Genomic DNA, 115343 nt, shown 5'->3' with positions numbered 1-115343 from the left:
GCCTGGAGCCCGAACTGATTTCGATCGCCGGCATCTACCGGACCGCCGAACAGAGCCTGCCGCCCGACGTGCTGGGCAAACCCGCGCAGGTCCGGCTTGCCGACGAAACCCTGATTCTCGAGCCGCTTCGCATGAAGTGAGTCCGGCCGAGTCCCGCAACATCGCAGCGCAAGCTTCAACCCTATTACTGGACCAAGAGCCATGGCAAAAATCATCGTTGTGACCTCCGGCAAGGGAGGCGTCGGCAAGACCACCACCAGCGCGAGCTTCGCCGCCGGGCTGGCCCTGCGCGGCCACAAGACCGCCGTGATCGACTTCGACGTCGGCCTGCGCAACCTCGACCTGATCATGGGTTGCGAGCGCCGGGTGGTCTACGACCTGATCAACGTGGTGCAGGGCGAAGCCAATCTGCACCAGGCGCTGATCAAGGACAAGAAGTGCGAGAACCTGTTCATCCTGCCGGCCTCGCAGACCCGCGACAAGGAAGCGCTGACGCACGAAGGGGTCGAGAAGGTGATCAAGAACCTGATCGACATGGACTTCGAATATATCGTCTGCGATTCGCCGGCCGGCATCGAGACCGGCGCGCTGATGGCGATGTACTTCGCCGACGAGGCGCTGATCGTCACCAATCCGGAAGTCTCGTCGGTGCGCGACTCCGACCGGATCCTGGGCATCCTGGCGTCCAAGACCAAGCGCGCCAGCGAAGGCGAGCCGATCAAGGAACACCTGCTGATCACGCGCTACAACCCGAAGCGCGTGCACGGCGGCGAGATGCTGTCGCTGACCGACATCCAGGAAATCCTGCGCATCAAGCTGATCGGCGTGATTCCGGAGTCCGAGGCCGTGCTGCACGCCTCGAACCAGGGCACGCCGGCCATCCATCTGGAGGGCACGGACGTCGCCGACGCCTACGGCGACGTGGTGGACCGCTTCCTCGGCAAGGAAAAGCCGATGCGCTTCGTCGATTATCAGAAGCCGGGCCTGCTGTCGCGCCTGTTCGGCAACAAGTAAGGAGGGCTCATCCCCATGTCGATCCTGTCCTTCCTGCTCGGGGAGAAAAAGAAGTCCGCGTCGGTCGCCAAGGAGCGGCTGCAGATCATCCTCGCCCATGAACGCACCGGCCATTCCGCGCCGGCCGATTATCTGCCGGCACTGCAGCGCGAGCTCGTTGCCGTGATTTCGAAGTACGTGAAGATCGGCGACCAGGACCTGCGCGTCAGTCTCGAGCGCCAGGACAACCTCGAGGTGCTCGAGGTCAAGATCGAGATCCCGCAGAGCTGACCGCCGGCGGCGGACCGCCCGGTCCGGCCGCCTCCCCCCTTTGGCGGGGTGTCCCGATGCGGACGCCCCCGCCCTCCCCGCCTCCCTTCCTTTCGGTTTCCCCACGCCCTCGCCGGCGCGAGTTTGCACGCCGCAATGCACCATTGCGGGCAACTGTCGCGGCCTGACAACGGAATTGCACCAGCCGCGTCCATTCGGCGCCGCCCGAGCACGGATTGGTGTCGGAACCGTTTACGTTTTGATAAATTTTCGCGGCGTCTACCGACAACGTAGAGCCAATAAATGCCGCCGCGATCCGGCGACAGAACCACAAGACAGAAAAGGAGCACCATGAAGAAATCGGCCTTGACTCTCGCACTCGGCACCCTGCTCGCCGGCAGCGCCTACGCACAAACCTCGGTCACGCTGTACGGGATCGTCGACCAGAGCATCCGCTACACCACCAACGCCAACGCCAACGATGACGGCCTGGTCGAACTGACCAACGGCGCCATCACCAACAGCCGCTGGGGCATCAAGGGCAGCGAAGCCCTGGGCAACAACCTGAAGGCGATCTTCCAGCTGGAAAACGGCTTCGATCCGGACACCGGCCGCGGCAACCAGGCCACCGGCACGCTGTTCGGCCGCCAGGCTTACGTCGGCCTGTCCGGCGACTTCGGCACCATCAAGCTGGGCCGTCAATACACCGAGGGCTTCAACCTGTTCGGTGATTACGATCCGCTGACGATCGGCAACTACAACAACAACGCCTGGCCGTTCTTCCTGACCCAGCTGCGCCGTGACAACGTCATCAGCTACGACGGCAAGTTCGGCGGCCTGAACGTCGGCGCCAGCTATGGCTTCGGCGAACAAGCCGGCAGCGTCCGCACCAACCAGTACTGGGGTGCCCGCGCCTCGTACGCCTTTGGCCCGTTCGGCATCGGCGGCGTGTACCAGGAAATCCGCGACATCAACGAGAACAAGCAGCAGATGTGGGGCGTGGCCGGTAAGTACACCATCGGCGCAGCCAAGCTGTTCGTCGGCTATATCGGCGGCAAGGACCACACCGGCGTGATCGACAACGGCTTCCTGAACCCGGACCAGGCCACCACCGGCAACCCGATTCCGGTGGGCGGCAACCACGCTGCCAACCCGCGCAAGGACAAGATCGGTTACGTTGGCGCCAGCTACCAGCTGACCCCGGCCCTGGCCCTGACCGGCGCGTTCTACTACGACGACATCGACAACAAGGACGGCGTTGCCGGCAACGACGGCAAGCGCTACACCGGCGTGCTGCTGGCCGAGTACGCGCTGTCCAAGCGTACCCAGGTCTACGGTACGGTCGATTACAACAAGGTCAAGGACGGTGCTCGCACCGAACTGCCGAGCAAGAGCAACCAGACCGGCGTGGCCGTGGGTATCCGCCACATCTTCTGATCGGCATCGTTTTTTTACCGATCGACAGGCAGGAAAGCACCTTCGGGTGCTTTCTTGCTTTGGGGCAGCACCAGCCGCCAGATCGCAGCCCCGCCCTCCTTGCGCAGCGTCATCCTGCCCCGGTGGCATCGCATCACGCGACGCACGAACATTCCGGCCGGGGCACTGCGTGACAGCGCGGCGACGACGGCATCGGGCGATGCGGCCGCTGTCGCGATCTCGACCCAGCCGACGCCGCGCGTAACGCCGATCCGCAGATGCACGGCCGCGCCGGGCGAGGCATTGAGAATCGCGCGGGCCAGCAGCCGGGTAACCGCCATCTCCAGCATGCGGGCATCGCCATCGACCCATGTGAAGGTCGGCAGGTCCTCGCAATGCAGGACCACGCCCGTCTCATCGGCTGCGCTCCATGCCGCATCGAGGCATGCCGCGATCAGTGCCGCCAGATCGACCGCTTCGTGGCGATACCGGTGAACGGCCTCCTCGATCAGGCAGGCCAGTTCGTCGACCCGGGTCAGCGCCTCGCGCGCGTGCGCGACGACCTGCACGGCGAACGCAGGCCCGGCAAGTGCACCGGCGCGATACAGCCCCGCGAGTGCCAGCATGTCGGTGGGCGGAACACGCAGATCGTGGGCCAACCCGTGCGCCACCGTGCGCCATACCGGATCGCCGCGCCGCGCCGCGCTGCGGACCCAGCGGCGGCGCCATGCCGCAAGGCGTGCAAACCAGTCGCGCAGTCTCATGGCAAGGACACCGCCTCCAGCCGATAGCCGTGGGTATAGACCGGCATCAGCCGGAAACCGCGCTCGGCGCGCAAGCCCAGCTTGCTGCGCACGCGCGACATATGGGTATCGATGGTGCGCGACAACGGGGAAATCTCCCTGCCCCAGACCGCGGCAACGATATAGTTGCGGGCCACGATGCGGCCCTCGTTGCGAAACAGCAGCAGCGCGAGGTCGAATTCCTTCGGCGTCAATTCGACCGGGCAGCCGTTCAGCGTGACGGTACGCGCGGCGCTGTCGAACACATAACCGCCCAGGCTGACCCGCGCGTCGGTGCCGGCGCGGTGGCTGTCGGTACGGCGCAGCAGGGACTGGATGCGCGCGGTCAGCTCGCCCGGGCGGATCGGCTTGACCATGTAGTCGTCGGCCCCCGCGCACAAGCCGCTGACCACATCTTCTTCGGCGCCGCGGCAGGTCAGGAACATCACCGGCACGCGCCGGTCCAGATTGGCGCGGGTCCAGTGCAGAACTTCCTTGCCGCTCATGTCCGGCATCTGCCAGTCGAGCAGCAACAGATCGAAACTCTCGTCGCGCAAGCGCAGCAGCAACTGCCGGCTCAGCCCGAAGCTGACGCAGCAATGGCCGGCCTCGGTCACGATTTGCTGAATCCACGCGGCCTGCGCGGGTTCGTCTTCGAGCGATGCGATCTTCATGCGCAAACTCCGTTCACGGTGTAGAGCGATCGAACGCCGGCTTGCGTGCGGCCGGCCCCTTCCCATCGAGCATCGAACCACCCCGCATTTAAGACGGCGCGCGGCCGTTTACAAATAGGAATTGCCTCAATTTGAGGTTTCAACAAAATCTCACTTTCGGCATACCGAGGTCTGAACGTACGATGCCTGCGCGGATGGAAATCGCCGCGCCGAAGCCAGTGGCGATCGACCGCGAAGGCGAATGCATGCGCTCTCGCGATCCGCGGCCATGGCCGGTGATCGGCGATAGCCCTGCCGGCAAACTTCCTTGTCGCGCCCGGGTGCCGCCGCGACCCGCGCGCAATCGAATCGACACGCGAGGAGAGCAGACGCCATGAGAATCGCCGCGCTGCAGGACGATCCCACGCAAGCCGTCGTGCTGGAGCAAACGCTCAGCCTGCAAGGCCATCGATGCATCCGCTTCCGGGAGGGACGGACCCTGATGATGGCCTTGCGCCAGGAAGCGTTCGACATGCTGCTGCTGGATTGGGAGGTGCCGGGAATCGCCGCGCAGGACGTGCTGCTGTGGGTACGGCGTACATTGGGCAGCCGCTTGCCGGTGATGCTGCTCGGCGATGGCACCGAGGAGTGCCAGCTGTGTCGCGGTCTTGCCGAAGGCGCCGACGCGTTCATCACCAAGCCGGTGCGGCGGGCGGAACTGGCCGCGCGCGTTCAGGCACTGGCGCGGCGAATGCTCGAGACGGGCGAAGGGTGCTTCGATCTGTCGGTCGGCGCCTACCGTTTTTCGACCACCGACCGGCGCGCGTATCTGACCGGCGCCCCCGTTATGCTGTCACCCAAGGAATTCGATCTGGCGATTCTGCTGTTCCGGCATCTCGGCCAGCTGGTGCTGCGCCAGACCATGATCGACGAGGTCTGGCGCCGCCCGCTGCCCGACGGTTCCCGCACGCTCGACAGCCATCTGTCGCGCGTGCGGACCAAGCTGGCCCTGTGGCCGCACAACGGTGTGCGGCTGACCACGGTGTATTCGGCCGGCTGCCGGCTCGATGTGGTCGACCCCATCTAAGGAGCGAACCATGGCCTCTCTCGCCAGAAGGCTGCTCGCGGAAGCGGTCGGCACTTTCGGCTTGATCTTTGCCGGATGCGGCGTGGTGGTGCTGGCCGGCTGCAAGCCGGACACCGCCGCGGACCTGCTGTGCATCGCGCTCGCCTTCGGGCTGGCGGCCTATGCGATGGCACGGGCGGTCGGACCGATCTCCGGCGCGCACCTGAATCCGGCCATCAGCCTCGGACTGGCGGCGGCACGGCGCTTTCCGTGGCGCGAGGTGATTCCCTACGGCATCGCGCAGCTGGTGGGTGCCGTGGCGGCGGCGACCTTGCTGATGCTGGCGGCGCAGGGCCGGCCGGATTTCGCCTTGTCGTCCGAGCGCTTCGCCGCCAACGGCTACGGTCTGCATTCGCCCGCGGGCTACGACATGCCGAGCGCCCTGGCGATCGAATTCGCGGCGACGGCGATGTTGGCGCTGGTGACCGCCAGCGTCACGCGCCGGCGGCGGCTGATCGCGGCGGGCCCCGTGGTGCTGGGGCCGGCGCTGGCGATGGCGCATCTGCTCGCCTTGCCGGTCACCTATGCCGCGCTCAATCCAGCCCGCGCCACCGGCCAGGCGCTGTTCGTGCAGGGCTGGGCGATGGCGCAGCTGTGGCTGTTCTGGCTGGCGCCCGCAGCGGGCGGGCTGATGGGTGGGCTGATCGCGTTCTGCCTGCTCGACGAGGATGGCTTGCTGACCGAACCGGACGAGCTGACGGCATTGGCGCGCTGGGCCGCGGCCGAGGCGGCCGAGCCCGGCTGCGATCCGCAATCGCCGGCATGAGGGCGCTAGCGATCGTGCGATGGTGGGACGGCAGTCGCGGCGACCGGGCCCGCGCGGCGGCTCAGTCCGCCTTGATGCCGGCTTCCTTGACGATGCGGCCGTTGTCGTCGTACTCGGCGCGGATCGCGGCGGCAAACTGTGCCGCGCTGCCGCCGGTCGGCACCTCGCCGCCCTTGAGCAGGCGTTCACGGACCTCCGGCGCGGCCAGCGCCTTGTTCAGTTCGGCATTGAGACGGGCGACGATCGCGGCCGGCGTCTTGCCGGGCGCGAACACGCCGAAGGTGGAAGTCAGATTGGCCTTCGGATAGCCCAGTTCGGCGAAGGTCGGCACCTCGGCCAGCGCGTCGATGCGCTTCGGAGCGCCGACCGCCAGCGCACGCAGACGTCCGGCCTGCATCTGCTGGGTCAGCGCCGGGCTGGCATTGGTGCTCATCACCTCGAACTGGCCACCGAGCGCGTCGTTCATCTGCTGGCCGGCGCCCTTGTACGGAATCAGCGTCAGGTCCGCTTGCGACCTGGCCTTGACCTGCTCCAGCACGACATGGCCGACCGTGCCGAGGCCCGAGGTCGCCCACCGGACCGAGCCGGGCTTGGCCTTGGCCTGCGCGACCAGATCCTGGAAGCTCTTGCCGGTGAAGCCGGACGTGGCGACCACGATCACCGGGGAATACATCACGCTCATCACCGGTGCGATATCGCGCTGCGGGTCGTAATGCACCTTGCCGACGTGCGGGTTCAAGGTCAGCGGACTGGTCGACGAAAAACCGATCGTGTAGCCGTCCGGCGCCGCCTTGGCGACCGCGTCCATGCCGATGCTGCCGCCGGCGCCTGCCTTGTTCTCGACCACCACCGACGTCCCCATCTGGTCGGACAGCCGCTCGGCGAGCGCACGCGCCACCGTATCGCTGATGCCGCCGGTCGGATAGGCGACGATCAGGCGGATCGGGCGCGACGGATAGTTGTCGGCGGCGGACGCCGGCGCGCTGCCGATGGCGGCAAACGACGTGACGGCGGCAAGGGCGGCGAGTCCGGGCAGGCGGAAGGCGAAAGGCATGGTGGCAGCGACAGGGATTTGTAGGAAGTTGGCCGGGAAATGGGGGTCACAGGGCGGTCATACGGCGGTCATACGGCGGTCATAGCGGCTTAACGCAACGACAACGCAGCGATAACGCAGCCATGACGCCGGAATAACACAGGAATCGCGCAGCTGGACCGCAGGCAAGACCTGGGCATGGAGCCGCCAGGCCGGCGTCGGGCGCTATCTTAGCCCAAGGCACCGGGCTGCCACTGTGGCACCCAGGAGACGAACAACTCGTTGGCCCGATCGTACAGGCGCCAGGTGGTGCCGCACTCGCGGCACTGGAACGTCAGCATGCTGAACGGCACACCGGCCGCGCTCTGGCTGACCAATGGCGCGGTGTGCTTCAACGCCAGCCGTTCATGCGGCTCGCGCCGGCGCATGTCGGCGGCCAGCGCAAGGCAATGGGCGCAGGCATTGAATGCGCCGGGCGCGGGCAATGCATCGCTGGAGCGGGAAGGGACTTCGTTGGCGGGCACGGCGGCGGGCGGGGCGGCATCGCCCCGCGATGAAATCGGCAACGCCGCCATGATGCCGCAAATCCCCGCAGCGCTGGCGGGCGGTCTTGCGCGCGACTGCCGACGATGGTTCGCGAAACGCAGGTCCACGCCTGCGAAGACGTGCCGCTTCAAGCGGAATCTGCAGATTGGCGAAAGTTCTTTTTTGACGAGTTCGTCACACTTCGGCCATGCGTTCGCTGCGTGGCAACGGCACGACGGTCCTTCACGGCGGTGCTGCTGGCCATGCCCCGCTGCCAGACACCACCCTGCCATCCATCATGCGCGTTCCTCTCACCATCCATCGATTTGCCGGCATCCAGGACGTCCGCCAGGCCGTGCAGCGCCATCCCGGCGAGCTTCTGCAGGTTCTTCATCGCGACAGTTCCCACCACATCGTTCAGCTTGGCTCCAGCCGCTATCGCTTCGAGCTGGTCGAGTGCAGACCGGGACGGTGGGAGGGCGCCCTGGTCGAAGTGCCATTCAGGCACATGACATGGCGGCAGCAATGGCTCGCCATCGTACGAACCTTGCGCCGGATGCTTCCGTGCGGGTCCGTACGCGTCGCACGTGTCCGACATACCGTCGGGCATTTCACGCGGCCGGAAGAACGAGCCGGACTCGTCCCTGAACAGGGCTTTCTGCCTGGCGACGATCGGCTGGCCTGGCTGCACGAAGTCTGCCGGACATTGCGCGCTTCTCCAAACCCCAACACCGACCTGCCCGCCAGCCTCGACTTCCGCGATGCAGTCGTGTCCGACGAAGACTTGAAGCTGGTGGACAAGCAACTGCGCGGCTTGCCCGAGGCACTGCCTCGCGACCAGCTTGAACTGATCCTCGAGCCGCTGTGTTCCCTCGTCCTGGCCCCCGACACGCCGGCGCGAAGCCGGCGCGACAAGATGGTGGCCTCGCTCTGCGACAGGTTTGCCAGGACACATGGCTTCGACATGGACACAGCAAGACGCATCGTGCAACTGACCGCCGGATTGTCCGCCGGCTCGGCGTTCCAGCAGTGGTTGGAGAAGGGCGCCACGCAGCTGGCCGACGCCCTCGTTGCCGCGGTCAATCCCGGCGCGATGGAGCGGCCCACCACGCCGCTCCCGGATGTGGACCCGAATACCGTGAACGGTCTCAACCTGATCGGCCGGCACCTGAAGGATCTCGCCGCCGTCCTGCCCGGCTTGCCAACCTCGGCAGTCCGTCCGATGTTGCGGTGCATGGGCAACATTGCCGCCCTTCCCGATGGGGACCGTGTCAGCCAGATCGAGCTGCTAGCCCTTGTCGCGCGCGCCCATGCGCTGACCACGGAACGGCGTGCGGCCGGAGCGCAAGCGCCGGATGCGCCTCGCAAGCCGGCGCGCGTGTGGGGCAAGAAAGCCGACATGCCGGTAAATGCACATCACTAAGATTCTTCCCCGTCACCCTGTGACGCCTCACGATCCTTTGCTAATCTGGAATGGCGTACCGCCGACTCGACTGGCGGACCGCCCGCCGCCGCGGATGCCGGCGCGGGCCGCAGTCCTTCCCCGACCCGACCAGGAGTGGATGATGAAAACTGCACGACAGGTCCTTGCGTCCAAACCGACGCAAGCCATCTACAGCATCCAGCCGGGCGCGACCGTTTATGCCGCGCTCCAGTTGATGGCGGAAAAGAGCATCGGCGCGCTGCTGGTGATGGAGCACGGCAAGATCGTCGGCATCCTCAGCGAACGCGACTATGCGCGCAAGGTCATTCTGATGCAGCGAACGTCCCGCGAAACCCTGGTGCGCGACATCATGACCACCGCGGTGGTCTATGTTCGCGCCGATCAGACCACCGACGAATGCATGGCGCTGATGACGCAGCACCGGCTGCGCCACCTGCCGGTGATGGAAAACGACGAGCTGATCGGCATGCTGTCGATCGGCGATCTGGTCAAGGACATCATCTCCGAGCAGCGCTTCATCATCGAACAGCTGGAGCAGTACATCGCGGGCAGCCGCTAGCGCCCCGCAGCGCAGCGCGGGCGGGCGGCATATTCGGTAAACGAATATAATTCTGCGTTTACTGAATAACAGATGAAGCCGGTCCATCAGGGTCGGCTCCGGCCGCTCTCCCCGGCCGCCCGCCGCCGCTGCTCCGATGTCCCGCCCCGCCGTTTCCGACCGCCCTACCCCCGCCTCCGCTTCCACCCCTTCTTCGATTGCACCGTCCGGCACCGCGGTCCCCGCGTCAGGGCAAGCCGTTGCCGGTGCAGTGGACCACCGCGCGATCATGCGCGTGATCGGCGGCATCGTGCTGTGCATCCTGCTTGCGGCACTCGATCAGACTGTCGTGATTCCGGCGGTGCCGGCGATCGCGCAGGATCTCGACGGCTTCGGCCATCTGTCCTGGATCGTCACGGCCTATCTGATTACCTCGACCGTCACCACGCCGCTCTACGGCAAGCTGTCGGACTCGTTCGGGCGGCGCCGGCTGCTGCTGGTCGCGATCGCGCTGTTCGTACTCGCCTCCCTGGCCTGCGCGTTGGCGGGCTCGCTGCAGCAGCTGATTCTCTTTCGCGCGCTGCAGGGCATCGGCGGCGGTGGCCTGATGTCGCTGGCGCAGGCGGCCATCGCCGACGTGGTCTCACCGCGCCAGCGCGGGCGCTATCAGGGCTATCTGGCGGCGGTATGGGCGGTGGCGTCGGTAGCCGGTCCGCTGGTCGGCGGCTGGGTGTCGGACCATCTGTCGTGGCGCTGGCTGTTCTGGATCAATCTGCCGCTTGGCCTGCTGGCGATGTGGTTGTGCCATCGTGGCCTGCGCGCCCTGCCCGCGCCGGCCGGCAAGGCCCGCGTCGATTGGGGCGGCGCGCTGCTGCTGACCGTGGCGATCGTGTCGTTTCTGCTGGCGATGAGCTGGGGCGGCGAGCGGTACGACTGGCTGTCCGCGCCGATGGCCGGATTGGCCGCGCTGACCGGCCTCGCCGTGCTGGCGTTGATCTGGCAGGAACGGCGCGCCAGCGATCCGATGCTGCCGCCGCGCCTGTTCGCCAACCGCAGTTATGTATTGGGGGTTTGCGCCTCGGCGCTGGCCGCTTCCGCGCTGTTCCTCTGCGTCTTCGCGCTGCCGCTGCATTTCCAGCTGGTGCGCGGCGCCGATGCGGCGATGTCGGGCATGCTGGTGGTGCCCTTCCTGCTGTCGACCGTCGCCGGCAACTTCGTGGTGGCGATGCTCGCGCCCCGGCTTGGCCGGCTGCGCGGGCTCTTGAGCGTCGGCTTTGCCGCCGCGGCGCTGGGGCTGGCCGCGTTGTCGACCGCGACGCCGGCCAGCCCGCTGACGCTGCTACTGGCGGCGATGATCGTGACCGGCGTCGGCCTTGGCATCTGCATGGTCGGCACGCTGATGAACGTGCAGAACGCGCTCGAGCGCCGCGACACCGGCGCCGGCACCGGCGCACTGCTGGTGCTGCGCTCGCTGGGCAGCGCGCTCGGCGGCGCGATGGCCGGCACGCTGCTGACCCTGGCGTTCCGCGGCGCCTTGCACGCGGCCGGACACGACAGCGGGGCTGCGCCGCTGGATCTGGGCGCGCTGCGCCATGGCAGCGAGGCCTTCGCCCAGCTGGCGCCCGAGGTGCAGCGGCTGCTGACCGGCGGCGTCGAGGCGGGTTTCCACTGGATCTTCGCGACCGGCGCCGCGGCCGCGCTGCTGGCGCTCGGCCTGGTCCGGCGGACGCCCGACGTCGAGCTGCGCGGCGCCGTGTCGGACCACGTCAAGCCGCTGGCGATGGAATAAATGGCGCCGGCCAACCGCACGCCGGTTGGCCCCTCCGCCCTCCGCCCTCCGCCCTCCGCCCTTCGCCCTCCGCCCTTCGCCCTTCGCCCTTCGCCCCTTCGCCCCTTCGCCCTTCGCCCTTCGCCCTTCGCCCTTCGCCCTTCGCCCTTCGCCCTTCGCCCTTCGCCCTTCGCCCTTCGCCCTTCGCCCTTCGCCCTTCGCCCTTCGCCCCTTCGCCCCTTCGCCCCTTCGCCCCTTCGCCCCTTCGCCCCTTCTCCCCTTCGGCCCTTCCGCCCTTGGCCCATTCGCCTCGTAGCGCCCTCGCCGGCGTAGACTACGGGTCACCGTTCGCACCGTTCGCCGGAGATCGACGCCATGACCCGCTTCCCTGCCTTCTCGAGCCAGCCGCCACGCCGCGGCCGCGCTGCCTTGCCCTGGGCCGTCGCGCTCGCGCTGTCCGCGCCGCTCGCCCATGCCGCCGGTGAATCAGGCGCGAACCGCGCTGCCGGCGCCGCCCCGGCGACATCCCAGGCATCGTCGGCCAGCTGTCCGGCCACGCTGAATTTCCGTTTCCCGCGGCTGCAGGACGAGGCCGAACAGAACCTGTGCCAGTACGCCGGCAAGGTCGTGCTGGTCGTCAATACCGCCAGCTATTGCGGCTTCACGCCGCAGTACGAAGGCCTGGAGGCGCTCTACGCCAAATACCGCGAGCGCGGCCTGGTGGTGCTGGGCTTCCCGTCCAACGACTTTTCGCAGGAGCCGGGTTCGGAAAAGGAGATCGCCGACTTCTGCTTCAACACCTACGGCGTCAAGTTTCCGATGCTGGCCAAGACGCACGTGCGCGGCGACCAGGCCAATCCGATGTATGCGCGGCTCGCCAGGGAAAGCGGCACGGCGCCCAAATGGAATTTCCACAAGTACCTGATCGACCGCGACGGGCGCGTGGTTGCCAGCTATCAAAGCTCGGTGAAACCGTCGGACCGGCAACTGGTCTCGCGCATCGAGCAATTGCTGGCCGCACCGCGCCAGGCGAATGCGGCGGCGGCAAATTGATCGGCTGAAGAATGGCCGAACCGTCTGAAGATCTGCAGAACACCACCAAGCAAAACGAGGAGAACGATGAAGCTGGTACGAATTGGCAGCGCCGGCGCCGAGCGGCCGGGACTGATCGATGCGCAAGGCCGCGTGCGCGATCTGTCGGCAGTGGTCGGCGATATCGACGCGCGCACGCTGGCGCCGAACGCCCTGGCCGAACTGGCGGCGCTGGACCCCACCGCCCTGCCCTTGGCCGAAACCGAGCGTTTCGGCACGCCATGGACCGGGATCGGCAAGATCGTCGCCATCGGGCTGAACTACGCCGACCACGCGGCCGAGGCCAACATGCCGATCCCCTCTGAGCCGATCGTGTTCCTGAAGGCCACCAGTTCGCTGAACGGCCCGAACGATCCCGTGATGCTGCCGCGCGATTCGGTCAAGACCGACTGGGAGGTCGAACTCGGCGTGGTGATCGGCACGCGCGCGCAGGACGTGCCGGCGGCCTCCGCGCTCGATCACGTGGCGGGCTACTGCGTGGTCAACGACGTCTCCGAGCGCGAATTCCAGATCGAGCGCGGCGGTACCTGGGACAAGGGCAAGGGCTGCGACACCTTCTGCCCGGTGGGTCCGTGGCTGGTCACGCGCGACGAGGTCCCCGATCCGCAGGCGTTGTCGCTGTGGCTCGACGTCAATGGCGAACGGATGCAAAGCGGCACCACCGCGACGATGGTGTTCGATGTCGCCACGCTGGTCAGCTACGTCAGCCGCTTCATGACGCTGCATCCCGGCGACCTGATCTGCACGGGCACGCCGCCGGGCGTCGGCATGGGCCTCAAGCCGCCGCGTTTTCTGCGGGCCGGCGACACCATGCGGCTCGGCATCGAGGGATTGGGCGAGCAGACGCAGCGCGTGCTGCCCTACTCGCGCTCGGTGTGATGGCGCACTGAACGGGCGCTGCATAGGCGCTGAACAGGCGCCGAACGGGAGGGGACTCTGATCCCATCGAGGCGATCGAGTTCCCCCAACCCTGCGCGCGTCATGGTGGACCGTACCCCGTTAGCAACAGTTCTGAAAACAAATGCGGCGCAAAGAGCGAATCGCATAGGCACTCGCGATCCTAAGTGGAATACTGTGCTTCATGGACTAAGCCAGTACGAGCGCCGTCATGTCAGAAGTTGATCCCCCCATTCTTGTGTCCCGCCTCGGAGCCGATCTCACCCCGGCTTATTGCGAGTTGTCCGATACCCTGGACAGCCGCGCCGAACTCGAGGCGATTCGCCGCACCATCCACCAACACCCCGAACTCGGATTCGAAGAGCACCGCACCGCCGAACTGGTGGCGCAGCGCCTCGAGCGCTGGGGCTATGCGGTGACGCGCGGGGTCGGCGGCACGGGCGTGGTCGGGACGCTGCGCAACGGCGACAGCGGGCGCAGCGTCGGCATCCGCGCCGACATGGACGCGCTGCCGATTCTGGAATCGACCGGCCTGCCGTATGCCAGCGTCCATTGCGGCAAGATGCACGCGTGCGGCCACGACGGCCATACCGCGATCCTGCTGGGCGCCGCACGCCAGCTGGCGCGGACGCGCAATTTCGACGGCACCGTCCATCTGATCTTCCAGCCCGCCGAGGAAATCGGCGCGGGCGCCAGCGGCGCGCAGCGGATGCTGGCCGACGGCCTGTTCGAACGCTTCCCCTGCGATGCGATCTTCGGCCTGCACAACCATCCGGGCGTGCCGGCCGGCACCTTCATGTTCCGCGCCGGTCCGATGATGGCGGCCTGCGATACCGTAACGATTACGATTCGCGGCAAGGGCGGCCATGCCGCGCGGCCGCACCAGTCGATCGATCCGATCCTGGTCGCCGGCAGCCTGGTGATGGCGCTGCAGACCATCGTGTCGCGCAATATCGATCCAAACGAAACCGCGGTGGTCACGATCGGCTCGCTGCATGCCGGCCACGCGCCCAACGTGATTCCCGAAAGCGCCAAGCTCGAATTGAGCGTCCGTTCGTTCAGCCCCGAGGTGCGCACCACGCTCGAATCCCGCATCCGCCAGCTGGTGACCTCGCACGTCGAGGGCTATGGCGCCGCGGTCGATCTCGATTACCGCCCGGGCTATCCGGTGGTGGTCAACAGCGAAGCCGAGACCGAGTTCGCGCGCCAGGTCGCCGAGGAGCTGGTCGGGCCGGACAAGGTCGTGGGCCAGATTCCGCTGATCTCGGGCAGCGAGGACTTCGCCTATTTCCTGCAACAGCGCCCCGGCTGCTTCGTGCGCCTGGGCAATGGCGCCGGCCGTCCGCTGCTGCATAACCCCGCCTACGATTTCAACGACGACAACCTGACCGTGGGCGCGGCGTACTGGACGCGACTGGTCGAGCGCTATCTGGCCGCCTGACCGGCGGGCTCTCCAGGCAACTCAATCCCAAAAGGCAAACCCGCTCAGCGAAAGAACGCGCTTGGCGGTACGCCGAACTGCCGCCGGAACATCGCCGCGAACGCGCTGGGACTCTGGTAGCCCAGTTCCAGCGCTACCTCGACGACCTTGACGCCCGCCGCGAGCCGCTCCAGCGCGGCCAGCAACCGCGCCTGCTGGCGCCACTGGCCGAACGTCATGCCGGTCTCGCGCGCGAAGCGCCGCTGCACGGTCCTGCCATCGATGCCCACTCGCCGCGCCCAGTCCGCCAGCGTCATCGGCGTGTCGGGCGCTTCCAGAATCGCGGCACAGATGCGCCGCAGCGCCGGGTCCACGGGATGGGGAAGATGCAGCGGCAGCGCGGGCAGCAGCACGACCTCGTCGAGCAGCAGCTGCATCAGGCGGCCGTCGCGCGAATCGGGCGAGTAGGGCGGAACGATGTCGATCGCGGCCAGGATCAGTTCGCGCAGCAGCGGCGAGACGCCGAGCACGGTGCAGCGCGTCGGCAATCCCGCGGCCGCGTCCGGGCGGATATACGCGGTGCGCATGCGCACCTGGCCGACCATCCGGATCCAGTGATCGGTGCCGCCCGGCACCCAGATCGCCCGCGTCGGCGGCACGATCCATTGACCCTCGTCGGTTCCGACGACCATCACACCATGCACGGCATGCAGCAGTTGCGCGTGCGGATGCCGGTGGCGCGTGGTCAGATGGCCCGGCTGATAGTCGGCGGCCATCGCGGCCACCGGCATCGGGCCGCGGTCGTAGGCCATGTAGCGCGGCTGCGGCGAGGGCGGGGCGTCGGGTCGGGCGTCGGGTTGGTGGTCGGGTGGGGAAGCGGCATCGGCCATCTGGATCGATATCCCGAATGTGGCGAAAGCGTGGCGCATAGAGCGTGGAATAGGGCCATTATCTGTCCGTTTCGAGATGGTTGTAGTCTCAATCTCGCAGGACAGGCGCCAACACAAGGAATAGCATCACCGTGTTCGCGCGCGTGCGGCCTCGCTGCCGTGTTGCTCCCGCGTCTTGCCGACGACTTCCCGACCGCGCCCGAACGCTCCCAAGAAAAAGTCCAACCAGAGACCTTTGCCATGGCTTCGCGAATCGATTCCCTGTCTGCCGAATTGGGCAATGTGCCCGATGCCGCCGTGACACCGGCCGCGCCCGCTGCGCCGGCCACGCCGAGCGCGGCCGCTGCCGGCGCCGGCGAACGCACCGGCTTCCGCGTGCTGTCCGCCATCAGCTTCGCCCACATGCTCAACGACATGATCCAGTCGTTGATCCTGGCGATCTATCCGATGCTCAAGGGCGGCTTCAACTTGAGCTTCGTGCAGATCGGCCTGCTGACGCTGACGTACCAGATCACCGCCTCGCTGCTGCAGCCGCTGGTCGGCCTGTACACCGACAAGCATCCGAAGCCGCATTCGCTGGCGGTTGGCATGGGATTCACGCTGGCGGGATTGCTGCTGTTGTCGATTGCACCGAGCTATGGCGTGCTGCTGGTCGCCGCGGCGCTGGTCGGCACCGGCTCGTCGATCTTCCATCCGGAATCGTCGCGCGTGGCGCGCATGGCCTCGGGCGGGCGCCATGGGCTGGCGCAGTCGATCTTCCAGGTCGGCGGCAATGTCGGCAGCGCGGCCGGACCGCTGCTGGCGGCCGTGGTGGTGCACACGCAGGGCAGCATCGCCTGGCTGTCGCTGGCGGCCCTGCTGGCGATCGCGGTGCTGTGGCGCGTGGGCGGCTGGTATGGCCAGCGCCTCGCCGAGCATGCCCGCGCCGCGCGCAAGGCGATGGCCAGCGCGCCGCGGCTGCCGGGCCGTACCGTGGCGCGCGCCATGGCCGTGCTGATGGTGCTGCTGTTCTCGAAGTATTTCTATATGGCGTCGCTGGGCACCTATTACACCTTCTACCTGATGGAGCGCTTCGGCGTGCCGCAGCGCTCGGCCCAGCTCTATCTGTTCGCCTTCCTGTTCGCCGTCGCGGTCGGCACCATCCTGGGCGGCCCGATCGGCGACCGCATCGGCCGCAAGCGCGTGATCTGGTTCTCGATCCTCGGCGTCGCCCCGTTCACGCTGATGCTGCCCCATGCCGACCTGTTCTGGACCGCCGCGCTGTCTCTGGTGATCGGCTTCATCCTGGCCTCGGCGTTCTCCGCGATCCTGGTGTTCGCGCAGGAACTGATCCCGGGCAAGGTCGGCATGGTGTCGGGCCTGTTCTTCGGCCTGGCCTTCGGCATGGGCGGCATCGGTGCCGCGGTGCTCGGCGGGGTCGCCGACGCGCACGGCATCGAGACGGTCTACCGCTGGTGTGCCTACTTGCCGCTGCTCGGCGTGCTGGCCGTGTTCCTGCCGGAAACCCGCACGCGCGCCTCGTAGTCCGGATCGAGGCGCGACAGCAGGGCGGTCGCGGCGGCCGGCGCGCGCTCCTTGTCGCCGTTGATGAAGAAGACGAAGACGTCGCGGCGGCTTGCCGGGGCGTCGTTGTCCTCGACCCGCGGCAGCCCCTGCGGCGCCTCGCCCCGCGCCCACGCCTGGGCATGCTCGACCCACGCGTCGAGCAATTTCGGCGCGTAGCCGTACTTGAGCTTGGCGTTGCTGCGCATCAGCCGTGCGTAGACGAAGTCCCCGGTCACGTCCGCGAACGAAGGGAATTTCTCGGCATCGGTGAAGACCGTCGCCGCCTTGTAGCGGCGGGCCAGCGCCAGGAACTCGGGGCAGGCAAAGCTGGCGTGGCGCACTTCGACTACATGGCGCAGCCCGATGCCGTGGGCTTCCTGCGGCAGCAAGGCGAGAAAGGCCTCGAAATCCTCGGGATCGAACACCTTGCTCGGCGCGAACTGCCAGACGATCGGCCCGAGCTTGGCGCCCAGTTCGGTAATACCGCTGTCGATGAAGCGCTCGACCGACTCCCCGGCCTCGGCCAGCACCCGGCGGTTGGTCGCATAACGCGACGCCTTGACCGAGAAAACGAAATCGTCGGGGGTCTGCTCCTTCCACTTGATGAAGGACGCGCGTTTCTGCGTGCCGTGGTAGGTGCTGTTGATCTCGATCGCGGTCAGCCGCCGGCTGGCGAACTCGAGTTCGCGCGCCTGCGTCAGGTCCTCCGGGTAGAACGTGCCGCGCCAGGGGGCATAGGTCCAGCCGCCGATGCCGACGCGGATGGCGCCGGCCTGAGTCGATGCATTCGCTGCCATGACGATCCTCCTCCGATTTAGCGATTCACTCCGATGGCGTGATCGCGGGGTACTTGGCGGCATTGAGCGCGATCTTGTCGCGCACCGCGGCGTCGAGATCGACCTCCAGCACACTGGCCAGCTCGACCAGGTAGATCAGGATGTCGGCCAGCTCCTGCCGCACATGCTCGCGCTCGTCCGTCGCCATCACGGTGTGGGACTGCTGCTCCGTCTTCCACTGAAAGATCTCCACCAGCTCGGCCACCTCGACGCTCAGGGCCATCGACAGGTTTTTCGGCGAGTGGTACCGCGCCCAATCCCGGGCGCGGATGAAGTCGTTCAGCACCTGTTGCAAACGCTCTGTTTCAATCAGCTTCATCTGCGTCCTTGCCCACGGCAGGTTGTTCGGTGGGCTACTTTACCGTGCCTGCCTCCGGCGCTGCCCGCTGCGCCGCCGGCTCGTCCGCTGACTTGTCCGCTGACTCCTCCACCGGCCCGGCCGGCTCGTTGGCGAGCACGTCGGCCGCCCATTGCGCAAAGGCCTCGCCGCGCGACGAGCCCAGCCGCACGCCGACCAGCAGCACCGCGTCGAGCGCGTAGCAGGTCGGGCCGGGCGCCACGCCATCGTCGCGCTGGGCCTCCTTGCGGATCGAAGCAGAACCGAGCCGGCGCCCGCAGAAGGCGGCCTTCAATTGCCTGGCGACATCCTGCTCCGAGGTCCGGTACAGGGCCGCCATATTGTCGAGCGTCATCCACAGCTTGCCGTCGAGCACCCGGCAGGCGATGCGCGTCAACGAGTCCTCGGTCTGGTAGTAGCGCCGGTCGGCGCCGTCGGCGTTGGCATTCTCTGTCATGGTCGATGTCCCATGGTCTCCGGCGTTGAAGAACGATGTGGAGACGCAAGGTATCGCTTTCCGAAGGAGTGCACGTACAGCTGGCGCCGATCGGGCGACGCTTTTTAGTGAATTTCGCGTGAAAGCTAATGCTGCCTGCGCCCGGGAAAAACGCGAGCGAAATGGAATCGCAACGGCACCGGAAGGGAGCGGGCGAGGGGAGGGAACCGCCGGGAAAAGGCTGGGGAAAAAAAAGCCAACTACCAAAGGAAGGATGACGTGCGACCCAACGAGGAGCTGGGGTTGGTAGCTGGCTCCCGCAAGCGTTGACGGGCGAACCGACAAACGCGATCGTAGGTGCATCGGCCGGCCGGTTCTGTAGAAAAGCGCGCCGGGCTTTAACAGTCCGCGAGCCGCTCAGGCCACCTCCTGTCCGCTATCGATGTTTCGCCCCAGGAACAGCCCGCACATACACGGCAAAACGCAACTACGGTTGCGAAGCATCGCCCCGGCATTCGAGGACTCTCTGCCGCGGGCAAGTCGATCGCAGACCATCGATGTGCTCGTTGAGGTTTGGTGGAATGCGCTGCCACATGGGATCGAGGATGAAGTCGATTCCTTCGCGCCTGGCCTGCTTTGCCGCCGGCACGAAGTCGGCGTCGCCCGCTATCAGCACGATCTGGTCAACCTGCTTCTTGAACGCCAACGAGGACACATCGACGCCGATTCGCATGTCGACGCCTTTTTGGCGGATATCGACCATTACATCGTCGGGCGTCAGCTCGGCCATCTGCATCTTGCCGGCCAACAGGTCGGCGACCCTGGACGCCTTGATGGTCCATTGGCTGTAGGTGGAAAGATGCCGGAGCCGCAGTGCGACCTTGCGCATGCCTCGCAGATGCTCATGGAGCTGAAGCCGGAAAGCAGCCTCGGCCGACTTGGCGAAGTCGACAATTCGCTTGTTGATCGGGTTGTGCATCTTCTTTGTCAGCGGCGGACAGTCGTAGAAGAAGATGCGATACAACTCGCGACGATCCAGCCGCCGTCTCTGGCGATCCGGGAATGCATCGCCTCCAGTGCCGTTTCGACGTGGTGACAGATGGGCACATGCCCATCGATGGGCGCACTCCGCCGCCCGGCGCGCGTCATGGGCGTTCTGCGGCTCGATTGCCCGAAAGCGCTTGATGAAGAAGGCGCCGTCGATAAGGATGGCTGTCGGCATGCTGACTCCTGCGGCCTGCGTTGCTACGCCAGAATGAAAAAAGCCCAGGGGTTCGGCGCGCTGCTGGATGATTGCAACGGCTTACTGCCAAGGGCTGGATGCAGGCGAATCTAGCATTGGCCACGGTCCGGGGCAACAGCACCCGGGATGCCTGTCAGTGAAAAAAAGAAAGCGCCCGAAGGCGCTTTCCTTGTCCTGCCGGCTGCCGCGCCTTCAGCGCGCGGTGCCGTTCTGCGGCGTCGGCGCCGCGGCCACCGGGCCGGTTTCGGACAGGCCGCCGCCCAGCGCCCGATACAGGTCGATCGCGTTGTTCAGCCGCAGCTGCCGCGCCTGGATCAGCGCCTGCTCGGCGGTGAACAGCTGCCGCTGCGCGTCCAGTGCCTCGATCTGCCCGGTGATGCCGCTGCGGAAGCGCAGATTGGCCAGTTCGAAGCGCGCCGCCTCGGCGTTGCGCACCTGCTCCTGGCTGCTGACCTGCTCTTCCAGCGTGCCGCGCGCGACCAGCGCGTCGGCCACCTCGCGGAAGGCCACCTGGATGGTCTTCTCGTAGTTGGCCACCTGGATGTTCTTGCGCACGTTGGCCAGATCCAGGTTCGACATGTTGCGGCCGAAGTCGAAGATCGGCAGCACCAGTTGCGGCGCGAACGACCACGCCTTGGTGCCGGCCTCGAACAGACCCGAGAAGTCGCGGCTCATGCTGCCGAGCGTGCCGGTCAGCGTGATGCGCGGGAAGAACGCGGCGCGGGCGGCGCCGATATTCGCGTTGGCCGACAGCAGTTCCTGTTCGGCCTGGCGGATATCGGGACGCTGCTCGAGCAGGTCCGAAGGCAGTCCCGGCGGGATGTCGGTGACGAAGCGTTCCTCCGACAGCGTGCGCGGCGGCGGCAGGTTCGGGATCGAACCGAGCGGCGTGCCGACCAGCACCTCCAGCGCGTTGCGTGCCTGCGCGCGCTGGCGCGCCAGCTCGGCGGCCGAGACGCGAGCCTGGGCCACCAGCGATTCGTTGTCGCGCAGGTCCAGCGCCGAGGTGGCGCCGGCCTCGAAACGCTGCTGCGCCAGGCGGAAGGTTTCCTCGCGGGTCTTCAGCGTGTTCTGCGCGATCGCGTACTGCTCGTCGTAGGCGCGCTCGGCCAGATAGGCCTTGGCGACTTCCGACACCAGCGAGATCTGCGCGGCGCGGCGCGCTTCCTCGGTGGCGAAGTACTGCGCCAGCGCGGCATTGGACAGGCTGCGCACGCGGCCGAAGAAATCGAGCTCGTACGAGGTGATCGCGCCGCCGGCCTGCCAGTACTCGGCGATATAGCCCTGGCCCAGCGGCGAGGCGGCGCCCGAGACCTGCTGGCGCGTGTAGCCGCCGGTCGCGTTGACGGTCGGCAGCAGGTCGGAGCGCTGCACCTGGTACAGCGCACGCGCTTCCTCGATGCGCAGCGCGGCGGTGCGCAGGTCGCGGTTGTTGTCCAGCGCGGTCGCGATCATCGCCTGCAGGCGCGGATCGCGGAAGAACTCGCGCCAGCCGATGTCGGCCGCGCGGCGGCTCTCGCCGGTCTTCACCTCGGACTGGCCGTAGCCTTCCGGCGCGGCCGGGAAGTCGGTTGCCACCGGCGCGGCCGGACGCTCATACCGCGGCGCCAGGGTGCAGCCGGACAGCACGCCGGCCACCAGCAGCAGCGCGGTCAGTGTTTTCGTCATGTCAGATTTCCTCCTTCGGGTCCAGCCACTTCTGGTCCAGCATGCGCTGACGCTCGCTGCCCTTGAAGCGTTTGCGGATCACCACGAAGAACACGGGCACCAGGAAGATCGCCAGCAGCGTCGCCGTGATCATCCCGCCCATCACGCCGGTACCGATGGCGCGCTGGCTGCCCGAACCGGCGCCGGTCGAGATCGCCAGCGGCAGCACGCCCAGGATGAACGCGAACGACGTCATCAGGATCGGCCGGAAGCGCAGGTGCACCGCCTCGAGCGTCGCGTCGATCAGCCCGCGTCCCTGCGCCTGCAGGTCCTTGGCGAATTCCACGATCAGAATCGCGTTCTTCGCCGACAGGCCGATGGTGGCGATCAGGCCCACCTTGAAGTAGACGTCGTTCGGCATGCCGCGCAGCGTCACGCCCAGCAGCGCGCCGAGCACGCCCAGCGGCACCACCAGCAGCACCGCGGCCGGAATCGACCAGCTCTCGTACAGCGCGGCCAGGCACAGGAACACGATGATCAGCGACAGCGTGTACAGCATCGGTTCCTGCGCGCCGGCCAGGCGCTCTTCGTACGACTGGCCCGACCACTCGAAGCCGAAGCCCGGCGGCAGCTTGGCGAACATCTCTTCCATCGCCGCCATCGCCTCGCCGGTACTGCGGCCCGGCGCGGCCTGGCCGGCCAGCTTGACCGCGGGCAGCCCGTTGTAGCGCTCCAGGCGCGGCGAGCCCATGATCCACTTCGACGTCGCGAACGCCGCGAAGGCCACCATGTCGCCGTTGCTGTTGCGCACGCGCAGCTTGGTCAGGTCGTCCGGCAGACGGCGGTCCGCCCCTTCGGCCTGGGCGATCACGCGGCGCACGCGGCCTTCGTAGATGAAGTCGTTGACGTACGAGGAGCCGAACGCGATCGACAGCGTGGAGTTGATGTCGGCGATCGACACGCCCAGCGCACGCGCCTTCTCCCGATCGATGTCGATCTGCAGCTGCGGCGCGTCTTCCTGGCCTTCCGGACGCACGCCGGCCAGCACCGGATTCTGCGCGGCCATGCCGAGCATCATGTTGCGCGCTTCCATCAGCTTGGCGTGGCCCTGGCCCGAGCGGTCCTGCAGGCGGAAGTCGAAGCCGGACGAATTGCCCAGTTCCGGAATCGCCGGCGGGTTCAGCGGGAAGATGATCGCGTCCTTGATGAACGACAGCGCGCCGAACGCCCGGCCAACCAGAGCCTGCGCGGTTTCGTCCGAGCCGCTGCGCTCCTTCCAGTCCTTGAGCCGCACGAAGGCGATACCGCCGTTCTGGCCGCGGCCGAAGAACGAGAAGCCCGCCACCGTGATCATCTGGTCGACGATCTTGCTTTCCTTCTGCAGGTAGTAGTCCTCGATCTGCTTGAGCACGCCGAGGGTGCGCTCCTGCGTTGCGCCATTGGGCAGCTGCACCACGGTGATGGTGTAGCCCTGGTCCTCGTCAGGCAGGAACGACGACGGCAGGCGCTGGAACAGCAGCACGACCGCGACGATGATCACGCCGTACAGGATCAGGTAGCGGCCGGTGCGGCCCAGGATGCGCGCCACCATGCTCTGGTAGCCCGTCGCCGCGCGCGCGAAGCTGCGGTTGAACCAGCCGAAGAAGCCCTTCTTCTCGTGGTGATGGCCCGCCTCGACCGGCTTGAGCAGCGTCGCGCACAGTGCCGGCGTCAGCGTCAGCGCCATCAGGGCCGAGAACGCCATCGAGGCGATCAGCGACAGCGAGAACTGGCGGTAGATGTTGCCCACCGAACCGGCGAAGAACGCCATCGGGATGAACACCGCGGTCAGCACCAGCGTGATGCCGACGATGGCGCCGGTGATCTGGCCCATCGCCTTGCGGGTCGCCTCGCGTGGAGACAGCCCTTCCTCGCTCATGATCCGCTCGACGTTCTCGACCACCACGATCGCGTCGTCCACCAGAATACCGATGGCCAGCACCATGCCGAACATCGTCAGCACGTTGATCGAGAAGCCGAACGCCAGCAGCATGCCGAACGTACCCAGCAGCGCGACCGGCACCACCAGCGTCGGGATGATCGTGGCGCGGAAGTTCTGCAGGAACAGGTACATCACCAGGAACACCAGCACGATCGCTTCGAGCAAGGTCTTGACCACTTCCTCGATCGAGATCTTGACGAAGGCCGAGGTGTCGTACGGAACGGTGTACTCGTAGTCCGCCGGGAAGAACTTCGACAGCTCCTCCATCTTCGCGCGCACCGCGGTGGCGGTGGACAGCGCGTTGGCCGTCGGCGCCAGCTTGATGGCGATGGCGGCCGACTGCTTGCCGTTGGTACGGGCGACGGTCGAATAGTCGGCGCCGCCCAGTTCCACGCGGCCGACGTCGCGGATGCGCACCTGCGAGCCGTCCGGATTCACGCGCAACAGGATGTTGGCGAATTCCTCGGGCGTCGACAGCCGGCTCTGCGTGGTCACCGTGGCGTTCAGCTCGGTGCCGCGCGGCGACGGCGTGCCGCCCAGCTCGCCGACGGCGACCTGGATGTTCTGCTCGGAGATCGCCGCGGTGACGTCCAGCGGGGTCAGGTTGTAGCCGGTCAGCTTGGCCGGATCCAGCCACACCCGCATCGCGTACTCGGTACCGAACAGGTCGGCCTGGCCGACGCCGGGCACACGGCGGATCGAGTCCAGCACGCTGGCCGATACGTAGTTGCCCAGCTCGATCGCACTGGCATTGCCGGACTTGGACGTCACGGTCAGGAACATCATGTAGTTGTTCCCGGCCTTCTCGACGCGCACGCCCTGCTGGCGCACTTCCGCCGGCAGACGCGCTTCGACCCGCTTCAGGCGGTTCTGCACCTCGACCGAGTTCAGGTCGACGTTGGTACCCGGCTGGAAGGCGATGGTGATGGTCGCCAGGCCGGTCGACTCACTGGTCGACTGGTAGTACATCAGCCCGGGCGCGCCATTGAGCTCCTGCTCGATCACCGAGGTGACCGAGTCTTCGAGCGTCTTGGCGGAGGCGCCGGGGTAGGTCGCCGTGACCGAGATGGTCGGCGGCGCGATATTGGGATACTGCGCGATCGGCAACTGCATGATCGACAATATCCCGCCCAGCACGATGATCAGCGCGATCACCCACGCGAACACCGGCCGGTCGATGAAAAACTTGGCCATGAGGCTGGCTCCCTGTGTATTCCGCTATCTGCTTGCGCTTGACTTGCGCTTACCGCTGGTCCCGTTGCCGGAGCCGTGCTCAGCCCTGCTTGGCCTGGGCCGCCGAAGCGGCCGCCGGCGCCGAAGCGCCGCCCTGGCCGGCCGCAGCCGCCGCGCCGCTGGCGCCGCCTGCCGGGGCCTGCGCCTGGAACGGCACGGCCTTGGCCGGCGCACCCGGCTTGACCTTCTGCAGGCCCTCGACGATCACCTTCTCGCCGCCCTTCAGGCCTTCGGTGACGATCCAGCGGTCCCCGATCGCCGCGCCGGCCTTGACCGGCACCGCGGCGACGTTGCCGTCCGCGCCGACCACCATCACCGCGGCGCCCTGGGCGTTGCGGATCAGCGCGCGTTGCGGCACGGTCAGCGCGTTCTCGTCGACACCCTGCTCGACCCGCACCCGCACGTAGGTGCCCGACAGCAGCTCGCGCCGCGGGTTCGGGAACTGCGCGCGCAGCGTGATCGCGCCGGTGCTCGGGTCGACCGTCATGTCCGAGAACAGCAGCTTGCCGGTCTCGCTGTATTCGGTGCCGTCCTCCAGGAACAGCCGCACCTTGGCGCCGCCGTCGACGCCCTTGATGGCGCCCGACTCGATGCCGCGGCGCAGCCGCATCACTTCGGTGGCGGGCTGGGTGAAGGTCACCCAGATCGGATCGACCTGCTCGACCAGCGCCAGGCGGGTCGCCTCGCCGTTGCCGACCAGCGCGCCCTCGGTTACCAGCGCACGGCCGGCACGGCCGGAGATCGGCGCGGTGACCGTGGTATAGCCCAGGTTGATCTGGGCCGTGGTGACCGCGGCCTTGGCCGAGGCGATCTCGGCGCTGGCCTGGCCCGCGGCGGCGACGGCCTCGTCATATTCCTGCTTGCTGACCGCGTTGACCGCCACCAGCGGCTTGTAGCGCTCGGCCTTCTGCCGCGCGGCGACCGCGTTGGCCTCGGCGCGCGCCAGGCTCGCCTTGGCCGACGCCAGCTGGGCCTGGTACGGCGCCGGGTCGATCTTGAACATCACCTGGCCGGCCTTGACCTCGCCGCCCTCACGGTAGTTGCGCGACAGCACGATACCTTCGACCCGCGCCCGCACTTCGGCGGTACGCACGCCTTCGAGACGGCCCGGCAGCTCGTTGACGACCGGTACCGCCGTCGGCGTCACCGTCACCACGCCCACCTCGGGCGGCGGCATCGCGCCGCCCTGCGGGGCGTCGTTGCCGCAGGCGGACAGCGTCAGAACCGTCAGCGCAGCGGTAACGGCAAGCAAACTCGAACGTTGGGACTTCCTCATCGATAACCCCGTGATGGCAATTTGAGATCGGCCGGATACGCCAAACGCCGGCCCAGAGCTAAGGGGCCGGCGTGGACGTCCTGTGCGGCAGAACCCCACGACGGACCGTCGTGGGGAAAAAGAACAATACTAGCCACAAACCGCAATGGTGCCGTATGGATTGCGACAGATGGTCGCGTATGCGTCACAACATGCAGCCCGCAGGACCCGAATGGTCAGGGTCTCTTGGTAGAAAGATGCGCAGGGCTGGTCCAAATTGTGGCTAGGGCGTAGTATATATACATTCAAGCATGTATGTAAGAGAAATATTGCACCGCAAGGATGGCCTGTCTCTTGCCCGTCCCCTTTTGCAGTCCGGCATCGCCCGCATATGCGGGTGCGGCCCGGATCGGTTAGCATGCCGCCCGTCGCACCGCAGCAAAACAGAGGCAGGAAGTCCAGTGGTATCGCAGTTTCGTGACGGATTCGTTTCTTTCGTGGCTGGCCGGCGACCGCGCGCCGCCGCCCCGATGCCGGGCGAAGCCGTCCCATTTGTCCCCACCGCCCACTGAAGACACCGCTTATGGCCAGACGTACCAAGGAAGAAGCCCTCGAGACGCGACATCGCATCCTCGACGCGGCCGAGGCCGTGTTCCATGCGCGTGGGGTGGCCCGGCCCTCGCTGGCCGATATCGCCGAAGCCGCCGGCGTGACCCGGGGCGCCATTTACTGGCATTTCAAGAACAAGAGCGATCTGTTCGCCGCCATGTGCGACCGCGTGCATCTGCCGGTCGAGGCGCTGTGCGAACCGGAGCGGATCGCCAGCCAGGAAGACCCGCTCGGCGGCATCCGCGACATCGTCGCGCTGGTGTTCCGCGAGACGGTGGTCAATCCGCAATGGCGGCGCGTGTTCGAGATCGTATTCCACAAGTGCGAGATGGTGGACGACAACGGCGCCATCCTCGAGCGCCAGCGGCAGTCGCACGAGCAGGGGCTGCTGAAGATGCGCGAGCACCTGCGCCTCGCGGTCGAGCGCGGCCAGCTGTCGGCCGACCTCGATCTGGACCTGGCGGTCAATGCCTTCCATGCCGCCATCGGCGGCGTGCTGGCCCACTGGCTGTTCGCGCCGGGCGACTTCGACCTGAATGCCGACGCGGAACGGCTCGCCGACGTCTTCGTCGACACGCTGCGCTTCGCGCCCTCGCTGCGCAAGGGCTATGTGCCGCGGCCGATGGCCAAGCTGGACGAGGAAATGGCCGCCTTGCGGCTCAAGGTCCAGCAGTGTTCGGGCGGCTGACGCGCCGCCGAGCATCCCACCGCATCGCCCTGCGTTGGCCCGCATCTACTTTCGCCCGAATCTCATCCCTTCATCGCCTCGCGCCAGCGCGCGAGAAAGGCCTGCTTGCGCAGCGTGTCCTGCGCGGCCAGCAGGCCCGGGCCGACGCTGATCGGCTTGAACGCGTAGCCCAGCCGCTCGGCCAGCGCCGCCGCGGTGTGGCCGCTCTTCGTATCGGTGCGGATCGTATAGAGCCGCGAGGCCGAGCGTGCCAGCAGCGCCTGCCCCTCGCGCGACAGCAGGAAATCCAGCCATAGCCGCGCCGCCCACGGATGCGGCGCGCGGCGCGCGATGAAGGCCACGCGCGACATCACGAGCGTGTAGTCGCTCGGTGCCACCACGCCGATCGCCGCGCCGCGCTCCATCAGCGACAGCGCGTACGAGCCCAGCAGGTTGTAGGCCAGCACCAGTTCGCCGCTGGCCACCGATTCGACCATGTCGGCGGTCGACGCCGACAGCCGCACGCCGGCGCGTCCCAGCGCCTGCGCCAGATACCAGAATTCGCCGCCCATGCGCGCGTCCTGCTGCGCCAGCAGATAGCCCACGCCCGAGCGCTCGATGTCGTAGGTCACCACGCGGCCGCGCCAGCGCGTTGCGTTGTCCTGCAGCAGCCGCGCCAGCGCGCTGCGGCTGCGCGGCACCGGCATGCCGTCGAAATGGCGGCGGTTGTAGACGATCACCGCCGGCTCGAACGTCGTGCCCCAGGCTTCCTCGCGCCAGCTCGCCCAGCCCGGCAACCCGGCGCGCTCGGGCGAGGCGTAGTGCAGCGCGTGGCCGTCGTTGACCAGCTTGATCTGCAGGTCCATCGCGGTGCTCCACAGCACGTCGGCGTGGTCGGCGCGGGCCGGCTGCGCGGACTCGGCGAGAAAACGCCAGTTCAGCTCGATCGTGTTCAGGTCGTGATAGGCGACCTTGACGCCGGGAAAGCGTGCCTCGAAGGCGTTGAGCAGCGGCCGCGCGACATCCTCGTCGGTCGAGGCATAGACCGTGACCATGCCTTCGCGCTGGGCGCGCGCGATGATCTGGGGATAGTCGGCCGGATAGCCCGCTGGCGGGGCCGGCGAGTTCGGCGCGGGGCCGGGCGCAGTGCCGGACCCGGTGCCGGACCCCGTGCCGGGCGCCGCGAACGCGCCTTGCCACGCCAGCGCGCCGGCGCCGGCCAGCAGGCGGCGGCGCAGCGCGGAGGGCGGGTCGCCGCGCTCGGCTGGCGCGGTCGGATCGGCTGGCATGGAAGGCGGCAGGACAGGCAAGCGGGCAGGGCGCGGACGGTGTCGCGGCAGCGCGCGGAAGCGGCAAACCGGCGCGACGGTGGAGCGGTATTATAGGCGCCCGGATCGGGCACGAGTCCACGCCCGCATGGCGACAGCGTTCGCCCCATTGCACGGCGACGCCGGGTTCGCGCGGGCTGGCCTTCGTCGGCGATCCGAGGCGATTTCCGCCTCCGTTAGACATCCTATTTCCGCGTTCCAACTCCGGCAGGAGGCCGGCATGCGCATTCTGCTGGTCGAAGACGAAACCGAACTCGCGCACTGGGTGGCGCGCGCGCTGGAGCAGGGCGGCTTCGTGGTCGAGCACGTGGCCGACGGCCTGCTCGCCGACGCGCGCCTGCAGGCCGAGGAATACGACGCCGTGGTGCTGGACCTGCGCCTGCCCGGCAAGGACGGCCTGTCGGTGCTCAAGGCGATGCGCGGCCGCGACGACCGCACGCCGGTGCTGATCCTGACCGCGCAGGACACCCTCGACGAACGCGTGCGCGGCCTGAATCTCGGCGCTGACGACTACCTGCCCAAGCCGTTCGCGCTGGCCGAACTGGAGGCGCGCATCCTGGCGCTGATCCGCCGCAGCCGCGGCCGCGCCCACCCGCGCCTGCAATGCGGCACGCTGGTGTTCGACGGCGAGACGCGCAGCTTCACGCTGGCCGGCGCGCCGCTGGCGCTGACCCCGCGCGAATCGACGCTGCTCGGCGCGTTGCTCGCGCGCAGCGGCCAGCCGCTGACCAAGGCGCAGCTGCTCGACAAGGTGTTCTCGCTCGATGCCGACGTCAATCCCGATGCCATCGAGGTGCTGATCTACCGGCTGCGCAAGAAGCTGTCCGGCCACGGCGTGACCATCGTCACGCTGCGCGGCTTCGGCTATCTGCTCGAACCGGAGGCCGCCGCTTGAGCGCGCCGGGCGGGCCTCGGGGCGAACTTCGGGGCGAACTTCGGGGCGAACTTCGACGCGGTCCCCGAAGTGGTCCCCCGAGCGATCACGGCAGTGGTCACCGCAGTGATGACCGCCATGGCCATCAAAGTGGACCCCGAAGCGGTCCCCTGCGCCGCTGGCTGCGCGGCAGCCTGCGCCGCCAGTTGCTGGTGCTGCTGCTGCCCGCGCTGGCGGCGATGATGGCGCTCGACAGCTGGCTGACCTACGGCACGCTGCGTGACGCCGCCAATACCGCCTACGACCGCTCGCTGTTCGGCTCGGTGCGCGCGATCGACAACGCGATCGGCATGGCCGGCGAGACCGTGCAGCTGACGCTGCCCGACGCCGCCATGGAGATGTTCGAGACCGCGGCGCAGACGCGCGTGTTCTATCGCGTCGCGCTGGAGCGCGAGGGCGCCATCGAGACCGTGACCGGCTACGACGACCTGCCGCTGCCGCGCGGCACGCTGGCCAACAACGTGCCGCGCTATTACGACGCGGTCTATCGCGACGCGCCGGTGCGCATCGCCGCGATGGCCCGGCCGGTCTACCGGCCCGACGCCCACATGCGCGTGATCATCCAGGTCGCCGAATCGGCCGAGCCGCGCGCGGCGCTGGTGGGCGCCGTATGGCGCAACACGCTGGCGCGCGACGCACTGCTGATCGTGGCCAGCGCGCTGATCCTGGTGGGCGGCGTGACCTTCGTGCTGCGCCCGCTCAAGCGCGTGCGCGACGATGTCGAGGCGCGCCCGCCCGACGACCTGACGCCGCTCGCGGTCGGCCCCGTGCCGGCCGAGGTGCGGCCGCTGGTCGATGCGGTCAACCGGCACGTGTCGCGCTCGGCGGCGATGGCGCAGGCCCAGGCGCAGTTCATCGCCGATGCCGCGCACCAGCTGCGCACGCCGCTGGCGATCCTGAAGACGCAGGCGGAATTCGCGCGCCGCCAGCTCGACGGCAGCGGCGACCCAGCCCCCGCGCGCGAGGCGGTCGACGGCATCGTGTCGCAGCTGGAACAGGCCTCGCGCCTGGCCAACCAGTTGCTGGCGCTGGCGCGGGTACGCCAGCACGAGGCGCAGGCCGCCGAGGCCGACCAAGCGGGCGGCCAAGCGGCGGTGCCCGACACCGTGATCGATGCCGCCGCCGTGGCCGGCCAGGTCGCGCTCGACTATCTGCCGCTGGCGCGCGCCAAGCAGCAGGACTTCGGCTGGGAGGACGGCGGCGGCCAGCCGCTGCCGGTGCGCGCCGACGCGGCGCTGCTGCGCGAGGCGCTGGCCAACCTGGTCCACAACGCGATCCAGTACTCGCCGCGCGGCAGCCGTATCACGCTGTCGGCCACGCGCGAGCGCGACCGCGCCTGCCTCGCGGTCGAGGACGATGGCCCCGGCATTCCGGCCGAGGAGCGCGAGCAGGTGTTCGCGCGGTTCTATCGGCGCGTCGGCCACGACGAGCCCGGCTCGGGCCTGGGCCTGGCGATCTCGCGCGAGATGGCGGCGCGCTTCGGCGGCAGCGTGACGCTGCACGAGGCCCGCCAGGGGCGGGGACTGCGGGCCGAGTTGCGGCTGCCGCTGGCGGACGCGTAGGCGGATCCATCGGGCGAACGCATCGGGCGAACGCATCGGGCGGGCGCATCGGGCGGGCGCGGGAAGCCGGCACAGGAAGCCGACGCAACGAGCGGACACCGCCGCCCGACGCACCGCCGGCACCGGCTCGCCGCCTCCACCCGATCCGCGTAAACCCCAGTCCAAAAGCTGTAGTTTTGACAGCTTATTGACAGTTTCCGGCTCCTAGAATCGCCGCCATGGCCGTACAAGCGGCCGCTGAACGATAAAACCACGATATCGCAAGCAGGAGACGCCATGCGCCGCACCCTCGTTCGACTTCCCCGCCTTTTCCAATTTGCCCTGATCGGCGCCGCCGTGGCGGCCGGCCCGGCCTTCGCGGTCGACACCGCCAAGTTCATGATCGGCGCCAACCCCGGCGGCGGCTGGGACCAGGCCGGCCGCACCCTCGGCGCCGCGATGGTGTCGGCGGGCGTGGCCAAGTCGGCCTCGTACGACAACCGCGGCGGCGCCGGCGGCACCATCGGCCTGACCCAGTTCGTCAATACCGACAAGGGCAATCCCAACGCGCTGCTGGTCACCGGCGCGGTGATGGTCGGCGCGATCGAGACCAACAAGCCGCCGGTCACGCTGAAGAACGCCACCCCGGTGGCGCGGCTGTTTACCGACACGATGGTGATCACGGTGCCGGCCAGCTCGCCGATCAAGTCGATCAAGGACCTGACCGCGCAGCTCAAGGCCAATCCGGGCAGCGTCAGCTGGGGCGGCGGCTCCAAGGGTTCGATCGACCATATCCTGGCGGGCCTGATCGCCAAGGACATCGGCGTCGATCCGAAGCGCATCAACTACGTGCCCTTCCAGGGCGGCGGCGAGGCCTCGGCCTCGGTGCTGGGCGGCCACGTGACGGCCGGCATCGCCGGCGTGTCCGAGTTCCTGCCCTTCATCAAGAGCGGCAAGATGCGCGCGCTGGCGGTGACCTCGAAGGATCGCGTCGCCGATATCCCGACGCTGAAGGAGCAGGGCGTCAACGTCGAGATCTACAACTGGCGCGGCGTCTATGGCGCGCCGGGCATCACCCCCGAGCAGCGCAAGGCGCTGATCGACGCGGTGGTCAAGGCGACCGAATCGCCGTCGTGGAAGCAGGCGCTGGCCAAGAACGACTGGACGCCGTTCCTGCTGACCGGCGACGAGTTCGGCAAGTTCGTGGACGCCGAATCGGCCCGCCTGGGCGCGATGCTGCGCGAACTGGGCGTGGCCAAGTAAGGCCGTCGCGGCCTCGGGGATTTTTCGCCTTCCCCGCCTTGCGCGCCTTTCCTGTCGACCCGGTCCATTCGGCCGTTCCGGCCCTTCCGCCCTACCGGCCGATCTGGACCTGACAGCTGCCCCGGCGCCGCGGCCTCCCGGACCGCGGCCCGTTCGCTTTCCGCCCCGCCGGATGCGCACCCCGCATCCGGCCTCGATCCGGAGCCCATCGTGAAACCTTCCCACACTGCCATCGGCATCGTCGTGCTGTTGCTGTCGGCCTGCTTCTTCGCCGGCCTGGGCGGCATCTCGGGCGAATCCGGCTACGCCGGCCTGTCGCCGCGTTTCGTTCCCACGCTGGTCGGCGTGGGCCTGGCCATCTGCGGCGCGCTGCTGACCTGGCAGGGCGTGCGCGGCGGCTTTCGGGCGATGCCCGAGGAGGACGCCGAGCTGCCGTCGCAGCCGCACAGCCTGCGCGGCCTGTTGTGGGTTGCCGCCGGCCTGCTGCTGAACATGGCGCTGATCGGCACGCTGGGCTTCGTGCTGGCGTCCACGCTGCTGATGGTCTGCGTCGCGCGCGGCTACGGCAGCCGCCGCTTCGTCCGCGACGCGCTGATCGGGCTGGCGATCACGGTGCCGATGTGGTTGCTGTTCGATTTCCTGCTCGGCATCAACCTGCCGCTGCTGCCGATCGTCGGCCTGTAAATCGCGGCCTCTAAATCGCGGGCCTGCAAGGCCGGAGACACGCAAATGGATACGCTGAATCAACTGATGAACGGCTTTGCCGTCGCCATCACGCCGCTGAACCTGATGTGGGCCCTGGTCGGCTGCTTCCTGGGCACCGCGATCGGCGTGCTGCCCGGCATCGGCCCGGCGCTGACGGTGGCGATGCTGCTGCCGCTGACCGCCAAGGTGGAGCCGACCGCGGCGCTGATCATGTTCGCCGGCATCTACTACGGGGCGATGTACGGCGGCTCGACCACCTCGATCCTGATGAACACGCCGGGCGAGTCGTCGACGATGATCACCGCGATGGAAGGCAACCTGATGGCCAAGCGCGGCCGCGCCGGCCCGGCGCTGGCCACCGCGGCGATCGGCTCCTTCGTCGCCGGCACCATCGCCACCGTGCTGCTGTCGCTGTTCGCGCCGGTCGCGGCCGACGTCGCGCTGCAGTTCGGTCCGGGCGAGTACTTCATGATCATGCTGCTGGCCTTCACCACGGTGTCGGCCGTGCTGGGCTCCTCGCTGCTGCGCGGCATGACCAGCCTGTTCCTGGGCCTGGGCATCGGCCTGATCGGCATGGATTCGCTGTCGGGCCAGACCCGCTACACGCTGGGCATCCAGGAGCTGTACGACGGCATCGACATCGTCGTCGTCGCGGTCGGCCTGTTCGCGGTCGGCGAGGCGCTGTTCAACGCCTTCTTCCCGCAGCCGGAGGGCACCTTCAACAAGGTCGGGCAGGTGATGATGTCGCGCTCGGACTGGAAGCGTTCGATCCCGGCCTGGCTGCGCGGCACCTTCATCGGCTTTCCGTTCGGGCTGATTCCGGCGGGCGGCGCCGAGATCCCGACCTTCCTGTCGTATGCCAGCGAGAAGAAGCTGAGCAAGCATCCTGAGGAATTCGGCAAGGGCGCGATCGAGGGCGTGGCCGGGCCGGAGGCCGCCAACAACGCCGCGGTGACCGCCACGCTGGCGCCGCTGCTGACGCTGGGCATCCCGACCTCGAACACCACGGCGATCATGCTGGCGGCGTTCCAGAACTACAACCTGCAGCCCGGTCCGATGCTGTTCCAGACCTCGGGCGACCTGGTCTGGGGCCTGCTCGCCTCGCTCTATATCGGCAACGTGATGCTGCTGGTGCTGAACCTGCCGGCGATCGGCCTGTGGGTCCGCATGCTGCGCATCCCGACGCCGCTGCTCTATGGCGGCATCCTGATCTTTGCGGGCCTGGGTGCCTACGGCATCCGCCAGTCGGCCTTCGACCTGCTGCTGCTGTTCCTGATCGGCCTGCTCGGCATGGCGATGCGCCGCTTCGACTTCCCGACCGCGCCGGTGATCGTCGGCATGATCCTCGGGCCGATGGCCGAGAAGCAGCTGCGCAACGCGCTGTCGATCAGCCAGGGCGACTGGACGATGTTCCTGCGCCATCCGATCTCGGCCTCGATCCTGGCGCTGACGGTGGCGGTCGTCGTGGTCCCGCGCCTGCTGCGCTGGCTGTCGCGGCGTTCGGCGATGCGGGGCGTGGCCGACGCGGCCAATTGATCGGCGCGGGGGCAGGGGTCGCGCGGCATCAGGCGTGGCATCGGGCGCGACATGAAGCGGCGACATGAAGCGGCGACATGAAGCGGTGACATGAAGCGCGACATCCCGCGCCACAATGCGCGACAATGCGCGTGACGCCACAAGGCCCGGGGCTCCCGGGCCTTGTCGTTTGCCTGCTCTCCTCTCACCACAAGAAAGCGGCGGCGCCCTGCGCCAGCCTGCCACCGCCATGCGATCCGTACTCTCCCGTTGGCGTCCGACGCTGCTGACGCTGCTGCTTGGACTGGGCGCCGCCCTGCTGTGCGAATGGCTGCGCACGCCGCTGCCCTGGATGATCGGCCCGCTGCTGGCCGTGGCCGCCGCCCGCATGATGGGCGCCGACCTGCGCGCGCCATCGCAGGCCCGCAACGCCGGCCAATGGGCCATCGGTACCTCGCTGGGGCTCTACTTCACGCCCGACGTGGTGGCCAAGCTGGTCGAGTTCTCGCCCTACGTGATCGCCGGCTCGCTGTTCGCGCTGGTGCTCGGCACCGCCGGCGCGCTGATGCTGCGCCGGACCACCGGGGTCGCCTTCAAGACCGCGTTCTTCTCCACCGCGATCGGCGGCGCCTCGGAGATGGCCAATCTTGCCGAGCGCAACGGCGCGCGCATCGATCAGGTCGCGGCTGCGCATTCGCTGCGCGTGTTATTGGTGGTAGTAATCGTGCCTGCGCTTTTTCAGTATGGTGGTATTCATGGCCTCGATACCTATATCCCGGGACCGCGCACCGTCGATGCGCTCGGGCTGGCCGCGCTGATCGCCATCACGGTGGCCTTCGCGCTGCTGATGAACCGGCTGAACCTGCCCAACCCCTTCGTCATCGGCACGCTGATCGCCGCCGCGGTGCTGACCGCCTCCGGCATCGAGCTGTCCGCGATCCCCACCTCGATGAGCCATGCCGGCCAGCTGCTGATCGGCGTCTCGCTCGGCGTGCGTTTCTCGCGCGAATTCCTGCATACCGCGCCGCGCTTTCTCGGCGGCGTGGCGCTGTACACGCTGGTCGCGCTGGTGATATCGGCGCTGTTCGGCTGGGGACTGGCGGCGCTGTCCGGCGCGCATCCGGCCACCGTGATCCTCGGTACCACGCCGGGCGGCATCGCCGAGATGTGCATCACCGCCAAGGTGCTCGAGCTCGGCGTGCCGCTGGTCACGGCCTTCCACGTGATCCGGATGGCCTTCGTGGTGCTGTGTACCGGCCCCCTGTATCATTGGCTGAAACATCGCGCCGCCCCGGAGGAGACCGAGTAGCCGGGCGGCCAGGACAACCGAGGACCACCGACGGGCCGCCATGCCAGAGACGACGCTTGCCATCGCCGACATCGACGCCATCCTGGAGCGCGTGCTGGCGCCCTGGGTCCGCCAGCTGAACCTGCGCGCCGAGCGCGTCGACGCCGACAGCGTCACGCTGCGGCTGCCCTTCGATCCTTCCCTTCGCCACGCCGGCGGCGTGGTCTGCGGCCAGGTGCTGATGTCCGCGGCCGACACCGCGATGATCGTCGCGATCTCGAGCGCGCTCGGCGGCTTCCGCCCGATGACCACCGTCAGCCTGACCACCAATTTCATGCGCCCCGTGATCGAGGGCGACATGCTGGTGCAGGCCACCGTGCTGCGGCTGGGCAAGACCGTCGTGTTCGGGGAGATCGCGCTGCGCGGCCCCGACGGCAAGCTGGCCGTGCAGGCAACCACCACCTACGCGCTGCTATGACGGGGTCGGCCGCCCGCCCGGACATGGCCACCGACGCCAGCACCGCGCCGTCGCGCACGCCGTCGCGCGCGCCGCAGTACGGCGGGCCCTTCGAGCAGGTGGTCTTCGCCGGCGGCGGCAATCGCTGCTGGTGGCAGGCAGGCTGGTGGGACACCGTCGCGCCCGAGCTGGGGCTGCGCCCGCGCGTGATCGCCGGCATCTCGGCCGGTGCTGCCACCGCCTGCATGATTTACACGCACGAGTCGCGGCAGGTGATGGACTACTACCGCGGCGTGCTGGCCGGCAACAAGCGCAACGTCTACTGGCGCAACCTGCTCGGCAACCAGCGCGTCTTTCCGCATTACGGCATCTATCGGGCTGCCCTGCTGTCGATCCTGGGGGACGGCCGCCTGGAGCGGCTGCAGGCCGCGCCCGAGATCCGCGTCGGCGTCGCCCACATTCCGCGCTGGTGCGGACCGCGGCTGGCGGTGATGGCGGGACTGCTGGCCTACAACATCGACAAGCATCTGCTCAAGACGCTGCATCCGCGGCTGGGCCGCACGCTGGGCTTTCATCCCGAGTTCGTGCGGGCCCAGGACTGCGCCACGCCGGAACAGCTGGCAGACCTTTTGCTGCAATCGTCGTGCACGCCGCCGTTCACGCCCGTGTTGCGGCGCGATGGCCGCGCGGTGCTCGACGGCGGCCTGGTCGACAACGTGCCGGTCGACGCGCTCGACGCCACGCCCGGCGACGTGCTGGTGCTGATGACCCGGCTGTATCCGCGCCCGCGCCGTTTCGTGATGGAGTGGAACGGCCAGCGGCGCCTGTATGTGCAACCGTCGCGGCGGGTGCCGATCTCGAGCTGGGATTACACGCGCCCGGAAGGCATGACGCTGGCCTACGACCTGGGCCGGCGCGATGGCGAAACCTTCCTGCGCGAATGGACGGCGCAGGCGCCAGCGGATCTGGCGCCGGCCTCGTAGCGCGGGAGCGGCGCAGCGGCTGCTCCCTTCGGTGTTCTTGCGGAATTCTCGCGGCCGGCGCGCCGCGGCAGGAGGCATAGATGACGAAGCGGCAAGCTGGCAACGACAACGAACGCAAGCGCGCAAGCAAGGTATCGGCCGAACCCCGGATGGAGCGCGTGCCGCGCGGCAAGGGCAACGCCGGCGCCGGCCGCGCGCGCCAGGCCGACTTCGTCGTGATCGGCGGCGGCTCGGCCGGCGTGGCCGCGGCGATGCGGGCGGCCTCGCACGGCGCCAGCGTGATCCTGGTGGAGCGCGAGCAGATCGGCGGCACCTGCGTGAACCGCGGCTGCATTCCCAAGAAGATGCTGCACTACGGCGCGACCTGGGCCGCGATCCTGTCGGGCTGCCTGTCGCATACCGGCGGACGCGAGGACTGGAACGACGCCATCGTTCGCGTCAAGGCCGAGATGGCGCGGCTGCATGCCAGCTATACACAGCGGCTGCAGGAAGCCGGCGTGCAGGTGCTGCGCGGCGAGGCGATGGTCACCGCGCCGGGCGAGGTACGGGTCGGCGGCGACACGCTGCAGGCGCGCCGCATCCTGATCGCTACCGGTTCGCGGCCGGCACCGCTGCCCGTGCCCGGCGGCGAGCTGGCCAGCACCTCCGACGACGTGTTCCAGTGGAACGGCGTGCCGGCCTCGCTGGTGGTGATCGGCGGCGGCTATATCGCGGTCGAGATGGCATCGATCCTGTCGCGCTACGGCGTCAAGGTCGACATGCTGGTGCGCGAGTCGCGGCTGCTGGAAAACTTCGACGAGGACATCGCGCTCGCGCTGGCCGAGGCCCTGACAGCCAAGGGCGTGCGGCTGCATCTGAATACCGACGTGACGCTGCTCGACCAGGCCAACGGCGCGATCGAGGTCTGCTACCGGCAGGTGGAGGAGGGCGCGATCAGCGGAAGCGGCAGCAGCAGCGGAAGCGGCGGGAACGGTGGCAAGAACGGCAAGGGCAGGGAACGGATCCACAGCGTGCGCGCGCAGGCGGCGCTGGCCGCGATCGGGCGCGAACCCAATCTCGACGGGCTGGGCCTCGAGGCGCTGGGCGTGGCGCGCGGACAGCGCGGCCTGCGCGTGGACCGGCAGTTCCGCACCAGCGTGCGCGGCATCCATGCGATCGGCGACGTCACCGAAGGACCGCAGCTGACGCCGGTGGCCACCGCGCAGGGCCGCTGGCTGGCCGACCGGCTGTTCGGCCGGCGCGGCGAGCGCGCCGACTTCGACGTGATTCCCACCGCGGTGTTCTGTGAGCCCGCGATCGGCAGCGTCGGACTGACCGAAGCGGCGGCGATCGAAGCCGCCGGCAAGCCGGAACGCATCGGCACGCGCATCAAGCGCTTCGTCTCGCTGGAGAACCGCTTCGCCGGCAACACGATGCCGTCGGTGATGAAGGTGGTTTACAACGCGCGCAGCGGGCGCGTGCTCGGCGTGCATCTGCTCGACAACGCCGCGCCCGAGATCGCGCAGTCGATCGCGGTCGCGCTGCGGCTGGGCGTGCGGCTGTCGCATCTGGAGACGACGATGCAGCTGCACCCGACGGTCGCCGAGGAGCTGTTCGGCTGAGTCGCCACAGATCCGCGGCACTGCGGGTTTGCGCCCGGCCGCTCGTCGCTCACCGCTCTGCCGTTCCACTGCTGCGCTGCCCCGCGCTCTGCCGTACTGCCGTTCCGCCGCGCCTAGCGCGACACCACCGCGGTCGCCTCGATCTCGAACAGCATGCCGTCCAGCGCCAGCCGCGAGACCGGAATCAGCGTGCAGGCCGGCGGCGGACGCGTGCCCCACATGCGCCGCAGTTCGGCGCCGAATTCCTGCAGGCGTTCCAGCGAATGGTCGACGATCAGCACGGTCAGCTTGGCCACGTCGCGCAGGTCCGCGCCGCCGGCATGCAGCGCAATCTCCAGGTTCTCCAGCGCGCGCCGCACCTGTCCGGCGAAATCCGGCGCCAACGTGCCGTGCTGGTCCTCGCCGCCCTGGCCGCTGGCGAACACGATGCGCCCCGGGGCGGTCGCCACCGCGACATGCGAGTAGGCATTCGGACTGGGGTCGTACAGGCCGTGCGGATTGACGAAGTGCAGGCTGCAGGCGGGACGGCGCGATTCGATCATGGCTTGGTTCTCGAAGAGGAGAGGATCGGGTTGCAGGGCGCGCAGCGGTTCAGTGCGCGCTCGCCCGTTGAGGAAACGGAGTGGCGCCAGTATCGAACCTCAAGTTAACCTGAGGTCAACCGTGACCCTGCTAGCATTGGGACTTTCGCGCGAAGACCGACGCAATCCCGCCATGCCACGCAAGCCTTCCAACGACCCATCGATCGAACCGCCGCCACGCAAGCCTTCCAACGACCCATCGATCGAACGGCCGCCGCGCAAGCCATCCAACGACGAATCGATCGAACGCCGTCGACGCCAGCCATCCAGCGACGAGCCGATCGAACGGCCGGTCCGCCAGCGCGGCCCCAAGGCCGCCGACCTGCTGTCGGTCGGCGAGGTCGCGGCACGCACGGGCCTGGCCGTGTCCGCGCTGCATTTCTACGAGTCCAAGGGATTGATCCGCAGCACCCGCAGCGCCGGCAACCAGCGGCGCTATGCGCGCGCGGTGCTGCGCCAGCTGGCGGTGATCCGCGTGGCGCAGCGCATGGGCTTGCCGCTGGCCTCGATCGCCGAGGCGATGGCGCGGCTGCCGGAAGGACGCGCGCCGACGGTGGCGGACTGGCGCCGGCTGTCGGCGGCGTGGCGCGAAGACCTGGACGAGCGCATCCGCACGCTGACCCAGTTGCGCGACCAGCTCGACGGCTGCATCGGCTGCGGCTGCCTGTCTCTGAAGGCGTGCCCCTTGCGCAATCCGGGCGACACGCTGGCGGGGCAGGGGCCGTGGCCGCATCTGATGGGCGGCGGCACGGGGGGCGGCGGCACGGGCCGCCGTCACGACTAGCGCGGGGGCATGCGCGCTCGGCGCAGGAACGGCCCCGTCAGCACAGAATCTGGCGCGCTCAGCGCAGGACCTCGCGTGTTCAGCGTGGGGCCGGGCGCGCGTTGCCGCAGGGATCGGCCCGCTGCACCGGCGGCACCAGCACCACGTGGTCGTAGGCGCCGGCCTCGTCTGGCGCGGCCCTCTCGAGATACGCGACCGTCAGCACCTCGGCCGGCTTCGCGCCGAGCCAGCGCGGCACGCCGATGTCCTCGCGCACATGGCCGTTGCCTGCCAGCAGCACCACGCCGTGCGCGGCGTGCGCCCTCAGCGCGGCCGCCATCACGGCATCGCGCGCGGCCTGGGCGTTGAGCATGCCGGGCAACATCGCGCGCGGGAAATGACCGCAATGGCTGCCGTCTAGCACCGCCGTCTGCGCGGCGGCGAGATCGGCCGGCAGCGGCCGCGCCAGCCCGAGCCGTTCGCGCTCGGCCGCGCCGAACACGTCGCCGCCCCGCATCACGCCGCGGGCATCGTCGCGCGACAGGTTGGCGGCGATCAGCGGCAGGTCGTGCCGCAACGCCAGCGCGATGACGGGCCGGTACAGCGACCAGTCCCATCCGGCGGCGCCGGCCCGCGCGATCAGATGATCGGCATCGCCCGGCCGCTCGCGGCGTGCCCGGTCCAGATCCGCCTGCCGCTCGCGATCGAATTGCTCCATCGCGATGGCGGGCCGCCAGCCCGCGTCGATCGCCTCGGTCAGCGACGCGAGCCGGCGCCGATGCCCTTCGGGGTTGTCGTGGACCTCGCCCAGCAAGACATAGCGGAACGCTGCGAGCCGATGCGTGCCGTCGTGCGCGCCGACATGCGCGCCGTCATGCGCGTAGCCATGCGCATCGCCCTCGGGATGCGCGGGCGCCGTGGCGCAGCCGGCAAGCAGGGCAAGCGCGGCCGCCATGGCGGCGACCTTCGCCATGCCGCGGGGTCCGCCTTCAGCGGCCCGCATCCGCTCCCACCGTCGCGGGCACGCGATTGCCGTCCGCATCGATCTCCAAGGGGCCGCTGCCGGAGAAGCGGTCCAGCGCCAGGTAGATCACCGGCGTGATGAACAGCGTGATGACCTGCGAGAACAGCAGCCCGCCGACCACGGCCAGGCCCAGTGGCTGGCGCAGCTCGGCGCCGGCACCGAGGCCGAGCGCGATCGGCAGCGCACCCATGATGGCGGCCAGCGTGGTCATCATGATCGGACGGAAGCGCAGCAGGCAGGCCTGGCGGATCGCCTTCGCCGGCGGCATGCCCTGCTCGCGCTGCGCGGCCAGTGCGAAGTCGATCATCATGATGGCGTTCTTCTTGACGATGCCGATCAGCATCAGCACACCGATGATCGCGATCAGCGACAGCTCGACGCGGAACAGGAACAGCGTCAGCAGCGCGCCAACCGCCGCCGAGGGCAGCCCAGCGAGGATCGTCAGCGGGTGGATATAGCTTTCGTACAGCACGCCAAGCAGCACGTAGATCACCGCGATCGCCGCGATCAGCAGGATCACCTGTGTCGCCTGCGACGACTGGAACACCGCCGCATCGCCGCCCCAGCTGGTGAAGATCTCCTGCGGCATCGCGGTTTCCTGCTTGAAGCGGTCGATGCGCGCCGACGCGTCGCCCAGCGCCGCGCCCGGTGCCAGGTTGAACGAGACCGTCACCGACGGCAGCTGCCCCTGGTGATTGACCGCGATCGGACCGACGCGGCGCTCGGTGGTCGCGAACGCCGACAGCGGCACCAGCGTGCCGTTGGTGCTGCGCACATAGATCTTCGAGAACGCGGTCTCGTCGACGCGATCGACGTCCGCGGCCTGCAGGATCACGTAATAGCTGTCGATCGAGGTATAGATGGTCGACACCTGGCGCTCGCCGAACGCGGTATAGAGCGCGGTGCGCACGTCCTGCATCTGCACGCCCAGCGAGTTGGCCTTGTCGCGGTCGATCGCCAGCTGCGCCTCGAGGCCGGCCTGCTGCGAATCGCTGGTGACGTCGCGGAACAGCGGATCGGCGCGCATGCGGGCCATCAGCTTGTCGGCGGCGGTCTGCAGATTGCCCGACTGCACGCTCTGCAGCGTGTATTGATAGCGCGCCTTGCTGACGCGGCCGCCCAGCTGCAGGTTCTGCACCGGACGGAAATAGACGTTGAGCCCCGGAATGCCGGCCACGTCGCGGCGCAGCGACTCGACCACCTGCGGCATCTTCGGCCGCTCGCCGCCGGGCTTCAGTTCGATGAACATGCGGCCGGTATTGATGGCGGGCGAGGGGCCGCCGCCGATCGCCACCACGATGCTCTTGACCGCCGGATTCGCGCGCATCCGCTCGGCCGCGTCGCGCATCAGCGTCGACATCGCGTCGAAGGAGATGTCCTGGGGGCCGTCGGCATTGACCTGGATCTGGCCGATGTCCTCCTCGGGGAAGAAGCCCTTGGGGATCAGCACGAACAGCACCGCGGTCAGCACGAAGGTCATGCCGGCCGCGGCCAGCACGGTGCGGCGATGCGCCAGGCACCAGTCGAGCCCGCGCGCATAGCGGTGCAGCGTGTATTCGAACAGGTTCTCGAACCACTGCGTCGAACGCAGGCCGATGCTCTGCCGCTGGGCGGGCGCGGCGGCGTGGGCGGGCGCATGGCGGGGCGCATCGCCGTAGGCGTGCTGCGATTCGTCGACCGGCACGTTCTCGGCCGACAGGAAGCGCGCGCACAGCATCGGGATCAGCGTCAGCGACACCAGCGCCGAGACCAGGATCGACAGCGATACCACCGCGGCGAACTCGTGGAACAGCAGGCCGATCACGCCCGGCATGAAGAAGATCGGGATGAACACCGCCACCAGCGACACCGAGATCGACACGATGGTGAAGCCCATCTCGCGCGAGCCGACCAGCGCCGCCTTCAACGGCGCCATGCCTTCCTCGATATGGCGGACGATGTTCTCCAGCATCACGATGGCGTCGTCCACCACCAGGCCCACCGCCAGCGTGATCGCCAGCAGCGACACGTTGTCCAGGCTGTAGCCGAACGCCTTCATCAGCGCGACCGTGCCGATCAGCGAGATCGGCAGCGACACCGTCGGGATCAGCGTGGCCGCGGCGCGGCGCAGGAACAGGAAGATCACCATCACCACCAGCGCCGCGGTCAGCGCCAGCGTGAACTGCACGTCGTGGATCGACTCGCGCACCGAGCGGGAACGGTCATTGACCACGTTGACGTTGACCGAGGCCGGCATCTGCTGCACCAGCCGCGGCAGCGCGGCGCGGATCGCGTCGACCACCGCCACCGTGTTGGCGTCGGGCTGGCGCTGCACCGCCAGCACGATCGAGCGTTCGTTGTTCAGCCAGCTGCCGGTCTTCAGCGTCTCGACGCTGTCCTCGACCTCGGCCACGTCGGAGAGCCGCACCAGCGAGCCGTTGGGCTGGCTGGCGACGATGATGTTGCGGAAGGCGTCGGCATCGGCCAGCTGGCGGTTGGCCTGGATCGTCAGCATCTGGCGCGCACCGTCGAGCGTGCCCACCGGCGTGTTGGCGTTGGCGCGCGAGATCGCGCCGGCCAGCTCGTCGAGCGTCATGCCGCGCGCGGCCAGCGCATCGGGACGCGCGCGCACCCGCACCGCGAACCGCTTCTGGCCGTAGACCAGCACCTGCGCGACGCCGGGCAGCGTCGACAGCGTCGGCGCGATCAGGTTGTCGCCGAAGGCGTTCAGCTCGGCCAGGCTCATCGCCGGCGAATTGATCGCCAGCAGGATCACCGCCGCGTCAGCCGGATTGACCTTGCGGTACGACGGCGGCTCGTTCATCTCGGTCGGCAGCGAGCGCTGGGCGCGGAACAGCGCCGATTGCACGTCGACCGCCGCGGCATCGATGTCGCGGTCGTTGTTGAACTCGATCGTGATGCTGGAATTGCCCAGCGTGTTGGCCGAGCTGATCACCGACACGCCCGGGATGGTGGCGAACTGCTTCTCCAGCGGCGTGGCCACCGACGCGGCCATCGTCTCGGGGCTCGCCCCGGGCAGCCGCGCGGTGACCTGGATCACCGGCGAATTGAAGCTGGGCAGCGCGGCGATCGGGATGGTCGGGTACAGCACGATGCCGGTGACGACGATCGCGATCGCCAGCAGCACCGTCATCACGGGCCGGCGGATGCAGAGTTCGGACAGCGTCATGGCGTCAGTGCTTCCCGGGGGCCGGCGCCGCGGCGGCGGCGCTGGCCTCGCGCACGGCGCTGCCCGGGCGCAGGTTCTGCACGCCCTCGACCACCACGCGCGTGCCGGCCGGCACGCCTTCAACCACTGCCGCGGCGGCGGTCGCCGCCAGCATCTTCACCGGCATCGCGCGGACCTTGCCGTCGGCCTGCACCGCATAGACGAAGCGGCCTTCGGGTCCGGTCACCACCGACTGCGGCGGCACCGACACCACGCCGGTCAGCGTCTGCACCACCGCCTCGACACGCGCATAGGTGCCGGGCCACAGGCGCTGGGCCTCGTTGTCGAACTGCGCCTTGACGCGGATGGTGCCGTATTGCGGGTCGACGGTGTTGTCGACGAAGGTGATGCGGCCCTGCACCGGTTCGGGATTGCCGTCGTTGGGCTGCGCTTTCACCGGCACCGGGCCGCTGCGCAGCGCGTCGCGCAGCGCGGCGAGCTGGCGCTCGGGCAGCGTGAAGGTGACGGCGATCGGCTGGATCTGCGCGATGGTCACCATCGGCTGGGCCGCGGTCGGCAGCACCAGCGAACCGGGGAAGACGTTGATCACGCCGGTGCGGCCGCTGATGGTGGCGCGGATCGCGCCGTAGCTGACCGCGACGCGGCTGGCCTCGATCGCGGCCTGGTCGGCGCGTACCGTGGCCTCCAGCGCATCGACCTTGGCGCGCGCGGTATCGACGGCGCTGCGCGAGATGAAGTTGCGCGCGACCAGTTCCTCGCTGCGCGCCAGCGAGCGGCGGGCGTCGGCCAGATCGGCCTGGTCGCGCAGCAGCTGTGCGCGGGCGCGGGCCAGATTGGCCTCGTCCATGCGGGTGTCGAGCGAGAACAGCAGATCGCCGGGCTTGACGGTCTGGCCTTCGCGGATATGGACGGTGCGGACGGTGCTGGAGACCTGCGGACGCACCTCGACGGTGGACAGCGCCGTCACGTTGCCGTTGACGCTGACCTGCAGCGGCACGTCGCCCTGGCGCGCCAGCGCGGTGGTCACCGCCACCGGGGCCGGTCCCTGTGCCTGCGGCTTCGGGGCGAACCATGTCTTCCAGCCGAACCAGCCGGCCCCCGCCAGCAGGACGACCAATGCCAGCGCCAGCCAGGGCGACACACGACTTCTGCCGGTACCCATGGCCTGGCTCCAGTTGCTTTCGACGAAGCCCTTGGCCTGGTCGATACCCTTCGATTTCATGCGAGGACCCTCTGCTGCGCCGCGCTGTGATGCGCGTGTTCGCTCCCGTTTGTCGCCGTGCCCATCCGGACGGCCGCCGCCGGCTTCTGGGAACCGGTGGGCGGCCGGCCGCCCCCAGTGGTACCGCCATGGCGCCGTACCTGGCAAGCGTTGGCAGACGCGTCCGTATTACAAACGATTACAGGGGAGGAGCCGTCTTTGTATCAGGGAACAAACATTAGCAGAAAACAGGCCTGCCGGGCCGGCCGCCAGGGGCACGGGTGGCCGCGGGCCGTGCGCCGCGGCACCGAAGAGGTACGTGAAACGGGTACGCGACCGAGTACGCGACCGGGTACGCAAGGACCGCGCGCCAGGCCGGCGCGCTCTGGCCGACGCTCAGGCCAGCGCCTTCAGGCCTGCTGCGGCGCCTGCCGGCGCAGCCAGCGGCAGCCGAGAACACGGGCTCGCCCGGACAGCAGCAAGGCGCCGAGCATCAGGGCGGCCGCGCCCCAGTGCAGCGCGTGCGCGCCCGCAGTGGCGTAGATCGCCGCGCCGACCATCGCGCCGATCGCCTGGCCCAGATAGATCGAGGAGGAATTGAGCGAGATCGACACCGCCGCCCGCTCCGGCGCGAGCGCCACCAGCCGCGCCTGCTGCGCGCTGTTGGTGGCGAAGCCGCCCACGCCCCACAGCATGAAGATCAGCACCAGCGCGACCGCGCCGACGCCGGTCAGCGGCCACAGCAGCATCGCCGCCAGCGAAGTGCCCAGCGCGACGTGCACCACGCGGGCCGGCGTGGCGCGGTCCATGCGCGCCGCGGCGACGACGTTGCCGAGCACGCCGCAGGCCCCGTAGGCCAGGAACATCAGGCTCAGCGCGCCGCCGCTGACGCCATGGACGTCCCGCAGCATCGGCGCGATATAGGTGAACATCGTGAACATGCCGGCCGACGACACCATGGTGACGCCGACCACCATCAGCAGCGGCGTATGGCGCAGCACCGCGCCCCAGGCCGCGCGGCCCACCGGCGCCACCATCAGCCCGCGCGGCAGCACCCGCCACAGCGCGAGCGCGACGCCCAGCGCCATCACGCCGACCACGCCCATGCTGACGCGCCAGCCCAGCGTGGTGCTGATCCAGGTGCCCATCGGCACGCCGACCACGCTGGCCACGCTCCAGCCGAGGAAGACGAAGCTGATCGCCCGGCCGCGCAGCCTGGCGTCGACCAGCAGCGGCAGCGTGGCGGCGGCCTGCGGGGTATAGATCGCGGCGCCGATTGCCGTGACGAAGCGCAGCACCACCAGCGTGCCGAAGTTCGGCGCCAGCGCCGAGGCCAGATGCAGCACGCCATAGAGCGCGAGGGCGCCGGCCAGCAGCAGCCGGCGGTCGATGCGCGAACCGATCGTGGCAAACAGCGGCGCGCCGACGCAGCAGGCCAGCGCGAAGGCGGAGATCAGCTGGCCGGCGGTGGCGGCGCTCAAATGGAAATCGCCGGCGATGTCGTTCAGCATGCCGGTGACGATCATCGCACCGGTGCCGATGACGAAATTGCCGACGCAAAGCGTCAGAAGCCTGGGGTCCATGATGGGGCGCGTGCGGGGAGTCGGCCCGCGGGGCGCGGGCGGTCGCGGGGGCTGCCCGCGAAATCCCGGCAGTGTAGCGGTTTTGCGCCAATCGGGTCGGGCGCCGCCGCGGCCGCGCGCGCGGGGGACGGGCGGGCCGGTCCGCCCCGGCGGGCTGCCCCTAGCGCGTCAAGGCGGGGCTCAGCGCCTTGGGATTGACCACGCTGCCGTGCTCGCCGGACAGCACGTCGAGGATGTTCTGGAACGCGGTGCGGAAGTACAGCTCGTAGCTGTCGCGCTCGACGTAGCCCAGATGCGGCGTGCAGATGCAGTTCTCCATGCGCAGCAGTGCGTGGCCCTGCAGGATGGGCTCCGACTCGAACACGTCGACCGCCGCCATGCCGGGCCGGCCCCGGTTCAGCGCCGCCACCAGCGCGTTTTCCTCGACCAGCTCGGCGCGGCTGGTGTTGACGAACAGTGCAGTCGGCTTCATCGAGGTCAGGTCGGCCAGCTTGACGATATGGCGCGTCTCGTCGTTCAGCCGCAGCAGCAGCGACAGCACGTCGCTGTCGGCGAACAGCTGCTCCCTGGACTCGGCCACCGCGAAGCCGTCCTCGCGCGCGGCCGTCTGCGAGCCCTCGCGGCCCCACACCAGCACGTTCATGCCGAAGGCGCGGCCATAGCCGGCCACCAGGCGGCCGATCTTGCCGTAGCCCCAGATGCCCAGCGTCTGCCCCTTGAGCACCTGGCCAAGCCCGAAATTGGGCGGCATCGTGGTCGATTTCAGACCCGACTGCTGCCAGGCGCCGTGCTTCAGGCTGGCGACGTACTGCGGGATCCGCCGCTGCGCCGCCATGATCAGCGCCCAGGTCAGCTCGGCCGGGGCGACCGGCGAACCGACGCCTTCGAGCACCACCACGCCGCGGTCGGTGCAGGCGTCGACGTCGATATGGCTGCCGGCGCCGCCGACCCGGCCGGTCTGGCTGATGATCTTGAGCTTCGGCAGCTTCTCCAGCAGCTGGCGCGTGATGCGGGTGCGCTCGCGGATCAGCACCACGGCTTCGACATCGGACAGGCGCGCCGCCAGCTGGCCCACGCCCTTGACGGTGTTGTTGAACACCTTGACGTCATGCCCCTGCAGCAGCTGGAAGCAGGCCAGCTTGCGCACGGCATCCTGGTAGTCGTCGAGAACGGCAATTTTCATCGTCGGATTCGGTGAGGCGGTTCGGTGAGGCGGTTCGGTGAGGCGGTTCGGTGAGGCGATTCGGTGAAGCGGTTCGGTAAGGCGGTTCCGGCGGGGCGGCTCGGTCCGCTGCGGTGAGCGGCCGGATGCCCGATTGCGGTGCAGTTGACCCAGCAATCCGGTTGGTACGCGTACCCACAGACCGGCATGCCCGCGGCCAGTAAGGTGGGCCACCAAAGTGCTGCGACAAGCCATGGCGACAGGGCGTTCCGACCGATTTCCGCGCCCGCCGCTTGCTGCAGAGCAAAAAACGGAGGACGACAGCGGTGGTATCCTTGCCGCCTTCGGTGACGTCCCGGATTGTCGGTCGAGCTTCGCTCCCGCAGCCGGTTTGTCGCCGGACAAAGCTTGACTGGCACCCGCTGCGACACGTCCGCGGGAAAACCGCCACTGTAGCGCAGCCGCAAGGACCCCCGCGATCGATTCACCACAGGATCGCGCCGGACTTGTAACGGGATGTGACGGTCCCGAGCGAGCGTGGTCGAGGACCGGCCACCATGCGGTCGCCATGCGGGCACAACGCCCGCCCCACATGCGGAACCGCTTCCACAAGAAGTGGTCCCTCAAGCATGCGGTCATGGCACGCGTTCTCGTCGGCTCCGCGTTTCACCCGGCTGTTTGACGATATTCAGAGCGCGGCCCCGGGCCAGGCTTTGCCAAAGATTTCTTTTTGCTTTGGAGTACCACCATGAACCACCCCACCATGCAAGGCACACCGGCGCTGAACGTTCCGGCCTGGGTCAAGCACCAGAAGCTGGTCGCCTGGGTCGCCGAGATCGCCGCGCTGACCAAGCCCGACAGCATCTACTGGTGCGACGGCTCCCAGGAGGAATACGACCGCCTGTGCGAGCAGATGGTCGCCGCCGGCACGATGAAGCGGCTCAACCCCGCCAAGCGCAAGAACTCCTTCCTGGCCCTGTCGGACCCCTCCGATGTCGCGCGCGTCGAGGACCGTACCTTCATCTGCTCGCAGAAGCAGGAGGACGCCGGCCCCACCAACAACTGGATGCCGCCGGCCGAAATGCGCCAGACCCTGAGCGGGCTGTTCGATGGCTGCATGCGCGGCCGCACGCTGTACGTGGTGCCGTTCTCGATGGGGCCGCTCGGTTCGCCGATCGCCCACATCGGCGTGGAGCTGTCCGACAGCCCGTACGTCGCCGTCAACATGCGGATCATGACCCGCATGGGCCGCGCCGTGTACGACGTGCTGGGCGCCGATGGCGAGTTCGTGCCTTGCGTGCATACCGTCGGCAAGCCGCTGGCCGCCGGCGAGAAGGACGTGCCGTGGCCGTGCAACCCGACCAAGTACATCGTCCATTTCCCCGAGACGCGCGAGATCTGGTCGTTCGGCTCGGGCTACGGCGGCAACGCGCTGCTGGGCAAGAAGTGCTTCGCGCTGCGGATCGCCTCGACCATGGGCCGCGACGAGGGCTGGCTGGCTGAACACATGCTGATCCTCGGCGTGACCTCGCCCGAGGGCAAGAAGTACCACGTCGCGGCGGCCTTCCCGTCGGCCTGCGGCAAGACCAACTTCGCGATGCTGATTCCGCCCAAGGGTTTCGAGGGCTGGAAGGTCACCACCATCGGCGACGACATCGCCTGGATCAAGCCGGGCAAGGACGGCCGCCTGTACGCGATCAACCCGGAAGCCGGCTACTTCGGCGTGGCCCCGGGCACCAGCGAGAAGACCAACTTCAATGCGATGGCGACGCTGAAGGAAAACGTCATCTTCACCAACGTCGCGCTGACCGATGACGGCGACGTCTGGTGGGAAGGCATGACCAAGGAAGCGCCGGCCCACCTGATCGACTGGCAGGGCAAGGACTGGACGCCGGAGATCGCCAGGCAGACGGGCGCCAAGGCCGCCCACCCGAACGCGCGCTTCACCGCGCCGGCATCGCAGTGCCCGTCGATCGACGCGAACTGGGACAACCCGGCCGGCGTGCCGATCGACGCCTTCATCTTCGGCGGCCGCCGCTCGACCACGGTGCCGCTGGTGACCGAGGCCCGCAACTGGACCGAAGGCGTCTACATGGCCGCCACCATGGGTTCGGAAACCACCGCCGCGGCCGCCGGCCAGCAGGGCGTGGTGCGCCGCGATCCGTTCGCGATGCTGCCGTTCTGCGGCTACAACATGAGCGACTACTTCGGCCACTGGCTGGCGCTGGGCAACAAGCTCGAGGCCGCCGGCGCCAAGCTGCCGAAGATCTACTGCGTCAACTGGTTCCGCAAGGACGAGGCCGGCAACTTCGTGTGGCCGGGCTTCGGCGAGAACATGCGCGTGCTGTCGTGGATGATCGACCGCGTCGAAGGCCGGGGCCAGGGCACCGAGCACGTGTTCGGCACCTCGCCGCGCTACGAGGACCTGCGGTGGGAAGGCCTGGACTTCTCGCCCGAGCAGTTCCAGAAGGTGACCTCGATCGACCGCGCCGCCTGGGAACAGGAACTGGCGCTGCACGAAGAACTGTTCACCCAGCTCAAGCACCATCTGCCGCAGGCGCTGTCCGAAACCAAGGACGCGCTGGCCAAGCGGCTGGCGGCCTGATGCGGTAGTGCCGCACGTCGCGCTTGCCATCGGCAAGCGCGACGGCAAAAAACGAAGCCCTCGCGATCTTGTGCGCGAGGGCTTTTTTTCGTCCGGCGTTTTTGCTCGACAGGCCAGCCTGGGCGCATCAACGCTTCGCCTTGGCCTCACCCGCCATTCGCTTCGCCCCCCAACTGCTCCACCGCATACTTGACCAAGCCCGCGCGCCCCTCGATGCCGAGCTTGCGCTTGAGGTTCAGCCGATGCGTCTCCACCGTGCGCACCGACACGCCGAGGGACGCCGCGATCTCCTTGTTGGCGAGGCCCCGGCCGATGCCGTTCAGGATGTCGCGCTCGCGCGGGGTCAGTGCATCGAGCGGATGCGGAGCCGGACCTTCCTCGATCATGCGGCGCGCGATGCGGGCGCTGTAGAACACGCGACCGGCCAGCACGGCGTCGATCGCGGCCAGCAGTTCGTCGGCCGGGGCGTCCTTGAGCACGTAGCCGCGCGCGCCGGCGCGCATCGCCTGGCGGACGTATTCGAGGTTGTCGTGCATCGACAGCATCAGCACCGCGATCTCGGGATAGCGCTGGTGCAGCGCGTCCGCCAGTGCGATACCGCCCATGCCGCGCATGCCGATATCGGTGATCAGCAGGTCGGGCAGCGCATCCGGCTGGCGGCGCGCCAGCCACGCCAGCGCCGCTTCACCGTCGTCGGCCTCGCCGACCACGGTCACACTTGGCTGCAGCGCCAGATGCATGCGCATGCCGTCGCGCACCAGCGTGTGGTCGTCGACCAGCAGCACGCGCGCGGGACGGTAGGGTTCGGAGAAGGAACTCATCGGGACAGCGGGGAAGAGTGGGACGGGGCGCCCGGCGGCGCGTCCGCCGTCCTGGCGAGCGCCCGCGTGTCGGGCACGAACGCCGAGGCCGGCAGATACGCCCGCAGGCGCGTGCCGCCCGGGGCGGACTGGATATCGAATTCGCCGCCGAGGCTGGCGATGCGCTCGCGCAGATTGCGCAGTCCGATGCCGCCGCGCGGGTCGCGCTGCACGCGCTCGAGATCGAAGCCGCTGCCGTCGTCCTGCACCACCAGCGCGACGCCGGACTCGGCATACGACAGCGTCAGCTGGACCCGCCGCGCATTGGCGTGGCGCTCGACATTGGTCAGCGCCTCCTGCGCGATGCGGTACAGCGCGGTGGCCGCTTCATCCGACAGCGGCCGCGGCACGCCGTGGCAGTCGATATCGATCTTCAGTCCGCTGGCGCCCTGCATCTCCCGCGCCAGATGCTGCAACGCGGCCTGCAGGCCCAGATCGTCGAGCAGCGCCGGACGCAGATTGCGGGCAACGCGCCGCACCTCGTTGAACACCGTCTCCAGCCGGTTCAGCGCCATGCCCAGCACGGGCGTCACCGCACCGCCGTCGGTGGGCGCCTGCGCGAGCCGGTTCAGCGCGGTTTCGAGCACCAGCTTGACCGACACCAGCAGCTGGCTGACGCCGTCATGCAGCTCGCGCGACAGTCGCGCCCGTTCGTCCTCCTGCGAGCGCACCACGCGCTGCGCCAGCTGCCGCAGCTTGGCGTCGGCCTCGCGATGCTCGCTGATGTTCAACGCCAGCCCGCCCGCGCCGACCAGCAGGATGCTGATCGCGGCGATCGCGCCGATCCACGCCAGCGTGGCGCGGATATCGGTCTCGGCGCGCTTGTCGAGCTCGCGCAGCGTGCGTTCGACATCGTCCAGGTAGATGCCGGTGCCGAGCATCCAGCCCCATTCCGGCACCGCGACCACATAGCCGAGCTTGGGCGCCATCTGCCGCGTCGACGGCTTCTCCCAGCGATAGCGCACCGCGCCGCCGCCCGCGCGTGCCGCCGCGATCAATTGCTGGATCGGCAGCGCGCCCTCGGGATCGCGCAGGTCCCACAGGTTCCTGCCGATCAGGTCCGGCTGGCGCGGGTGCATCAGGTTGCGGCCGTTCAGGTCGTACAGGAAGAAGTAGCCGTCCGGGCCGTAGTCCAGCCCCGCCAGCGCCTGCATCGCGGCCTGGCGCGTGGCCTCGTCGTTGCGGCCCGACTTGACCAGCGGCGCGATCGCGCTCTGGGCCAGCTGCACGTAGTGGCGCAGCTCGGTTTCCTTGCTCTGCAGATAGGCGGCCTCGACCAGCGCGCGCTCGTGGCGGACCAGCGCGGTGGCCTGATAGTGCACCGCCAGCGCGATGCCAAGCATGGCGATCGCCAGCGGCGCCACCGCGAGCAGCAGAATCTTCTGGCGGAGTTTCATCGTGACCAGGGTAAACACGGATGCCTGGGAAGCGGCGTCTCACCGTCCCGTTGCGTAGTACTACGCAGGATCGCTGCGTAGTTACGCGCTTGTGCCTCGATTGGCGGGTGTCAATACTACACGCCGACGCGCGACCGGCCGCCAGGCCAGGCGCGAAGTCATTCGCAACGGGATGCGCCAGTGCCCCGCACCGGCGTATCGCCCCGCCTGCCAGACAAGATCCGGACCGGAAGTCGAGGGACCGGGCGCCGCTGAAATCTGGAGACAGCTTGCCCCCGATCCCCCGCCATTCGCCGCCCGACGGCGCGCGTGCCACCGTGCGCGCCGAGCGGTCCACCGGCCCTTGTCGCTCTGCGGGCTTTGTTCCATGTGGTCTGAGGAGACCTTCACTATGAATCGCATCGGGCAACACCTGATGTGGCTGGCCGTCGCCGTGCTCGGCGCGTTTGCCTTCGCCACCGTTGCACTGTCGCGCGGCGAAGCCGTCAGTGCCTTGTGGATCGTGGTCGCCGCGATCTGCATCTATCTGATCGCTTACCGCTACTACAGCCGCTTCATCGCCGACAAGGTGATGCAGCTGGACCCGAAACGGATGACGCCGGCCTGGCGCCATAACGACGGCCTGGACTACGTGCCGACCAACAAGGCGGTGCTGTTCGGCCACCACTTCGCCGCGATCGCCGGCGCCGGACCGCTGGTCGGACCGGTGCTCGCCGCGCAGATGGGCTACATGCCCGGCATGCTGTGGATCCTGGCCGGCGTGGTGTTCGCCGGCGCGGTGCAGGACTTCATGGTGCTGTTCATCTCGACCCGCCGCGACGGCCGCTCGCTGGGCGACCTGGTCAAGGCCGAGATGGGCACGGTGCCCGGCATGATCGCGCTGTTCGGCTGCTTCATGATCATGATCATCATCCTCGCCGTGCTGGCGCTGATCGTGGTCAAGGCGCTGGCCGATTCGCCGTGGGGCACCTTCACGGTGGCGGTGACGATCCCGATCGCGCTGTTCATGGGCGTCTACACCCGCTACATCCGCCCGGGCCGCATCGGCGAGGTGTCGGTGATCGGCTTCGTGCTGCTGATGCTCGCCATCGTCGGCGGCCAGTACGTGCACGAGAGCACCACGCTGGCGCCGCTGTTCACCTTCGACGGCAAGGCGCTGACCTGGATGCTGATCGGCTACGGCTTCGTCGCCGCGGTGCTGCCGGTGTGGCTGCTGCTGGCTCCGCGCGACTACCTGTCGACCTTCCTGAAGATCGGCACCATCATCGCGCTGGCGGTCGGCATCCTGATCGTCGCGCCGGAACTGAAGATGCCGGCCTTCACGCAGTTCGCCGAAGGCGGCGGTCCGGTCTGGTCGGGCAACCTGTTCCCGTTCCTGTTCATCACCATCGCCTGCGGCGCGGTGTCGGGCTTCCACGCGCTGATCTCGTCGGGCACCACGCCCAAGCTGCTGGAGAACGAGACCCACGCGCGCTTCATCGGCTACGGCGCGATGCTGGCCGAGTCCTTCGTCGCGATCATGGCGCTGGTGGCCGCCTCGGTGATCGAGCCGGGCGTCTACTTCGCGATGAACAGCCCGGCCGCGGCAATCGGCACCACGCCGGAGGCGGTGGCCCAGGCGGTGTCGAACTGGGGCTTCGTGATCACGCCCGACGTGCTGGTGCAGACCGCCAGGGACGTCGGCGAAAACACCATCATCTCGCGCGCCGGCGGCGCGCCGACGCTGGCGGTCGGCATCGCCCACATCCTGCACCAGGTGGTCGGCGGCCAGGCCATGATGGCGTTCTGGTACCACTTCGCGATCCTGTTCGAGGCGCTGTTCATCCTGACCGCCGTCGACGCGGGCACCCGCGCCGGCCGCTTCATGCTGCAGGACCTGCTGGGCAGCTTCGTGCCGTCGATGCGCCGTACCGACTCGCTGCCGGCCAACCTGATCGCGACGGCACTGTGCGTCGGCGCCTGGGGCTACTTCCTGTACCAGGGCGTGGTCGATCCGCTGGGCGGCATCAACACGCTGTGGCCGCTGTTCGGCATCTCGAACCAGATGCTGGCCGCTGTGGCGCTGGTGCTGGGCACCTGCGTGCTGGTCAAGATGAAACGCGGCCGCTATGCCTGGGTCACGCTGCTGCCGACCGTCTGGCTGCTGATCTGCACGCTGACCGCCGGCTGGCAGAAGCTGTTCCATGCCGACCCGAAGATCGGCTTCCTGTCGCACGCCAGCAAGTTCAGCGACGCGATCGCCCAGGGCACGGTGCTGGCGCCGGCCAAGACGATGGAGCAGATGCACCGCATCGTGTTCAACGACTACCTGGACGCGGGCCTGTGCGCGCTGTTCATGGCGGTGGTGCTGTCGATCGTCTATTACGGCCTGCGTACCGGCCTGCGCGCCGGCGCCCAGGCACGGCCGACCGCGCACGAGACGCCGTTCGAGCCGCTGCCGGCGGCCGCTTCGGCGCAGCGCTGAGTCAGGCGTGAAGCCGATGCCGACGCCGTAACGTCAAACCCCACGCAGAAGGAACGCCATGCTGGATCCGCTGAACAAGATGGGCCAAATGGGCCGCTACCTGGGCCAGTCGCTGCGGCTGATGGTCGGGCTGCCCGACTACCAGACCTATGTGGCCCATATGGAAAGCACGCATCCGGACCGCGAGCCGATGAGCTACGAGGAGTTCTTCCGCGAGCGGCAGGAGGCGCGTTACGGCCGCGGGCAGGGCAAGTGCTGCTGAGCTGCTGAGCTGCTGACCCTGCGAGCTACTGAGCGCCTGAGCCGCAGTTGCCGAGCTGCCGAGGCTCCCGGGCGGGGAATCCGGTGTGTCGTTGTCCTGACGAGATCGCCGGGTTCTCCTCCTTGGGGAAGACGACAAGCTGTCAACATGTCAAAGGCTGCCCACGGGCAGCCTTTGTTGCGTTTCTGCAGCATTAATAAAGGCTTACAGGCAGTTACAGCAATGTCCGTGCCCAAAATCTACACTTGCATCACAGTTTGGCAACCAGAGGAAAAACACTATGTCTCGCCGACTCGTTCGCAATATGACCGTGGCCCTCGCCCTGGCGGCATCGACGACGCTGCCTGCATTCGCGAGCGACATGAATAACGCACTGGGTGGCGCCCTCGGCGGCGTCGCCGGTGCAGCCGTCGGAGGCGCGCTGGGCGGCTCCACCGGTGCCGTGATCGGCGGCGCGGTGGGCGGTGGCGCCGGCGGCGCGATCAGCTCGAATCGCCGCGAGCGTACCGGTGCCATCCTGGGCGGCGCGCTGGGCGGCGGTGCGGGTACGGCGGCGGGCAACGCGATGGGCGGCCGGACCGGCGGCCTGGTCGGCGCGGCCCTGGGCGGCGGCGCAGGCGCGGCGCTGGGCGGCAACATCTCGCGCAGCAATTCGTACGCCGACGACCGCGACCGCTACTACCGCGATCGCCACTACAAGAAGAGCAAGTACAAGAACAAGCACCGCTACCACCGCCGCGGCCATCGTGACTGGGACGATTGATGGCGGGTTGATGCAGTGACAGCCAGTTCGACGGGCCGCGCAAGCGGCCCGTTTTGTTTTGCGCGATGGGTGCTCGGGTGCTCGGGTGCTCGGGTGCTCGGGTGCTCGGGTGCTCGGGTGCTCGGGTGCTCGGGTGCTCGGGTGCTCGGGTGCTCGGGTGCATCTGGTGCATCTGGTGCATCGGGTGCTCGGGTACTCGGGTGCTCGGGTGCTCGGGGGCTCGGGTGCATCGGGTGCATCGGGTGCATCGGGTGCATCGGGTGCTCGAGTGCGCGGGTGCGCGGGTGCGCGGGTGCTCGGCCGCTCGGACGCCCGGGCTCGGGCTCGGGCTCGGGCTCGAGCGGTGGGGCGGTGGGGGGTGAGGCGCCAGGGCGGGCGCGCCGTCAGGCGGCGGCGATTGCTGTTTGGATGGCCGATGTAGGGGCGACCGGTCGATCCCCATCATCCCGCCGCAAGCCGGCATCGAAGCCGAGGCCGTAAACGACGATGCCCGTGCGCGGGGCACGGGCATCGGGACACCAGGCAGACCGCCGAAGCGGTCCGGCAGCCGGCGTGCTTACTTCGCGGCGCCTTCGGTGAAGACGTCGAACTTGCCTTGGCGGGCACCTTCGCTGAACACGTCGAACTTGCCTTGGCGGGCGCCTTCGCTGAACACGTCGAACTGGCCCTGGCGGGAGCCTTCGGTAAATACGTCGGTCTGGCCGACCTTGGCGCCGTCGGTGTACGGGTCGAACTTGTCGGCCTTGGCGAACGCCGGAGCGGCGGTCAGGGTGGCAACGAGGGCGGTGGCGGCGGCGGTCAGGGCAAAGCGGGAGATCGTCATGATGTGTCCTTTCTTCTGTTTGGGAGGACGTCCGCGCCGGCGGGGTTTCGCTGCAGTGCGGCATCCGATGGCTGCATATTAGGCATTTCCCTTATATGAATAAACATTACCGCACACAATGATTAGTTCTATAAAGAACAACAAAAACCCCAAGCTGTGGAAAAATGGGGAAGAAAAAAGGGAGACTGTGCAATGGATCGGCTGCAATCGATGCGCGTGTTCGCCAAGGTGGTCGAACTCGGCAGCTTCGCCCGTGCGGCGCAGCAACTGGAAATGTCCAACGCGGTGGTGACCCGCTATGTCGCGGACCTGGAGAGCCATCTGGGCACGCGGCTGCTGAACCGGACCACCCGCAGCCTGTCGCTGACCGATGCCGGCGAAACCTATCTGCAGCGCTGCCAGCAGATCCTGGAAGACGTCGAGGAGGCCGAATCGGTGGTCACCGCGCGCAGCCAGTCGCTGTCCGGCACGCTGCGGATCGTCACGCCAGTGATGTTCGGATTACATCTGCTGCCCGACATGCTGGCCCGCTTCCAGCAGATGTATCCCGACGTGGTATTCGATGTGCTGCTGTCGGACCGCAGCATCGATATCGTCGAGGAAGGCCGGGACGTCGGCATCGTGCTGTCCGACCTCGGACTGGGCTCGCATCTGGTGGCGCGGCCGCTGCTGTCGGCCGAAGTGATCCTGTGTGCCTCGCCCGGCTATCTGCGCGCCCACGCGCCGCTGCGCCATGCCCATGAACTGACCCAACACCGCTGCATCGCCATGCGGCTGACCAATGCCGAGCACGCCTGGACGCTGTCCGGTCCCGAAGGCGAGGTGACCGTGCCGATCCGGCCTGGGCTCGTCTGCAGCAATGCCGAACTGGCGCACCAGGCGGCGCTGGCCGATCTCGGCATCGCGATGCTGTCGTCGTATCTGGCCCGGCCCAGCATCGAAGCCGGACTGCTGGAGCACATCCTGCCGCAATACCAGCTGCCGCGGCGCGACATCAGCGTGGTGTATCCGAGCCGCAAATTCCTGCCGACCAAGGCGCGCGCCTTCATCGACTTCCTGCTGGAAGAGGGGAAGAAGAAGAGCGCGGACGGAGCGGGTGGGGCGGCGGCAGCCGCGGCCGTCGCCGCGGACCATCACGCGGCGAGCTAGCCGGAGAGCCCGAAGGAACCCGAAGAACCCGGAAGAACGCAGAAGAACGACGAAGAACGCAGAAGAACCCAGACCGACCCGGAAGAACGCCAGCAACCGAGGCCGGCGTGTGCCTGCCTCGGCCGGTCCCTCGCTCGTACGTCTTATTCGCTGGCGCTGGCCGCCGTCTTGGCGCGGGCGGTCTTCTTGGAGGGGGTCTTGCTGGCCGCCTTGGCCGCGACCTTGGTGCCGGTCTTGGCGGCGGTCTTGGCCGCAGCCTTGACGGCGGTCTTGCTCGCCGGCTTGCTGGCTTCGCCGGATTCGCCGGATTCGGCGGTCTTCGCGGCGGACTTGGCCGCGGCCTTGCCTGCCGCGGTCTTGGCGCCGGGCTTCGGCTCGCGCACCTCGAACTCGAAACCGATCTTGCCGTCCGGCTGCTTGACCAGATAGGCCTTGAAGTTGCGGCCGGTACGCGAGGACTTGAAGCCGGTCAGCAGGTCCGTGCGGCCCTGGTCCAGCAGCTTGCCGATCTGCTCGCGCGAAATCTCCTGCTGCAGGATGATCTTGCCGGTGGTGAAGTCGCACGACTTGGGCGACCCGACCGCGTTCTCGCAGACGTACTTCATGCCGTGCTCGAACACCGAGCCGCTGCACTTGGGGCAGGTGCCGACCGGCTCCTGGCCGCTGAAATCGACCGGCTCGCCGTCGTTCTCGTCCTCGTTCTGGCCGAAGTCGAACTCCATCTTGTAGTTGCCGTCGTCGTCGCGCGCCAGCTTCAGGATCGCGGCAAAGGGGCGGCCCATCTTGCTGCGGAAGCCCTGCAGCGGCCCGATCTCCTTGTCGCGCAGCAGCGTCTCGACCTCGTCGATCTCGAACTGCCGCCCGCCGGGGATCTTGCTGATCGAGAAGTCGCACGCCGTGCAGGCGAAGCGGCGGTAGTTCTCCTTGACCTGGCCCCCGCACTGCGGACACGGCGTCTGCAGCGTCGCGTAGTCGCCCGGGATCGTGTCGCTGTCGTATTCCTTGGCGCGCTTGACGATCTGCTGCGTCATCTGCGCGATCTCGCGCATGAATTCGTCGCGCTTGAGGCGGCCGCGCTCGATCTGCGCCAGCTTGTGCTCCCACTCGCCGGTCAGCTCGGCCTGCGTCAGTTCCTGGACCCCGAGACCGCGCAGCAGCGTCATCAGCTGGAACGCCTTGGCGGTGGGAATCAGCTCGCGGCCCTCGCGCACCAGGTATTTCTCGGTCAGCAGCCCTTCGATGATGGCCGCGCGCGTTGCCGGCGTGCCCAGGCCCTTGCCGGCCATCGCCTCGCGCAGCGCGTCGTCGTCGACCAGCTTGCCTGCGCCCTCCATCGCCGACAGCAGCGTCGCTTCGTTGTAGCGCGCCGGCGGCTTGGTGGTCAGCCCGACCGGCTCTACCTTGTCGGTGCGGACCTTCTCGTCCTTGCCCACCGGCACCAGGTTGGCGTCGTCGCCCTGCGCCTCGCGGCCGTAGACCACCAGCCAGCCCGGATTGACCAGAACCTTGCCTTCGGTCTTGAAGTGGTGGCCGGCGACCTCTGTGATCCGCGTGGTCACCTGGTATTCGGCGGCCGGAAAAAACACCGACAGGAAGCGGCGCACGACCAGGTCGTACAGCTTCTGCTCGGGCTCGGACAGGTTCTTCGGCGCCTGCAGCGTCGGGATGATGGCGAAGTGATCGCTGATCTTGCTGTTGTCGAAGATCCGCTTGTTCGGCTTGATCCAGCCGCTGGACAGGATCTTCCTGGCATGCGGCAGATAGTTCGGCGAGCTGTCGGCCAGCATGTCCATCGTCTGCTGGACCGTGCCCATATAGTCCTCGGGCAGCGCGCGCGAATCGGTACGCGGGTAGGTCAGCACCTTGTGCTTTTCATACAGCGCCTGCGCCAGGCCCAGCGTGTTCTTGGCCGAGAAGCCGAAGCGCGAGTTGGCCTCCCGCTGCAGGCTGGTCAGGTCGAACAGCGCCGGCGACAGCTGGGTCGACGGCTTGGATTCCTCGGTGACGGTGCCCCGCTTGTCGCGGCACGCGGCGACGATGCTCTTGGCCTCGGCCTCGCTCCACAGCCGCGACTCGCGCGCCTCGGGATCGAACTCGTTCTTCTTGAACTTCGGGTCGAACCAGCGGCCCTCGTACAGGCCGGCCGCGGCGATGAATTCGGCGCGCACTTCCCAGTAGTCGCGCGGCACGAAGTGTTTGATCTTCTCCTCGCGCTCGACCACGATCGAGAGCGTCGGAGTCTGCACCCGGCCTACGGTCGTCAGGAAGAAACCGCCGCCCTTGCTGTTGAAGGCCGTCATCGCACGGGTGCCGTTGATGCCGACCAGCCAGTCCGCCTCCGAGCGGCAGCGCGCGGCGTCGGCCAGCGGCAGCATCTCGGCGTCCTCGCGCAGGCTGGCGAAGCCGTCGCGGATCGCCTGCGGCGTCATCGACTGCAGCCACAGGCGCTGCACCGGCTGCCTGGCCTTGGCCTGCTGCACGATCAGCCGGAAGATCAGCTCACCCTCGCGCCCCGCGTCACAGGCGTTGATCAGGCGGGTGACGTCCTTGCGCTTGATCAGCCGGTTCAGCACCTTCAGGCGCGACTCGGTCTTGGCGATCGGGCGCAGGTCGAAGTGCGGCGGGATCACCGGCAGGTTGGCGAAGCTCCACTTGCCGCGCTTGACCTCGTATTCGTCCGGTGCGGCGATTTCCACCAGGTGGCCAACCGCCGACGAGAGCACATATTCGTCGCTCTCGTAATACTCGTCATGCTTGGTAAAGCCCCCGAGCGCACGGGCGATATCGGCCGCGACCGATGGCTTTTCCGCGATGATGAGAGCTTTGGACATGGGTGGGAATCCTTGCCGGCCGCCCCTTGGCGGACCGCGTTTGGCACAGCACTAATATGTAAACAGCACACTTGAGGCCCCCCGGGGGCCATGAGGCGCCAATAATAAGCGGGGTATTGACAACGGTGCAAGGCGAGTTCCATCCCCGCCTTCGCGCCTCATCCTTGGGCCGGACTCGTTCCAGACCCAGCCCCTGCGGGCTTCAAACGCCGCTTTCTCCCTGCTGTGACCGGCCCGATCCGTCAGGATTCAACCAGCCGAGCAGATCCGGCGGCGGTTCCGCGCCGGCCGGCATGGCCGCGCCGCGGCCCAGCAGCCGGGCCAGCGTGTCGGCGTGGGGCAGCAATGTGCCATAGAACTGGGGCGCCCCGCCGGCGGCATCCTGCACCAGCACGGTCGGGAAGTTCTCGATGTCGATGTCGCCCAGCGCGTCGGCATGCGTCTCGATATCGATCCAGACGAAGCAATCGCCCGGATGGCGCGCCGCCTGCTCGCGCCAGACCGTCAGATAGTCGCGGCAGGTGCCGCACCACTCGGCGCACAGGCACGCCACCAGGCGACCCTCGGGGTGGGCCCGCAACGCCGCCGCTATCGCGGCCGCATCGCGTTCGGGAAAGTAAACGGCCATCGGTCATCCAAACATGAACCTTGCATGCGCTTGATCGAGCACGTGATCAACGCCGTGACGGCCACGGTGACAAGCGCCTGATCGGGCACGAGGAACGGCGATTGTAGCGACTCCGGCCGCCTGACGTGCTGGGCGGCGTTTACGCCTGGGCCAGACGCCGGTACAGATTGCCCGGCATCCGCTCGACCGCACCGGCCAATTCCAGTTGCAGCAGCGCCGCGGCAACGGCCTCCGGCGGCAGCCCGGTACGGATGCACAGCGTGTCGGGATCGACCGGATCGTACGCCAGCGCGGGGCCCAGCGCATCGGCGGCGGCGGACGACCGCGCCGACGTCGCGGTCTCCGGCTTGCCGGCGGCACGCGAGACTCCCGCCCACGAATCTGCCCTCGAACCTGCCCACGGACTTGCCCGCGGATCTGCCAACAAACCCGGTTCCTCGAACACATCCTGTGGCGACGCCACCAGCTTGGCCCCCTGCTGGATCAGCCGGTGGCAGCCCGCCGCCAGCGGCGCGTGGATCGAGCCGGGCACCGCGAACACCTCCCGGCCGAGCTCGGCCGCCAGCCGCGCGGTGATCAGCGAACCCGAACGCAGCGCCGCCTCGACCACCAGCACGCCGCGGGCCAGCGCCGCGATCAGCCGGTTGCGCTGTGGAAAATGCTGGCTGCGCGCCGGCGTACCCAGCGGGAATTCGCTGAGCAGCAGCCCTTCGGCGGCAATCCGCTGCCCCAGGGCGCGATGGCAGGCCGGATAGCAGCGGTCCAGCCCGGTCCCCACCACGGCGATGGTGCCGCCCGGGCCGGCTAGCCCGCCCGCATGCGCCGCCGCGTCGATGCCGAGCGCGAGGCCGGACACGACCGTGATTCCGGCGCTGGAAAACGTGGAGGCGAATAGTTCGGCGTCCCGCACCCCTTGCACGGTGGCGCTGCGCGCGCCGACCACCGCCAGCGCCGGCCTTTGCAGTATCTCGAGCCGGCCGCGAGCGTACAGCAGCAGCGGCGGGTCGGCGAGGTCGAGCAGGGGGCGGGGGTAGGCGGCGTCCGCCAGTGTCAGCAGGTGGTGGCCGGGTTCGCGCAGCCACGCCACGGTGCGGCCGATCCTGGCCAACAGGGCCGCATCCGGGCGCGCCCGGACGTCCCTGGCCACGGGGCCCGACAGCCAGCGCGCAAGCTGCGCTTCCCCCGCCGCCAGAACCTGTTGCGGCAGCCCGAACTTGTCCAGCAGCAGCCGGGCGGTCCGGCGCCCAAGGCCCGGCACGGCCTCCAGGCGCAGCCAGGCCGCAACCTCGTCCGGGTCGATCATGGCGGCGCACGCTTCAGGGGCAGAGCAGGGTTCCGGCATAGCGGCGTTCTATATGCTGTTTACTCCACTTCTGCGATCGGTTCGGCTTCGGATCGACCGGCGGGCACCGGCACCAGCACGCTGCCCGGCATCAACTCGCGGACGGAAGACACGATGTTCACGACGGCGATACCGTCCAGGCCGGCGGAACCCGACACCAATTCGACCGTACCCAGGTTCTGCGCCGGAACATCGGGCGGCAGCCACGGCAAGACCTCACCGCCTCGCCGGTCGCGCGGGTCGGCGGCGGACGGTGCGTACACCTGCCAGCGGCTCCCAACCGTGGCGTCGAGCGGCATACCGATCACATACGCAACATCGCCGGCGGCGCCGAACTGCCGGCCATCGGGTAGCGCCACGATGCTGGGACCCGCGACGCAGGGCAGGGCGACCATCAACCCCGCGAGTGCGAGGCTCCGCGCAGGCCGGCGTGCCGGCCACCACAGCCACCACCGCCGCCACAGCCACCACCGCTGCCACAGACGGCACAGACGGCACAGAAGGCACAGACACCACAGACGCCATTGCCGCCATTGCCGCCATTGCCGCCATTGCCGCCGCAACCGCCACACCGGCGCCGCCTGAGGTTCTTTGGTAAGATCGCGCACTTTGTTGAGCCGGTTGGATGTCCTGGCCGGATTGACGGTTCCGAACAGCGGGGTACCCGACAGCGGGTACCTCAACAGCGCGCAGCGACCGCCGGCGCGCCTTGATTTTTTCCATTCGCGCCCCGATTTTGCTGACATGGCCCCTGCCGCGACAATGCGACAACGGCCCATTCGACAGCAGCGGCAAGCAACGGCGGCATCGGCGTCGCGCATCAGCACCATGGCCAAACTCGACATCCTCACCTACCCGGACCCCCGCCTGCACATCGTGGCCAAGCCCGTCGCGCAGGTGGACGACCGCATCCGCCAACTGGTCAAGGACATGGCGGAAACCATGTACGAAGCCCCCGGCATCGGCCTGGCGGCGACGCAGGTCGACGTGCATGAGCAGGTCATCGTGATCGACATCTCGGAGACCCGCGACGAGCTGCGCGTCTTCATCAATCCCGAGATCGTCTGGGCCAGCGACAACCGCAAGGTCTGGGAAGAGGGCTGCCTGTCGGTGCCCGAGGTCTACGACCGCGTCGAGCGCCCCGACCGCGTGCGCGTGCGCGCGCTCGACGAGAACGGCGAGACCTTCGAGCTCGAGGCCGACGATCTGCTGGCGGTCTGCATCCAGCACGAGATGGACCACCTGAAGGGCAAGGTCTTCGTCGAATACCTGTCGCCGCTGAAGCTGAACCGCATCAAGTCCAAGCTGCAGAAGCGCGCGCGTACCCGGATGTAAGCGCGCACCAGTCACGCGCAATCCAGCGGCAGCCCGCGCCAGCGGGTTTGCTATGCTGATGCCTCCCTTGCAGTCTCCGCACCGGCCGCCCTCGCGGCCGGTGTTGCCTTTCAGAGTCCAACCGTCCAGCCGGAGCGTTCCATGACCAGCCCCGCCCCCTTGCGCGTCGCCTTTGCCGGCACGCCCGAATTCGCGCGCGTCGCACTCGCGGCCATCGTCGAGGCCGGCTTTCCGGTGGTGGCGGTGCTGACGCAGCCGGACCGGCCGGCGGGACGCGGCATGCAGCTGCAGGCCAGTCCGGTCAAGCAGCATGCGCTGGCGCAGGGGCTCGGTCCGATCCTGCAGCCGCGCTCGCTGCGCCGCCATGGCAAGTATCCCGAGGAAGCGGTCGCCGCGATCGACGCGCTCGCCGCGCAGGCGCCCGACGTGATGGTGGTCGCCGCCTATGGCCTGATCCTGCCGGCCGAGGTGCTGACGCTGCCGCGCCATGGCTGCCTGAACATCCACGCCTCGCTGCTGCCGCGCTGGCGCGGCGCCGCGCCGATTCACCGGGCCATCGAGGCGGGCGACGCGCAGACCGGCATCACGCTGATGCAGATGGACGAGGGCCTCGATACCGGCGCGATGATCGCGCGCGAAGCGGTGCCGATCGGCGAGGACACCACCACCGGCACGCTGCACGACACGCTGGCGGCGCTCGGCGGCCGCATGATCGTGCAGGCGCTGCGGCGGCTGGCGGCCGACGGCGCGCTGCCGGCCGAGCCGCAGCCGGAGCAGGGCGTCACCTATGCCGAGAAGATCGGCAAGGACGAGGCCAGACTCGATCTGCGCCGCGCCGCGGTGGAACTCGCCCGGCAGATCCGCGCCTTCAATCCCTTCCCGGGCGCCAGCGTGCAGATCGGCGACGCGGCGATCAAGTGCTGGCAGGCGCAGCCGCTGGCTCGCGCGCCCGAGCATGGCGACGCTGCACCCGGTACGGTGCTCGCCGCCGACGCGCAGGGCGTGGTGATCGCCTGCGGCGAAGGCGCGCTGCGCATCACCGAACTGCAGAAGGCCGGCGGCCGGCGCCTGCCCGCGCAGGCCTTCCTGCAGGGCACGCCGCTGCCGGCCGGCACGCGCTGCGCGGTGCCCGGCGACGCGGCATAATCGCGGCGATCGTCCGGGCGGTGGGCGCGCGACTCACGCCCCGCTCGTCAAGTCGAACCCATTTCCGCGAGGACCGACCATCATGCTGGGCATCGTCGACCTGCCGCTCTTCATCGGCGCCGTGTTTCTGCTGAACGTGACACCGGGGCCCGATACCGCCTATATCGTCGGCCGCAGCGTGGCACAGGGCCGCGCCGCTGGCGTGATGTCCTCGCTGGGCGTCAGCGCCGGCTGCTGCGTGCACGCGCTGGCGACCGCGTTCGGGCTGACCGCGGTGCTGGCCGCCTCGCCGGTGGCCTTCACGGTGATCAAGTACGCGGGCGGCGCCTATCTGGCCTGGCTGGGCCTGCGGCTGCTGTTGTCGAGCTGGCGCACGCCGGCCTCCGGCGCGGCCGATCCCGCGCAGGCGCCCGCCACCGACCGCCGCAGCCTGCGCGCGCTGTTCATGCAGGGCTTCCTGACCAACGTGCTGAACCCGAAGGTGATCCTGTTCTTCGTGTCGTTCTTCCCGCAATTCGTCGATCCGCGTGCCGGCCAGCAGGCACTGGCCTTCCTCGCGCTGGGCGCGATCATGGTGGCGATGTCGACGGTCTGGAACTCGATGGTGGCGTGGATGGCCGGCACGCTGACGCGGCGGGCCAGCGAAGCGCCGCGCCTGAAGTGCTGGCTCGACCGCGTGATCGGCGCCGCCTTCATCGGCCTGGGCGCGCGCCTGGCGATGACGCAGCGCTAACGCCGCGGCCGGCAAAAACCCTTGCCGGCATTGAATTTAGCGGCCCGGCCCCTATCTAACCGTCACCGCACGATCGCGCGCGGACGCCCCGATACGGCGGCTGATACTGCGGCAACAGGGTCGCAATGCGGCCGCGCAGGCAGGGCGCCCGGGCGCGCGACGGCGTCACCACGGAGACCACGGCAATGTTCAACTGGGTCAAGACCTTCATGCTGATGGCGGCCATCACGGCGCTGTTCATCGTCATCGGAGGCATGATCGGCGGCCGCAGCGGCATGATGTTCGCGCTGCTGATGGCGCTCGGCATGAATTTCTTCTCGTACTGGTTCTCGGACAAGATGGTCCTGCGCATGTACAACGCGCGGGAAGTCGATGCGGCCAGTGCCCCGCAGTTCTACGGCATGGTGCAGGAACTGGCGCAGCGTGCCGGCCTGCCGATGCCGCGCGTCTACCTGATCGACGAGGACGCGCCCAACGCTTTCGCCACCGGCCGCAATCCCGAGAACGCGGCGGTCGCGGCGACCACCGGCATCCTGCGCGTGCTGAGCAACCGCGAACTGCGCGGCGTGATGGCGCACGAACTGGCGCACGTCCGGCATCGCGACATCCTGATCTCGACGATCGCGGCCACGATGGCCGGTGCGATCGCTGCGCTGGCCAACTTCGCGATGTTCTTCGGCGGACGCGACGAGGAAGGCCGTCCGGCCAATCCGATCGCCAGCATCGCGATGGCGATCCTGGCGCCCCTGGCCGCCTCGCTGATCCAGATGGCGATCTCGCGCGCCCGCGAATTCGAGGCGGACCGCGGCGGTGCCGAGATCACCGGCGATCCGCAGGCACTCGCGATGGCGCTGGACAAGATCGACCGCTATGCGCGCGGCATTCCGTTCCAGGCGGCCGAGCAGCATCCGGCCACCGCGCAGATGATGATCCTGAACCCGCTGTCGGGCGGCGGCATCGCCAATCTGTTCTCGACGCACCCTTCCACCGAGGAGCGCGTCGCGCGGCTGATGCAGATGGCGCAGACCGGTACGTATCCGGTCTGATCGAAGCGCCGATCGGCGGCCTCGTTGACGGCCTCATTGACGGCCTGATCAAGAGCGTGATCAAGGGCCTGTTAGAAGGCCTGTTCGAAGGCCTGTTCGAGGATCCGATCGGCGCCGCGCGCCGGCCGCCACGGCGGCCGGTCCGCGCCGACAGGGTAAACTGCCCGCCTTGCTCCTCGCGAGCCGGCGGGCTTTTTGATGCGCGGGCGATGCCCGCACGCGCGGCGCGATGCCGATCCGCGGCGCGCCCCGGCCGCGGTTTCCGCGGGTATTTCCACGCGCGAGTTCTGCGCGTAGTGCCGCCGCCGTTGTGCCCGCGGTTTTGCCCGCAGTGCCCTTTATTTGTTCGTTTCCTCACGGTGTCCGATCCATGCGTTTGCCTCCCGATTCCCTTGCCTTCCAGATGCTCGCCGCCGCGGCCGCGGTGCGTGGCGTCAACGAGGGCAGCGCGCTGCCGCAGGCGATCGACGCCGCCTGCGCGCAGTACCGGCTCGAGCGTACGCGTGACGCGAGCGCGCGCGGCGCGCTGCAGGACCTGGCCTATCGCACCATGCGGCAGTTCGGCACCGTGCGTGCGCTGGTCACGCGCATGGTGTCGCGCCCGCCCGGCGCGCTGGTCGATTCGCTGCTCGCGGTCGCGCTGACGCTGCTGATCGAGGGCGACAAGGAACAGGGGCAAGACGGCGCGCAGGGCGGAGGGCAGGGCGGCTATGCGGCCTTCACCGTGGTGGACCAGGCCGTCAACGCCGCCGCTTCCGATCCGAAGTCCGCGCATGCGCGCGGCATGGTCAATGCGGTACTGCGCCGCTTCCTGCGCGAGCGCGAGGCGCTGCTGGCCGAGGTGCGCCGCGACGAGGAGGCACGCTGGAACCTCCCGGCATGGTGGCTGCGCCTGCTGCGCGAGGCCTATCCCGACCGCTGGCAGGCGCTGGCGGGCAGTGCGAGCGAGCAGCCGCCGATGACGCTGCGGGTCAATACCGCGCGCGTTGCGCTCGACGACTATCTGGCCCGCCTCGCCGCCGCGGGCATCGCGGCCGAACGCGTCGGCCCGCAGGCGGTGCGCCTGGCGCGCGCGCTGCCGGTGGCGCAGGTGCCCGGCTTCGACAGCGGCGAGGTCTCGGTGCAGGACGCCGGCGCGCAGCTCGCCGCGCCGCTGCTCGAGATCGCCGATGGCCAGCGCGTGCTCGATGCCTGCGCCGCGCCCGGCGGCAAGACCGGCCATCTGCTCGAACTGGCCGACGTGGAACTGACCGCGGTCGAGAGCGATGCCGCGCGCGCCCAGCGCATCGACGAGAATCTCGCGCGGCTGCAGCAGCGCGCGCAGGTGGTGATCGGCGACGCGAGCCGGCCGCAGGCCTGGTGGGATGGCAAGCCGTACGATCGCATCCTCGCCGATGTTCCATGCTCGGCCTCGGGCATCGTGCGCCGCCATCCCGATATCCGCTGGCTGCGCCGCGAGAGCGATCTGGGCAAGCTCGTCAACGAGCAGCGCCGCATCGTCTCGCAGCTGTGGCCGCTGCTGAAACCGGGCGGCATTCTGGTGTATGTGACTTGTTCTATTTTCCCAACGGAGGGCGAGGAGCAGGCGCAGTGGTTTGGTGCCCAGCTACCAGATGCGATACGATTGCAGGCGCCCGGCCAGCTGCTGCCCGGCAGCATCCCAAATGGCGTGGCTGATGGCGGGACCGGCAGCCACGATGGCCTGCCGTCGGACCACGACGGTTTCTTCTACGCCCGCTTCCAGAAACGCCTCTGATCCGATGCTCGCACCGCTTCGCTTGTCCGTCCTCCGTGCCCATGACGACAAGGCGTGCGGATCCGCAGCAAACCATGCCGGTATCGGCGTGGCCGCGCTGCGCCGGCTGGCGTGGCTGCTGCTGATGGTGCTGGTCCTGTGCGCGAGCGCGTTGTCGCCCCGCGCCGGGCACGCACAGAACATCGACATCCGCGAGGCGCGCGTCGAATATCAGGACGGCGGCTTCGAACTGAACGCCGCCTTCGACTTCGAATTGTCGCCGGCATTGGAGGACGCCTTGCACAAGGGCATCCCTCTGTATTTCGCGGTGGATTTCCAGTTGAGCCGCCCGCGCTGGTACTGGTTCGACGAAAAGCCGGTCAGCACCAGCCGCAGCGTCAGGCTGACCTTCCATCCGCTGACGCGGCAGTACCGGGTCTCGACCGGCGGACTGCAGCTGCCGTTCATGCGCCTGAAGGGCGCGCTCGATTTCATCAAGCAGGTGCGTGGCTGGCGCGTGTTCGAGCGCGGCGACGTCAAGCTCGGCGTGCCCTACCAGGCCGAGGTCCGCATGCGCCTCGACCTGTCGCAATTGCCCAAGCCGTTCCAGATCAACGCGGTCAATACGCGCGACTGGAATCTGTCGTCCGACTGGCGCCGCTTCGCCTATACGCCGGTGGCCGAAGCCCCGCCGGCGCCGCCGCCCGCACCCGCCGCGCCGCCTGCACCCGCTGCACCCGCTTCGCCCGCCGCGCCAACGCCCGCACCGGCAAACGGACATGCGGCCTCGCCCGCGAACGCTTCGCCGGCCGCGGCTGCAACGGGACAGGCCTCGGCTCCGGCGTCGATGTCGCCGTCCGCACCGGGTGCCGCGCCGGGCAACGCTCCGGCCAGCGCACCAGGTCCTGCCTCCACGCCCAATGCCCCGCCGGCCTCGGCCCCGGGCATCGGTAACGTCCGTCCGTCGCCGGCTTTCGGGCGCCCGGTCGCCGGCATGCTGGCGCCGGGCTCGCTGTCGTCGCCGGCCGCCAGGTCATGATCTCCCCGCTGAACAGCGTGCTCGACAGCCGGCTCCGCCGCGTCCTGAGCCGCGTGGTCGCCGGCACCATCGTCTTCCTGGCGCTGGTGCTGGTGATGCTGCTGGCGGCCGCGTCGGCCAACACCGAATTCTTCGACCGCTATTTCACGCTGCTGTACAAGATCAATCTGGTGATCGGCGTGCTGATGGTGCTGATCATCGGCGCGCTCGCCGTGGCGCTGTGGGTCCGCTATCGCCGCGGCAAGTTCGGCACGCGGCTGATGACCAAGCTGGCGCTGTTCTTCGGCATCGTCGGCGTGCTGCCGGGCGTGCTGATCTATCTGGTGTCGCTGCAATTCGTCTCGCGCAGCATCGAGTCGTGGTTCGACGTGCGTGTCGAAACCGCGCTCGAGGCGGGCCTGAATCTGGGCCGCTCTACCATCGACAGCGCGCTGGCCGATCTGCAGGCCAAGGCGCGGCAGATGAGCGACCAGATCATCAGCGCCAGCGAGCCCACCAACTCGCTGCAGCTGAACCGGCTGCGCGAGCAGTACGGCGTGCAGGAGGCCTCGATCTTCACCGGCGGCGGGCGCGTGATCGCCTCCGCGTCGAGCAATTACGCGATGCTGGTGCCGAGCCTGCCGAGCGGCGTGCTGGTCGAGCAGGCGCGGCTCGCGGGCGGCTATGCGGCGGTGGAGGGCGGCACCGATCCGGGCACCGACGGCGGCAGCGATGGCCATCCGCAGGCCGAGCGCGCCGACGCCAATCACCTGTACCGGCTGCGCGTGATCATTCCGCTCGGCCCCGCGACGCCGGCCGACGAATCGTCGCTGGGCGCGGCGCCACGTCCCGCCGGCAAGGATCGCTGGGCGGGCTCGGGGCTGTCGCTGGAGCGGCGCGCCGAGGACTATCCGTCATCGGGCTTCGGCCTGATCGGCGATACGGTGCGCGAGGAACGCTATCTGCAGATCGTGCATCCGGTCCCCGCCGTGCTTGCGCGCAATGCCGACGAAGTCCAGCGCGCCTACCAGGACTATCAGGAAAAGGCGCTGGGCCGCACCGGCCTGCGCAAGATGTATATCGGCACGCTGACGCTGACGCTGTTCCTCGCGGTCTTCATCGCCGTGATGCTGGCGCTGCTGCTCGGCGGCCAGCTGGCGCGGCCGCTGCTGATGCTGCTGCAGGGAACCAAGGAAGTCGCCGAAGGCGATCTGTCGCCCAAGCGCGAGCTCAAGAGCCGCGATGAACTGGGCATGCTGACCCAGCAGTTCAACATGATGACGCGCCAGCTGGCCGAGGCGCGCCTGGCGGTCGAGCAGAATCGCGCCGCGCTCGAGCAATCGAAGGCCTTCCTCGAAAGCGTGCTGCAAAACCTGACTGCCGGCGTGCTGGTGATGGACCGGCGCTTCTCGCTGGTGACCGCCAATCCCGGTGCCGAACGCATCTTCGGGCAGCCGCTCGGGCCGACCATCGGCCATCCCGTCGAGGCGATTCCCGGCATGGCGGCGTTCGGCGAGATTGTGCGGCAGGCCTTCTCGGAGCAGAGCACCAGCGAGGTGCTCGGCGGCGCCGCGCACTGGCAGAAGCAGATCGAACTGCCGCACGGCGACGAGGAACAGCCGCTGACGCTGCTGGTGCGCGGCGCGCGGCTGCCGGGCGGCGACGCTATCACCGACCATGCCGAGCCTGGCTACGTGGTCGTGTTCGACGATATTTCCGATGTGATTTCGGCTCAACGGTCGGTCGCATGGGGCGAAGTGGCCCGGCGCCTCGCGCATGAAATCAAGAACCCGCTGACGCCGATCCAGCTGTCGGCCGAGCGACTGCAGATGAAGCTCGCGCCCAAGCTCGAAGGCAATGACGCGGACGTGCTAAAGCGCGGCGCCACCACGATCGTTAACCAGGTAGCGGCGATGAAGCGCATGGTCGACGATTTCCGCGACTACGCGCGCACGCCGCCGGCGATGCTGCAGACGCTGCAGCTCAATGGGCTGGTGGCCGAGGTCCTGCATCTGTACGGCATCGACGATCCCGGCCTGCACGAGCATCCCGTGATTCATCCGTCGCTGGCCGACGATCTGCCCGACATCAAGGGTGACCCGACCCAGCTTCGGCAGGTGATACACAATCTGCTGCAGAATGCGCAGGATGCGGTGGCGGAGAACGTGGCGGCGGGCCGTCCGGCGCCTTGTATCGCTCTGCACACCGAGACTGTAGAATACAAAGATGCCTCCGGCGAAAGCCGCCAGGCTGTCAAGCTGACCATCGCCGACAATGGTCCGGGGTTCGCCCCACGCATCCTCAGCCGCGCGTTCGAGCCATACGTGACGACCAAGGCGAAGGGGACCGGTCTGGGTCTTGCGATGGTGAAGAAGATCATTGACGAACATGGGGCGCGCATCGAGCTGCGCAATCGCATGGAGGGCACCGAAGTCGCCGGCGCCCAGATATCCATCCTGTTCGCCAAGCTGGCATAGCGATGCATGATGATGCGGTCCGACCCGGAACGCCGCGGAGGGGTTAAGAGGAAAGTATGGCAACCATCCTCGTAGTCGACGACGAAATGGGTATCCGTGAACTGCTCTCGGAAATCCTCAGCGACGAAGGCCATGTAGTCGAAGTAGCCGAAAACGCGCAACAAGCCCGTGAATACCGTGCCGGCAATACGCCCGACCTGGTGCTGCTCGACATCTGGATGCCGGACACCGACGGTGTGACGCTGCTCAAGGAATGGTCCTCGCAAGGCCAGCTGACGATGCCCGTGATCATGATGTCCGGGCACGCGACCATCGATACCGCGGTGGAAGCGACCAAGATCGGCGCGCTCAATTTCCTGGAGAAACCGATCGCGCTGCAGAAGCTGCTGTCCGCGGTCGAGCAGGGCCTGGCACGCGGCCAGGAACGTCCGCGCGCGGCAGCCGCGCCCGCGGCCCCGGCCGCCGAGCCCGCCGCCCGCGCCGCCGAGACCGCGCCCACGGAAGCGTCCGCCAACGGCACGCCGCAGCGCGTACCCGAAGCCGAAATGCAGTTCTCCTTCGACATGCCGCTGCGCGAGGCGCGCGACATGTTCGAGCGCGCCTACTTCGAATACCACCTGCTGCGCGAGCACGGCAGCATGACGCGCGTGGCCGAGAAGACCGGCCTGGAGCGTACCCATCTGTATCGCAAGCTCAAGCAGCTCGGCGTCGAGCTGAGCCGCAACAAGCCGGAGCCGGCCGAGCAGTAAGGATGACGATTCGGCGCGGCGGGGGGTTGACCAGTCCCATGCCCGCTGTTATAGTTTCGCTTCTTTGGCCCGGTAGCTCAGTCGGTAGAGCAGAGGATTGAAAATCCTTGTGTCGGCGGTTCGATTCCGTCCCAGGCCACCAAGTTGAAAGGAAAAACGGACGCTTCGGCGTCCGTTTTTCATTGGTGCCCTGATCTTTGGTGCCCTGATCTTTGGTGCCCTGATCTTTGGTGCCCTGATCTTTGGTGCTTCGCTTTTTCGGGCTTCCCGGGGCCATGCAATGTGGCCGCGGCGTTCCAGCGTCAAGCCGCCTGCGCTCACCATCCCGGCCCCGCTCCTGCGCTGCAATGCTCGCGCTTCGTGCTGGGCAGCCACGTGCATCACGATTACCACGTCCGCTGGCAAAGCTTACAAGCGTTGGTATGTCTTACCCTGCCGGCAACGTTTCCTCCCGCGACACCGACGGACCCGTACCCATCGCAGCGCTCCCGGCCATTGGCCATCGCATGGGAACGCCGATTGCATATTGACGGACGGCCCCCGACCGCGGGGTTCATGTCAGCGCTACGGGGACTTAGCGCACCGCTGGAGGAAAACAACATGAAAACAATGGCATCCATCACCGCCCTGGCTGTTGCCATGGCATGCGGACTCGCCGGCTGTACGGCCGCCGGCAGCGGCACCGGGTCAGGATCCGGCTCCGTTTCCGGCTCGGGCGCCGTGACGCCGACCGACTCGTCACGGACGGGCACCGGCACGGGAACCAGCACGAGCGGCAGCTCGTCGGGCACGTCGAGCGGATCCGCCACGGGTACGAGCGGCACCCGCTGAACGCCGCTGTCCATCCGCGACGACAAGTCGCTTCAAGCGGGCCCCATCGGCTGACGTCGGTGCGGCCCGCTTGGCTTTGAGCCGCCACCGCGTCCGACTCGATTCGAAGGAGCGTTGCCATGCCGACCGCCCACGTCGTCTCCGCCGATACCGTCCACCCCCGCGCCTTCGCATGGGCTGGCTATGCGCTGGGCTTCGCGATGAGCGGCTTCTTCGACGGCATCCTGCTGCATCAGGTCCTGCAGTGGCACCACCTGCTGTCCGGGATCGAACGCGGCGCGCTCGGCGACCTGCGCGTGCAGGTGATGGCCGACGGGCTGTTCCACGCGCTGATGTACGTGATCGCCGCGATCGGGCTGTGGCTGCTGTATCGAACGCGCGAGGCCTTCGCGATTCCCCATGCGCCTCGCCGCCTGCTGGCGGACTTCTGGATCGGCTTCGGCGTCTGGCACGTCGTCGACGCGGTGCTGTCGCACTGGATCACCGGCATCCACCGCATCCGCATGGACTCGCCCACTCCGCTGCTGTGGGATCTGATCTGGCTGTTCCTGTTCGGCGTGATCCCGCTGCTGGTCGGCATCCGCATGCGCAGGACGGGGACCGCGGCGAGCCCCGGCGCCGGCCCGCGCGGCCCAGGCATCGCGGCCAGCTGGGTCGCCGCCATCCTGGTCGGCGGCGCGCTGCTCGGCGCCGCGCTGAACCTGTTCCCGGTACGCGCCGCGCCCAACGACAGCACCACCGTGGTGCTGCGTCCCGGCGCCGCGCCTTCGCAATTGTTCGCCGCGCTCGAGGGCACCGATGCCCGCATCATGTGGACCGACGCGCGCGGCGGCGTGTGGGTGCTGACCGGCGCCGAAGCGGTGGACCGCCTGCGTCTGTACCGGCATGGCGCCATGTACGTCAGCGGGACGATGGCGCCGGCGGGGTGTTCGGCGTGGGTTCGTTAGCGCGATCGCCTGTCCGCACACGGTCTCATCGACGTCGACAGTTCAGAAGCTATAGTCGCTTAAAACTTATAATCGACTTATAATGCAGGATCGGAACAATCGCGTGGATGAACGCGATCAACTGGACCTGCAAGGCGGCCAAACAGCTGCGCACAATGGACAAGCTCCAGCAACGGGCCATTGTGGAAGCGGTCGGCGCACTGCATGCGATGCCCCAATGCCAGAACGTCAAAGCCCTGAACAACCATACCTACGGCTACCGATTGCGCGTGGGCAACCATCGCGTGCTGTTCGACTGGGATGGCCGCATCAGGATCGTCGAGATTCAAGAAGTGAGGAAGCGCGATGAACGCACCTACCAGCATCCAGGTCCTGCTGAACCCCGATGGCAAGCCGGCCTTTGTCGTCATCCCCTATCAGGACTACATCGCTCGCCACGCCGAGGAACGGAGTCTGATTCCGCATGCCGTGATTCAGCGCACGGTCGAGGGCGCAACGCCCGCGCGAGCCTGGCGCGAACATCTCGGACTGACCCAGGCCGACGTCGCGGCGCGTATCGGCATCTCCCAGTCGGCCTACGCGCAGCAGGAGCGCAGCGAGCGTCTACGCAAATCGACGCGAGAAAAGATTGCCGTGGCGCTGGGCATTCAGCCACAACAGCTCGACTTTTGATCGCCGCACACCCGTGCCGGACCTCCCTCGAACCGCACCGCAACAACCCCACCGACGCGACTTTCCGCACGCCGCCCGCTCGAGGCTGTGCGGATTCCCATCCATGTCTGCCCCGATGCAGACATTGCCCCCACGCAAAAGTGCTTGTGTTTCAGAGGCTTAGTCTCCGCCACCGACCGAGGCGTGCAGTGGCACGCCCATTGCAACGCTGGCGCCTCGCAAGCTGCCGCGACAGACGGCAGACGCGCTGACCGCTCCCGTGCGGAGCGTGGAAAAGGCAATGCCTGCGAGGCCGGCCAAACAGGAGACAACGATGCGGCAAACAGCAGCTCGGTGGAAGCGGCCGTCCTTGGGGACTGGCGCGATGGTGGCGGCATTGCTGGTCGCCGGATGCGGCGGCGGTGACGATGGGGGTGGCGGCAACCTGCAGCCGCAGAGCGCCGAGAACGCGCCCGGCCTGGGCCTGGGACATCGGGCGACGGTCGAGGCGACCGTGCTGTCCTCCGCGCCCGAACGCGTGACGGGCGGCGATGCGCTGATCCGCCTGAGCGCCAGCGAGCGCGCACCGGGCAAGAAATTCAAGGTCAGCCTCAACGGCGTCGATGTCAGCGACGCCTTCACGCCGACCGCCGACCGCGAGGCGCTCGGCATCGTCAGCGGGCTCAAGCTCGGCGAGAACACGCTCGAGGTCAAGCACGGCCCCGCGCGCACCACGCTGACGCTGACCAACTATCCGATCACCGGCCCGGTGTTCTCCGGCCCGCACGAGCGTCCCTACATCTGCGCGACGCAGAACTTCACGCTGCCGGACGGCAGCAAGCTCGGCGCGCCGCTCGACGAGAACTGCTCGGTCGAACGCCGCGTGCACTACGTCTACCGCTCGACCGCCAACAGCTTCAAGCCGTTGCCGACGCCGGTCGCCGCCTATCCGGCGGATGTGGCCAGCACCACCAACAACGCCGGCGCGACCGTGCCCTACATCGTCCGCGTCGAGACCGGCACGATCAATCGCGCGATCTACCAGACCGCGATCCTGCACGACCCGCTGAAGGACGCCGAACCGACGCCGCTGGCCCCGCCCTCCGGCTGGAACCGCAAGGTCATCTATCCGCTCGGCGGCGGCTGCCAGGGGGGCTGGTACATGCAGGGCACGCCGGTCGCGGTGCTGAACCACAACTACCTGCGCAAGGGCTACGCGGTGGCCAGCGCCTCGCTCAATACCTTCGGCAACAACTGCAACGACCTGCTGTCGTCCGAGACCATCGCGATGGTCAAGGAACGGCTGATCGAAAACTACGGCACGCCCTTCTTCACGATCGGCACCGGCGGCTCGGGCGGCGCCTACCAGAGCCACCAGACCGGCGACAACTATCCGGGCCTGTTCGACGGCATCATCGTGACCTCGGTGTTCCCGGACGTGACCTCGTCGACGATCTTCAAGCTGCACGATTCGCGGCTGCTGCACCTGTACTTCACGCAGACCGCGCCAGGGCAATACAGCGACGCCCAGCGCTCGGCGATCTCCGGCTACCTGAAGCCGGGCAACATCGCCGCGATGAGCAGCAGCGCGGGCCGTCTCGATCCGGTGGTGTCGTTCCCGGCAGGCTTCCCGGCCGACCAGAAATACCATCCGGTCAACAACCCGACCGGGGTGCGCGCCACCGTCTACGACCACACGGTCAACGTCTACGGCAAGGACGCGCGCGGCTTCGCCAAGCGGCCGATCGACAATGTCGGCGTGCAGTACGGCCTGAAGGCGCTGAACGACGGCATGATCACGCCGGACCAGTTCATCGACCTGAACGAGAAGATCGGCGGCGTCGACGTCGACTTCAAGAAGATCGCGCAGCGCACGGTCGGTGACCTCGACGCGATCGCACGCGCCTACCAGTCGGGCCGCATCACGTCGACCGGCGGAGGCCTGGCGACCACGCCGATCATCGATCAGCGCGACTACTACGACGACCGCGTCAACGGCGACATCCACAACAAGATCCACAGCTACTCGGTGCGCGCGCGGCTGATCGCGGCCAACGGGCATGCGGACAACCAGGTCATCGTCGGACCGGGCACCATCCGTGACGACAACTTCGACCAGATGGACCGCTGGCTGACGGCGATGCTGCGCGACACCGGCCCGGGCAGCAAGGCCGAGAAGGTGGTGCGCAACAAGCCGGCCGACCTGGTCGATGCGTGCTGGGACGCGGGCGGCAACAAGATCATCGAGCCGCAGACCGCGCACGGCCCGGGCCAGTGCAATACCTTGTATCCGGCCGGCACCACGCCGCGCATGGTCGCCGGCGGCCCGCTGGCCGACGATATCGTCAAGTGCCAGCTCAAGCCGGTCGATCCCGCGGACTACAAGGTGATGATGACGCCGGCGCAACTGGCGCGGCTGCAATCGATCTTCACGACCGGGGTCTGCGACTGGTCGCGGCCGGGCGTCGAGCAGCAGCCGTTGAAGGGCACGTGGCTGTCGTTCGGTCCGTCGCCGGTCAATCTGCTGTTCGATGTAACGCAGCCCTGATGGCGCTCGCGCCGATGCATCGATGACGATGCATCGGCCAACGATGCGCGCATCGGCCCGCGGACGGAGAGACCGGCTGCGGGCCTTTGCCTTCGAGCCTTGGCCTTCCGTTCACGCCTGTCCTGCACGCCTGCCTTGCACGCCGGTGCCGGCATTTCGCCGGGCCGGTGTTTACGCCGATTGACGCGTCAAGCCGCGGCTTTGCCTAATGGCCGGTCGTCGGCGCCGCGCTGTTGGCGCCCCTCCATTGGCACCGCCGCCGGTGCCGATTCTCGCGCACGATATGACCGACCCCTCCGCGACTTCCGCTGCGCCGCCGGCCACCGCACAAGCGATGCCGCCTTCGGCATGGCCGCGCGGACGGGCACGCCGCGCGGCCACGATCGCCGCGGTCTGCGCGGTGATGGCGGCCGGTGTCACGATCGCCTATCTGTGGGGCGAGCGCGTCGGCATCCGCGCGCAGCGCGATGGCACCGCGCACCGCATCGAGGCCTATATCGGCGGACTGCGCAGCGAGATGCGCCGCTACGAATATCTGCCCGCGGTGGTCGCGCTGAATCACGACGTGCAGCGCCTGCTGCGCGAACCCGATACACCGGGCCTGCCGATGGCGGCCAACCGCTTCCTGGCCGAGGTCAACGCCGCCGCCAAATCGACCGCCATCTACGTGATGGACGCCCACGGCCTGACGCTGGCCGCCAGCAACTGGAACGAGGCGGCCAGCTTCGTCGGCATCAACTTCTCGTACCGGCCGTATTTCCGCGACGCGATGCAGGGCAAGCCGGGCCGCTTCTATGGCATCGGCACCGTCAGCCGCGAGCCGGGCTACTACTTCTCGCAGCCGATCGTGCGCGAGGGCGCGCTGCTCGGCGTGGCCGCGGTCAAGGTCAATCTCGACAAGATCGACGAGCCCTGGCTCGCCAACGACGACCGCATCCTGGTGGTCGACGCCAACGGCATCGTGTTCCTGAGCTCGCAGCCCGACTGGCGCTTCAAGTCGCTGCGCGAGCTGCCCAGCGAGACGCGCTGGCAGCTCGCCTCGACGCGGCAATACTCGACCGTCGATTCGCTGGAGCCGATCGGCTTTCGCGAACAGCGCCGCTTCGCTCCCGACATCAGCGTGGTGCAGATGCCGGACGGCGACGAATTCCTCGCGCAGAGCCGCCGCATTCCCGATACCGACTGGCGGCTGATCGTGCTGTCGGACATGGAGCCGATCCGCACGCTGGCGCGCAACAGCGCGGTGATCGGCGCCTTCGCGCTGGGCTTTCTGCTGCTGCTGATCCTCTACGTGCTGCAGCGCCGCCGCGCGGCCGCGCAGAACCGTGCCGCCAAGGAGGCGCTGCAGCGCGCACGACGAGCTCGAACGCAAGGTCGCGATGCGCACGCAGGCGCTGTCCGGCTCGAACCTGAAGCTGCAGAAGGAGATCGCCGAGCGCAAGCGCGCCGAGCAGGTGCTGAAGGCGGCGATGGACGAGCTGGTGCAGGCCAGCAAGATGGCCGCGCTCGGGCAGATGTCGACCGGCATCACGCACGAGCTGAACCAGCCGCTGGCGGCGCTGCGCACGCTGTCGGCCAACACCATCGTGTTTTTTCGCCGCGGCCAGACCGAGGCGGTCGAGACGAACCTGAACGTGATCTGCCAGATGGTCGAGCGGATGGGCAAGATCACCGCGCAGCTGAAGAAATTCGCGCGCAAGACGCCGGTGCAGTCGGTGCCCACGCCGGTCGGCACGGTGATCGCCGACGCGCTGTTCCTGCTCGATTCGCGCATTCGTGCCGAGGGCGCGGAGCTGGTGGTGTCGGTGCCCGAGCCGTCGCCGCTGGCGCTGTGCGAGGGCAATCGGCTCGAGCAGGTGCTGGTCAATCTGCTGTCGAACGCGCTCGATGCGATGAAGGACGCCAACGCGGACGCCGCGCAGGACCCGGTCGCGCGCGTGCTGGAAATCCGCGCGCACGCCGACCCGCAGTGGGTCACGATCGAGGTGGCCGACCGCGGCTGCGGCATCGACGACGACGTGATGCCGCGGCTGTTCGAGCCGTTCTTCACCACCAAGGAGCAGGGCGTGGGCCTCGGCCTCGGGCTGGCCATCTCCGCCGGCATCGTGCGCGAGTTCGGCGGCACGCTGCGCGCGGAGAATCGCCGTGCCTTCGAGGTATCCAGCCACGTGTCCACCGACGTGTCCGGCAACGTGCCGGGCCACGCGGCGGATCACAACGACATCGCCGGCGCCCGCTTCATCATCCAGCTGCCCGCCGCACAGGAGACCCATGCCGATGCGAACTGACCTGTCGGTCCTCTACGTCGAAGACGATGCCGCGGTGCGGCTGGGCAGCACGCAGTCGCTGCAGATCGCCGGGCTGTCGGTGGAGGCGTTCGGCTCGGCCGAACAGGTGCTGCATCGCCTCACGCCCGGCTTTGCCGGCGTGCTCGTCACCGATGTGCGCCTGCCCGGCATCAACGGCCTGGCGCTGCTCGACAAGGCGCTGGAGATCGATGCCGCGCTGCCGGTGATTCTGGTCACCGGCCACGGCGATATCTCGATGGCGGTGCAGGCGATGCGCCGCGGCGCCTACGATTTCGTCGAGAAGCCGTACTCGCCGGGCGAGCTGACCGAGGTGGTGCAACGCGCGATGGAAAAGCGCGCGCTGACGCTCGAGGTCGAGGCGCTGCGCCGGCAACTGGCCGACACGCAGGCGATCGAGGCCAAGGTGATCGGCCGCTCGGCGGCGGTCGAACGGCTGCGCAAGCTGATCCTCGACCTGGCCTGCACCGATGCCGACGTGCTGATCCTCGGCGAGACCGGCACCGGCAAGGAACTGGTGGCGCGCTGCCTGCATGAATACGGTCCGCGCCGGCAGGGCAACTTCGCCGCGCTCAATTGCGGCGGCGTGCCCGAGTCCCTGTTCGAGAGCGAGGTGTTCGGCCACGAGTCCGGCGCGTTCACCGGCGCCGCGCGGCGGCGCGTCGGCAAGATCGAATACGCGCAGCGCGGCTCGCTGTTTCTCGACGAGATCGAGACCATGCCGATGTCGCTGCAGATCAAGCTGCTGCGCACGCTGCAGGAGCGGCAGTTCGAACGGCTGGGCTCGAACACGCTGCTGCCGATGGATTGCCGCGTGATCGCGGCCACCAAGGTCGATCTGCTGGCGCTGTCGGCGGAGCAGCGCTTCCGCGCCGATCTGTACTATCGCCTCAACGTCGCGGTGATCGACATCCCGCCGCTGCGCGAGCGGCGCGAGGACATTCCGCTGCTGTTCTCGCACTTTCTGCTGCAGGCCGCGCTGCGCTACGAGCGGCCGGTGCCGGAGGTATCGCCGCAACATATGCGCGAGCTGATGATGCATCCGTGGCCGGGCAATGTGCGCGAGCTGCGCAATGCCGCCGACCGCTTCGTGCTGGGACTGCAGGGCGGCAACACGGGCCTGCTCGCCACGGGCAATCATGGCAGCGGCAACGGCACCGGCAATGGCGGCGCCAGCGAGGCGCGTTCGCTCGACGAGCAGGTCGCGGTGTTCGAACGGCATCTGATCGAGGAAGCGCTGCGCGCCGCGTCGGGACGCATGGCGGCGGCGAGCGATCTGCTGCGCGTGCCGAAGAAAACGCTGTACGACAAGATCAAGCGGCTCGGCGTCAATCTCGAGGCATTCCGCTCGACCACGGGCACCGACTGAGAAGCCGCATCGCCGGTACGCGCCGATGCTGTTAATAGCGGGGCCGTCCACATTGCCTTCGTCCACATCGGACCTGTCCACATCGGACCTGTCCACATCGGACCTGTCCACATTGCGCATGTCCACATCGACGTCCACATCGAGCACATCCACTTTCCGCCTCGCCTGTCGCCAGTTCGACCGAGTCTTGCTAGACTGCGTGCGCGCATGGGTCGCGGGGATGGAAGGCTGAAAACCATGCGCACTTCGGTGCCGGGCCTGGCTGTCTGCCGGCGCCGTCGCAGCGGTAACACGACGTGAAAAAAAGACAGGACTGCCAGGCGGCGTCTTTGTCGCGACAGCGGCAAAGACGCCGGTTCTGACGGCGCTGTCCACATTCGAGCGGGCCGCATTTCGCAGCATTCTTCCTTCCCGCGCAGCGCCGAGCGCCTACACTGTAGTGACCGTTTTTTGCGCTCCCCACCACCGCTGCACCATGGCCCATATCACCTTCGCGCCGGCGATCCAGCGCCATGTCCCCACGCCGGACCGTCACCTGTCCGCCGCCTCGGTGCGCGCCGCGCTTGACGCGGTGTTCGCGGAGCAGCCCGAGTTGCGCGGCTACATCCTCGACGACCAGAACCAGTTGCGCCGCCATGTGACCGTCTTCATCGACGGCACCATGATCCGCGACCGGCAACGGCTCAGCGATGCATTGCGCGAAGACAGCAAGGTGTACGTGGTGCAGGCGCTGTCCGGTGGATAGCAGCCGGGGCGCAGGCACAAGGCCCGAGGCGAGTCGACGTTCCGCGCATCGACATTTCGCGCATCGGCACGTCACGCATCAATCCATCACGCATCGACGCTTCACACCGCGAGCTTCACGCTCCGGCAGCCAACGCGCCGACGGCCACGCGACCGGCGGCCGATACCAGGAGACCTGAACGATGAACGACCGACTTCTCGTGGCCACGCGCAAGGGCCTGTTCGAAATCGAACGCCAGCCCGATGGACGGTGGCAGCAAACCCAGGTGCATTTTCTCGGCGAGCCGGTCAGCATGGTGCTGTCCGACCCGCGTGACGGCACGCTCTATGCCGCATTGAATCTGGGCCACTTCGGCGTCAAGCTGTGGCGCCGCGCGCGCGGCCAGAACGAGTGGACCGCCTGCGCGGTGCCGGTCTATCCGCCGCAGCCGGAAGAGCAGGCCGCGGCCGCCAACGCCCCCACGGACCCGGACGCGCCCAAGCCCGCGCCCTGGTCCCTGCAGCAGTTGTGGGTGCTCGAGGCGGGCGGCGCCGACGAGCCCGGCGTGCTGTGGGCCGGCACCATTCCGGGCGGCCTGTTCCGCTCCGGCGATGGCGGCGCAAGCTGGGCGCTGAACCGGCCGCTGTGGGACCGGCCCGAGCGCGCCGAATGGTTCGGCGGCGGCTACGACTATCCCGGCATCCATTCGATCTGCGTCGATCCGCGCGACAGCCGCCATGTGTCGGTCGCGATCTCGTGCGGCGGGGTCTGGCAGACCCGCAACGGGGGCGACAGCTGGGAGGCCACCACGCGCGGCATGAAGGCGGGCTATATGCCGCCCGAGCGCAGCGAGGACCCCAACATCCAGGACCCGCACTACATGGTGCAATGCCCGGCCCAGCCAGATGCGCTGTGGGTGCAGCATCACGACGGCATCTTCCGCTCCGAGGATGGCGGCGCCAGCTGGCGGCGCATCGAAGGCGGGCCGTCGAAGTTCGGCTTTGCCGTCGCGGTGCATCCGCGCGATCCCGAGACCGCGTGGTTCGCGCCGGCGACCAAGGACGAATGCCGCGTGCCGGTCGACGGCAGGCTGGTGGTGTCCCGCACGCGCGACGGCGGCCGCAGCTTCGAGGTCTTCGACGAAGGCCTGCCGACGCCGCCGGCCTACGACCTGATCTATCGCCACGGCCTGGCGGTCGACGACAGCGGCGATCGGCTGGCGATGGGGTCGACCACCGGCGGCCTGTGGGTCTCGGAGAACGGCGGTGAACGGTGGGCGTGCGTGTCGGCGCATCTGCCGCCGGTCTATTGCGTGCGCTTCGGCTAGCGCGCACGCCCGGCGCACACGCAGGCCGCACAGGCGGCGCACCGCGCAGGACGGAGGGTGCGCCGCGCATTCGATACCGCGGGTCAGGACACAACTGCGCCGGCGCGCATTGACGGCGGGCGGGGCGGACGGAACACTGCGCGCTCCGCGCAGGACCGCACCGTGCCGCGCGCGGATCCGTGTCCACCTTCGCTCCGCGTTCGATGTCCACCCGCCGTCCTTGCGCCATGTCTGCGGCAGATGCCGCCTCCGTCGATGCACGGGCCGATGCACCCGTTAATGCACCCGTTAATGCACCAGTTGATGCACCGGTGGATGCACCGGTGGATGCACGGGTCGATGCACGGGTCGATGCACCGGCTGAGTTCGCAATCCCGCTGGCGCGCAGACTGGTCGCCGAGGCCCTCGGCACGGCGCTGCTGGTCGCGGTGGTGATCGGCTCCGGGCTGCGCGCCGAGCGGCTCGCGGCGGGCAATGTGGCGCTGGCCCTGCTGGTCAACTCGCTGGCGGGCGGCGCGGGCCTGGCCGCGCTGCTGCTGGCATTCGGCGGCATGTCGGGCGGCCATCTGAATCCGGCGGTCACGCTGTCGGCCTGGCTGCGCGGCATGCTGCCGGCGCGCGAGGCGTTGCGCTATGTCGCCGTGCAGCTGGTGGGGGCGGTCGCCGGCGTGGTGGCGGTCCATCTGATGTTCGGCGAGCCGCTGCTGGCCTGGTCGGAGCAGGCGCGCACCGGCGCGCCGCTGTGGTGGAGCGAATTCCTGGCGACCTTCGGCCTGATCGGCGTCGCAATGGGCACCGCCCACGCCCGGCCCGCGCTGCTGCCGTTCGCGGTCGCCGGCTATATCGCCGCGGGCTACTGGTTCACCGCCTCGACCTCGTTCGCCAATCCGGCGCTGACGCTGGCGTGCGCGCTGACCGCGACCTTCACCGGTATCCGCGCGATCGATGTGCCGGGCTTCGTGCTGGCGCAATGCGCCGGTGCGCTGACGGCGACGCTGGTGTTCCATTGGCTGCTGCGGCCCGCACCGCGCGGCAGTGCGACCCGAACCGGGTCCGGTTGCGCCGCCGCTAGTGCCGCCGCGAGTGCCGCCGCGAGTGCCGCTGATCGCGCGGAGATCGGTCCGGTCCGCGGTCCCGTCCGCCGCCCCGTCAGCGGCGCCGTCGACGGCCGCATCGGCAGCCCCGCCGGCAGCGCCACCCCTACCAGCGCCGATTGAGCTGGATCCCGAAGATCGAGCCCGTGGCCTGCGAGGCCCAGGCGTCGGCCGGCGCCGCGAAGCTGATGCCGTCGACGTCGTTGGCGCGGCTGTAGGTGTAGAAGGCGCGCAGATTGGCGTTGCCGGCGGCCTTGCCCAGCGTCAGCGTCGGCGCCACCGTCAGCGCGGTGCGCTGGCCGCTGACGCCAAAGCCGGACGAGATCTGGTCGTGCGCGACCTCGAAGCTCAGGCGGAAGCGCTCGGTCGGCGCGTAGGCCGGGCGCACGCGCGTGGTCATCCATTGCAGCGTGCCCAGCGCCGAGCGGTCGTATTGCAGGCTCGATTCGACCGAGCCGATCAGGCCCGAGCGGCCCTTCCATTCCATCGATTCGGCGACCCGCACGCGCGACAGCGTGTCGCCCATGCCCGAGTAGCCGGTCATCGCGGTACGGCTGCCGGTGCCGTATTGCAGGCCGAAGCGGTTGGTGCCGGCCAGCACGCCTTTCTGCTCGTGCATCGCCGACGCCCACCAGGCATTGCCGGCGGCGTCGGCCAGCGCGTCGGCCTCGACGCGCGTGAAGCCCAGCTGCAGCGTGCCCTTGTCGTTCACGCCGATCGGTGAGGTGCGCACCGAGTGATAGCTGGGCAGATGCTGCCCGTTGGTGTCGTTGCGGGCGGTGTACTGGTAGCTCAGGCCGACACCGGCGAGCTTGGCGTCGTCGACGCCGAAACGCAGCGCGCTGGAGGTCGGCGGCAGCAGGCCCGACGACATCAGGAACGGCGAGGTATCGCGCCGCCCGGCCCACATGGTGGCGCCGTCGAGCGCGGCGATGCCCTTGACCGCGGTATAGAACTGCGGGATCAGCTGATAGGGATCGACCGGGGCGGGGCGCCCGTCGATGGTGGTGGTGTTGGTGCCGCGCGCCTGCGCGACCACCTCGATCGCAGCGCCGCCGTCCAGCGTATAGAGCTGCTCGCGCAGCTTGACCTCGCCGCTGCTCTGGCAGGCCACGCCAAGGCCGATGCCGGTCGACAGGCTGCCGCCCGGGCAGGCCCGCATCGCATGGGTGTTGTCCTCGTAGGCCGCGCGTCCGCTGTACGACAGGCTCCAGACGGTCTCCTCGGCCGGCTCGGTGCTCGGCAGGTTGGAGGCGAACACCGGCGGCGCATCGCTCGGCGCCGCATCGCCGCCCGCCGAAGCCATGGCCTCGGGCATGAACTCGCCCAGCCGGTTGGGAAACAGCACCACCGGCGGCGGCGCGGGGGGCAGTGGCTCCGGCGGGCCCACCAGGCCGGGGTCGAGCTCGGCCAGCGCGGTCTGTTCGGGGGTATCGGCGGGCGGCAGGTTCAGCGTTTCGGTGGCGGCGTCGGCCGGGGCGGTCGCCTGCGCTTCCCGCTGAAGCAGGCCCGCCAGCGGGTCCGCTTCAGCCGGCGGCTGCCCGGGTGCGGGGCTTGCCGCCTGCGCCGCAGCGGCCGGCTGGTTGTCCGTTTGGGTCTGCGTTTGATTCTGCGATGAGCGCTGCGTCTGGTTCGGCGCTGGATGCTGCGCCGGATTCGATGGCCAGCTCGACAGCTGCGCCACCGCGGGCACCGGGGCGGTGGGCGCAAACACCGGCGGCGCGATCGGCTCCGGCGCCGGCGGCGTCTGCGCGCAGGCGGCGATACCCCAGGCCGCCAGGCCGGCCAGATACGGCCAGCGCGGACGCGGCAGTACGGGCGATCGGACTGACGAACGGCGGGTGGACCGGTTCAGCGAACGGCGGCGAGAGGAAGACGACGCGGACAACGGCATGCGGTGACAACAGGACAGCGGCGAAAGTGCAACGGCAAGGTACAGCGGCGAGGTGCAGCCGCAAGGTGCAGCGGCAACGTACAACGGCAGGCTACGGGCTTCGGCCGTGCCGGACCGACGGTTTTATCAGCCGGCCTGATTGGACAGCAAGAGAGGTTACAAAATCCATCGGCCGTGCACTCCAGGTAACGAAAGCGTACGGTCGGCCACGGAGGCAAACACGGCGGATCGGCGCGGATCGGTCGTGGAGGGGCAGGGAATCAGCCGCGAATCGCGGCCCGCCAGGGCGCGTCATACCGCACTTTCCTAGCGAAAACCCGGACACTGGCGCGGCCCCGTGGCGAATTGGGCACCGCTATAATCGATCAGCCTGCTGGAACGGGTATGAGCGGGCAACCAAGGGGTGAATCCGGGCCTGTTATCGGCGCAAGCTGCCACGTCGGCGGGTGCGCCGGTAACAGGCCCGTTGTTGCGCGCTGTCGTACCACGGCTTGCCGCGCGTCCCCGGCCAGCGCTGGAGTCGACGCACTCTCTCGCCTTCGGCCGGATCAAAATTCGAAAACGAGGAGAGTAGTCGATGGAACGTCGTTCCTTTCTGTTGAAAGCGTCGGCCGTGGCCGCCACCGGTGCCCTGGCCGCCTGCGGCAAGCAAGAGCAGGCCGCCGCCCCGGCCCCGGCCAGCGCGCCCGGAACGCCCGCCGCGCCTGCCGTGGTCGGCAGCAATCCGGCCGTCGAATGGCGCCTGGCGTCGAGCTTTCCGAAATCGCTCGACACCATCTACGGCGGCGCCGAGACGCTGTCCAACCGGGTCAAGGAACTGACCGACGGCAAGTTCAACATCAAGGTGTTCGCCGCCGGCGAAATCGTGCCGGGCCTGCAGGTGCTGGACGCCGTGCAGAACAACACCGTGCAGATCGGCCACACCGCCGGCTACTACTACTTCGGCAAGAACCCGACGCTGTGCTTCGACACCACCATCCCGTTCGGCCTGACCGCGCGCCAGCAGACCGCGTGGATGGTGCAGGGCAACGGCATGAAGCTGATGCGCGAGTTCTTCAAGGAATACAACGTCGTCAACTTCCTGGGCGGCAACACCAACGCGCAGATGGGCGGCTGGTTCCGCAAGGAGATCCGCACCGTCGCCGACCTGCAGGGCCTGAAGTACCGCGTCGCCGGTTTCGCCGGCGTGGTGCTGTCGCGCCTGGGCGTGGTGCCGCAGCAGATCGCCGGGGGCGACATCTATCCGGCGCTGGAGAAGGGCACCATCGATGCCGCCGAATGGGTCGGCCCGTATGACGACGAGAAGCTGGGCTTCTTCAAGGTCGCGCCGTTCTACTACTACCCGGGCTGGTGGGAAGGCAGCGCGCAGTTGTCGTTCTATGCCTCGGCCAGCGAATTCGAGAAGCTGCCGGCGCTGTACAAGCGCGCGCTGGAGACCGCGACCTTCGAAGCGCACACCACGATGATGGCCAAGTACGACACCGTCAACCCGCAAGCGCTGGCGCGCCTGCTGGAGAACGGCGTCAAGCTGCGCCCGTTCTCGCGCGAGATCATGGAGGCGTGCTTCAAGGCGACCCAGGACGCCTACGCCGAGGAAAACGGCAAGAACCCGTCGTTCAAGAAGATCTACGACGACTGGCGCGTGTTCCGCAACAACCAGGCCGCGTGGTTCAACGTCGCCGAGCAGGGCTTCGCGCAGTTCAGCTTCGCCCGCAAGCTGTAATCGGCGTTCCGCTGTCTTCCTTGCGGGCGGCTTCACGCCGCCTGCAAGGCTCGGTCCGCACCGGTAGAATCCCCTGCTTCTGAGAGGATTCTCCGATGCAGACCGGCATACTCTACGCCCTGCTGGCGTACATCATCTGGGGGCTGCTGCCCCTGTACATCAAGTCCCTCCACGGCATCGCGCCCCTCGAGATCCTGCTGCACCGGATGGTGTGGTCGCTCGTGCTGCTTGGCGCCATCCTGGCGATCCGCCGGCAATGGGGCTGGCTGCGCGCGGTCTGGTCGGATCGCCGCCTGCTGCTCGGCTTCGTCGCCAGCGCCACGCTGCTGTGCGGCAACTGGTTCCTCTATATCTGGGCGGTGTCCAACGACCGCGTGGTCGATGCGAGCCTGGGCTACTTCATCAATCCGCTGTTCAGCGTGCTGCTCGGCGTGGTGTTCCTGCGCGAGCGGCTGCGGCCGGCGCAATGGGTTTCGATCGCGCTGGCGGCCGCCGGCGTGGTGTGGCTGACCTTCGCCGCCGGGCAGCTGCCGTGGATCGCGCTGGCGCTGGCCGGCACCTTCGGCGGCTATGGCCTGCTGCGCAAGACCGCGGCACTGGGCGCGCTGGAGGGGCTGTCGCTGGAGACGCTGCTGCTGTTCCCGTTCGCCGCCGGCGCGCTGGCGTGGATGTTCGCCACCGGCCAGGCAGGCTTTGCCCATGCGAGCCTGGGCGTGCAGCTGCTCGTCGCGATGGCGGGACCGGTCACCGCGGTGCCGCTGCTGTTCTTCGCCGCGGCGGCGCGGCGCATCCCGCTGTCGCTGCTGGGCCTGCTGCAGTACACCGGCCCGACGCTGCAGCTGCTGCTGGGCGTCTGGCTGTATCACGAGCCGTTCCCGGCCGACAAGCAGCTGGGCTACGCGATGATCTGGGTATCGCTGGCGCTCTATGCGCTGGAGGGTTTCTGGATGTCGCGGCGTCGTCCGCCCGCGGTGGCGGTGGACTGATTCATCGACAGCATCGATGAAACGATTCGTGGGAAATGCCTGATCATTCATCGGCACCATGATTCTGCCTGACGAGCGGTTGGCCGCGGACAATCACCATGCCGGTAATTCGAACGATTCGGTGCGTTTCCATCGATGTGACGGATGTTGCTGGTGCCGGCTCGGCAGCATTTGATTATTGCCACGAATAATCGAACGCCCATGACCAGCACGCCGGCCCCACCGCTGCGCAAGATCATCCATTGCGACTGCGACGCCTTCTATGCCTCGGTCGAGATGCGCGACGACCCCTCGCTGCGCGGCCGGCCGATGGCGGTCGGCGGCTCGCCGGACCGGCGCGGCGTGATCGCGACCTGCAACTACGAGGCGCGCGCCTATGGCGTGCGCTCGGCGATGTCGTCGGCGCAGGCGGTCAAGCGCTGTCCCGAGCTGCTGATCCTGCGGCCGGCGATGGACAAGTACAAGGAAGCGTCGCGCCGGATCTTCGGCATCTACCGCGAATACACCGAACTGGTCGAGCCGCTGTCGCTGGATGAGGCCTATCTGGACGTCAGCGCGTGCCGCCAGCACCAGGGCAGCGCCACGCGCATTGCCGAGGAGATCCGCCGGCGCGTGCGCGAGGAGGTCGGCGTCACGGTCTCGGCCGGCGTCGGCCCGAGCAAGTTCATCGCCAAGATCGCCAGCGACTGGAACAAGCCCGATGGCCTGTTCGTGGTGCGGCCCGAAGCGGTCGACGCCTTCGTCGCCGCCTTGCCGGTCGAGCGCATCCATGGCGTCGGGCGGGTTACTGCGGCCAAGCTCAACCGCCTCGGCGTCAAGACGTGCGCGGATCTGCGGGCCTGGACGCCGGACCTGTTTCATCGGCACTTCGGCAGTTTCGGCGGCCGGCTCTACAACCTGTGCCGCGGCATCGACGAGCGGCGCGTGTCGCCCGAGCGCGAGCGCAAGTCGATCAGCGTCGAGGAGACCTATGCCGACGACCTGCCCGACCTGCCGGCGTGCCTGGCCGAGCTCGACCCGCTGATCGCGCAGCTGGAGGCCCGCATCGCGCGGGCCGGCGCGCAGCACGTGATCCACAAGCTCACGGTCAAGCTGCGTTTCTCGGATTTTCGCCAGACCACGGTCGAATGCCGCGGGCAGATGCCGGACCGCGCCGTCTACGCACGGTTGCTGGCCGAGGGCCATGCGCGGCGGCGGCTGCCGGTACGGCTGCTGGGCGTCGGCGTGGCGACCAGCGATCCCGACACCGCGCAGCTGGACCTGTTCCGCGATCTGGCCGATGTCGATGTCGATGTCGATGTCGATGTCGATGGGGATGTCGATGCGGATGCCGATGCGGATGCCGATGCGGAGATCGACGACAACGACTACGACGGTGAGGGCGAGAACGGGGGTGAGGGCGGCGGCCGCGATGGAGACGGAGACAGAGGCGGCAACTGGCACGAACGCCGCTGACGCCTGGCACCCGAGGCCCGCCGCCTCCGTCCCCGCTTAGGGCAACTGGTTGCGCATCAGCACCAGCCAGGGCGCGTGCGAATTCGTGAAGCCATCCACCATTCCCGAATCGCCCAGCTCGATCAGTTCCATCGACACCGACTGCTGCAGATTGCCGCCGATGGTCTTGACCACGCGGGCGGTGGCATCGATCTCGACCACGATATCGCAGTGCATCGGCGTGGTGCCGAAGCCGATTTCGTCGACGCCGCTCAGGTATTTGTCGCGGCCGCGGCCGGCGCACAGGATGTCCCCGGGGCGCGGCATGGCCGGCAGCGGCTCGAGGCGGAAGGCCGGCGCAGGCAGGATGCCGTCGCGCGCGTCCACCACATACATCGAATGCGATTGCCCGGTCAGGAACTGGCGCTCGTTCAGCCCGGCCTGGCGCAGCACCCACGAAATGAACACCGCGGACCAGGCCCATCGTCCCTCGGTGATCTGCTGGCAATCGACCTCCTTGCCGACGATCGCCCAATAACGCTGCGCCAGCGCGCAGCCCTGCGGGGTCGCTTCCATGCCGGTGCCGTCCGGAAAGCCGGCGCAGCCGGGCGCGGCGGTGGTGCCGAAGCTCTCGTCGGTATCGGCCGACGAGGCGTTCAGCGAGCCGTTCTGCAGGAGCTCCTCGATGCCGTCAGGCAGCGCCGGCGGCGGCGGTGGCAGCGGACTGCTGACCACGCAGGCGGTGTCGTCGCGCCCGATGCGGATGGTCTGGCCACCCCAGCGCTGCCATTCCTGCAGCGCGATCTGCACGATGCGCTGGCGCGGCGTGGCGCCCGGCATCGGTGCCGGCGCCTGTACCTGGGCCTGCGGCAACGGCATCGCCTGCGGCCGCGCGGTCGGCGGCGGCGAGGGCGGCTGGGAAGGGGGCGTCGCGCACGCGGTCAGCAGGCAGGCGGCAACCGTGCCGGCAAGCACGGAAAAACGGGTACGCAGCACGGTCAACGCACGTCCCGGTAAACCCGCGGAGCGCTGTGGAAAATCATGTGAGAAACGATGTGAATAACGCTGTGGAAATCCGGGTGGCAAGGCGCGCATCGGCATGACCTGAAAACGGCGGGCTACGACGAGTAATTGGCGCGCAATGGCGCTGCAAGGCCCGTGGAATGCGGGAAAAACACGGGAGAGAACGCGGAACCGGCACGCCGCGGCAGGCTTCGCGGCACCGCATCGGGCGCCGCACGGCCCAGCGGCCGATGCCGGTGGAAAAACGGGGAAAAGCCTTGCGGCTACGTTGTGGATAACATTTCCCGCCCAGTGCCCCACGCTCGCCTTGCGGCGACGGGCGGCGGCACGGCGGGACCATGCAGAACCGGGCTGGTCGGTACCGCCCGACAGCTTACTGATTGACGGCGTCCTTGAACTTCTGGCCGGCCTTGAACTTGACCGTCTTCGCGGCTTCGACCTTGATCTCTTCGCCGGTACGCGGGTTGCGGGCCATGCGTTCGCCACGCTCGCCCTGGCTGAACGTACCAAAGCCGATCAGGCTCAGGGTGTCGCCCTTGGCAACGGCGTCCATGATGGCGTTCAGGGTCACGTTCAGTGCCTGCTCGGCCTTGGCCTTGGTCAGACCATCCACACCCGCGGCGATCGCGTCGATCAGTTCGGTTTTCGTCATGCTTCACTCCGTATCGAGTTGAAAAAACACATTGCCTTCCCGCCCGCCCGGTGTGCCGGACGTGGCCCCGGAAAAGGCGCTGCGGGCCACATCATACCGTGTCACGCCGACCGGTCCCCGCGCGACATTGTTACAGCAACCCTTGGCTGGACAAGGCCTGCCGGGGTGGGAGGGGGGATCGCGACGGTTTACGGGCGGCACAAGCCGCCCTATGCGCTGCCGTATACGCTGTCGTCCATGGGGCCGTATACGCCCCGTGGCGGCCTCGGCTTGCCCCGGACGTGCCATGTGCCGTCCAGGGCGTTAACCGGCCTCTGAAGGCCTCTGAGGGGCTCCGAAGCCTTCCGGTCGCGTCCCGGCCGCTGCCGGCTTGGGTATACGCCGGTTTGTCGACGTTCGGCTGCCAAGGTTCAGGCGTATACCGCTGCCCGAACGATGGGCTTGCCCAGGGTATACGCGTCGAGCGGGTAACCGCGTCCGACGTATACCCGTCGAGGGAGGTAAACGCAGCCCGCGGGGTTTACCTCGTTTTCCCCGTTTCGCTTCGCAGCCGACAGAGGGACGTAGTCCCTTTGGTTTAGATAGTTCTTTTGATGTATACGGATAGTAGTAGTAGGTAAACCCGCCCCCTTTCTGTGGACAAGTCGGTATACATCAGTCGAATCAACGGTTTACCGAATGCAGAACCATCGGGACGAAATCCCGGGGCAGGTGGATGACTCAGCCGTTCGGTGGAGGACCCCGCCGACAAGGCTAGGACTTATGCCCGAGGCATCCCCATGCCAGCCCCAGGCGGCCCACATCAAACCCGCGTGCTTATCCACAGAAGAAGGCCGGGTTGTCCACAGAGCGGACCCGCATCGCGACCCCTGCCGACCGGTATACGCCGGGCGGACGGCGTGTCCGATGGACCGCTTCTTGCACGTTCTTGCGTTAACCGATCGCCGGCCCTTGCGAAACGAGGCGTCAGGCCGGCGTGAGGCGGAAGTCAGACGTGGTCACGCGGAAAGCGAGGTATACGCCCAGCCACGCACCGTCACGCGGCGCGGGTATCATCCCGCATCGCCCGGATGGCAGGCGCCGGCATCGGGCACACGACCAGCAGACAGACCAGACGACGGTAAACAGACGGTAAACAGGACGGATATGGCCGAACAGTCGAAGCGCAAGCAGGACAGCAAGGGAGAAAAGAGCGACAAGGCGGGCAAGGCCGCGAAGGCGCAAGAGCTGGAAAAGGTCGAAAAGGCGGGGAAAGCGGCAAAAGCGGCAAAAGAGAAGAAGCCCAGGACCGCCAAGGACCGCATCGAGGTCCGCCAGTCCGGCGTGCACGGCAAGGGCGTCTATGCGATCGCGCCGATCGCCGCGGGCGAACGGATCATCGAATACAAGGGCGAACGCATCTCGTGGGAGACCGCGCTGGATCGCCATCCGCACGATCCGACCGACCCCAACCACACCTTCTATTTCAGCCTCGAGGGCGGCGACGTGCTCGACGCCAAGTTCGGCGGCAACCGTTCGCGCTGGATCAACCATGCCTGCGAACCGAACTGCGAGGCGCGCGAGAAGAAGGGCCGGGTGTTCATCCACGCGCTGCGCGATATCGAGGCCGGCGAGGAACTGTTCTACGACTACGGGCTGGTGATCGACGCCCGCTATACGAAGAAGCTGAAGAAGGAGTTCGAGTGCCGCTGCGGCAGCCCGAACTGCCGCGGCACCATGCTGGCGCCCAACGGCAAGCGCTGAAGCCCTGCCGCCGGGGCGCGGTCCAGGGCTAGCCCGCGCCCGGCGCCTCGCACGGAATCCGGATCACGAAGCGCATGGTCGCGCGCGCCTGGCCATCGGCGCGCTGCGAGTCGCCTTGTGATTCGCCTTGTGATTCTCGCTGCGATTCGCGCCGTGATTCCACCTCGGGCACGTCCTCGATGCTGATGCTGCCGTGATGCAGGCTGATGATCTCGTGGACGATCGCCAGTCCCAGCCCGGCGCCGCCCGGGGTGGCTTCGGGACTGCGCCCGGGCACATGGTCGCCACGGAAGAAGCGCTTGAACACCTCCTCGCGCCGCGCCGGCGCAATGCCGGGCCCGTTGTCCTCGATCATCACCACCGCCATGCCGCGATGGCCGATCGCCTCGCCGCCGGCGCGCACGGTGATGCGGCCGCCGGCGGGCACATACTTGACCGCGTTGTCGATCAGATTGTTCAGCGCCTCGCGCAGCAGCAGCCGGTTGCCGCGCACCATCGATGGCGCGGCGCCGGTGAAGGTCGGCCCCGGCAGCGTCTCGAAACCCAGGTCGATATGGCGCGCCAGCGCCTGCGGCACCCATTCGGCGCCGGTCTCGAAGGCCAGCGTCGCGAGGTCGAAATGCTCGATCGGACCGAGGCGCTCCAGCGACAGGCCGGGCTCGGCGCGCGCCAGCGACAGCAGCTGGTTCGACAGCCGCACCGCGCGGTCCGCCGCCGATTGCAGCTCGCGCAGCGCGTGGCGCGTGACCTCGGGGTTCTCCGCCTCCACCGCGCGGTCGGCATGCAGCTTGACCGCGGTCAGCGGCGTGCGCAGCTGGTGTGCGGCATCGGCGATGAACTTGCGCTGGGCGTCGAGGGCGTCGCGCAGCCGCGCCAGCAGCGCGTTGAGCGCGCGGATCAGCGGCTCGACCTCGGCCGGCACCTGGGTCTCGTCGAGCGAGGCCAGCGAGCGTGCGGTCTGCCGGTTCAGCTTGTCAGTCAGGATCTGCAGCGGCACCAGCTCTTCCTTCAGCACGTGCGACAGGATCAGGCTGCCGACCAGCAGCAGCAGGATCAGCGGCACCGATACCGACAGCAGGATTTCGTTGGCGGCCGTCTCGCGCCGGTCCAGCAGCTCGGCCACCTCGACGACGATGGGGCCGCGTGACGGCGAACCGGCGGCCTGCGGCGCGCTGGCCGAGCCCGCGGCGTCGTTCGGCACGCTGTCGGTTACGTTGTCCGCCACGCCGCTCGCCATGTCGGCGGTGGTATCGATGTCGCCATCGGCGGGGGTCGTCTGCACCGGATCCAGATGCACCGGCAGCCGCACCGCCCGTACCTGCCGTCCGCTGAACCAGGCGTAGAACAGCCGCGCATCGTGCAGCGTGGTCTGGCCGGTGCCGTAGCCCAGCCAGGTATCCATGCCGCCGATCAGCCCGTCCGGCCCGTGGATGCGCCAGTAGATGCGGTCGCTGCCCTCGGCCTCGACCAGGGTCTGCGCGATCGCGGGGATGTCGTGTTCGAGCCGGGGACCGGCGATGCGGATCTGCTGGGCGATATTGTTGGCGACGCCGTACAGCGCGCGGTCGAACACCTGCGTGGTGTAGTGCGCCGCGAGCCAGTAGGACAGCGAGCCGCTGGCGAGCACCAGCGCGAACAGCGGCGTGGCCAGCGCCCGCAGCAGATGGACGCGCAGGCTCTGGGTCGAGGCCAGGCGTACCTGCTGGGCGCCGCCGCCGTTTGAACGGGAACCGCCAGCCCCGCCAGAACCGCCGGCCCCCCCGTTGCCGTTGGTCCCCCCGGTACCGCCCTGGCCCCCGGATGGACCTTCGCCGCGCGCGCTCCGCAGAGGCGCCTGGAGCCGCCGCACGCCGCGCCTCGCGCTAGGCCTGGCCGCGGCTTTGCAGCAGGTAGCCGAAGCCGCGCACCGTCACGATCTCGACGTCGCTGTCCTCGAGCTTCTTGCGCACGCGATGGACGTAGACCTCGATCGCGGTATCGCCGACGGTGTCGCCGCCATCGCCGGCCGGATGGGCGAAGGTCGCCAGGTGGTCCTGCAGCTGGGCCTTGCTGACCACGCGCCCTTGCCGCTGCAGCAGCAGCTCGAGCACCGCGAACTCGCGCGGCGACAGTTCCAGCGGCTTGCCGTCGAGGAACATGCGCCGGTCGCTGCCCGACAGCCGCAGCCGGCCCAGCCGCACGTCGCGGTCGGGCGCCGCCTCGCCATGCTGGCTGCGGCGCAGCAGCACGCGCACGCGCGCCTCCAGTTCGGGAAAGGCAAAGGGCTTGACCAGGTAGTCGTCGGCGCCGGCGTTCAGGCCGGACAGCTTGTCCTCGAGTTCGTCGCGCGCGGTCAGGATCAGCACCGGGGTGGTGCGGTTGCGGGCGCGGTAGCGCGACAGCAGGGTCATGCCGTCGATGCCGGGCAGGCCCAGGTCGAGGATCACCAGGTCGTGCTGCTCCTTGAGCAGATGCTCGGTGGCATAGACCCCGTCATGGACGACGCGCACCTGGTGGCCCGCCTGGAACAGGCCGGCTTCGACGCCGCTGGCGATCTGGCGGTCGTCTTCGATCAACAGGATGCGCATGGGCGAAAGGTTCGGCTGGGTTCGGCAGGGATGCTTGGGGGAGCGCCGCAGGTAGCGCGGCTGGCGTCGCGCTTCGGGTGCCGGGCGCCCCGCCTGGCCGCCGATTGTACCGCGCAAGGCGTGGGCCTTCCTTTCGATTGGCTTGCGGCGGGGGACCGCGGTTGGTCACGCTGGGCCCCGCGGTGTGCCCCCCGGGTCGGCCCTGCGATCGGGCTACGCGATCGGGTTACGCGGCGGGTCCTCGCGGTCCGCCCCGATGCCTTGGCAACGCGCCGTTGGCAACGCGCCGTTGGCAGCGCGCCCGCCGCTCAGCGCTCAGCGCTTGGCCAGCGTCGCCGCGGCCTGCTCGATGAAGCGCGCCAGGTCGATATCGCGCTGGGTCAGGCCGTTGGCGTCATGGGTCGACAGCGTGATGTCGACGCGGTTGTAGACGTTGAACCATTCGGGATGGTGGTCGGCCTTCTCGGCCTGCATCGCCACGCGCGTCATGAAGGCGAAGGCGGCGTTGAAGTCGGCGAAGGTAAAGCGCTTGTGGATAGCGTCGCGATCGGCGACCGCGGTCCAGCCGGGCAGCGACGCCAGCAGCGGCGCGCGTTCCTGTTCGGACAAGGGGGAAAGGGTGGCAGACGTCATGATGGCAAGGCCCGGAAAGTCGAAATCGGAAAATGGCAGAGCCGGCCCGCCCGGCCGTTGCGGTCGGGCATGCCGGCATTCTTTCATAAAGCCCGGCAATGGGGCGGAATGGCGTGGAACAGGCGCGCAACGGACGTGCAATCGGCGCGAACCAGCGCGCAACCGGCGTCCCGCAAAGGGCCGCCGAACGCAGCGGCCTCAGATATCGTCGCTGTCGCTCCAACCCTCGCGGTTGCCGACCTGCAGCACCTGGTCGCCCTCGGCGACGTCGCCCGCGCCCAGCGTCGGCTGCTGGCGCAGCTCGGCGTACAGCGGCGTGAAGTCCGGGCGGGTCGCTTCGAACAGCTGTTCGAAGCTGTCGATGACGAAATAGGTCTTCTGGAAGGTGTCGATCCGGTAGCGGGTGCGCATGATGCGGCGGACGTCGAAGCCGATCCGGTTCGGGCTCGCCGAGTCCAGGCTGTAGATCGACTCGCCCTGGCTCGACACGATGCCGGCGCCGTAGATGCGCAGGCCCTCGGGCGTGCGGATCAGGCCGAATTCGACGGTGTACCAGTACAGCCGCGCCAGCATGTCGAGCGCGCCCATGCCGGCCGCCTTCAGGCCGCCCTGGCCGTAGGCCTGCATGTAATCGGCGAAGACCGGGTTGATCAGCAGCGGCACGTGGCCGAACACGTCGTGGAAGCAGTCCGGCTCCTGCAGGTAGTCCAGCTGCTCCGGCTTGCGCATCCACCAGCTGGCCGGAAAGCGCCGGTTGGCCAGATGCTCGAAGAAGACCTCGTCCGGCACCAGGCCCGGCACCGCGACCACCTGCCAGCCGGTGGCGGCCATCAGCTTGTCGTTCAGGCGGGCGAAGTCGGGCACGCGGTCGGCGTCCATGCCCAGCGTGTCCAGGCCGCGCAGGAATTCGTCGCAGACCCGGCCGCGCAGCATCGAGGCCTGGCGCGCGTACAGCTGGCGCCAGACGGCGTGGTCGGCGTCGGTGTAGCGGTGCAGCGGCTGCGCGATGGTGAAGTCCGGGTTCAGGTCCGGGTCGGACAGCAGGCCGGCTTCGAACTGCTCCTTCAGCTTGTCGGTCAGCGTGCCGGCAAAGGCGGGCGCCGACGCGGCTTTCTGGTCCTGGGTCTGGTCGAGGATCGCTTCCATCTGGCTTGTCTCCGGCGATTCGGTGGGGCCATGCCCTTGGTCTTGTCCGCGCTCCTGTCCGTTCTGCGGATCGGCGCGGCCGGGCTGGCGTTTGCAGGTTTGCCGCATGGGGTCGGTTGCGCATGCGGGATTTCTGCAAAGTCTACCGAGCTGGCGCTGCAAAGAGCCCGCAAAAACGACTTGGATTGCCGTTCCGATGCGGGTAATCTGCATAAAACGCAAAACCGATGCAGGATCCTTGTATGCTGAGCCTCGACAACTTCGATCTGGCCCTGCTGGCCGCGCTGCAGGCCGATGGCCGCAGCACGCACCAGCAGCTGGCCGAGCAGGTCCATCTGTCGCCTAGCCAGGTGGGCCGGCGCATCGCCCGGCTGGAGGCCGAGGGCGTGATCGCCGGCTACCGGGTCGTGCTGTCGCCGCCCGCGCTGGGCCTGGGCGTACTGGTCTTTACCAGCGTCAAGCTGGCCCACCATGGCGACACGGCGATCGAACGCTTCCGTGAGGAGATCCTGCTGCTCGAGGAGGTGCAGGAGTGCTACTCCGTCGCCGGCGAGGCGGACTACCTGCTGCGCATCGTCGTCACCGACCTGCCGGCGCTGGCCGATTTCACCATGCGCAAGCTGATGCGCGTGCCTGGCGTCGAGAGCGTGCGTTCCAATATCGTGCTGACCGCGCTGAAGCGGGAAGGGGCGTTGCCGCTGTCGCATCTGCGGTGACACAGAGGCGCCGCCACTGAGGCGCTGACTCTGCTGCGCTGACACTTGGGGCCGGCCCGCGGCGCGGACTCCACGGCGCCGACCATCCGGCCTTGACTCCGTGGCGCCACCCTGCGGCGCTGACCCGTCGGTTGGCTTGCGCGCCGGCGCCTCGCATGTCACTCTCGCCAGGTGCCCGCTGATGCACCAGAGCGGGGCGACCATCCGGAGAGGGATCAGATGCGAGACCGGGCCACGGGCGTTGGCGGGGAAGGCGAAATGAAGGAAGTGGCGGACGTCGCGGCGGAAGCAGCGTCGGTCGTCCCGGCAGACATGGCGGCGGACGTCCCGGGCGATGTTGCCAGGCGCAGTGCTCGCAGGCCCGACCGCCGGCGCCTCCTCGGCCATGCCCTCGCGGCATGCGTACTGGGGTTCGGCACCCACGCCGCGCTGGCGACCCAACTGACGCGTATTTCCCCGGAAGGCCAGGTCTCCAAGGTCCGCCAGGTCACGCTGCGCTTCGACCAGTCGATGGTGCCGCTGGGCGACCTGCGCGCGACCGCGCCGGCCGCCGTGCAATGTGCCGGCGCCGCGCCGGCGGACCTGGCCGGCGAAGGCCGCTGGGTCGACGACCGCAACTGGGTGTTCGATTTCGTCCGCGACCTGCCGCCCGGGGTGTCGTGCACGGTCCGGCTGCGCGCCGGGCTGAAGAGCCAGGCCGGCCAGGACTATCGCGGCAAGTCCGAATACCGCTTCGAGACCGGCGGTCCGATCGTGGTGTCCAGCCGCCCCTCCGGGGGCGAGATCGAGGAGGACCAGGTCTTCGCGCTGCGCTTCAACGGTCCGGCCACGCCCGACTCGGTGCGCCAGCATGCGTGGTGCCAGGCGCAGGGCGTCGGCGAGATGATTCCGGTGCGGCTGGTCACCGGCGCGGACCGCGAGGCGGTGCTCAAGGCGCTGGGATGGAAGCCGCGCGGCACCGACAGCGTGCATCTGCTGGTCTGCCAGCAGCGGCTGCCGGCCGGCGCCAGGATGGAACTGCTGCTGACGCCGGGCATCGCGACGCCGTCGGGCCTGGCCAGCAAGGAAGGGCGCCGCTTCGAATACCGCGTGCGCGAGTCGTTTACCGCCAGCTTCAGCTGCGAGCGCGAGAACGCGCAGGCGCCCTGCACGCCGCTGCGGCCGATCACGCTCGAGTTCTCCGCGCCGATCGCGCGCCGCGCGGCCGAATCGGTGGTGCTGCGCACGCCGTCGGGACCGGTGGCACCGAAGCTGGAGGCCAACCTGGCCGCCGATGCCACGATCACCTCGCTGCGCTTCGAGCCGCCGTTCGCCGAGAACGCCAATTTGACACTTGAGTTGCCGTCCGGCCTGAAGGACGAAAGCGGCCGGCCGCTGAACAACGCCGACCTGTTTCCGCTGCGGGTGGCCACCGCGCCGATGCCGCCGCTGGCCAAGTTCGCCGCGGCGCCGTTCGGCGTGATCGAGCGCTTCGGCGAGTTGCCCAGGAGCAAGACCGACAAGCCGGCCGACTATCCGCCGCTGCTGCCGGTCACGCTGCGTCATGTCGAGCGTGAACTGAAAGTGCTCGGCGTGCGCGCCGAGGCGGGCATGGTCAGCCGGGTCCGGGTCGACGACGATGCCGCGGTGCTGCGCTGGCTGGCGCTGGTGCGGCGCATGCACGAGACCAGCTGGACCCGCGCCGAACTCGACGCGATCCTGGCCGGCAAGCCGCCGTCGGCGGCGCGCATTCCGCGCAACGCGCCGCAGGTGGAAACGCGTGCCGTGTCGCTGCTGGCCGGGGTGCCCGGCGCGCGCAAGCTGGCCGTGCCGGCCTCGGTGGGCGAGGGCGCCAGCCGGCCGTTCGAGGTGGTCGGCATTCCGCTGCCGGAGCCGGGCTTTCACGTGGTCGAGATCGCCTCGCCGAATCTTGGCGCGGCGCTGCTGGGCAAGCCGGCGCCGATGTATGTCCGCACCGCGGCGCTGGTCACCAACCTCGGCGTGCACTTCAAGGCCGGGCGCGACAACGCGATGGCGTGGGTTACCACGCTCGATGGCGGCAAGCCGGTGCGCGAGGCCAGCGTCGCGGTGCGCGACTGCAGCGGCAAGCTGATCGCCACCGCGCGCACCGACGATGCCGGCGTCGCGCGCTTCGGCCGGCTGGGCGATGGCGGCGACGGCGAGGGCGGCAGCGGGACCGGCCGCTATTGCGAGGACACCGGGCTGTCGGGCTACTTCGTCTCGGCGCGCATCGTCGCCGCGCATCCGCAGGCGCGCGGCCAGGCCGACATGGCCTTCGTGATGTCCGACTGGAACCGCGGCATCGAGAGCTGGCGCTTTCATGTGCCGACCGATACCAGCGCCACGCCCACGGTCCGCGCGCATACGGTGTTCGACCGCACGCTGCTGTCCTCGGGCGAGACCGTCTCGATGAAGCACTACCTGCGCGTCGAGACCTCGAGCGGCTTCGCGTTGCCGCCGGGCGGCGCCGGCGAGTCCGGACAGCTGCCGGACAAGCTGGTGATCCGCCACGAGGGCAGCGGCCAGACCTACGAGCAGCCGCTGCAATGGCGCACCACCGCCTCGGGCGGGCGCAGCGCGGAGAGCCGCTTCGCGCTGCCGCCTGCGGCCAAGCTGGGCCGCTACACGGTGGAGCTGGCCGACGCGCGCCAGCGCAGCTACGACAGCGGCGCCTTCCGCGTCGAGGCCTTCCGGCTGCCGGTGCTGACCGGCACGGTGCGCGCCGCGGCCGCCGGCGGTGCGCAGGCGCTGGTCGCGCCAAAGTCGCTGCCGCTCGATGTCGAGGTGCATTACGTGTCCGGCGGCGCGGCGGCGGGTTTGCCGGTGCGGGTGTCCGCGCTGCTGCGCGACCGTATGCCGCGCTTTGCCGATGCCCCCGGCTACAGCTTCGATGCGCCGCGTGCGGCGGACGAGCAGCGCGAGGAGTCGGACGAGATTGAAGATCAAGACCAGGACCGGGCGTCGGCGCAGGACGGCCAGACGCTGATCGCCGACAAGCGCGCGCTGACGCTGGACGCCAGCGGCGGCGGCCGTCTGACGCTCGACACGCTGCCGCCGGTGACCGCGCCGCGCGATCTGCTGGTCGAGGCCGCCTTCGCCGATCCCAACGGCGAGATCCAGACGCTGCGGCAGACGTTGCCGCTGTGGCCCGCGGCGGTGGTCGCCGGCATTCGCGCCGACGACTGGGTTGCGGTCAAGCGCCAGGCCACGGTGCACGGCATCGCGTTCGATATCGACGGCAAGCCGCGCGCCGGCGTGCCGATGGAGGTGCACGCGCGCGCGCGCATCACGACCTCGGCGCGCAAGCGCGTGGTCGGCGGCTTCTATCGCTACGACAACCGCACCGAGGTGCGCGACCTGGGCAAGGTCTGCGAGGCGAAGACCGATGCGCGCGGCCGCATGCAGTGCGCGGTGACGCTGGAGCAGACCGGCGAGGTGGAACTGATCGCCCGTGCCCGCGACGATGCGGGCCGCGTCTCCGAAGCGGGCACCAGCGTGTGGGTCACCGGCCAGGGCGAGCTGTGGTTCGGCGGCGAGAACCACGACCGCATCGACGTGCTGCCCGAGCGGCCGTCCTATGCGCCCGGCGATACCGCGCGCTTCCAGGTACGGATGCCGTTCCGCCAGGCCACCGCGCTGGTGGCCGTCGAACGCGAGGGCATCCTGGAGACCCACGTGGTGACACTGGCGGGCAAGGACCCGACCGTCAGCGTCAAGGTCAAGCCCGAATGGGGGCCGAACGTCTACGTGTCGGTGCTGGCGCTGCGCGGACGCCTGCACGAGGTGCCCTGGTATTCCTTCTTCACCTGGGGCTGGCGCGAGCCGCGCGAATGGTGGCGCGCCTTCCGCAGCGAGGGGCGGGAGTACGTCGCGCCGACCCCGCTGGTCGACCTGTCGAAGCCGGCGTTCCGGCTCGGGCTGGCCGAGATCTGCGTCGGCAACGAGGCGCACCGGCTCGACGTCAAGGTCGCCACCGACCGCGCCAGCTACCCGGTGCGGGGCCAGGCCAAGGTGACGGTGCAGGTCACGCTGCCGGACGGCAAGCCGGCCGCCAACGGCGAGGTCGCGCTGGCCGCGGTCGACGAGGCGCTGCTCGAACTGATGCCCAATACCAGCTGGAACCTGCTCGAGGCGATGCTGCAGCGGCGCAGCTACGGGGTGGAAACGGCGACCGCGCAGATGGAGATCGTCGGGCGGCGCCACTATGGCCGCAAGGCGGTGCCGGCCGGCGGTGGGGGCGGCAAGAATCCGACCCGCGAACTGTTCGACACGCTGCTGCTGTGGAACCCGCGCGTGCAGCTCGACGCGGCCGGCAAGGCCACGCTGACCGTGCCGCTGAACGATTCGCTGACGCGCTTTCGCATCGTCGCGATCGCTGATCTTGGCGTCTCGCGCTTCGGCACCGGCAGCACCACCGTGGCGGCGACGCAGGATCTGCAGCTGATCTCGGGTTTGCCGCCGCTGGTGCGCGAGGGCGATCGCTACCGCGCGATGTTTACGCTGCGCAATACCACGGCACGGGCGATGACGGTGCAGGTCAGCGCGCGCAGCGTGGCGGCCGGTGCGGGCGGCCGGGTTGGCGTCAATGGTGGCGCCATGGCAGGCGCTGCTGCCGGTGCTATCCCCGGTGCCGGCGCCGCCTCCGCTGCTGCCTCTGCTGCTGCCTCCGGCGCCGCGGCTTCCGATCCGGCGGCAGCGGCGCTGCCCACGCAGACGGTATCGATTCCGGCCGGCCAGGCGCGGGAGATCGGCTGGGACGTGGTCGCGCCGCTGATCGCGCAGGGCAGCGGCCAGGCGACCGCCACCGAGAGCGAGACGCAGTGGGAGATCGCGGCAACCGAGACGGGCAAGGCCGGCGGCGCGGGGGCCACAGGCGGCACAGGCGGCACAGGGGGCACGGGCGGCGACGGTCCCGCCTCCGACCGCATCCGCATCGTCCAGCGGCTGGCCGCGGCGGTGCCGCTGACCGTGCAGCAGGGCACGCTGGCACAGCTGGCGCCGGGCCTGTCGGTGCCGGTCCGCGCGCCCGCGGCCGCGCTGCGCGATCCGTCCGGGGCGCCGCGCGGCGGCCTGCAGATCGGCCTGCAATCGTCGCTGGCCGGCGGCCTGCCCGGCGTGCGCGACTGGTTCGCCCGCTATCCGTATACCTGCCTGGAGCAGCGTGCGTCGAAGGCCGTGGGCCTGGGCGACGCCGCCGGCTGGCAGGCGCTGATGGCGCAGCTGCCGGCCTATCAGGACGACGACGGGCTGGTCGCCTATTTCCCGATGCAGGGCGACGCGGTGCGCGACGGCGGCAGCGAGGTGCTGACCGCCTATCTGCTGGCGCTGGCCGACGAGGCGCATCGCGCCGGGCTGCCGCTGCAACTGCCGGCGCAGGCGCGCGAGCGGATGGAACAGGCGCTGGCCGCCTTCGTCGAGGGCCGGCTGCAGCGCCGCCCGTGGGCGCCGACCGCCGACCTGGAGATCCGCAAGCTGGCCGCGCTCGAGGCGCTGTCGCGCGGCGGCAAGGCGCAGACCCGCATGCTCGGCTCGATCCAGATCGCGCCGCAGCAGTGGCCGACCTCGGCGCTGCTCGACTGGACCGCGTTGCTGCAGCGCCTGCCCGATGTGCCGCAGCGCGAGGCGCGGCTGGCCGAGGCGCAGCGCCTGCTGCGCGCGCGCCTGGACCTGCAGGGCACGCGGCTGGCGTTCTCGACCGAGCGCGACGACCATTGGTGGTGGCTGATGGCGGGCGGCGACATCAACGCCGCGCGGCTGCTGACGCTGGCGCTGGAACTGCCCGACTGGCGCGAGGATGCGCCGCGGCTGGCCAGCGGCCTGCTGGGCCGCCAGAGCGCCGGCGCATGGAACACCACCAATGCCAATGCCTGGGGCGTACTGGCGGTGCGCCGGTTCGCGCAGGTCTTCGAGCGCGAACCGGTGGGCGGTGCCACGCGCGTGACGCTGGGCGAGGCCGCGCGCAGCTTCGACTGGCGCTCGGCCGCGACGGGCAAGGACGGCGTGGCGACGGGCGCGCTGATGCTGCCCTGGCCCGTGCAGCCGCCCCAGCCCGGTCCGTCCGCCGCCCCGGCCACGCTGCAGCTGCAGCACGAGGGCGCCGGCCGGCCGTGGGCGACGGTACGCGCGCTGGCGGCGGTCCCGCTGGCCGAGCCGATCGCCGCCGGCTACCGCATCCGCCGCAGCGTCAGCGCGGTCGAGCAGGCCACGCCGGGACGCTGGTCGCGCGGCGACATCTATCGCGTCAAGCTGGAGATCGACGCGCAGGCCGACATGACCTGGGTCGTGGTCAGCGATCCGGTGCCCGGGGGCGCCACCATCCTCGGCAGCGGGCTGGGCCGCGATTCGCAGATCGCCACGCGCGGCGAGCGCCGCACCGGCGCCTGGCCGGCCTTCAGCGAGCGCACGCCGCAAGCCTACCGCGAGTACTACGCCCATCTGCCGAAGGGCACGGCGACCATCGAGTACACCGTGCGGCTGAACAACGCCGGCGAGTTCGCGCTGCCGCCGACGCGCGTGGAGGCGATGTACGCGCCCGAGGTGTTCGGTGCCGCGCCCAATGCGCGCCTGACCGTGGGGCAGCGTCCGTGAGCGATGTCCTGGAACGGCGCGGCTGGACGATGCCGCCGCGGGTGCGCGAATGGTGGATGGCCGGCGCGGTCGCCGGCACCATCTACGGTACGCTGCTGGTCAGCGCCGCGCTGGAGCTGCCGCCCGGCACGCCGCTGACGGGCAGCTTCGCCTGGCAGCCGGCGTGGAAGACCGCGATGGTGCTGCTGCTGGCGCGCGCGGCGTGGTTCCATCCGGTACGCCGCGAGCGCCGCTGGCTGATCGCCGCGCTGCTGTTCTCCGCGAGCGGCGATCTGTTGCTCGCGGTACCGTGGCTGCCGTTCTCCTTCGTCGGCGGGCTGGGATTCTTCCTGCTGGCGCATCTGGCCTATCTTGCTCTGCTGTTGCCGCTGTTGGGCGACGACCGCCCGCACCGGCTGCTCGCCTGCGGCGCGGTGATCGGTGCGGTGGGCACGCTGCTGGGACGCTTCTGGCCCAACCTTGGCACGCTGACGGTCGAGGTCTGCGCCTATGTCGTCGCGCTGACCGCGATGGCCTGCGCGGCGCTGCTGGCGCGGCTGCCGACGCCGCTGGCCGCGCTCGGCGCGCTGTGCTTCGTCGTGTCCGACGCGCTGGTCGGCATCGCGCGCTTCCTGTCGCCGTTCGATCGTTTCGAACTGGGCATCTGGTGGACCTATGCCGCGGCGCAGGTGCTGCTGGTCGCCGGCATCGTCGCGGGGCGGCGGCCATGAGGCAGGGGACGGGTTCGCTGGGCTCGTTGCGGGTGGCCAGGGCCCCGGCACTGCCGCGGGCGCTGCCAAGTTCTCTGTGGTTCGGGATGCGGTTCGTGCTGCTGTTCGCGGTCTTGTTCGCGTTCTTGTTCGCGATACCGTCCGCGCCGGCGTCCGCCGAGGCGCTGCCCGGCTTCGAGCAGGTGCGCGAGCGCTACCGCAGCGCCGACGTCATCGTGCGCGACCGCCATGGCGAGCCGGTCGCCACCGTGCGGACCGATTTCAGCGCGCGGCGCGGGCAATGGGTGTCGCTCGACGAGATCTCGCCGGCGGTGCGCACCGCCATCGTGCTGTCGGAGGACCGGCGCTTCTACCAGCACAGCGGCGTCGACTGGCAGGGCGTGGCCGGCGCGGCCTGGGCCAATCTGTGGAACACGCGCACGCGCGGCGCCTCGACGCTGACGATGCAGCTGGCGGCGCTGCTCGACGACGATCTGCGCCGCGGCGCGGGCGGACGCAGCGCGGCGCAGAAGATGAGCCAGGCCTGGCGCGCGGCGCGGCTCGAACACGGCTGGAGCAAGAGCCAGATCCTCGAGGCCTATCTGAACCTGGTGCCGCTGCGCGGCGAACTGGTCGGCCTGTCGGCGTTGTCGCACGCGCTGTTCGGCAAGCTGCCGAGCGGACTCGATGCGCGCGAGGCGGCGCTGGCGGTGGCGCTGGTGCGCGCGCCCAATGCCGCGCCGGCGCGGGTCACGCAGCGCGCCTGCCAGATCCTGCGGGAGATGGGGCAGCCCGCGGGCTGCAGCGGACTGGACGGCTTCACGCAACTGGCGCTGGCGCGCGCCGCGATGCCGCCGTCCGGTCCGGGCCGCGCGCAACTGGCGCCACACCTGGGCCGGCTGCTGGTCGATCGGGTCGTGCAGGGCGCACCGGGTGCACTGGGCGCACCGGCAGTACCGGGAGCACCGGGAGCACCGGGAGCACCGGGAGCACCGGGAGCACCGGGCGTGCGAGGCGCGGCACGGACGCCGCCGGCCGCGATCGATTCGACGCTGGACGCGGGCGTGCAGCGGCTGGCGATGGCCAGCCTGCAGCGGCATCTGCGCGAACTGGCCGGACGGCATGTCGAGGACGGCGCGGTGGTGGTGCTCGACAACGCCAGCGGCGACGTGCTGGCCTACGTGGGCTCGTCGGGCGCGCTGTCGGGGGCCGCGCAGGTCGATCATGCGGCCGCGCTGCGCCAGGCCGGCTCGACGCTCAAACCCTTCCTGTATGCGCAGGCGCTGGAGGAGCGGCGCCTGACCGCCGCCTCGCTGCTGGACGACCGGCCGGTCAACCTGCCGACCGGCGGCGGCCTCTACATCCCCCGCAACTACGACGGCCGTTATGGCGGCTGGGTCAGCATGCGCGCGGCGCTGGCCGCTTCGCTCAATGTGCCGGCGGTGCGCACGCTGGTGATGGTGACCCCGCACCGCTTCCATCGGCGCCTGGTCGCGCTCGGGCTGCCGCTGACCGAGGCCGGCGACTACTACGGCTACAGCCTGGCGCTGGGCAGCGCCGACGTGTCGCTGCTGACGCTGACCAATGCCTACCGGACGCTCGCCAACCAGGGCCGGCAGGCGCCGGTGCGGATGCGGCTGGCCGAGCCGGCGCCCCGGCCGGTGGCAGTGATGTCCGCGGCCGCGGCCCATGTGATCGGCGACGTGCTGTCCGACCGGCATGCACGCGCGCGCACCTTCGGCCTGGACAGCCCGCTGACCACGCGCTTCTGGACCGCGGTCAAGACCGGCACCAGCAAGGACATGCGCGACAACTGGTGCATCGGCTGGTCGCAGCACTACACGGTCGGCGTCTGGGTCGGCAACGCCAGCGGCGCGGCGATGCGCGATGTGTCCGGCGTATCCGGCGCGGCGCCGGTCTGGCACGACGTGATGGCCTTCCTGCATCGGGATCGCGCCAGCCGGCCGCCCGCACTGCCTACAGGCGTCGAACGCGTGCCGGTGCGGTTCGAGGGCGTACCCGAGCCTGCGCGCGAGGAGGTGTTCCTGGCCGGCACCGCGGTGCCGGTGGTTGCCGTCGGCAGCCATCACCAGGGCGCGACGGCGGGGCGGACGGCAGCGCCGAGTGCGGCGCCGAGCGCTGCGCTGAATGCGGCGGCGAACACAGCGTCCGGTGCAGCGTCGGGTGCAGCGTCGAGTGCCGCGCGGACGGCGGCAGACCCCGGCCGCGGCGCGGCGATCGCGAGCCCGGCCGATGGCACCGTCTTCGCGCTCGATCCCGATATTCCGCCGCAGGCGCAACGCGTCTGGCTGCATGCCGAAGATGTCGCCGGCCGCACCGCCCAGGGAGTGGCCTGGCGGCTCGACGGCAAGCGGCTCGGCCGCGGCGGCAAGCTGGCCTGGCTGCCGTGGCCGGGACGGCATCGGCTCGAGCTGGTCGATGCCGGCGGCACGGTGATCGATATGGTACGCATCGAGGTGCGCGGCGCGACCGTGCGGGAGGCGGGCGCACGACCGCCGTCGGCGCCGGGCCGGGCGGCGGTGAGGCAGGGCGCCGCGGCCGAGCGCGGATAATCGCTGGTTGCTGGTTGCTGGTTGCTGGTTGCTGGTTGCTGGTTACAGTTGCAGTTGCAGTTGCAGTTGCAGTTGCAGTTGCAGGCTGCTGGTTGCCGCTTGCCGCTTGCCGCTTGCGCCGTCCGCCACTCGCCGCTCGCCGTCCCCCGCTCGCTGCCGCCCGTGGTCCTTCGTCCGCGCCCGTAACGCGTCGCGCCGCCGCCATCCTCCGCATTCCCAATATCTTCAGGAGCCTCGATCCGTGCCTACCGAACCGATTGCCTCGCCGACCGCCTCACCGACCGGATCACAGATCGCCTCGCCGATGCTGCTCGATGCCGCCCAGACCGCGGCGCGGCTGCCGTATCCCGAACTGGCTGTCGCCATTGCCGATATGCTCGGCGAACTGCGCGCCGGCACCGCGATGGCGCCGCCGCGGCTGGCGCTGCCGGTCGGCGACGTGACCGCCGCCAGTCCGGAAGGCGAGGGAACGCTGCTGGTGATGCCGGCGCGCAATGCCGACCTGGTGATGACCAAGAACATCACGGTCCATCCCGGCAACCCGGCGCGCGGGCTGCCCAATATCCTCGGCGAAGTGGTGGTGGCCGACGCGCATACCGGCGTGCGGCTGGCGCTGCTCGACGGGCCGACCGTGACCGGGCGCCGCACCGCCGCGGTGTCGCTGCTGGCGGCGCAGCGCTTCGCCGCGCGGCCCGACGGCGAACTGCTGATCGTCGGCGCCGGCGTGCAGGCCACCACGCACCTCGAGGCCTTCGCGGCGGGATTGCCGCTGCGGCGGGTCTGGCTGCATTCGCGCACGGCGGACAAGGCCCATGCGCTGGCGGCCCACGCGCGCGGCCTGGGGCTGGAAGCCGAGGTGCTGGAATCCGCCGCGGGCGAGATCGAAGCGGTGTTGGACCGCGTGTCGATGGTGGTCACCGTGACGTCGAGCCGCGCGCCGGTGCTGCCGGATCTGGATGCCGGCTGCTGGCGCGACGACCACTTCATCGCCGCGGTCGGGGCGTTCCGGCCGGACATGTGCGAGCTGCCACCGGCGCTGTGCCGCGGCGCCGCACAGGCGGGGCGGCTGCTGGCCGATACGCTGTTCGGCATCGAGGACGAGGCCGGCGACCTGCTGCAGGCCGGCATCGACTGGGCCGCGGTGCAGCCGTTCGAGACGGCGATCCTGGCCGCGGATGCGATCCGCGCGCGCACCGGCAGTCCGCTGGTGTTCAAGAGCGTGGGCTATGCGCTGTGGGATCTGGCAGCGTGCGCCCTGGCGGTGCGAGGTATCAACGCATGACGCCGCGGAAGGCATCGGGGCACGACCCGGTGTCACATTCCTGAGACACTTCTGCCGCCTCTCTCCCCGCCGCGGTGGCCCTTCGGGTACCGCTGATTGCGGTAAACCCTCAATTTAGTGGCGCCCCTCTACAAAATGTATCTAGATTGAAACGATGGCGGCATCCGCAGCGGGATAATGCTGCCCTTGCAGTTGAAAACCACGAAGGAGAGAGGATGTCGCACAAGAAAAAAATCCTGGTGGCTGTCGCGGCCATGGTAGTGGGCGGGGTTGCCCAGGCACAGTCGGCCGGCAGCACCGTCGTCAGCACGGGCTGGTTCCGCGTGATGCCGAACAGTTCGGCCGATCCGCTGACCATCGACAGCGTCGGCGGCCGCCCGGTCGGCACCCAGCGCCCCAATACCGGCGCCGATATCAAGGCCGCCAATACGCTGGGCCTGTCGATCGACCACTTCATCACGGACAACATCTCGGCCGAATTCGTGCTGGGCCTGCCGCCCAAGCACGACGTCGAGGGCGACAAGGGCTACGGCAAGTACGGCAAGCTGGGCACGGTGCGCCAGTGGAGCCCGGCGGTGCTGGTCAAGTACCACTTCCTGGAGCCCGCCGCGCGCCTGCGTCCCTATGTCGGCCTGGGCGTGAACTACACCTGGTTCAGCGACGAGACGATTACCAACCAGCAGTTCGTGCGCCAGGAGTTCGGCCCGAACGCCACCATGACCGCCAGCGCCAAGTCGTCGTGGAATCCGGTCTTCAACATCGGCGCGAACTACAAGATCAACGAGCGCTGGCACGTCGGCCTGTCGGTGTCCTACCTGCCGCTGGATACCCGCGCGACCTTCGTCACGCGCAACTCCGCGCTGGGCGGCGCCACCGTGGTGTCGCACACCAAGATCAAGATCGATCCGATCGTGACCTTCCTGAACGTCGGCTACCGCTTCTGAGCGTCGCCGACCGGCCGCGTCCGCGTCTCCCTGGAGTGCGGACGCGGTTCCTTCCGATCAGCCCTTGATCGGATAGCCCGCCGATTCGATGGCCTCGCGCACTTCCTGCGCATCGGCGTCCGATTCCACGCTGACCGCCTGCGCCGCGATATCGGCCGACACGCGGGCGTCGGGATCGACCTGCTTCACCGCGCGCGTGATCGCGCCCACGCAGTGATTGCAGGACATGCCTTCCACTTGAAACTGCATCATCGTCGAACTCCTCGGTATGGGTGGTGAATGCGGTGAATGGCGCCATTGTGAACCTTCCCATCGTGTCAAGCGCAAGCCCCGACGCGCCGCATGGAGAACTGGCACTTCGGCCTTGACCTTCCTAGCATGGTAAGGTCCAGCATCCAGTGACAGGCTATGTCAACGAGGATGCCAACCGCCATGTCCACTTCTTCCATACCGCTGTCTCCGGCCCCGGCCGGCACGAATGCCACCCCGGCCGCGCCCGAATGGCGCCTGCCAATCGAAGGGATGACCTGCGCCTCCTGCGTGCGCCGGGTCGAGAACGCGCTGGCCAAGGTGCCGGGGGTGCGTTCGGTCGCCGTCAACCTCGCCACCGAGGAAGCGACCGTGCAGGCCGACAGCGCCGCGGTGCTGCCCGCGGCGGCGGACGCCATCGCCGCCGCCGGCTACGCGGTGCCCCGCACCGAGCTGGAGTTGTCCGTGCGCGAGATGACCTGCGCCTCCTGTGTCGGCCGCGTCGAGCGCGCCTTGCGCGCGGTGCCGGGCGTGGTCGATGCCCAGGTCAACCTGGCCACCGAGCGCGCCCTGGTGACGCTGGTCGGCGGCAGCGCGGCCGACATGCTGCCGGCGCTGACCGAGGCCGTGTCGCGTGCCGGCTATGCCGCCGAACCGGTGAGCGATGGGGTAGCCGATGCCGCCGCGGCCGCAGGGGCGCCGCCCGCGCGCACCGCCGACTTCTGGTCCGGACCCTGGTCGGTGGCGATCCCGGCCGCGCTGTCGCTGCCGCTGGTCGCGCCGATGGTGCTCGGCTGGTTCGGCATCGCGTGGAACGTGCCGGCGCTGTGGCAATGGCTGCTGGCCACGCCGGTGCAGTTCGTGTTCGGCTGGCGCTTCTATCGCGCCGGCTGGAAGGCGCTGCGCGCCGGCACCGGCAATATGGATCTGCTGGTGGCGCTCGGCACCTCGGCCGCCTATGGCCTGTCGCTGTGGCTGATCTGGCGCGGCGCCGCCGCCCATGGCGAGAGCCATCCGCACCTGTATTTCGAGAGCGCGGCGGTGGTGATCACGCTGGTGCGGCTCGGCAAATGGCTCGAGGTCCGGGCCAAGCGGCAGACCGCCGACGCGATCCGCGCGCTGGCCGCGCTGCGGCCCGATACCGCGCGGGTGCGCCGCGACGGCGTCGACACCACGGTGCCGCTGGCGCAGGTACGCGTCGGCGACGAGGTGGTGGTGCTGCCGGGCGAGCGCATTCCGGTCGACGGCGTGGTGATCGACGGCGACAGCCATGCCGACGAATCGATGCTGACGGGCGAGAGCCTGCCGGTGCCCAAGCATGTCGACGACCGCGTGACGGGCGGCGCCATCAACGGCGAGGGCCGGCTGGTGCTGCGCACCGCCGCGGTCGGCGCGGAAACGGTGCTGGCACGCATCATCCGCATGGTCGAACACGCGCAGGCGGCCAAGGCGCCGATCCAGCGGCTGGTCGACCGCGTCAGCGCGGTGTTCGTGCCGGTGGTGCTGGCGATCGCGCTGGTCACGCTGCTGGGCTGGGGCGTGGCGCTGGGTGACTGGCAGTCGGCGCTGCTCAACGCGGTGGCGGTGCTGGTGATCGCGTGCCCGTGCGCGCTGGGGCTGGCCACGCCGACCGCGATCATCGCCGGCACCGGCGCGGGCGCGCGGGCCGGCATCCTGGTCAAGGACGCCGAGGCGCTGGAGACCGCGCATCGCGTCAACGTGGTCGCGTTCGACAAGACCGGCACGCTGACGGTCGGCCAGCCCGAGGTGGTGGCGCTGCTGTCCGCGGAGGGAATGACCGGCGGCGGCGAGCGGCGTGACGACGCCTCGTCGCTGCTGCTGGCGCGGCTGGCCGCGCTGCAGGCCGGCAGCGAACATCCGCTGGCCCGGGCGGTGCTGCACGCCGCCGAGCAGCGTGCGCTGGCGGTGCCGGTCGCGAGCGAACTGCGCGCGCTGCCGGGCCGCGGCATCAGCGGGCGCATCGATGGCGTCGCCTGGGCGCTCGGCAGCGAGCGCCTGCGCAAGGAGCTGGGCGCGTCGCTGGACGAGAGCTCCGCACTGCAGCGCGAGGCCGAGGCGCTGCGCCGGGCCGGCCGCACGGTGTCGTGGCTGATCGCGGTCGATACGCGCCGCGTCGAAGGACTGGTCGCGTTCGGCGATGCGATCAAGCCGGGCGCGCGCGAAGCGGTGGCGCGCCTGCATGCGGCCGGCGTGCGCACCGTGATGCTGTCCGGCGACAGTCACGGCGCCGCGGCGCAGGTCGCCGACGCGCTCGGCATCGACGACGTGCAGGCCGAGGTGCTGCCCGAGGACAAGGCGGCGCGCGTGGCCTCGCTCAAGCGCGGCGGTGCGGTGGTCGCGATGGTCGGCGACGGCGTCAACGATGCGCCGGCGCTGGCCGCGGCCGACGTCGGCATCGCGATGTCCACCGGCACCGACGTGGCGATGCACGCGGCCGGCATCACGCTGATGCGCGGCGACCCGGGCCTGGTTGCCGACGCGCTGGCGATGTCGCACCGGACCGTGCGCAAGATCCGGCAGAACCTGTTCTGGGCCTTCGTCTACAACGTGATCGGCATCCCGCTGGCGGCGGCCGGTCTGCTCAGCCCGGTGGTGGCCGGCGCGGCGATGGCGTTCTCGAGCGTCAGCGTGGTCGGCAACGCGCTGCTGCTGCGGCGCTGGCGGCCGGCACCGCGCGACGGGGCCGTGCCGCACTGAAATCTGGAGGAAGCAAGGCGATGAATATCGGCGAAGCGGCGGCCGCCTCGGGCGTGTCCGCCAAGATGATCCGGCACTACGAATCGATCGGGCTGCTGCCCGAACCGCCGCGCAGCGAAGGGG

At 68.9% G+C, this 115343-nt stretch carries 90 protein-coding genes, 1 tRNA gene and 3 pseudogenes (2 of these 94 cut by a window edge); 60 read left to right on the top strand and 34 right to left on the bottom strand.

Annotation, left to right across the window (positions count from 1 at the left end):
• The 4 genes from minC to K7G19_RS14735 all read left to right on the top strand — a co-directional run.
• Positions 1 to 140, top strand: partial view of a septum site-determining protein MinC gene (gene minC, locus K7G19_RS14750; protein ID WP_226107882.1) — the final stretch only. 625 nt of this gene lie to the left of the window's left edge; only the last 140 of its 765 coding nucleotides appear in the window; its start codon lies off the left edge, out of view; it ends in the stop codon at positions 138 to 140.
• A 61-nt stretch (positions 141 to 201) separates the two neighbouring features.
• A complete protein-coding gene (minD, locus tag K7G19_RS14745) occupies positions 202 to 1014 on the top strand; it encodes a septum site-determining protein MinD (protein WP_149317388.1) in 813 nt (270 codons plus the stop codon).
• Between the two features lie 15 nt (positions 1015 to 1029).
• Positions 1030 to 1284: a cell division topological specificity factor MinE gene (gene minE / locus K7G19_RS14740; protein WP_006578294.1), complete on the top strand. Its 255-nt coding sequence runs from the start codon at positions 1030 to 1032 to the stop codon at positions 1282 to 1284.
• 330 nt (positions 1285 to 1614) lie between these two features.
• On the top strand, positions 1615 to 2700 hold the full coding sequence (locus tag K7G19_RS14735) for a porin (protein WP_226107880.1): 1086 nt from the start codon (positions 1615 to 1617) through the stop codon (positions 2698 to 2700).
• Between the two features lie 14 nt (positions 2701 to 2714).
• Here the strand turns inward: K7G19_RS14735 and K7G19_RS14730 are convergent, their stop codons facing one another.
• Both K7G19_RS14730 and K7G19_RS14725 read right to left on the bottom strand, forming a co-directional pair.
• Positions 2715 to 3443 (bottom strand): hypothetical protein, encoded by a 729-nt coding sequence (locus K7G19_RS14730; RefSeq protein WP_226107879.1) that lies wholly within the window; start codon positions 3441 to 3443, stop codon positions 2715 to 2717.
• Positions 3440 to 4135, bottom strand: coding sequence for a response regulator transcription factor (locus tag K7G19_RS14725; RefSeq protein WP_149317391.1), 696 nt, complete (start codon positions 4133 to 4135; stop codon positions 3440 to 3442). Before K7G19_RS14725 ends, K7G19_RS14730 begins: the two co-directional genes overlap by 4 nt.
• 373 nt (positions 4136 to 4508) lie before the next feature.
• On the opposite strand from K7G19_RS14725, the gene K7G19_RS14720 reads away from it, so the two are divergent.
• Positions 4509 to 5201 carry a response regulator transcription factor gene (locus tag K7G19_RS14720; protein WP_149317392.1) on the top strand — a complete coding sequence of 231 codons (693 nt, stop codon included), beginning with the start codon at positions 4509 to 4511 and terminating at the stop codon, positions 5199 to 5201.
• A gap of 10 nt (positions 5202 to 5211) precedes the next feature.
• A complete protein-coding gene (locus K7G19_RS14715) occupies positions 5212 to 6006 on the top strand; it encodes an aquaporin (RefSeq protein WP_149317393.1) in 795 nt (264 codons plus the stop codon).
• A gap of 61 nt (positions 6007 to 6067) precedes the next feature.
• Here K7G19_RS14715 and K7G19_RS14710 read toward each other — a convergent pair whose 3' ends face one another.
• Both K7G19_RS14710 and K7G19_RS14705 read right to left on the bottom strand, forming a co-directional pair.
• A complete protein-coding gene (locus tag K7G19_RS14710; protein ID WP_226107878.1) occupies positions 6068 to 7060 on the bottom strand; it encodes a tripartite tricarboxylate transporter substrate binding protein in 993 nt (330 codons plus the stop codon).
• Between the two features lie 209 nt (positions 7061 to 7269).
• Positions 7270 to 7614, bottom strand: coding sequence for a hypothetical protein (locus K7G19_RS14705; RefSeq protein WP_370639559.1), 345 nt, complete (start codon positions 7612 to 7614; stop codon positions 7270 to 7272).
• Between the two features lie 158 nt (positions 7615 to 7772).
• Between K7G19_RS14705 and K7G19_RS14700 the strand changes: the two genes are divergently transcribed.
• The 6 genes from K7G19_RS14700 to K7G19_RS14675 all read left to right on the top strand — a co-directional run bounded on the left by K7G19_RS14700 (position 7773) and on the right by K7G19_RS14675 (position 14744).
• Positions 7773 to 8987: a hypothetical protein gene (locus tag K7G19_RS14700; RefSeq protein WP_226107877.1), complete on the top strand. Its 1215-nt coding sequence runs from the start codon at positions 7773 to 7775 to the stop codon at positions 8985 to 8987.
• Positions 8988 to 9129: 142 nt separating this feature from the next.
• Positions 9130 to 9567 carry a CBS domain-containing protein gene (locus K7G19_RS14695; RefSeq protein ID WP_149317615.1) on the top strand — a complete coding sequence of 146 codons (438 nt, stop codon included), beginning with the start codon at positions 9130 to 9132 and terminating at the stop codon, positions 9565 to 9567.
• 268 nt (positions 9568 to 9835) lie between these two features.
• Positions 9836 to 11335: an MDR family MFS transporter gene (locus K7G19_RS14690; RefSeq protein ID WP_226108166.1), complete on the top strand. Its 1500-nt coding sequence runs from the start codon at positions 9836 to 9838 to the stop codon at positions 11333 to 11335.
• Positions 11336 to 11689: 354 nt separating this feature from the next.
• Entirely contained in the window at positions 11690 to 12367 is a 678-nt protein-coding gene (locus K7G19_RS14685) for a glutathione peroxidase (RefSeq protein WP_149317397.1), read from the top strand.
• 66 nt (positions 12368 to 12433) lie between these two features.
• Positions 12434 to 13285: a fumarylacetoacetate hydrolase family protein gene (locus K7G19_RS14680; RefSeq protein ID WP_226107876.1), complete on the top strand. Its 852-nt coding sequence runs from the start codon at positions 12434 to 12436 to the stop codon at positions 13283 to 13285.
• Between the two features lie 229 nt (positions 13286 to 13514).
• Positions 13515 to 14744 carry a M20 aminoacylase family protein gene (locus K7G19_RS14675; RefSeq protein WP_149317399.1) on the top strand — a complete coding sequence of 410 codons (1230 nt, stop codon included), beginning with the start codon at positions 13515 to 13517 and terminating at the stop codon, positions 14742 to 14744.
• Positions 14745 to 14788: 44 nt separating this feature from the next.
• On the opposite strand, the gene K7G19_RS14670 is transcribed toward K7G19_RS14675, so the two are convergent.
• Positions 14789 to 15613 (bottom strand): helix-turn-helix domain-containing protein, encoded by an 825-nt coding sequence (locus K7G19_RS14670; protein ID WP_226107875.1) that lies wholly within the window; start codon positions 15611 to 15613, stop codon positions 14789 to 14791.
• 240 nt (positions 15614 to 15853) lie between these two features.
• Between K7G19_RS14670 and K7G19_RS14665 the strand changes: the two genes are divergently transcribed.
• The gene (locus tag K7G19_RS14665; RefSeq protein WP_149317401.1) at positions 15854 to 17137 is read left to right on the top strand and encodes an MFS transporter; all 1284 of its coding nucleotides are present in this window, start codon (positions 15854 to 15856) and stop codon (positions 17135 to 17137) included.
• Here K7G19_RS14665 and K7G19_RS14660 read toward each other — a convergent pair.
• The 7 genes from K7G19_RS14660 to K7G19_RS14630 form a co-directional block, all read right to left on the bottom strand.
• Positions 17074 to 17955 carry a DUF72 domain-containing protein gene (locus tag K7G19_RS14660; RefSeq protein ID WP_226107874.1) on the bottom strand — a complete coding sequence of 294 codons (882 nt, stop codon included), beginning with the start codon at positions 17953 to 17955 and terminating at the stop codon, positions 17074 to 17076. The genes K7G19_RS14665 and K7G19_RS14660 overlap by 64 nt on opposite strands.
• A 25-nt stretch (positions 17956 to 17980) precedes the next feature.
• Positions 17981 to 18313, bottom strand: a complete 333-nt coding sequence (locus K7G19_RS14655; RefSeq protein ID WP_149317403.1) for a nucleotide pyrophosphohydrolase — start codon at positions 18311 to 18313, stop codon at positions 17981 to 17983.
• Positions 18314 to 18347: 34 nt separating this feature from the next.
• Positions 18348 to 18788 carry a hypothetical protein gene (locus K7G19_RS14650; protein ID WP_226107873.1) on the bottom strand — a complete coding sequence of 147 codons (441 nt, stop codon included), beginning with the start codon at positions 18786 to 18788 and terminating at the stop codon, positions 18348 to 18350.
• A 466-nt stretch (positions 18789 to 19254) separates the two neighbouring features.
• Positions 19255 to 19989, bottom strand: a complete 735-nt coding sequence (locus tag K7G19_RS14645; protein WP_226107871.1) for an NYN domain-containing protein — start codon at positions 19987 to 19989, stop codon at positions 19255 to 19257.
• A gap of 213 nt (positions 19990 to 20202) precedes the next feature.
• Positions 20203 to 21678 carry an efflux transporter outer membrane subunit gene (locus K7G19_RS14640; RefSeq protein WP_149317405.1) on the bottom strand — a complete coding sequence of 492 codons (1476 nt, stop codon included), beginning with the start codon at positions 21676 to 21678 and terminating at the stop codon, positions 20203 to 20205.
• Between the two features lies 1 nt (position 21679).
• Positions 21680 to 24832, bottom strand: a complete 3153-nt coding sequence (locus K7G19_RS14635) for an efflux RND transporter permease subunit (protein WP_149317406.1) — start codon at positions 24830 to 24832, stop codon at positions 21680 to 21682.
• A gap of 79 nt (positions 24833 to 24911) precedes the next feature.
• Positions 24912 to 26147, bottom strand: coding sequence for an efflux RND transporter periplasmic adaptor subunit (locus K7G19_RS14630; protein ID WP_149317407.1), 1236 nt, complete (start codon positions 26145 to 26147; stop codon positions 24912 to 24914).
• 562 nt (positions 26148 to 26709) lie between these two features.
• Between K7G19_RS14630 and K7G19_RS14625 the strand changes: the two genes are divergently transcribed.
• Complete coding sequence (locus K7G19_RS14625) at positions 26710 to 27423, top strand: TetR family transcriptional regulator (RefSeq protein ID WP_226107868.1); 714 nt, start codon at positions 26710 to 26712, stop codon at positions 27421 to 27423.
• Positions 27424 to 27485: 62 nt separating this feature from the next.
• On the opposite strand, the gene K7G19_RS14620 is transcribed toward K7G19_RS14625, so the two are convergent.
• Positions 27486 to 28691 carry an ABC transporter substrate-binding protein gene (locus K7G19_RS14620; RefSeq protein WP_226107866.1) on the bottom strand — a complete coding sequence of 402 codons (1206 nt, stop codon included), beginning with the start codon at positions 28689 to 28691 and terminating at the stop codon, positions 27486 to 27488.
• A gap of 259 nt (positions 28692 to 28950) precedes the next feature.
• Here K7G19_RS14620 and K7G19_RS14615 point away from each other — a divergent pair, with 259 nt between their 5' ends.
• The 9 genes from K7G19_RS14615 to K7G19_RS14575 all read left to right on the top strand — a co-directional run bounded on the left by K7G19_RS14615 (position 28951) and on the right by K7G19_RS14575 (position 39017).
• Positions 28951 to 29625 (top strand): response regulator, encoded by a 675-nt coding sequence (locus K7G19_RS14615; protein WP_226107864.1) that lies wholly within the window; start codon positions 28951 to 28953, stop codon positions 29623 to 29625.
• 191 nt (positions 29626 to 29816) lie between these two features.
• Entirely contained in the window at positions 29817 to 31226 is a 1410-nt protein-coding gene (locus tag K7G19_RS14610) for a sensor histidine kinase N-terminal domain-containing protein (RefSeq protein ID WP_370639546.1), read from the top strand.
• A gap of 276 nt (positions 31227 to 31502) precedes the next feature.
• Positions 31503 to 32468, top strand: a complete 966-nt coding sequence (locus K7G19_RS14605) for a tripartite tricarboxylate transporter substrate binding protein (RefSeq protein ID WP_226107862.1) — start codon at positions 31503 to 31505, stop codon at positions 32466 to 32468.
• 210 nt (positions 32469 to 32678) lie between these two features.
• Entirely contained in the window at positions 32679 to 33152 is a 474-nt protein-coding gene (locus tag K7G19_RS14600; RefSeq protein ID WP_226107861.1) for a tripartite tricarboxylate transporter TctB family protein, read from the top strand.
• A gap of 45 nt (positions 33153 to 33197) precedes the next feature.
• Positions 33198 to 34709: a tripartite tricarboxylate transporter permease gene (locus K7G19_RS14595; protein ID WP_149317413.1), complete on the top strand. Its 1512-nt coding sequence runs from the start codon at positions 33198 to 33200 to the stop codon at positions 34707 to 34709.
• A gap of 229 nt (positions 34710 to 34938) precedes the next feature.
• On the top strand, positions 34939 to 35997 hold the full coding sequence (locus K7G19_RS14590) for an AbrB family transcriptional regulator (protein ID WP_226107860.1): 1059 nt from the start codon (positions 34939 to 34941) through the stop codon (positions 35995 to 35997).
• Between the two features lie 40 nt (positions 35998 to 36037).
• A complete protein-coding gene (locus K7G19_RS14585; protein ID WP_006579522.1) occupies positions 36038 to 36454 on the top strand; it encodes a PaaI family thioesterase in 417 nt (138 codons plus the stop codon).
• Between the two features lie 23 nt (positions 36455 to 36477).
• Positions 36478 to 37416, top strand: coding sequence for a patatin-like phospholipase family protein (locus K7G19_RS14580; RefSeq protein ID WP_370639558.1), 939 nt, complete (start codon positions 36478 to 36480; stop codon positions 37414 to 37416).
• Positions 37417 to 37496: 80 nt separating this feature from the next.
• Positions 37497 to 39017, top strand: coding sequence for an NAD(P)/FAD-dependent oxidoreductase (locus K7G19_RS14575; RefSeq protein ID WP_226107858.1), 1521 nt, complete (start codon positions 37497 to 37499; stop codon positions 39015 to 39017).
• Positions 39018 to 39130: 113 nt separating this feature from the next.
• Here the strand turns inward: K7G19_RS14575 and K7G19_RS14570 are convergent, their stop codons facing one another.
• Positions 39131 to 39559 (bottom strand): RidA family protein, encoded by a 429-nt coding sequence (locus K7G19_RS14570; RefSeq protein ID WP_149317416.1) that lies wholly within the window; start codon positions 39557 to 39559, stop codon positions 39131 to 39133.
• Between the two features lie 319 nt (positions 39560 to 39878).
• Between K7G19_RS14570 and soxR the strand changes: the two genes are divergently transcribed.
• The gene (gene soxR / locus K7G19_RS14565; protein WP_226108162.1) at positions 39879 to 40382 is read left to right on the top strand and encodes a redox-sensitive transcriptional activator SoxR; all 504 of its coding nucleotides are present in this window, start codon (positions 39879 to 39881) and stop codon (positions 40380 to 40382) included.
• Between the two features lie 79 nt (positions 40383 to 40461).
• Here soxR and K7G19_RS14560 read toward each other — a convergent pair whose 3' ends face one another.
• From K7G19_RS14560 to K7G19_RS14540, 5 genes are all read right to left on the bottom strand, one after another.
• Positions 40462 to 41334: a ChaN family lipoprotein gene (locus K7G19_RS14560; RefSeq protein ID WP_226107857.1), complete on the bottom strand. Its 873-nt coding sequence runs from the start codon at positions 41332 to 41334 to the stop codon at positions 40462 to 40464.
• Between the two features lie 16 nt (positions 41335 to 41350).
• Positions 41351 to 44554 (bottom strand): efflux RND transporter permease subunit, encoded by a 3204-nt coding sequence (locus K7G19_RS14555; RefSeq protein ID WP_150083195.1) that lies wholly within the window; start codon positions 44552 to 44554, stop codon positions 41351 to 41353.
• A 4-nt stretch (positions 44555 to 44558) separates the two neighbouring features.
• Positions 44559 to 45776 (bottom strand): efflux RND transporter periplasmic adaptor subunit, encoded by a 1218-nt coding sequence (locus K7G19_RS14550; RefSeq protein ID WP_149317418.1) that lies wholly within the window; start codon positions 45774 to 45776, stop codon positions 44559 to 44561.
• Positions 45777 to 46165: 389 nt separating this feature from the next.
• Complete coding sequence (locus K7G19_RS14545; protein ID WP_226107856.1) at positions 46166 to 47338, bottom strand: MFS transporter; 1173 nt, start codon at positions 47336 to 47338, stop codon at positions 46166 to 46168.
• A gap of 160 nt (positions 47339 to 47498) precedes the next feature.
• Positions 47499 to 48521 (bottom strand): D-2-hydroxyacid dehydrogenase family protein, encoded by a 1023-nt coding sequence (locus K7G19_RS14540; RefSeq protein ID WP_150083193.1) that lies wholly within the window; start codon positions 48519 to 48521, stop codon positions 47499 to 47501.
• Positions 48522 to 49248: 727 nt separating this feature from the next.
• Here K7G19_RS14540 and K7G19_RS14535 point away from each other — a divergent pair.
• On the top strand, positions 49249 to 51105 hold the full coding sequence (locus K7G19_RS14535) for a phosphoenolpyruvate carboxykinase (GTP) (protein ID WP_149317421.1): 1857 nt from the start codon (positions 49249 to 49251) through the stop codon (positions 51103 to 51105).
• A 146-nt stretch (positions 51106 to 51251) separates the two neighbouring features.
• Here K7G19_RS14535 and K7G19_RS14530 read toward each other — a convergent pair whose 3' ends face one another.
• Both K7G19_RS14530 and K7G19_RS14525 read right to left on the bottom strand, forming a co-directional pair.
• Positions 51252 to 51926, bottom strand: coding sequence for a response regulator transcription factor (locus K7G19_RS14530; RefSeq protein WP_150083192.1), 675 nt, complete (start codon positions 51924 to 51926; stop codon positions 51252 to 51254).
• Positions 51923 to 53362, bottom strand: a complete 1440-nt coding sequence (locus tag K7G19_RS14525; RefSeq protein ID WP_149317423.1) for a cache domain-containing protein — start codon at positions 53360 to 53362, stop codon at positions 51923 to 51925. Before K7G19_RS14525 ends, K7G19_RS14530 begins: the two co-directional genes overlap by 4 nt.
• A gap of 391 nt (positions 53363 to 53753) precedes the next feature.
• Between K7G19_RS14525 and K7G19_RS14520 the strand changes: the two genes are divergently transcribed.
• From K7G19_RS14520 to K7G19_RS14510, 3 genes are all read left to right on the top strand, one after another.
• The gene (locus K7G19_RS14520) at positions 53754 to 55826 is read left to right on the top strand and encodes a carbon starvation CstA family protein (RefSeq protein WP_149317424.1); all 2073 of its coding nucleotides are present in this window, start codon (positions 53754 to 53756) and stop codon (positions 55824 to 55826) included.
• A gap of 58 nt (positions 55827 to 55884) precedes the next feature.
• Entirely contained in the window at positions 55885 to 56088 is a 204-nt protein-coding gene (locus K7G19_RS14515; protein WP_226107854.1) for a YbdD/YjiX family protein, read from the top strand.
• A 280-nt stretch (positions 56089 to 56368) separates the two neighbouring features.
• Positions 56369 to 56851: a hypothetical protein gene (locus tag K7G19_RS14510; protein WP_149317426.1), complete on the top strand. Its 483-nt coding sequence runs from the start codon at positions 56369 to 56371 to the stop codon at positions 56849 to 56851.
• Between the two features lie 556 nt (positions 56852 to 57407).
• Here K7G19_RS14510 and K7G19_RS14505 read toward each other — a convergent pair.
• Complete coding sequence (locus K7G19_RS14505) at positions 57408 to 57674, bottom strand: hypothetical protein (protein WP_226107852.1); 267 nt, start codon at positions 57672 to 57674, stop codon at positions 57408 to 57410.
• Positions 57675 to 57866: 192 nt separating this feature from the next.
• On the opposite strand from K7G19_RS14505, the gene K7G19_RS14500 reads away from it, so the two are divergent.
• Positions 57867 to 58823 (top strand): LysR family transcriptional regulator, encoded by a 957-nt coding sequence (locus K7G19_RS14500; protein WP_149317428.1) that lies wholly within the window; start codon positions 57867 to 57869, stop codon positions 58821 to 58823.
• Positions 58824 to 58966: 143 nt separating this feature from the next.
• On the opposite strand, the gene K7G19_RS14495 is transcribed toward K7G19_RS14500, so the two are convergent.
• The 4 genes from K7G19_RS14495 to K7G19_RS14480 form a co-directional block, all read right to left on the bottom strand.
• Positions 58967 to 61654, bottom strand: a complete 2688-nt coding sequence (locus tag K7G19_RS14495; protein WP_226107850.1) for a DNA topoisomerase III — start codon at positions 61652 to 61654, stop codon at positions 58967 to 58969.
• Between the two features lie 202 nt (positions 61655 to 61856).
• Entirely contained in the window at positions 61857 to 62282 is a 426-nt protein-coding gene (locus tag K7G19_RS14490) for a thioredoxin family protein (protein ID WP_149317430.1), read from the bottom strand.
• A 139-nt stretch (positions 62283 to 62421) separates the two neighbouring features.
• On the bottom strand, positions 62422 to 63585 hold the full coding sequence (dprA, locus tag K7G19_RS14485) for a DNA-processing protein DprA (RefSeq protein WP_370639545.1): 1164 nt from the start codon (positions 63583 to 63585) through the stop codon (positions 62422 to 62424).
• Positions 63586 to 63644: 59 nt separating this feature from the next.
• Complete coding sequence (locus tag K7G19_RS14480) at positions 63645 to 64454, bottom strand: hypothetical protein (RefSeq protein WP_226107846.1); 810 nt, start codon at positions 64452 to 64454, stop codon at positions 63645 to 63647.
• Here K7G19_RS14480 and def point away from each other — a divergent pair.
• From def to K7G19_RS14385, 19 genes and pseudogenes are all read left to right on the top strand, one after another.
• Complete coding sequence (gene def / locus K7G19_RS14475; RefSeq protein ID WP_149317433.1) at positions 64453 to 64959, top strand: peptide deformylase; 507 nt, start codon at positions 64453 to 64455, stop codon at positions 64957 to 64959. The genes K7G19_RS14480 and def overlap by 2 nt on opposite strands.
• Before the next feature lie 141 nt (positions 64960 to 65100).
• Entirely contained in the window at positions 65101 to 66105 is a 1005-nt protein-coding gene (fmt, locus tag K7G19_RS14470) for a methionyl-tRNA formyltransferase (protein WP_226107844.1), read from the top strand.
• Between the two features lie 82 nt (positions 66106 to 66187).
• Positions 66188 to 66838 (top strand): LysE family translocator, encoded by a 651-nt coding sequence (locus tag K7G19_RS14465; protein WP_226107842.1) that lies wholly within the window; start codon positions 66188 to 66190, stop codon positions 66836 to 66838.
• 185 nt (positions 66839 to 67023) lie between these two features.
• Positions 67024 to 67884, top strand: a complete 861-nt coding sequence (gene htpX, locus K7G19_RS14460) for a zinc metalloprotease HtpX (protein ID WP_226107840.1) — start codon at positions 67024 to 67026, stop codon at positions 67882 to 67884.
• 370 nt (positions 67885 to 68254) lie between these two features.
• Positions 68255 to 69640 carry a 16S rRNA (cytosine(967)-C(5))-methyltransferase RsmB gene (rsmB, locus tag K7G19_RS14455; RefSeq protein WP_226107838.1) on the top strand — a complete coding sequence of 462 codons (1386 nt, stop codon included), beginning with the start codon at positions 68255 to 68257 and terminating at the stop codon, positions 69638 to 69640.
• A gap of 4 nt (positions 69641 to 69644) precedes the next feature.
• A pseudogene (locus tag K7G19_RS14450) lies at positions 69645 to 70478 on the top strand (DUF4390 domain-containing protein); the annotation flags it as partial.
• Positions 70479 to 70654: 176 nt separating this feature from the next.
• Positions 70655 to 73114, top strand: a complete 2460-nt coding sequence (locus tag K7G19_RS14445) for a PAS domain-containing sensor histidine kinase (protein WP_150083182.1) — start codon at positions 70655 to 70657, stop codon at positions 73112 to 73114.
• A 56-nt stretch (positions 73115 to 73170) separates the two neighbouring features.
• Positions 73171 to 73863 (top strand): response regulator, encoded by a 693-nt coding sequence (locus tag K7G19_RS14440; RefSeq protein WP_149317440.1) that lies wholly within the window; start codon positions 73171 to 73173, stop codon positions 73861 to 73863.
• Between the two features lie 66 nt (positions 73864 to 73929).
• Positions 73930 to 74005, top strand: a tRNA-Phe gene (locus tag K7G19_RS14435).
• Between the two features lie 808 nt (positions 74006 to 74813).
• A complete protein-coding gene (locus K7G19_RS14430; protein ID WP_226107836.1) occupies positions 74814 to 75641 on the top strand; it encodes a DUF2243 domain-containing protein in 828 nt (275 codons plus the stop codon).
• Positions 75642 to 75748: 107 nt separating this feature from the next.
• Positions 75749 to 76006, top strand: a pseudogene (locus tag K7G19_RS14425) (type II toxin-antitoxin system RelE/ParE family toxin); the annotation flags it as partial.
• The gene (locus tag K7G19_RS14420) at positions 75987 to 76313 is read left to right on the top strand and encodes a helix-turn-helix domain-containing protein (RefSeq protein WP_149317442.1); all 327 of its coding nucleotides are present in this window, start codon (positions 75987 to 75989) and stop codon (positions 76311 to 76313) included. The pseudogene K7G19_RS14425 and the gene K7G19_RS14420, both read left to right, overlap by 20 nt.
• A 364-nt stretch (positions 76314 to 76677) precedes the next feature.
• Positions 76678 to 78840, top strand: a complete 2163-nt coding sequence (locus K7G19_RS14415; RefSeq protein ID WP_226107834.1) for a DUF6351 family protein — start codon at positions 76678 to 76680, stop codon at positions 78838 to 78840.
• Between the two features lie 208 nt (positions 78841 to 79048).
• Positions 79049 to 79978: pseudogene (locus K7G19_RS25100) on the top strand (cache domain-containing protein); the annotation flags it as partial.
• 241 nt (positions 79979 to 80219) lie between these two features.
• Positions 80220 to 81128 carry a sensor histidine kinase gene (locus K7G19_RS14405; RefSeq protein ID WP_226107832.1) on the top strand — a complete coding sequence of 303 codons (909 nt, stop codon included), beginning with the start codon at positions 80220 to 80222 and terminating at the stop codon, positions 81126 to 81128.
• On the top strand, positions 81118 to 82515 hold the full coding sequence (locus K7G19_RS14400) for a sigma-54 dependent transcriptional regulator (protein ID WP_226108158.1): 1398 nt from the start codon (positions 81118 to 81120) through the stop codon (positions 82513 to 82515). The genes K7G19_RS14405 and K7G19_RS14400 overlap by 11 nt, the downstream gene beginning before the upstream one ends.
• Positions 82516 to 82990: 475 nt before the next feature.
• The gene (locus K7G19_RS14395; RefSeq protein WP_149317445.1) at positions 82991 to 83260 is read left to right on the top strand and encodes a MoaD/ThiS family protein; all 270 of its coding nucleotides are present in this window, start codon (positions 82991 to 82993) and stop codon (positions 83258 to 83260) included.
• A gap of 181 nt (positions 83261 to 83441) precedes the next feature.
• Positions 83442 to 84566, top strand: coding sequence for an exo-alpha-sialidase (locus tag K7G19_RS14390; RefSeq protein ID WP_226107830.1), 1125 nt, complete (start codon positions 83442 to 83444; stop codon positions 84564 to 84566).
• 371 nt (positions 84567 to 84937) lie between these two features.
• Positions 84938 to 85783, top strand: coding sequence for an aquaporin (locus K7G19_RS14385; protein ID WP_370639557.1), 846 nt, complete (start codon positions 84938 to 84940; stop codon positions 85781 to 85783).
• Here K7G19_RS14385 and K7G19_RS14380 read toward each other — a convergent pair.
• Positions 85767 to 87554, bottom strand: coding sequence for a carbohydrate porin (locus tag K7G19_RS14380; protein WP_226107826.1), 1788 nt, complete (start codon positions 87552 to 87554; stop codon positions 85767 to 85769). The two genes, K7G19_RS14385 and K7G19_RS14380, sit on opposite strands and share 17 nt — an antisense overlap.
• Before the next feature lie 577 nt (positions 87555 to 88131).
• Here K7G19_RS14380 and K7G19_RS14375 point away from each other — a divergent pair.
• The 3 genes from K7G19_RS14375 (at position 88132) to dinB (ending at position 91718) form a co-directional block, all read left to right on the top strand.
• Entirely contained in the window at positions 88132 to 89277 is a 1146-nt protein-coding gene (locus K7G19_RS14375) for a TRAP transporter substrate-binding protein (protein WP_226107825.1), read from the top strand.
• A gap of 95 nt (positions 89278 to 89372) precedes the next feature.
• On the top strand, positions 89373 to 90263 hold the full coding sequence (gene rarD, locus K7G19_RS14370) for an EamA family transporter RarD (protein WP_226107824.1): 891 nt from the start codon (positions 89373 to 89375) through the stop codon (positions 90261 to 90263).
• 201 nt (positions 90264 to 90464) lie between these two features.
• Complete coding sequence (gene dinB, locus K7G19_RS14365; protein ID WP_226107823.1) at positions 90465 to 91718, top strand: DNA polymerase IV; 1254 nt, start codon at positions 90465 to 90467, stop codon at positions 91716 to 91718.
• Between the two features lie 36 nt (positions 91719 to 91754).
• Here dinB and K7G19_RS14360 read toward each other — a convergent pair whose 3' ends face one another.
• Together K7G19_RS14360 and K7G19_RS14355 are read right to left on the bottom strand one after the other, a co-directional pair.
• Entirely contained in the window at positions 91755 to 92792 is a 1038-nt protein-coding gene (locus K7G19_RS14360; protein ID WP_370639544.1) for a DUF2272 domain-containing protein, read from the bottom strand.
• A 301-nt stretch (positions 92793 to 93093) separates the two neighbouring features.
• Entirely contained in the window at positions 93094 to 93372 is a 279-nt protein-coding gene (locus K7G19_RS14355) for an HU family DNA-binding protein (protein ID WP_006579334.1), read from the bottom strand.
• 1146 nt (positions 93373 to 94518) lie between these two features.
• Between K7G19_RS14355 and K7G19_RS14350 the strand changes: the two genes are divergently transcribed.
• Positions 94519 to 95115, top strand: coding sequence for an SET domain-containing protein (locus tag K7G19_RS14350; RefSeq protein WP_226107821.1), 597 nt, complete (start codon positions 94519 to 94521; stop codon positions 95113 to 95115).
• A gap of 28 nt (positions 95116 to 95143) precedes the next feature.
• On the opposite strand, the gene K7G19_RS14345 is transcribed toward K7G19_RS14350, so the two are convergent.
• The 4 genes from K7G19_RS14345 to phhA all read right to left on the bottom strand — a co-directional run bounded on the left by K7G19_RS14345 (position 95144) and on the right by phhA (position 99461).
• Positions 95144 to 96808, bottom strand: coding sequence for a sensor histidine kinase (locus K7G19_RS14345; protein ID WP_226108156.1), 1665 nt, complete (start codon positions 96806 to 96808; stop codon positions 95144 to 95146).
• A 169-nt stretch (positions 96809 to 96977) separates the two neighbouring features.
• Positions 96978 to 97682 carry a response regulator transcription factor gene (locus K7G19_RS14340; protein ID WP_023263551.1) on the bottom strand — a complete coding sequence of 235 codons (705 nt, stop codon included), beginning with the start codon at positions 97680 to 97682 and terminating at the stop codon, positions 96978 to 96980.
• Positions 97683 to 97997: 315 nt separating this feature from the next.
• Positions 97998 to 98315, bottom strand: coding sequence for a 4a-hydroxytetrahydrobiopterin dehydratase (locus K7G19_RS14335; RefSeq protein ID WP_149317453.1), 318 nt, complete (start codon positions 98313 to 98315; stop codon positions 97998 to 98000).
• Between the two features lie 198 nt (positions 98316 to 98513).
• The gene (gene phhA, locus K7G19_RS14330; protein ID WP_149317454.1) at positions 98514 to 99461 is read right to left on the bottom strand and encodes a phenylalanine 4-monooxygenase; all 948 of its coding nucleotides are present in this window, start codon (positions 99459 to 99461) and stop codon (positions 98514 to 98516) included.
• Between the two features lie 242 nt (positions 99462 to 99703).
• Here phhA and K7G19_RS14325 point away from each other — a divergent pair, with 242 nt between their 5' ends.
• The 6 genes from K7G19_RS14325 (at position 99704) to K7G19_RS14300 (ending at position 112253) form a co-directional block, all read left to right on the top strand.
• Positions 99704 to 100177 carry an Lrp/AsnC family transcriptional regulator gene (locus tag K7G19_RS14325; RefSeq protein WP_149317455.1) on the top strand — a complete coding sequence of 158 codons (474 nt, stop codon included), beginning with the start codon at positions 99704 to 99706 and terminating at the stop codon, positions 100175 to 100177.
• A gap of 312 nt (positions 100178 to 100489) precedes the next feature.
• Positions 100490 to 106765, top strand: a complete 6276-nt coding sequence (locus K7G19_RS14320) for an alpha-2-macroglobulin (protein WP_370639556.1) — start codon at positions 100490 to 100492, stop codon at positions 106763 to 106765.
• 29 nt (positions 106766 to 106794) lie between these two features.
• Positions 106795 to 107475 (top strand): lysoplasmalogenase, encoded by a 681-nt coding sequence (locus tag K7G19_RS14315; protein ID WP_149317623.1) that lies wholly within the window; start codon positions 106795 to 106797, stop codon positions 107473 to 107475.
• Positions 107476 to 107561: 86 nt separating this feature from the next.
• Positions 107562 to 110027, top strand: coding sequence for a transglycosylase domain-containing protein (locus tag K7G19_RS14310; protein ID WP_226107818.1), 2466 nt, complete (start codon positions 107562 to 107564; stop codon positions 110025 to 110027).
• 304 nt (positions 110028 to 110331) lie between these two features.
• A complete protein-coding gene (locus K7G19_RS14305; protein WP_226108154.1) occupies positions 110332 to 111309 on the top strand; it encodes a delta(1)-pyrroline-2-carboxylate reductase family protein in 978 nt (325 codons plus the stop codon).
• A 215-nt stretch (positions 111310 to 111524) separates the two neighbouring features.
• Complete coding sequence (locus K7G19_RS14300) at positions 111525 to 112253, top strand: OmpW family protein (RefSeq protein WP_149317457.1); 729 nt, start codon at positions 111525 to 111527, stop codon at positions 112251 to 112253.
• Positions 112254 to 112310: 57 nt separating this feature from the next.
• Here K7G19_RS14300 and K7G19_RS14295 read toward each other — a convergent pair whose 3' ends face one another.
• Positions 112311 to 112505: a heavy-metal-associated domain-containing protein gene (locus K7G19_RS14295; protein ID WP_149317458.1), complete on the bottom strand. Its 195-nt coding sequence runs from the start codon at positions 112503 to 112505 to the stop codon at positions 112311 to 112313.
• Positions 112506 to 112685: 180 nt separating this feature from the next.
• On the opposite strand from K7G19_RS14295, the gene K7G19_RS14290 reads away from it, so the two are divergent.
• A complete protein-coding gene (locus K7G19_RS14290) occupies positions 112686 to 115220 on the top strand; it encodes a heavy metal translocating P-type ATPase (protein ID WP_255650789.1) in 2535 nt (844 codons plus the stop codon).
• A gap of 20 nt (positions 115221 to 115240) precedes the next feature.
• Positions 115241 to 115343, top strand: partial view of a Cu(I)-responsive transcriptional regulator gene (gene cueR, locus K7G19_RS14285; protein WP_149317460.1) — the beginning only. The gene runs 392 nt beyond the window's last position; 103 of the gene's 495 nt are visible here — the first part of the coding sequence; its start codon is at positions 115241 to 115243; the stop codon falls past the right edge of the window.

Source organism: Cupriavidus sp. DB3, from assembly GCF_020418465.1.
Lineage (GTDB): Bacteria > Pseudomonadota > Gammaproteobacteria > Burkholderiales > Burkholderiaceae > Cupriavidus > Cupriavidus cauae.
This window is presented reverse-complemented; position numbering and strand designations above follow the sequence as displayed.

Coding starts and splice junctions, on each gene's coding strand:
- minD (WP_149317388.1), top strand. CDS start 202: ATGGCAAAAATCATCGTTGTGACCTCCGGCAAGGGAGGCGTCGGCAAG.
- minE (WP_006578294.1), top strand. CDS start 1,030: ATGTCGATCCTGTCCTTCCTGCTCGGGGAGAAAAAGAAGTCCGCGTCG.
- K7G19_RS14735 (WP_226107880.1), top strand. CDS start 1,615: ATGAAGAAATCGGCCTTGACTCTCGCACTCGGCACCCTGCTCGCCGGC.
- K7G19_RS14730 (WP_226107879.1), bottom strand. CDS start 3,443: ATGAGACTGCGCGACTGGTTTGCACGCCTTGCGGCATGGCGCCGCCGC.
- K7G19_RS14725 (WP_149317391.1), bottom strand. CDS start 4,135: ATGAAGATCGCATCGCTCGAAGACGAACCCGCGCAGGCCGCGTGGATT.
- K7G19_RS14720 (WP_149317392.1), top strand. CDS start 4,509: ATGAGAATCGCCGCGCTGCAGGACGATCCCACGCAAGCCGTCGTGCTG.
- K7G19_RS14715 (WP_149317393.1), top strand. CDS start 5,212: ATGGCCTCTCTCGCCAGAAGGCTGCTCGCGGAAGCGGTCGGCACTTTC.
- K7G19_RS14710 (WP_226107878.1), bottom strand. CDS start 7,060: ATGCCTTTCGCCTTCCGCCTGCCCGGACTCGCCGCCCTTGCCGCCGTC.
- K7G19_RS14705 (WP_370639559.1), bottom strand. CDS start 7,614: ATGGCGGCGTTGCCGATTTCATCGCGGGGCGATGCCGCCCCGCCCGCC.
- K7G19_RS14700 (WP_226107877.1), top strand. CDS start 7,773: ATGCGTTCGCTGCGTGGCAACGGCACGACGGTCCTTCACGGCGGTGCT.
- K7G19_RS14695 (WP_149317615.1), top strand. CDS start 9,130: ATGAAAACTGCACGACAGGTCCTTGCGTCCAAACCGACGCAAGCCATC.
- K7G19_RS14690 (WP_226108166.1), top strand. CDS start 9,836: ATGCGCGTGATCGGCGGCATCGTGCTGTGCATCCTGCTTGCGGCACTC.
- K7G19_RS14685 (WP_149317397.1), top strand. CDS start 11,690: ATGACCCGCTTCCCTGCCTTCTCGAGCCAGCCGCCACGCCGCGGCCGC.
- K7G19_RS14680 (WP_226107876.1), top strand. CDS start 12,434: ATGAAGCTGGTACGAATTGGCAGCGCCGGCGCCGAGCGGCCGGGACTG.
- K7G19_RS14675 (WP_149317399.1), top strand. CDS start 13,515: ATGTCAGAAGTTGATCCCCCCATTCTTGTGTCCCGCCTCGGAGCCGAT.
- K7G19_RS14670 (WP_226107875.1), bottom strand. CDS start 15,613: ATGGCCGATGCCGCTTCCCCACCCGACCACCAACCCGACGCCCGACCC.
- K7G19_RS14665 (WP_149317401.1), top strand. CDS start 15,854: ATGGCTTCGCGAATCGATTCCCTGTCTGCCGAATTGGGCAATGTGCCC.
- K7G19_RS14660 (WP_226107874.1), bottom strand. CDS start 17,955: ATGGCAGCGAATGCATCGACTCAGGCCGGCGCCATCCGCGTCGGCATC.
- K7G19_RS14655 (WP_149317403.1), bottom strand. CDS start 18,313: ATGAAGCTGATTGAAACAGAGCGTTTGCAACAGGTGCTGAACGACTTC.
- K7G19_RS14650 (WP_226107873.1), bottom strand. CDS start 18,788: ATGACAGAGAATGCCAACGCCGACGGCGCCGACCGGCGCTACTACCAG.
- K7G19_RS14645 (WP_226107871.1), bottom strand. CDS start 19,989: ATGCCGACAGCCATCCTTATCGACGGCGCCTTCTTCATCAAGCGCTTT.
- K7G19_RS14640 (WP_149317405.1), bottom strand. CDS start 21,678: ATGACGAAAACACTGACCGCGCTGCTGCTGGTGGCCGGCGTGCTGTCC.
- K7G19_RS14635 (WP_149317406.1), bottom strand. CDS start 24,832: ATGGCCAAGTTTTTCATCGACCGGCCGGTGTTCGCGTGGGTGATCGCG.
- K7G19_RS14630 (WP_149317407.1), bottom strand. CDS start 26,147: ATGAGGAAGTCCCAACGTTCGAGTTTGCTTGCCGTTACCGCTGCGCTG.
- K7G19_RS14625 (WP_226107868.1), top strand. CDS start 26,710: ATGGCCAGACGTACCAAGGAAGAAGCCCTCGAGACGCGACATCGCATC.
- K7G19_RS14620 (WP_226107866.1), bottom strand. CDS start 28,691: ATGCCAGCCGATCCGACCGCGCCAGCCGAGCGCGGCGACCCGCCCTCC.
- K7G19_RS14615 (WP_226107864.1), top strand. CDS start 28,951: ATGCGCATTCTGCTGGTCGAAGACGAAACCGAACTCGCGCACTGGGTG.
- K7G19_RS14605 (WP_226107862.1), top strand. CDS start 31,503: ATGCGCCGCACCCTCGTTCGACTTCCCCGCCTTTTCCAATTTGCCCTG.
- K7G19_RS14595 (WP_149317413.1), top strand. CDS start 33,198: ATGGATACGCTGAATCAACTGATGAACGGCTTTGCCGTCGCCATCACG.
- K7G19_RS14590 (WP_226107860.1), top strand. CDS start 34,939: ATGCGATCCGTACTCTCCCGTTGGCGTCCGACGCTGCTGACGCTGCTG.
- K7G19_RS14585 (WP_006579522.1), top strand. CDS start 36,038: ATGCCAGAGACGACGCTTGCCATCGCCGACATCGACGCCATCCTGGAG.
- K7G19_RS14580 (WP_370639558.1), top strand. CDS start 36,478: ATGGCCACCGACGCCAGCACCGCGCCGTCGCGCACGCCGTCGCGCGCG.
- K7G19_RS14575 (WP_226107858.1), top strand. CDS start 37,497: ATGACGAAGCGGCAAGCTGGCAACGACAACGAACGCAAGCGCGCAAGC.
- K7G19_RS14570 (WP_149317416.1), bottom strand. CDS start 39,559: ATGATCGAATCGCGCCGTCCCGCCTGCAGCCTGCACTTCGTCAATCCG.
- K7G19_RS14560 (WP_226107857.1), bottom strand. CDS start 41,334: ATGGCGAAGGTCGCCGCCATGGCGGCCGCGCTTGCCCTGCTTGCCGGC.
- K7G19_RS14555 (WP_150083195.1), bottom strand. CDS start 44,554: ATGACGCTGTCCGAACTCTGCATCCGCCGGCCCGTGATGACGGTGCTG.
- K7G19_RS14550 (WP_149317418.1), bottom strand. CDS start 45,776: ATGAAATCGAAGGGTATCGACCAGGCCAAGGGCTTCGTCGAAAGCAAC.
- K7G19_RS14545 (WP_226107856.1), bottom strand. CDS start 47,338: ATGGACCCCAGGCTTCTGACGCTTTGCGTCGGCAATTTCGTCATCGGC.
- K7G19_RS14540 (WP_150083193.1), bottom strand. CDS start 48,521: ATGAAAATTGCCGTTCTCGACGACTACCAGGATGCCGTGCGCAAGCTG.
- K7G19_RS14535 (WP_149317421.1), top strand. CDS start 49,249: ATGAACCACCCCACCATGCAAGGCACACCGGCGCTGAACGTTCCGGCC.
- K7G19_RS14530 (WP_150083192.1), bottom strand. CDS start 51,926: ATGAGTTCCTTCTCCGAACCCTACCGTCCCGCGCGCGTGCTGCTGGTC.
- K7G19_RS14525 (WP_149317423.1), bottom strand. CDS start 53,362: ATGAAACTCCGCCAGAAGATTCTGCTGCTCGCGGTGGCGCCGCTGGCG.
- K7G19_RS14520 (WP_149317424.1), top strand. CDS start 53,754: ATGAATCGCATCGGGCAACACCTGATGTGGCTGGCCGTCGCCGTGCTC.
- K7G19_RS14515 (WP_226107854.1), top strand. CDS start 55,885: ATGCTGGATCCGCTGAACAAGATGGGCCAAATGGGCCGCTACCTGGGC.
- K7G19_RS14510 (WP_149317426.1), top strand. CDS start 56,369: ATGTCTCGCCGACTCGTTCGCAATATGACCGTGGCCCTCGCCCTGGCG.
- K7G19_RS14505 (WP_226107852.1), bottom strand. CDS start 57,674: ATGACGATCTCCCGCTTTGCCCTGACCGCCGCCGCCACCGCCCTCGTT.
- K7G19_RS14500 (WP_149317428.1), top strand. CDS start 57,867: ATGGATCGGCTGCAATCGATGCGCGTGTTCGCCAAGGTGGTCGAACTC.
- K7G19_RS14495 (WP_226107850.1), bottom strand. CDS start 61,654: ATGTCCAAAGCTCTCATCATCGCGGAAAAGCCATCGGTCGCGGCCGAT.
- K7G19_RS14490 (WP_149317430.1), bottom strand. CDS start 62,282: ATGGCCGTTTACTTTCCCGAACGCGATGCGGCCGCGATAGCGGCGGCG.
- dprA (WP_370639545.1), bottom strand. CDS start 63,585: ATGATCGACCCGGACGAGGTTGCGGCCTGGCTGCGCCTGGAGGCCGTG.
- def (WP_149317433.1), top strand. CDS start 64,453: ATGGCCAAACTCGACATCCTCACCTACCCGGACCCCCGCCTGCACATC.
- K7G19_RS14480 (WP_226107846.1), bottom strand. CDS start 64,454: ATGGTGCTGATGCGCGACGCCGATGCCGCCGTTGCTTGCCGCTGCTGT.
- fmt (WP_226107844.1), top strand. CDS start 65,101: ATGACCAGCCCCGCCCCCTTGCGCGTCGCCTTTGCCGGCACGCCCGAA.
- K7G19_RS14465 (WP_226107842.1), top strand. CDS start 66,188: ATGCTGGGCATCGTCGACCTGCCGCTCTTCATCGGCGCCGTGTTTCTG.
- htpX (WP_226107840.1), top strand. CDS start 67,024: ATGTTCAACTGGGTCAAGACCTTCATGCTGATGGCGGCCATCACGGCG.
- rsmB (WP_226107838.1), top strand. CDS start 68,255: ATGCGTTTGCCTCCCGATTCCCTTGCCTTCCAGATGCTCGCCGCCGCG.
- K7G19_RS14445 (WP_150083182.1), top strand. CDS start 70,655: ATGATCTCCCCGCTGAACAGCGTGCTCGACAGCCGGCTCCGCCGCGTC.
- K7G19_RS14440 (WP_149317440.1), top strand. CDS start 73,171: ATGGCAACCATCCTCGTAGTCGACGACGAAATGGGTATCCGTGAACTG.
- K7G19_RS14430 (WP_226107836.1), top strand. CDS start 74,814: ATGCCGACCGCCCACGTCGTCTCCGCCGATACCGTCCACCCCCGCGCC.
- K7G19_RS14420 (WP_149317442.1), top strand. CDS start 75,987: ATGAACGCACCTACCAGCATCCAGGTCCTGCTGAACCCCGATGGCAAG.
- K7G19_RS14415 (WP_226107834.1), top strand. CDS start 76,678: ATGGTGGCGGCATTGCTGGTCGCCGGATGCGGCGGCGGTGACGATGGG.
- K7G19_RS14405 (WP_226107832.1), top strand. CDS start 80,220: ATGCGCACGCAGGCGCTGTCCGGCTCGAACCTGAAGCTGCAGAAGGAG.
- K7G19_RS14400 (WP_226108158.1), top strand. CDS start 81,118: ATGCGAACTGACCTGTCGGTCCTCTACGTCGAAGACGATGCCGCGGTG.
- K7G19_RS14395 (WP_149317445.1), top strand. CDS start 82,991: ATGGCCCATATCACCTTCGCGCCGGCGATCCAGCGCCATGTCCCCACG.
- K7G19_RS14390 (WP_226107830.1), top strand. CDS start 83,442: ATGAACGACCGACTTCTCGTGGCCACGCGCAAGGGCCTGTTCGAAATC.
- K7G19_RS14380 (WP_226107826.1), bottom strand. CDS start 87,554: ATGCCGTTGTCCGCGTCGTCTTCCTCTCGCCGCCGTTCGCTGAACCGG.
- K7G19_RS14375 (WP_226107825.1), top strand. CDS start 88,132: ATGGAACGTCGTTCCTTTCTGTTGAAAGCGTCGGCCGTGGCCGCCACC.
- rarD (WP_226107824.1), top strand. CDS start 89,373: ATGCAGACCGGCATACTCTACGCCCTGCTGGCGTACATCATCTGGGGG.
- dinB (WP_226107823.1), top strand. CDS start 90,465: ATGACCAGCACGCCGGCCCCACCGCTGCGCAAGATCATCCATTGCGAC.
- K7G19_RS14360 (WP_370639544.1), bottom strand. CDS start 92,792: ATGCGCGCCTTGCCACCCGGATTTCCACAGCGTTATTCACATCGTTTC.
- K7G19_RS14355 (WP_006579334.1), bottom strand. CDS start 93,372: ATGACGAAAACCGAACTGATCGACGCGATCGCCGCGGGTGTGGATGGT.
- K7G19_RS14350 (WP_226107821.1), top strand. CDS start 94,519: ATGGCCGAACAGTCGAAGCGCAAGCAGGACAGCAAGGGAGAAAAGAGC.
- K7G19_RS14340 (WP_023263551.1), bottom strand. CDS start 97,682: ATGCGCATCCTGTTGATCGAAGACGACCGCCAGATCGCCAGCGGCGTC.
- K7G19_RS14335 (WP_149317453.1), bottom strand. CDS start 98,315: ATGACGTCTGCCACCCTTTCCCCCTTGTCCGAACAGGAACGCGCGCCG.
- phhA (WP_149317454.1), bottom strand. CDS start 99,461: ATGGAAGCGATCCTCGACCAGACCCAGGACCAGAAAGCCGCGTCGGCG.
- K7G19_RS14325 (WP_149317455.1), top strand. CDS start 99,704: ATGCTGAGCCTCGACAACTTCGATCTGGCCCTGCTGGCCGCGCTGCAG.
- K7G19_RS14320 (WP_370639556.1), top strand. CDS start 100,490: ATGGCGGCGGACGTCCCGGGCGATGTTGCCAGGCGCAGTGCTCGCAGG.
- K7G19_RS14315 (WP_149317623.1), top strand. CDS start 106,795: ATGCCGCCGCGGGTGCGCGAATGGTGGATGGCCGGCGCGGTCGCCGGC.
- K7G19_RS14310 (WP_226107818.1), top strand. CDS start 107,562: ATGCGGTTCGTGCTGCTGTTCGCGGTCTTGTTCGCGTTCTTGTTCGCG.
- K7G19_RS14305 (WP_226108154.1), top strand. CDS start 110,332: ATGCTGCTCGATGCCGCCCAGACCGCGGCGCGGCTGCCGTATCCCGAA.
- K7G19_RS14300 (WP_149317457.1), top strand. CDS start 111,525: ATGTCGCACAAGAAAAAAATCCTGGTGGCTGTCGCGGCCATGGTAGTG.
- K7G19_RS14295 (WP_149317458.1), bottom strand. CDS start 112,505: ATGATGCAGTTTCAAGTGGAAGGCATGTCCTGCAATCACTGCGTGGGC.
- K7G19_RS14290 (WP_255650789.1), top strand. CDS start 112,686: ATGTCCACTTCTTCCATACCGCTGTCTCCGGCCCCGGCCGGCACGAAT.